107 protein-coding genes and 3 tRNA genes (2 of these 110 only partly in view) are annotated in these 111,186 nt (G+C 64.9%); 66 read left to right on the plus strand and 44 right to left on the minus strand.

The annotated features are described in order from the left end of the window. Positions 1 to 23: the beginning of an FAD-dependent monooxygenase gene (locus I6F38_RS02520; RefSeq protein ID WP_225158940.1), read on the minus strand. The gene continues 1,177 nt to the left of window position 1, outside the view; the window shows 23 of its 1,200 coding nt (coding positions 1–23); its start codon is at positions 21 to 23; its stop codon lies off the left edge, out of view. A gap of 123 nt (positions 24 to 146) precedes the next feature. Here I6F38_RS02520 and I6F38_RS02525 point away from each other — a divergent pair, with 123 nt between their 5' ends. Next, the gene (locus I6F38_RS02525; RefSeq protein WP_141341084.1) at positions 147 to 641 is read left to right on the plus strand and encodes a MarR family transcriptional regulator; all 495 of its coding nucleotides are present in this window, start codon (positions 147 to 149) and stop codon (positions 639 to 641) included. On the opposite strand, the gene I6F38_RS02530 is transcribed toward I6F38_RS02525, so the two are convergent. From I6F38_RS02530 to I6F38_RS02545, 4 genes are all read right to left on the minus strand, one after another. After that, on the minus strand, positions 613 to 1,881 hold the full coding sequence (locus I6F38_RS02530; RefSeq protein ID WP_225159051.1) for an O-antigen ligase family protein: 1,269 nt from the start codon (positions 1,879 to 1,881) through the stop codon (positions 613 to 615). The two genes, I6F38_RS02525 and I6F38_RS02530, sit on opposite strands and share 29 nt — an antisense overlap. A gap of 144 nt (positions 1,882 to 2,025) precedes the next feature. Beyond that, positions 2,026 to 3,570 (minus strand): undecaprenyl-phosphate glucose phosphotransferase, encoded by a 1,545-nt coding sequence (locus I6F38_RS02535; protein WP_225158941.1) that lies wholly within the window; start codon positions 3,568 to 3,570, stop codon positions 2,026 to 2,028. Between the two features lie 115 nt (positions 3,571 to 3,685). Continuing rightward, the gene (locus I6F38_RS02540) at positions 3,686 to 4,825 is read right to left on the minus strand and encodes a glycosyltransferase family 4 protein (RefSeq protein WP_225158942.1); all 1,140 of its coding nucleotides are present in this window, start codon (positions 4,823 to 4,825) and stop codon (positions 3,686 to 3,688) included. A gap of 3 nt (positions 4,826 to 4,828) precedes the next feature. Then, a complete protein-coding gene (locus tag I6F38_RS02545) occupies positions 4,829 to 5,431 on the minus strand; it encodes a polysaccharide biosynthesis/export family protein (protein WP_225159052.1) in 603 nt (200 codons plus the stop codon). Between the two features lie 184 nt (positions 5,432 to 5,615). Between I6F38_RS02545 and I6F38_RS02550 the strand changes: the two genes are divergently transcribed. Then, on the plus strand, positions 5,616 to 7,958 hold the full coding sequence (locus tag I6F38_RS02550) for an exopolysaccharide transport family protein (RefSeq protein ID WP_225158943.1): 2,343 nt from the start codon (positions 5,616 to 5,618) through the stop codon (positions 7,956 to 7,958). A gap of 9 nt (positions 7,959 to 7,967) precedes the next feature. Here I6F38_RS02550 and I6F38_RS02555 read toward each other — a convergent pair whose 3' ends face one another. Beyond that, positions 7,968 to 8,948 (minus strand): tripartite tricarboxylate transporter substrate-binding protein, encoded by a 981-nt coding sequence (locus I6F38_RS02555; protein ID WP_225158944.1) that lies wholly within the window; start codon positions 8,946 to 8,948, stop codon positions 7,968 to 7,970. 139 nt (positions 8,949 to 9,087) lie between these two features. Here I6F38_RS02555 and I6F38_RS02560 point away from each other — a divergent pair, with 139 nt between their 5' ends. Further along, complete coding sequence (locus tag I6F38_RS02560) at positions 9,088 to 10,038, plus strand: LysR family transcriptional regulator (protein ID WP_225158945.1); 951 nt, start codon at positions 9,088 to 9,090, stop codon at positions 10,036 to 10,038. A gap of 45 nt (positions 10,039 to 10,083) precedes the next feature. Here I6F38_RS02560 and I6F38_RS02565 read toward each other — a convergent pair whose 3' ends face one another. After that, the gene (locus I6F38_RS02565; RefSeq protein ID WP_225158946.1) at positions 10,084 to 11,412 is read right to left on the minus strand and encodes an MFS transporter; all 1,329 of its coding nucleotides are present in this window, start codon (positions 11,410 to 11,412) and stop codon (positions 10,084 to 10,086) included. A 334-nt stretch (positions 11,413 to 11,746) separates the two neighbouring features. Here I6F38_RS02565 and I6F38_RS02570 point away from each other — a divergent pair, with 334 nt between their 5' ends. Further along, positions 11,747 to 12,685, plus strand: a complete 939-nt coding sequence (locus I6F38_RS02570) for a LysR family transcriptional regulator (RefSeq protein WP_225158947.1) — start codon at positions 11,747 to 11,749, stop codon at positions 12,683 to 12,685. 4 nt (positions 12,686 to 12,689) lie between these two features. Here the strand turns inward: I6F38_RS02570 and I6F38_RS02575 are convergent, their stop codons facing one another. After that, on the minus strand, positions 12,690 to 13,883 hold the full coding sequence (locus I6F38_RS02575; RefSeq protein WP_225158948.1) for a GNAT family N-acetyltransferase: 1,194 nt from the start codon (positions 13,881 to 13,883) through the stop codon (positions 12,690 to 12,692). 169 nt (positions 13,884 to 14,052) lie between these two features. On the opposite strand from I6F38_RS02575, the gene I6F38_RS02580 reads away from it, so the two are divergent. Next, entirely contained in the window at positions 14,053 to 15,081 is a 1,029-nt protein-coding gene (locus I6F38_RS02580) for a polysaccharide deacetylase family protein (RefSeq protein ID WP_225158949.1), read from the plus strand. On the opposite strand, the gene I6F38_RS02585 is transcribed toward I6F38_RS02580, so the two are convergent. Continuing rightward, positions 15,078 to 15,287, minus strand: coding sequence for a DUF2842 domain-containing protein (locus tag I6F38_RS02585; protein WP_016844954.1), 210 nt, complete (start codon positions 15,285 to 15,287; stop codon positions 15,078 to 15,080). The genes I6F38_RS02580 and I6F38_RS02585 overlap by 4 nt on opposite strands. 191 nt (positions 15,288 to 15,478) lie before the next feature. Here I6F38_RS02585 and I6F38_RS02590 point away from each other — a divergent pair, with 191 nt between their 5' ends. After that, complete coding sequence (locus I6F38_RS02590) at positions 15,479 to 16,564, plus strand: COX15/CtaA family protein (protein ID WP_225158950.1); 1,086 nt, start codon at positions 15,479 to 15,481, stop codon at positions 16,562 to 16,564. Between the two features lie 4 nt (positions 16,565 to 16,568). Here I6F38_RS02590 and nadC read toward each other — a convergent pair whose 3' ends face one another. From nadC to I6F38_RS02630, 8 genes are all read right to left on the minus strand, one after another. Further along, positions 16,569 to 17,420, minus strand: a complete 852-nt coding sequence (nadC, locus tag I6F38_RS02595; RefSeq protein WP_225158951.1) for a carboxylating nicotinate-nucleotide diphosphorylase — start codon at positions 17,418 to 17,420, stop codon at positions 16,569 to 16,571. After that, positions 17,417 to 18,967, minus strand: coding sequence for an L-aspartate oxidase (locus tag I6F38_RS02600; protein WP_225158952.1), 1,551 nt, complete (start codon positions 18,965 to 18,967; stop codon positions 17,417 to 17,419). Before I6F38_RS02600 ends, nadC begins: the two co-directional genes overlap by 4 nt. Next, the gene (gene nadA / locus I6F38_RS02605; protein WP_225158953.1) at positions 18,964 to 19,950 is read right to left on the minus strand and encodes a quinolinate synthase NadA; all 987 of its coding nucleotides are present in this window, start codon (positions 19,948 to 19,950) and stop codon (positions 18,964 to 18,966) included. Before nadA ends, I6F38_RS02600 begins: the two co-directional genes overlap by 4 nt. A 54-nt stretch (positions 19,951 to 20,004) precedes the next feature. After that, positions 20,005 to 20,961, minus strand: a complete 957-nt coding sequence (locus I6F38_RS02610; protein ID WP_225158954.1) for a hypothetical protein — start codon at positions 20,959 to 20,961, stop codon at positions 20,005 to 20,007. Between the two features lie 14 nt (positions 20,962 to 20,975). After that, the gene (locus I6F38_RS02615) at positions 20,976 to 21,383 is read right to left on the minus strand and encodes a hypothetical protein (protein WP_225158955.1); all 408 of its coding nucleotides are present in this window, start codon (positions 21,381 to 21,383) and stop codon (positions 20,976 to 20,978) included. A gap of 157 nt (positions 21,384 to 21,540) precedes the next feature. Beyond that, positions 21,541 to 22,821 carry an O-acetylhomoserine aminocarboxypropyltransferase gene (locus I6F38_RS02620; protein WP_141342882.1) on the minus strand — a complete coding sequence of 427 codons (1,281 nt, stop codon included), beginning with the start codon at positions 22,819 to 22,821 and terminating at the stop codon, positions 21,541 to 21,543. A gap of 144 nt (positions 22,822 to 22,965) precedes the next feature. Next, on the minus strand, positions 22,966 to 23,550 hold the full coding sequence (locus I6F38_RS02625; RefSeq protein ID WP_092077894.1) for a CoA-binding protein: 585 nt from the start codon (positions 23,548 to 23,550) through the stop codon (positions 22,966 to 22,968). Positions 23,551 to 23,656: 106 nt separating this feature from the next. Continuing rightward, on the minus strand, positions 23,657 to 24,484 hold the full coding sequence (locus I6F38_RS02630; protein WP_225158956.1) for an enoyl-CoA hydratase: 828 nt from the start codon (positions 24,482 to 24,484) through the stop codon (positions 23,657 to 23,659). 70 nt (positions 24,485 to 24,554) lie between these two features. Between I6F38_RS02630 and I6F38_RS02635 the strand changes: the two genes are divergently transcribed. The 5 genes from I6F38_RS02635 (at position 24,555) to I6F38_RS02655 (ending at position 27,824) form a co-directional block, all read left to right on the plus strand. Further along, the gene (locus tag I6F38_RS02635; protein WP_028340177.1) at positions 24,555 to 24,983 is read left to right on the plus strand and encodes a PaaI family thioesterase; all 429 of its coding nucleotides are present in this window, start codon (positions 24,555 to 24,557) and stop codon (positions 24,981 to 24,983) included. 152 nt (positions 24,984 to 25,135) lie between these two features. Then, a complete protein-coding gene (gene rplM / locus I6F38_RS02640; protein WP_016840522.1) occupies positions 25,136 to 25,600 on the plus strand; it encodes a 50S ribosomal protein L13 in 465 nt (154 codons plus the stop codon). Then, on the plus strand, positions 25,600 to 26,076 hold the full coding sequence (gene rpsI / locus I6F38_RS02645) for a 30S ribosomal protein S9 (protein ID WP_028333930.1): 477 nt from the start codon (positions 25,600 to 25,602) through the stop codon (positions 26,074 to 26,076). Before rplM ends, rpsI begins: the two co-directional genes overlap by 1 nt. Positions 26,077 to 26,325: 249 nt before the next feature. After that, the gene (locus tag I6F38_RS02650; RefSeq protein WP_225158957.1) at positions 26,326 to 27,543 is read left to right on the plus strand and encodes a GGDEF domain-containing protein; all 1,218 of its coding nucleotides are present in this window, start codon (positions 26,326 to 26,328) and stop codon (positions 27,541 to 27,543) included. A 44-nt stretch (positions 27,544 to 27,587) separates the two neighbouring features. Further along, entirely contained in the window at positions 27,588 to 27,824 is a 237-nt protein-coding gene (locus I6F38_RS02655) for a hypothetical protein (protein ID WP_225159053.1), read from the plus strand. Between the two features lie 7 nt (positions 27,825 to 27,831). Here the strand turns inward: I6F38_RS02655 and I6F38_RS02660 are convergent, their stop codons facing one another. After that, the gene (locus tag I6F38_RS02660) at positions 27,832 to 28,968 is read right to left on the minus strand and encodes an AI-2E family transporter (RefSeq protein ID WP_225158958.1); all 1,137 of its coding nucleotides are present in this window, start codon (positions 28,966 to 28,968) and stop codon (positions 27,832 to 27,834) included. A 278-nt stretch (positions 28,969 to 29,246) separates the two neighbouring features. Here I6F38_RS02660 and I6F38_RS02665 point away from each other — a divergent pair, with 278 nt between their 5' ends. Beyond that, complete coding sequence (locus I6F38_RS02665) at positions 29,247 to 30,017, plus strand: gamma-glutamyl-gamma-aminobutyrate hydrolase family protein (protein WP_057020651.1); 771 nt, start codon at positions 29,247 to 29,249, stop codon at positions 30,015 to 30,017. 604 nt (positions 30,018 to 30,621) lie between these two features. On the opposite strand, the gene I6F38_RS02670 is transcribed toward I6F38_RS02665, so the two are convergent. After that, the gene (locus tag I6F38_RS02670; protein ID WP_225158959.1) at positions 30,622 to 31,431 is read right to left on the minus strand and encodes a hypothetical protein; all 810 of its coding nucleotides are present in this window, start codon (positions 31,429 to 31,431) and stop codon (positions 30,622 to 30,624) included. Positions 31,432 to 32,161: 730 nt separating this feature from the next. On the opposite strand from I6F38_RS02670, the gene I6F38_RS02675 reads away from it, so the two are divergent. Both I6F38_RS02675 and I6F38_RS02680 read left to right on the plus strand, forming a co-directional pair. Then, on the plus strand, positions 32,162 to 34,465 hold the full coding sequence (locus tag I6F38_RS02675; protein ID WP_225158960.1) for a PAS domain S-box protein: 2,304 nt from the start codon (positions 32,162 to 32,164) through the stop codon (positions 34,463 to 34,465). A 180-nt stretch (positions 34,466 to 34,645) separates the two neighbouring features. Further along, complete coding sequence (locus I6F38_RS02680) at positions 34,646 to 35,713, plus strand: extracellular solute-binding protein (RefSeq protein WP_225158961.1); 1,068 nt, start codon at positions 34,646 to 34,648, stop codon at positions 35,711 to 35,713. A 274-nt stretch (positions 35,714 to 35,987) separates the two neighbouring features. Here the strand turns inward: I6F38_RS02680 and I6F38_RS02685 are convergent, their stop codons facing one another. Further along, positions 35,988 to 37,217 (minus strand): ABC transporter substrate-binding protein, encoded by a 1,230-nt coding sequence (locus I6F38_RS02685; RefSeq protein ID WP_225158962.1) that lies wholly within the window; start codon positions 37,215 to 37,217, stop codon positions 35,988 to 35,990. Between the two features lie 184 nt (positions 37,218 to 37,401). Further along, entirely contained in the window at positions 37,402 to 38,379 is a 978-nt protein-coding gene (locus I6F38_RS02690) for a helix-turn-helix domain-containing protein (RefSeq protein ID WP_225158963.1), read from the minus strand. Between the two features lie 152 nt (positions 38,380 to 38,531). Between I6F38_RS02690 and I6F38_RS02695 the strand changes: the two genes are divergently transcribed. Then, entirely contained in the window at positions 38,532 to 38,795 is a 264-nt protein-coding gene (locus I6F38_RS02695) for a tautomerase family protein (protein WP_225158964.1), read from the plus strand. A 117-nt stretch (positions 38,796 to 38,912) separates the two neighbouring features. Here I6F38_RS02695 and glnA read toward each other — a convergent pair whose 3' ends face one another. Further along, the gene (glnA, locus tag I6F38_RS02700) at positions 38,913 to 40,322 is read right to left on the minus strand and encodes a type I glutamate--ammonia ligase (protein ID WP_028333940.1); all 1,410 of its coding nucleotides are present in this window, start codon (positions 40,320 to 40,322) and stop codon (positions 38,913 to 38,915) included. A gap of 151 nt (positions 40,323 to 40,473) precedes the next feature. Further along, on the minus strand, positions 40,474 to 40,812 hold the full coding sequence (locus I6F38_RS02705) for a P-II family nitrogen regulator (RefSeq protein ID WP_011441447.1): 339 nt from the start codon (positions 40,810 to 40,812) through the stop codon (positions 40,474 to 40,476). A gap of 354 nt (positions 40,813 to 41,166) precedes the next feature. Between I6F38_RS02705 and I6F38_RS02710 the strand changes: the two genes are divergently transcribed. The 3 genes from I6F38_RS02710 (at position 41,167) to I6F38_RS02715 (ending at position 43,413) form a co-directional block, all read left to right on the plus strand. After that, a complete protein-coding gene (locus I6F38_RS02710; RefSeq protein WP_212060031.1) occupies positions 41,167 to 42,666 on the plus strand; it encodes an NAD(P)H-hydrate dehydratase in 1,500 nt (499 codons plus the stop codon). Beyond that, entirely contained in the window at positions 42,656 to 42,784 is a 129-nt protein-coding gene (locus I6F38_RS43920) for a hypothetical protein (protein ID WP_276573466.1), read from the plus strand. The genes I6F38_RS02710 and I6F38_RS43920 overlap by 11 nt, the downstream gene beginning before the upstream one ends. 86 nt (positions 42,785 to 42,870) lie before the next feature. Further along, positions 42,871 to 43,413, plus strand: coding sequence for a flavin reductase family protein (locus tag I6F38_RS02715; protein ID WP_225158965.1), 543 nt, complete (start codon positions 42,871 to 42,873; stop codon positions 43,411 to 43,413). On the opposite strand, the gene I6F38_RS02720 is transcribed toward I6F38_RS02715, so the two are convergent. Continuing rightward, positions 43,410 to 44,309 (minus strand): LysR family transcriptional regulator, encoded by a 900-nt coding sequence (locus I6F38_RS02720; protein WP_225158966.1) that lies wholly within the window; start codon positions 44,307 to 44,309, stop codon positions 43,410 to 43,412. The two genes, I6F38_RS02715 and I6F38_RS02720, sit on opposite strands and share 4 nt — an antisense overlap. Before the next feature lie 157 nt (positions 44,310 to 44,466). Between I6F38_RS02720 and I6F38_RS02725 the strand changes: the two genes are divergently transcribed. The 5 genes from I6F38_RS02725 (at position 44,467) to I6F38_RS02745 (ending at position 50,515) form a co-directional block, all read left to right on the plus strand. Further along, positions 44,467 to 45,468, plus strand: coding sequence for a CoA ester lyase (locus I6F38_RS02725; RefSeq protein ID WP_225158967.1), 1,002 nt, complete (start codon positions 44,467 to 44,469; stop codon positions 45,466 to 45,468). After that, positions 45,458 to 46,657: a CoA transferase gene (locus tag I6F38_RS02730; RefSeq protein ID WP_225158968.1), complete on the plus strand. Its 1,200-nt coding sequence runs from the start codon at positions 45,458 to 45,460 to the stop codon at positions 46,655 to 46,657. Before I6F38_RS02725 ends, I6F38_RS02730 begins: the two co-directional genes overlap by 11 nt. A 39-nt stretch (positions 46,658 to 46,696) precedes the next feature. Further along, complete coding sequence (locus I6F38_RS02735) at positions 46,697 to 48,067, plus strand: LLM class flavin-dependent oxidoreductase (RefSeq protein WP_225158969.1); 1,371 nt, start codon at positions 46,697 to 46,699, stop codon at positions 48,065 to 48,067. 61 nt (positions 48,068 to 48,128) lie between these two features. Beyond that, positions 48,129 to 49,547, plus strand: a complete 1,419-nt coding sequence (locus I6F38_RS02740) for an MFS transporter (RefSeq protein ID WP_225158970.1) — start codon at positions 48,129 to 48,131, stop codon at positions 49,545 to 49,547. Between the two features lie 140 nt (positions 49,548 to 49,687). Next, on the plus strand, positions 49,688 to 50,515 hold the full coding sequence (locus tag I6F38_RS02745) for a tetratricopeptide repeat protein (RefSeq protein WP_346657086.1): 828 nt from the start codon (positions 49,688 to 49,690) through the stop codon (positions 50,513 to 50,515). Positions 50,516 to 50,550: 35 nt separating this feature from the next. On the opposite strand, the gene I6F38_RS02750 is transcribed toward I6F38_RS02745, so the two are convergent. The 3 genes from I6F38_RS02750 to I6F38_RS02760 all read right to left on the minus strand — a co-directional run bounded on the left by I6F38_RS02750 (position 50,551) and on the right by I6F38_RS02760 (position 53,783). After that, positions 50,551 to 51,261: a hypothetical protein gene (locus tag I6F38_RS02750; protein ID WP_225158972.1), complete on the minus strand. Its 711-nt coding sequence runs from the start codon at positions 51,259 to 51,261 to the stop codon at positions 50,551 to 50,553. Positions 51,262 to 51,338: 77 nt separating this feature from the next. Then, on the minus strand, positions 51,339 to 52,424 hold the full coding sequence (locus I6F38_RS02755) for an enolase C-terminal domain-like protein (protein WP_225158973.1): 1,086 nt from the start codon (positions 52,422 to 52,424) through the stop codon (positions 51,339 to 51,341). Positions 52,425 to 52,442: 18 nt separating this feature from the next. Next, positions 52,443 to 53,783: a multicopper oxidase domain-containing protein gene (locus tag I6F38_RS02760; protein ID WP_225159054.1), complete on the minus strand. Its 1,341-nt coding sequence runs from the start codon at positions 53,781 to 53,783 to the stop codon at positions 52,443 to 52,445. 136 nt (positions 53,784 to 53,919) lie between these two features. On the opposite strand from I6F38_RS02760, the gene I6F38_RS02765 reads away from it, so the two are divergent. The 5 genes from I6F38_RS02765 (at position 53,920) to lon (ending at position 60,871) form a co-directional block, all read left to right on the plus strand. Further along, positions 53,920 to 54,004 (plus strand) — tRNA-Leu (locus I6F38_RS02765). 164 nt (positions 54,005 to 54,168) lie between these two features. Continuing rightward, a complete protein-coding gene (gene tig / locus I6F38_RS02770; RefSeq protein WP_225158974.1) occupies positions 54,169 to 55,527 on the plus strand; it encodes a trigger factor in 1,359 nt (452 codons plus the stop codon). A gap of 240 nt (positions 55,528 to 55,767) precedes the next feature. After that, positions 55,768 to 56,403, plus strand: a complete 636-nt coding sequence (locus tag I6F38_RS02775) for an ATP-dependent Clp protease proteolytic subunit (protein WP_016847729.1) — start codon at positions 55,768 to 55,770, stop codon at positions 56,401 to 56,403. 441 nt (positions 56,404 to 56,844) lie between these two features. Continuing rightward, positions 56,845 to 58,119 (plus strand): ATP-dependent Clp protease ATP-binding subunit ClpX, encoded by a 1,275-nt coding sequence (gene clpX, locus I6F38_RS02780; RefSeq protein WP_018271869.1) that lies wholly within the window; start codon positions 56,845 to 56,847, stop codon positions 58,117 to 58,119. A 322-nt stretch (positions 58,120 to 58,441) separates the two neighbouring features. Beyond that, a complete protein-coding gene (gene lon, locus I6F38_RS02785; protein ID WP_028333951.1) occupies positions 58,442 to 60,871 on the plus strand; it encodes an endopeptidase La in 2,430 nt (809 codons plus the stop codon). Positions 60,872 to 60,937: 66 nt separating this feature from the next. On the opposite strand, the gene I6F38_RS02790 is transcribed toward lon, so the two are convergent. The 3 genes from I6F38_RS02790 to I6F38_RS02800 form a co-directional block, all read right to left on the minus strand. Continuing rightward, positions 60,938 to 61,597, minus strand: coding sequence for a glutathione S-transferase family protein (locus tag I6F38_RS02790; protein WP_225158975.1), 660 nt, complete (start codon positions 61,595 to 61,597; stop codon positions 60,938 to 60,940). Positions 61,598 to 61,714: 117 nt separating this feature from the next. Beyond that, positions 61,715 to 62,926, minus strand: a complete 1,212-nt coding sequence (locus I6F38_RS02795) for an MFS transporter (RefSeq protein WP_168855909.1) — start codon at positions 62,924 to 62,926, stop codon at positions 61,715 to 61,717. Between the two features lies 1 nt (position 62,927). Continuing rightward, complete coding sequence (locus I6F38_RS02800; RefSeq protein WP_225158976.1) at positions 62,928 to 63,596, minus strand: GntR family transcriptional regulator; 669 nt, start codon at positions 63,594 to 63,596, stop codon at positions 62,928 to 62,930. Positions 63,597 to 63,796: 200 nt separating this feature from the next. Between I6F38_RS02800 and I6F38_RS02805 the strand changes: the two genes are divergently transcribed. Both I6F38_RS02805 and I6F38_RS02810 read left to right on the plus strand, forming a co-directional pair. Then, a complete protein-coding gene (locus tag I6F38_RS02805; protein WP_225158977.1) occupies positions 63,797 to 64,207 on the plus strand; it encodes a GFA family protein in 411 nt (136 codons plus the stop codon). A 64-nt stretch (positions 64,208 to 64,271) separates the two neighbouring features. Further along, a tRNA-Val gene (locus I6F38_RS02810) sits at positions 64,272 to 64,346 on the plus strand. Between the two features lie 112 nt (positions 64,347 to 64,458). On the opposite strand, the gene I6F38_RS02815 is transcribed toward I6F38_RS02810, so the two are convergent. Then, positions 64,459 to 64,668: a PRC-barrel domain containing protein gene (locus I6F38_RS02815; RefSeq protein ID WP_225158978.1), complete on the minus strand. Its 210-nt coding sequence runs from the start codon at positions 64,666 to 64,668 to the stop codon at positions 64,459 to 64,461. Between the two features lie 248 nt (positions 64,669 to 64,916). Here I6F38_RS02815 and I6F38_RS02820 point away from each other — a divergent pair, with 248 nt between their 5' ends. From I6F38_RS02820 to I6F38_RS02830, 3 genes are all read left to right on the plus strand, one after another. After that, positions 64,917 to 65,198 carry a hypothetical protein gene (locus I6F38_RS02820; protein WP_225158979.1) on the plus strand — a complete coding sequence of 94 codons (282 nt, stop codon included), beginning with the start codon at positions 64,917 to 64,919 and terminating at the stop codon, positions 65,196 to 65,198. Between the two features lie 23 nt (positions 65,199 to 65,221). Continuing rightward, the gene (locus I6F38_RS02825; RefSeq protein WP_225158980.1) at positions 65,222 to 65,527 is read left to right on the plus strand and encodes a YciI family protein; all 306 of its coding nucleotides are present in this window, start codon (positions 65,222 to 65,224) and stop codon (positions 65,525 to 65,527) included. 91 nt (positions 65,528 to 65,618) lie between these two features. Then, on the plus strand, positions 65,619 to 66,470 hold the full coding sequence (locus tag I6F38_RS02830) for a class I SAM-dependent methyltransferase (protein ID WP_225158981.1): 852 nt from the start codon (positions 65,619 to 65,621) through the stop codon (positions 66,468 to 66,470). Here I6F38_RS02830 and pepT read toward each other — a convergent pair whose 3' ends face one another. After that, positions 66,471 to 67,727 carry a peptidase T gene (pepT, locus tag I6F38_RS02835; RefSeq protein ID WP_225158982.1) on the minus strand — a complete coding sequence of 419 codons (1,257 nt, stop codon included), beginning with the start codon at positions 67,725 to 67,727 and terminating at the stop codon, positions 66,471 to 66,473. It lies immediately after the preceding gene. Between the two features lie 172 nt (positions 67,728 to 67,899). Next, positions 67,900 to 68,223, minus strand: a complete 324-nt coding sequence (locus I6F38_RS02840) for an HU family DNA-binding protein (RefSeq protein ID WP_259171327.1) — start codon at positions 68,221 to 68,223, stop codon at positions 67,900 to 67,902. Between the two features lie 307 nt (positions 68,224 to 68,530). Here I6F38_RS02840 and I6F38_RS02845 point away from each other — a divergent pair. Continuing rightward, a tRNA-Asp gene (locus I6F38_RS02845) sits at positions 68,531 to 68,607 on the plus strand. Between the two features lie 114 nt (positions 68,608 to 68,721). On the opposite strand, the gene I6F38_RS02850 is transcribed toward I6F38_RS02845, so the two are convergent. The 5 genes from I6F38_RS02850 to I6F38_RS02870 all read right to left on the minus strand — a co-directional run bounded on the left by I6F38_RS02850 (position 68,722) and on the right by I6F38_RS02870 (position 71,727). Continuing rightward, positions 68,722 to 70,026: a hypothetical protein gene (locus I6F38_RS02850; protein ID WP_225158983.1), complete on the minus strand. Its 1,305-nt coding sequence runs from the start codon at positions 70,024 to 70,026 to the stop codon at positions 68,722 to 68,724. Positions 70,027 to 70,183: 157 nt separating this feature from the next. Beyond that, complete coding sequence (locus tag I6F38_RS02855) at positions 70,184 to 70,375, minus strand: hypothetical protein (RefSeq protein WP_076825345.1); 192 nt, start codon at positions 70,373 to 70,375, stop codon at positions 70,184 to 70,186. A 14-nt stretch (positions 70,376 to 70,389) separates the two neighbouring features. Beyond that, positions 70,390 to 70,590 carry a hypothetical protein gene (locus I6F38_RS02860; protein ID WP_028333962.1) on the minus strand — a complete coding sequence of 67 codons (201 nt, stop codon included), beginning with the start codon at positions 70,588 to 70,590 and terminating at the stop codon, positions 70,390 to 70,392. A 98-nt stretch (positions 70,591 to 70,688) separates the two neighbouring features. Continuing rightward, entirely contained in the window at positions 70,689 to 71,330 is a 642-nt protein-coding gene (locus tag I6F38_RS02865) for a haloacid dehalogenase-like hydrolase (protein WP_225158984.1), read from the minus strand. A 193-nt stretch (positions 71,331 to 71,523) separates the two neighbouring features. Next, a complete protein-coding gene (locus I6F38_RS02870) occupies positions 71,524 to 71,727 on the minus strand; it encodes a hypothetical protein (RefSeq protein WP_092077524.1) in 204 nt (67 codons plus the stop codon). 199 nt (positions 71,728 to 71,926) lie between these two features. Here I6F38_RS02870 and I6F38_RS02875 point away from each other — a divergent pair, with 199 nt between their 5' ends. Continuing rightward, positions 71,927 to 72,940 (plus strand): TRAP transporter substrate-binding protein, encoded by a 1,014-nt coding sequence (locus tag I6F38_RS02875; protein ID WP_225159056.1) that lies wholly within the window; start codon positions 71,927 to 71,929, stop codon positions 72,938 to 72,940. A gap of 41 nt (positions 72,941 to 72,981) precedes the next feature. Here the strand turns inward: I6F38_RS02875 and I6F38_RS02880 are convergent, their stop codons facing one another. Together I6F38_RS02880 and I6F38_RS02885 are read right to left on the minus strand one after the other, a co-directional pair. Beyond that, positions 72,982 to 74,274, minus strand: coding sequence for an MFS transporter (locus I6F38_RS02880; protein WP_225158985.1), 1,293 nt, complete (start codon positions 74,272 to 74,274; stop codon positions 72,982 to 72,984). 47 nt (positions 74,275 to 74,321) lie between these two features. After that, complete coding sequence (locus I6F38_RS02885; protein WP_225158986.1) at positions 74,322 to 75,512, minus strand: aromatic ring-hydroxylating dioxygenase subunit alpha; 1,191 nt, start codon at positions 75,510 to 75,512, stop codon at positions 74,322 to 74,324. 130 nt (positions 75,513 to 75,642) lie between these two features. Here I6F38_RS02885 and I6F38_RS02890 point away from each other — a divergent pair, with 130 nt between their 5' ends. The 22 genes from I6F38_RS02890 (at position 75,643) to mtnK (ending at position 96,349) form a co-directional block, all read left to right on the plus strand. Next, positions 75,643 to 76,158, plus strand: a complete 516-nt coding sequence (locus I6F38_RS02890; protein ID WP_225158987.1) for a MarR family transcriptional regulator — start codon at positions 75,643 to 75,645, stop codon at positions 76,156 to 76,158. A gap of 214 nt (positions 76,159 to 76,372) precedes the next feature. Next, entirely contained in the window at positions 76,373 to 76,738 is a 366-nt protein-coding gene (locus tag I6F38_RS02895; protein ID WP_018271860.1) for an NADH-quinone oxidoreductase subunit A, read from the plus strand. A 50-nt stretch (positions 76,739 to 76,788) separates the two neighbouring features. Further along, entirely contained in the window at positions 76,789 to 77,334 is a 546-nt protein-coding gene (locus tag I6F38_RS02900) for an NADH-quinone oxidoreductase subunit B (protein WP_018271859.1), read from the plus strand. Positions 77,335 to 77,344: 10 nt separating this feature from the next. Next, entirely contained in the window at positions 77,345 to 77,962 is a 618-nt protein-coding gene (locus I6F38_RS02905; RefSeq protein WP_076825355.1) for an NADH-quinone oxidoreductase subunit C, read from the plus strand. Continuing rightward, positions 77,959 to 79,155 (plus strand): NADH-quinone oxidoreductase subunit D, encoded by a 1,197-nt coding sequence (locus tag I6F38_RS02910; RefSeq protein ID WP_092077512.1) that lies wholly within the window; start codon positions 77,959 to 77,961, stop codon positions 79,153 to 79,155. The genes I6F38_RS02905 and I6F38_RS02910 overlap by 4 nt, the downstream gene beginning before the upstream one ends. A gap of 41 nt (positions 79,156 to 79,196) precedes the next feature. Continuing rightward, complete coding sequence (gene nuoE, locus I6F38_RS02915; protein ID WP_225158988.1) at positions 79,197 to 79,808, plus strand: NADH-quinone oxidoreductase subunit NuoE; 612 nt, start codon at positions 79,197 to 79,199, stop codon at positions 79,806 to 79,808. Then, a complete protein-coding gene (locus I6F38_RS02920; RefSeq protein ID WP_225158989.1) occupies positions 79,808 to 80,032 on the plus strand; it encodes a hypothetical protein in 225 nt (74 codons plus the stop codon). The genes nuoE and I6F38_RS02920 overlap by 1 nt, the downstream gene beginning before the upstream one ends. Positions 80,033 to 80,051: 19 nt before the next feature. Continuing rightward, a complete protein-coding gene (gene nuoF / locus I6F38_RS02925) occupies positions 80,052 to 81,377 on the plus strand; it encodes an NADH-quinone oxidoreductase subunit NuoF (protein WP_069276819.1) in 1,326 nt (441 codons plus the stop codon). An 8-nt stretch (positions 81,378 to 81,385) separates the two neighbouring features. Beyond that, a complete protein-coding gene (locus I6F38_RS02930) occupies positions 81,386 to 81,874 on the plus strand; it encodes a hypothetical protein (RefSeq protein ID WP_137477838.1) in 489 nt (162 codons plus the stop codon). A 7-nt stretch (positions 81,875 to 81,881) separates the two neighbouring features. After that, positions 81,882 to 83,957 carry an NADH-quinone oxidoreductase subunit NuoG gene (gene nuoG / locus I6F38_RS02935; protein ID WP_225158990.1) on the plus strand — a complete coding sequence of 692 codons (2,076 nt, stop codon included), beginning with the start codon at positions 81,882 to 81,884 and terminating at the stop codon, positions 83,955 to 83,957. A 10-nt stretch (positions 83,958 to 83,967) separates the two neighbouring features. Further along, a complete protein-coding gene (gene nuoH / locus I6F38_RS02940) occupies positions 83,968 to 85,038 on the plus strand; it encodes an NADH-quinone oxidoreductase subunit NuoH (protein ID WP_018271855.1) in 1,071 nt (356 codons plus the stop codon). Positions 85,039 to 85,045: 7 nt separating this feature from the next. After that, complete coding sequence (nuoI, locus tag I6F38_RS02945) at positions 85,046 to 85,540, plus strand: NADH-quinone oxidoreductase subunit NuoI (protein ID WP_018271854.1); 495 nt, start codon at positions 85,046 to 85,048, stop codon at positions 85,538 to 85,540. A gap of 9 nt (positions 85,541 to 85,549) precedes the next feature. Then, positions 85,550 to 86,188 carry an NADH-quinone oxidoreductase subunit J gene (locus tag I6F38_RS02950; RefSeq protein WP_028333975.1) on the plus strand — a complete coding sequence of 213 codons (639 nt, stop codon included), beginning with the start codon at positions 85,550 to 85,552 and terminating at the stop codon, positions 86,186 to 86,188. After that, entirely contained in the window at positions 86,185 to 86,493 is a 309-nt protein-coding gene (gene nuoK, locus I6F38_RS02955) for an NADH-quinone oxidoreductase subunit NuoK (RefSeq protein ID WP_016841823.1), read from the plus strand. Before I6F38_RS02950 ends, nuoK begins: the two co-directional genes overlap by 4 nt. 8 nt (positions 86,494 to 86,501) lie before the next feature. Next, positions 86,502 to 88,574 carry an NADH-quinone oxidoreductase subunit L gene (gene nuoL / locus I6F38_RS02960; protein WP_225158991.1) on the plus strand — a complete coding sequence of 691 codons (2,073 nt, stop codon included), beginning with the start codon at positions 86,502 to 86,504 and terminating at the stop codon, positions 88,572 to 88,574. Continuing rightward, complete coding sequence (locus I6F38_RS02965) at positions 88,575 to 90,089, plus strand: NADH-quinone oxidoreductase subunit M (protein ID WP_225158992.1); 1,515 nt, start codon at positions 88,575 to 88,577, stop codon at positions 90,087 to 90,089. 10 nt (positions 90,090 to 90,099) lie between these two features. Then, the gene (gene nuoN / locus I6F38_RS02970) at positions 90,100 to 91,536 is read left to right on the plus strand and encodes an NADH-quinone oxidoreductase subunit NuoN (protein ID WP_225158993.1); all 1,437 of its coding nucleotides are present in this window, start codon (positions 90,100 to 90,102) and stop codon (positions 91,534 to 91,536) included. Positions 91,537 to 91,597: 61 nt separating this feature from the next. Next, a complete protein-coding gene (locus I6F38_RS02975; protein WP_225159057.1) occupies positions 91,598 to 92,404 on the plus strand; it encodes a biotin--[acetyl-CoA-carboxylase] ligase in 807 nt (268 codons plus the stop codon). Further along, positions 92,404 to 94,074, plus strand: a complete 1,671-nt coding sequence (locus I6F38_RS02980) for a ribonuclease J (RefSeq protein ID WP_018271852.1) — start codon at positions 92,404 to 92,406, stop codon at positions 94,072 to 94,074. The genes I6F38_RS02975 and I6F38_RS02980 overlap by 1 nt, the downstream gene beginning before the upstream one ends. A gap of 71 nt (positions 94,075 to 94,145) precedes the next feature. Further along, positions 94,146 to 94,550, plus strand: a complete 405-nt coding sequence (gene mce, locus I6F38_RS02985) for a methylmalonyl-CoA epimerase (protein ID WP_016841811.1) — start codon at positions 94,146 to 94,148, stop codon at positions 94,548 to 94,550. Positions 94,551 to 94,556: 6 nt separating this feature from the next. Beyond that, positions 94,557 to 94,832: a DUF1467 family protein gene (locus tag I6F38_RS02990; protein ID WP_057016477.1), complete on the plus strand. Its 276-nt coding sequence runs from the start codon at positions 94,557 to 94,559 to the stop codon at positions 94,830 to 94,832. A gap of 212 nt (positions 94,833 to 95,044) precedes the next feature. Next, entirely contained in the window at positions 95,045 to 96,349 is a 1,305-nt protein-coding gene (mtnK, locus tag I6F38_RS02995; protein ID WP_225158994.1) for an S-methyl-5-thioribose kinase, read from the plus strand. Positions 96,350 to 97,001: 652 nt separating this feature from the next. Here mtnK and I6F38_RS03000 read toward each other — a convergent pair. From I6F38_RS03000 to I6F38_RS03015, 4 genes are all read right to left on the minus strand, one after another. After that, positions 97,002 to 98,036, minus strand: coding sequence for an ABC transporter permease (locus I6F38_RS03000; protein ID WP_038385101.1), 1,035 nt, complete (start codon positions 98,034 to 98,036; stop codon positions 97,002 to 97,004). Positions 98,037 to 98,138: 102 nt separating this feature from the next. Next, positions 98,139 to 99,641: a sugar ABC transporter ATP-binding protein gene (locus I6F38_RS03005; RefSeq protein WP_225158995.1), complete on the minus strand. Its 1,503-nt coding sequence runs from the start codon at positions 99,639 to 99,641 to the stop codon at positions 98,139 to 98,141. Between the two features lie 9 nt (positions 99,642 to 99,650). Continuing rightward, positions 99,651 to 100,688, minus strand: coding sequence for a sugar ABC transporter substrate-binding protein (locus I6F38_RS03010; protein ID WP_016848453.1), 1,038 nt, complete (start codon positions 100,686 to 100,688; stop codon positions 99,651 to 99,653). A gap of 88 nt (positions 100,689 to 100,776) precedes the next feature. Next, on the minus strand, positions 100,777 to 101,202 hold the full coding sequence (locus I6F38_RS03015) for a globin (RefSeq protein ID WP_225158996.1): 426 nt from the start codon (positions 101,200 to 101,202) through the stop codon (positions 100,777 to 100,779). A 424-nt stretch (positions 101,203 to 101,626) separates the two neighbouring features. Here I6F38_RS03015 and I6F38_RS03020 point away from each other — a divergent pair, with 424 nt between their 5' ends. From I6F38_RS03020 to I6F38_RS03060, 9 genes are all read left to right on the plus strand, one after another. After that, complete coding sequence (locus I6F38_RS03020; RefSeq protein ID WP_225158997.1) at positions 101,627 to 102,031, plus strand: DUF2946 domain-containing protein; 405 nt, start codon at positions 101,627 to 101,629, stop codon at positions 102,029 to 102,031. A gap of 82 nt (positions 102,032 to 102,113) precedes the next feature. Further along, positions 102,114 to 104,522 (plus strand): TonB-dependent receptor, encoded by a 2,409-nt coding sequence (locus tag I6F38_RS03025; protein ID WP_225158998.1) that lies wholly within the window; start codon positions 102,114 to 102,116, stop codon positions 104,520 to 104,522. 11 nt (positions 104,523 to 104,533) lie between these two features. Beyond that, entirely contained in the window at positions 104,534 to 105,760 is a 1,227-nt protein-coding gene (locus I6F38_RS03030) for a sialidase family protein (protein WP_225158999.1), read from the plus strand. Beyond that, positions 105,757 to 106,254, plus strand: coding sequence for a TlpA disulfide reductase family protein (locus tag I6F38_RS03035; RefSeq protein ID WP_225159000.1), 498 nt, complete (start codon positions 105,757 to 105,759; stop codon positions 106,252 to 106,254). Before I6F38_RS03030 ends, I6F38_RS03035 begins: the two co-directional genes overlap by 4 nt. Positions 106,255 to 106,289: 35 nt before the next feature. After that, complete coding sequence (locus I6F38_RS03040) at positions 106,290 to 106,814, plus strand: copper chaperone PCu(A)C (RefSeq protein WP_225159001.1); 525 nt, start codon at positions 106,290 to 106,292, stop codon at positions 106,812 to 106,814. A gap of 7 nt (positions 106,815 to 106,821) precedes the next feature. Beyond that, the gene (locus I6F38_RS03045; protein WP_225159002.1) at positions 106,822 to 107,349 is read left to right on the plus strand and encodes a YcnI family protein; all 528 of its coding nucleotides are present in this window, start codon (positions 106,822 to 106,824) and stop codon (positions 107,347 to 107,349) included. A 3-nt stretch (positions 107,350 to 107,352) separates the two neighbouring features. Beyond that, positions 107,353 to 108,915 (plus strand): CopD family protein, encoded by a 1,563-nt coding sequence (locus tag I6F38_RS03050; RefSeq protein ID WP_225159003.1) that lies wholly within the window; start codon positions 107,353 to 107,355, stop codon positions 108,913 to 108,915. Between the two features lie 163 nt (positions 108,916 to 109,078). Continuing rightward, on the plus strand, positions 109,079 to 110,398 hold the full coding sequence (gene proS / locus I6F38_RS03055; protein ID WP_225159004.1) for a proline--tRNA ligase: 1,320 nt from the start codon (positions 109,079 to 109,081) through the stop codon (positions 110,396 to 110,398). Positions 110,399 to 110,470: 72 nt separating this feature from the next. Then, positions 110,471 to 111,186: the 5' portion of a lipoprotein-releasing ABC transporter permease subunit gene (locus I6F38_RS03060; protein WP_028339647.1), read on the plus strand. Its footprint extends 565 nt past the window's final position; the window shows 716 of its 1,281 coding nt (coding positions 1–716); the start codon lies at positions 110,471 to 110,473; its stop codon lies beyond the right edge, outside the window.

Below are 111,186 nucleotides of genomic sequence, written 5' to 3' on the forward strand. Positions count from 1 at the left end.
GCTTTACGGGGACGTGAGGTCATGCCTTGCTCCATGCATCCGTGTGTGATAGGAAAGGTCAGTTGCTAATTATCTTAGTTTATAAGATATTAGGCGAGTAAGATATAGGAGCCGATTTGTCAAGCACGACGTCGCGCGAAGCGCTGATGCAGGAACTCGAGGAGGCGATGCGCCGGTCATCCGCGCAGGGCGTGATGTACGGCCAAGCCGTTGCAAACATGGCCGGAATCTCCAATTCCGACATGGAATGCATGGACATCCTGCATCTGGAGGGGCGGGTGACCGCGGGGCGTCTTGCCGAGGTCACCGGGCTGACCACCGGCGCGATCACCGGCGTGGTCGATCGTCTGGAGAAGGCGGGTTACGTGCGCCGCGAGCGGGACGAGAGCGACCGCCGCAAGGTCTTCATCTCGGTGGTGGAGGAAAAAGCGGCGGAGATCGGCAAGTTCTACGTGCCGATGCAGGAGGCGATGCTCAAGCTGTGGAGCAGCTACACCGACGACGAGCTGCGCTTGCTGCTGCGCTTCGCTAATGACGGCTACAAGGGCGTGCTGGAAGCGACCGGAGCATTGAAGGCGGTGATCGACATGCCGCCGGAGCAGCGCGCCAGTCTCAAGATGCCGCCGAAGACTCGTCGATGATCCGTGCCGACGTCGCGCGGTAGTGCTCGGCTGCCGCATACATGCCCCACACCGTGCCCAGCATCATCCAGAAGTGCCGCCAGTGGTCGGTATCGATGATGAAGCTCTCGCCGACGAAGCCGAGGAACGCCGAGAAGACCGCGAGATAGCCGCGCTGCCACGGCACCCGCATGTAGATGTAGCGGAAGCCGATGATCGCGGTGACGAACACCAGCGCTGGATAGCAGATCCCCGAGATCCAGCCGCCCGACATGAAGGCGTTGAGATAGGAATTGTGGGTGTCCTCGGGGAAGTAAGTGTGGAATTGCAGCGGCCCGATGCCGAACGGCAGCTCCAGCGCCATCTGGGCGCCGAGGATGTGGCGGCCGAACCGGCCGAAGCGGCCTTCGTCATAGCTCTGGTCGAAGCTCGCGCGCTGCTTGAACATGTCGGCGACTGAGCCGATCGAGAGCAGCACCGCGATCAGCGCCACGGCCAGGATCGCGGCGATCAGCGTCATCACGATGATGCGCGAGCGCTGCGCCTGCGAGCGGCTGGTGAACACCATCAGCGCCAGCATGAAGGCCGCGGTGATGACGAGGCCGCCCCAGGCGGCGCGGGAGAACGACAGCAGGATCGCAAGCGAAATGATGCCGAAGGCGATGGCGTTGCGGAACGCCTTGCCGAAGCGGTCGGAGACGACGCTCTGCAGCGTGAACAGCGCCGGCAGGATCAGGAAGGCGCCGAGTACGTTCGGGTCCTTGAAGGTGCCGCGGGCGCGGTCATACAGCGTCAGCAGGTCGTAGCCGCCGGGCACCAGACGGAAGTAGCCGGCAATGCCGGCGAGCGAAGCGATCATCGCGCCGACGATCAGGCCGCGGCGCAGCATGTCGAGGCGGGCTTCGGTGTCCTCCGACATCACCATCGCGAAGAAGATGACGGTGATGGCCATGTACCAGGAGGTCAGGATCCAGTTCACCACCTCCGGCTTGTCGAGGAACGGCACCGCACCGATGCTGTAGCCGACATTGAGCACGATCAATGTGAACAGCAGCGGCATGAACACCAGCTGCATGCGCAGGCCCGTGGCGAAGAACAGCACGCAGGCGGTCAGCGTGACGAGCTCATACGGGCTCGGCTCGATGAACACGATGGCGCCGGACGCGCCGGCCAGCCACACCAGCGCCCGCTGCAGCGCCAGCACGCCCGTTGGTGCTGATGTCAGCGAATGGGACGTCCCGGCTGTCGCCGCATAGGCCATCGGATACTCACGCAACTTGGTACAAGCACTCAACACATTGCTTCGTCATTGCGAGGAGCGAAGCGAGGAAGCAATCCATCTATCCCCGAGCCGCGATATGGATTGCTTCGCTGCGCTCGCAACGACGTCAGTAAGTCTCAACCTTCAGTACGCGTTCTCGCTTTTGGTCAGCAGAGAGAACGGGGTCTTGAGCAGGATGTAGAGGTCGAACAGCACCGACCAGTTCTCGATGTAATAGAGGTCGTATTCGACGCGCTTCTGGATCTTCTCGTCAGTGTCGACCTCGCCGCGCCAGCCGTTGATCTGCGCCCAGCCGGTGATGCCGGGCTTGACGCGGTGGCGGGCGAAGTAGCCGTCGACCGCCTCGTCGAACAGGCGGTTCTCCAGCTTGCTCTGCACGGCGTGCGGCCGCGGGCCGACCAGCGACAGATTGCCCTTCAGCACGACGTTGAACAGTTGCGGCAATTCGTCGAGCGAGGTCTTGCGGATGAAGCGGCCGACGCGGGTGACGCGCGGATCGTTCTTGGTCACCACCTTGGAAGCGGTGGGGTCGGCCTGGTGATGGTAGAGCGAGCGGAATTTGTAGACGTCGATCCGCTCGTTGTTGAAGCCGAAGCGCTTCTGGCGGAACAGCACCGGGCCGGGGCTGTCGAGTTTCACCGCGAGCGCCACCAGTCCCAACACCGGCAGCGCCGCAAGCAAGGCCAGACCGCCGACCACGCGGTCGAACAGCCATTTCAGCACCAGATCCCAGTCGGTGATCGGCGCCTCGAACATATCGAGCGTCGGCACCTTGCCGATATAGGAATAGGAACGGGGGTGGAAGCGCAGCTTGTTGGTATGGGCCGACAGGCGGATGTCGACCGGCAGCACCCAGAGCTTCTTCAGCATTTCCAGGATGCGGGTCTCCGCCGAGATTGGCAGCGCGAACAGCACGAGGTCGACGCGGGTGCGGCGGGCGAATTCGACGATGTCATCGATCTTGCCGAGTTTCGGTGCGCCGGCGCAGGTATTGGTGGCGCGATCGTCATTGCGGTCGTCGAACACGCCGAGCAGATGGATGTCGGAATCATCCTCGGCGTTCAGCGCCTCGATCAGCTGCTCGCCATTGTGGTCGGCTCCGACGATGATGGTGCGGCGGTCGAGCCGGCCGTCATGCGCCCAGGCGCGCACCATCGATCGCAGCAGCAGCCGTTCGGCGATCAGCACCGCAAGGCCGACGCAGAAGAACGACGACAGCCAGACCCGCGAGACCTCGCCGCCGAGCTTGACCAGGAAGGAGATGCCGATGAACAGCAGGAACACGACGGCCCATGACGAGATCATGCGCGTCATCTGGCGAAGCTGGCCGCGGAAGATCTGCACCTGGTAAATGTCGGCGGCCTGGAAGCAGACCACGGCGGCAGCCGACATGCCGAGGATCGATGCGATGTACCCCCAGTGAATGCTGCCGCCGGCGAGCGGCCGGACATAGGCGAGATAGAGCCCGACGCCGACGAGGCTGAGCAGTACGAAGTCGGCGAGGCGAACCACGCCGGCGATCACGACCGGCGAGTAGGCGCCGCGAACCTTCTGGTTGGTAACGGCGAGCGCGGCCGGCGAGAGGCGCCGGCGCCGTTCGATCTGCGGCTGAGCGGCCGTCGCAGACGCAGCGGCATCCAGCATCGAGCGTGCGTTAAACGGTTCCACGAGTCCACGTCCATTCCTGCGCATGCAGATGGGCATCCGCGCGCAGCACGAAAATTCCCCCGGGCGTGACTTAAGGGGACAAATCGGAAGAAACGGTTACGTGTGCAAGAAGTGGTTAACGTTTGGCAAATGCGTCGCGATAGCCGGCCAGTACACCCTCGACCATCGCGCTTTGCGAGAAATGTTCCGAAATCCGCTCGCGCAGTCTCTCGGCGCGCGCCGCGGTCGCGGCGGGATCGTCGAGCGCGGCCTTGATCGCGTCGGCCATCGCTCCGGCATTGCTCGGCGCGAACAGGGCGTCGGTGTGGGTATCGAAGATCTCGGGGATGCCGCCGACATCGGCGGCGATCATCGGAACGCCGGCCGCGCCCGCCTCGATCACTACATAAGGCATCGAATCGCCGCGCGAGGGCACCACGAGCAGGCTGCCCTTCGAGAAGCCGTAGCGCGCCTTGACGTGACCGATGAAGCGGACGGCCTCACCGAGCGACAGCCGCGTCACCTGCTCCTTGAGGCGCTCGAATTCCTCGCCGTCACCGCCGAGCGTCAACGTCACCGGCTTGCCCTCGGCGCGCAGCTTCGCTACCGCGTCGATCAGGAGATCGGCGCCCTTGATGCGCCGGAACTCGCCGACATAGGCCACGTCGGTGGCATCGTCGGCGCCGGGGACCGGTTCGAATTCCTCCGCGGTGACGCCGTTGAACACGCAGCGCACGAGGCCTGCCGGCTTGCCGACGGTGCGCTGATAGGTGTCGCGGGCAAACGCGCTCTCGAACAGGAACAGGTCGGTGCTGTTCATCAGGGTGCGCTCGAGCTGGCTGTAGAAGCGGCCCTTCCAGGTGTCGAGCGGATAGTGCAGCGAGCCGCCATGCGGCGTGTAGACCCGGATCACCTTGCTCGACCGCCGCCGCAGCCGGACATAGGCGCCGGCCTTGGCGCCGTGGCCGTGGACGACATCGGGTTTCAGCTTGCGGATCAGGCCGGCGATGTGGGCCCAGACCATGAAATCGGCGAAGCGCGGCTCGCGGCGTATTGCCACGCGGTGGACGCCGAGCTTGAGCCGCGGCTCGATCTCGGCAAGCGCCGCGTCGGCCCGCGCGCCGCCGGTCAAGCTGTCGGCGACGATGCCGACATGGTGGCCGCGTTCGATCTGGCCGTTGGCGACGTCGAGGATGTGACGAATGATGCCGCCGACCGGGGCGCGCACCACGTGCAGGATGCGGAGGGGCGATTGCTGGGTTTGATCCTGCGCCATCGATCAGAACCAGCGCTCGCCGACGAACACGGTGTCACCCGGGCCGATCGGCGTGCCCAGCGGAGCGACGAAGCGGCCCGCGCCGGATGCATCGGTATGGGTGAGGGTGACCTCGTCGCGCCTGGCGCGCGGCGAGAAACCGCCGGCGATCGCGACCGCGCTTTCGACCGTCATGTTGGGCACATAGGGATATTGGCCGGGGGCCTGGACTTCGCCGAGGATGAAGAAAGGCCGGTAGGCCTCGATCTCGACCGCCACCGACGGCTCGCGGATGAAGCCGTTGCGCAGCCGTGCGGTGATTTCGGCGGCAAGCCGGGCAGGGGTGCGGCCGCGCGCCGGCACCGAGCCGATCAGCGGCATGGTGATCGCGCCCGCGGCGTCGATCGCATAGGCGTTGGTCAGCCCTTCCTGGCCATAGACCACAACGCGGAGCTTGTCGCCGGGGCCGAGATTATAGCCCTCGCGCGTCGGCGCGGGATCGGCATAGGCCACGGGCGCAGCATATGCCATCGAATCGAGGCCGGGGTCACCGGCGACCGGCGACGTCCGGCCCATGCAGCCCGACAGCGCGAGCGCAGCGACCAGACAAATAAGGGGAGCGCGCAGATCGCGCATGCAAGGAATCCCGCGACAATATCGGCTCCGATTAACGGCACCCATGGTTAACAAAGAATGACGGGGCGGGTGGTGGCGGCCATGCCCGTCAACCCCACCGATTAACCCAGCGGCAACCTTAATGGACTGTAATCGCCCCATTGAGATGGAGTCGCGGTGTCCGCGGGGGTTCGTTATGCGTTTTGCATTCTGGCGTAGAGGCAAGGATAAGGCCGTCGTGCAACGGGCGTTGCCGAAGTCTGCGCCCGTCGCCGACGAAGCTGTCGTGAAGCCGGCTGCGCCCAAGCCTGCTCCTGACAAGCCTGCGCCCGACAAGCCGGCGCGTCCGGCGGAGGCGGCCGATCTCGACCTGCACGTGCTCGGCCGCGCGCTGGCGCGCAAGCGCGGCTGGATCATCGTGCCGACGGTGCTGGTGTTCGCGTTGTCGCTTGCCGCGGTCAACGTCGTGACGCCGCGCTACAAGTCGGAAGCGCGAATCCTGATCGACAATCGCGAGAACGCCTTCCTGCGTCCGAACGGCGAGCGCGACCTGGAGCGTACCTCGCTCGACGCCGAAGCGGTGACGAGCCAGGTGCAGCTGTTGCTGTCGCGCGATCTCGCGCGCGACATCATCAAGAAGAACAAGCTGGCCGAACGTCCGGAGTTCGATCCGGTGCTGCGGGGCTTTTCGCCGCTGAAGTCGCTGCTGGCGCTGTTCGGCATCGGCCGTGACCCGTTCAGCCTGACGCCTGAAGAGCGGGTGCTTGATTCCTATTACGAGCGCTTCCAGGCTTTTGCGGTCGACAAGTCGCGCGTCATGGTGATCGAGTTCCAGTCCGAGGATCCCGAGCTTGCGGCGCGCGTCGCCAACTCGATTGCAGACGGCTATCTCGTGCTGCAGCAGGCCGCGCGACAGGACCAGGCCAAATCCGCCAGCGCATGGCTGCTCGGCGAGATCGACAAGCTGCGCACCAAGGTCGCGGACGCGGATTCCCGCGTCGAGGAATTCCGCTCGAAGTCGAGCCTGTTCGTCGGCACCAACAACATCCCGCTGTCGAACCAGCAGATGGGTGAGCTGAACACGCAGCTCAACAATGCCCGCGCGCTGAAGGCGGATGCCGAGACCAAGGCGCGGCTGATCCGGGAGATGCTTCAGGGCGGCAAGCCGATCGAGGCTTCCGAGGTCCTCAATTCCGAGCTGATCCGCCGGCTCGCCGAACAGCGCGGCACGCTGCGCGCACAGCTTGCCGAGCAGTCGTCGACGCTGCTCGACAACCATCCGCGCATCAAGGAACTGAAGGCGCAGATCGCCGATCTCGACCGGCAATTGCGCGAGGAAGCCGGCAAGGTTTCGCGCTCGCTGGACAATGACGCCCGCGTCGCCGATGGCCGAGTCATGGCGTTGCAGGCGAGCCTGGACCAGTCGAAGAGGCAAGCATCGTCTAGCAATAGCCAGGACGTGCAACTGCGCGGGCTGGAGCGTGAAGCCAAGGCGCAGCGCGACCTGCTGGAGGCCTACCTCGCCAAGTATCGCGAGGCGACGGCGCGCGAGAACATCGAGGCCGCGCCGACCGACGGTCGCATCATCTCGCGCGCCTCGGTTTCGAATACGCCGGCCTATCCGAAGAAGCTGCCGATCGTGCTGATCGCGACGCTGGCGACGCTGCTGCTGTCGTCCGGCATCATCATCACCGGCGAGCTGCTGCGCATCTCCGCGCCTGGTGCGGTTGGCCGCGCCTTCGCGCCGGCGGCTGCCGTGATCAGGCGCCGCGAGCCGGTCATGGATGCCGCAACCGTGGACCAGCCCGCGCCGGCGCTGTCGCCCGAACCCGCGCTCGCATCGCCGGTCGCGCGGAAGCCGGCGGTGGAGCCCGAACTGCCGCTGGAGCCTGCGGCTGCCTATGAACCTCCGCCGCAGCCTGAGTCCGCCCAGACCGCCGACGAGATCGATGAGCTCGCCGAGCGCCTCGTCGCCGCCGGTCCCGCCGCCCACAAGGTCACCGTGCTCGGCCCGGCCGCGGCCGATAGCGTTACGCTGACCGCCCTGACGCTGGCGCGTCTGATGGCGCGCCAGGCTAAGGTCGTCGTCGTCGATCTCGTCGCGTCCTCGCCGGTGCTGACGTCGGCGACCGTCGATCCGGCGGCGCCCGGCCTTGCCGAGCTGATGCAGGGCGAGGCGACGTTCGCGCAGATCATCACCAAGGATCGACAGTCGCGTGTTCAGATCGTCAGCGCCGGGCGTCCGGGCTTCGATCGCTCGCATCTGCAATCGCCGCGGCTCGCCCTTGCGATCGATGCGCTGCTCAGGGTCTACGACCACGTGCTGCTCGACGCCGGTTCGGCCGTCGACCTGCCGGCCGAACTGCTGACCGCGAAGGCGCAGGCGGTCGTCGTGCCCGACGCCGCCATGGCGCAGGATACCCGCCACTCGATGGTCGAGCAACTCAGGGCGGTCGGCTTCGCCGAAGTGACGATGCTGAGCAAGCCCTGCGCGGCGTCGGAAGCGGTCGCGAGGGGCCCGCGGGTGGTGGCCGCCTGAGCGCCACCATCAGCCCATCGGGGTAAATCCGGTCGCCCGCACGATCCCTTTCCAGCGATCGGATTCGGTGGCGAGCAGTTGCGCAAAGTCATTCATCGCGATTGCGTCGACGTCGACCGACAGTTTGGCCATGCCGGACTTGACCTCGTCGGTGCGCAATGACGCCTGGATCGCGCCGTTGAGTTGCGCGACGATTGCCGCGGGCGTCTTCGCCGGCAGGAAGATGCCGAACCAGGTCACGTCCTGAAGCCCGGGGTAACCGGCTTCCGCCACCGTCGGCACATCGGGGAGGGATTTGAGACGGCTGGGACCGGTTGTCGCCAGAGCGCGAAGCGGTCCGGACTGGACCTGACCCAGCAGGCTGTCGATCGGCATCACCGCCGACGCGATCTCGCCCTTCAGGAGATCCTGGACCGCCCCTCTGCCTTGATAGGGCACGTGGAGATGGTCGAAGCCCGCGGTTCGGCCGAGCATCGCGCCGATGAAATGCAGCGTGGTGCCGACGCCCGGCGTGCCGTAGGTCGCCTGTGTCGGGTTGGCGCGGCACCAGGCGACGAAGTCGGCGAGGCTCCCGACGTCGTTCGGGACTTTCGGGCCGACCGCCAGCAGCGTCGCGAATGAGCCGACGGTCGATACCGGCGTGGAGTCCTGCGGTGCGTATGTCAGCGACTTGTAGGTGTGCGGAAACAGCGCGATGAACCCAAGCGGCGCGAGCAGCATGACCGATCCATCGGCCTCGGCGTTCTTGACGGCCTCGATCGCAATCCGGCCGCTCGCACCGGGCCGGGTCTCAACGACGATGGAATCGACATAATCCTGCATCCGCCCGGCGATGAGCCTTGCGACGGCGTCCGGCAATCCGGGCGTGTAGCCGGTCAGGATATGGGCGGTCTTCAGGCGGAGCTGCGCGCCGACTGGCCGGACCAGGCCTGCGGCGGCGAGCGCGGCACCGGCCGCTGACGCGGTCAGGACGTCGCGACGGGTCAACATGCATGCCTCCAAGGTCATGGAGTCGCGCCGTCCGGGGCGCGACGATCTGCGTCATCGCACGCGGAGGATGCGTGAGGCGGGGATAAACGTCCAATGCTAGTGTCTGAGGCGTCCATAACCGTTTTGGTAAGGATCGCTGATGCAGGACATCGAGCGTGCCCGACGCCGGATCAAGCTGCGCGACCTGCACATCCTGCTCGTCATCGCGCAGCGCGGCACCATGGCGAAAGCTGCCGCAGAGCTCGCGGTGTCGCAACCGGCGATTTCGCGGGCGGTCAGCGACATGGAGCACGCGCTCGGCCTTCGGCTGTTCGATCGTTGCCGTAACGGCATCGAACTGACGGCCTATGGCCATGCTCTGGTGCGACGCGGGGTCTCGATCTTCGACGAGCTTACCCAGGGCTTGCAGGAGCTCGAGTTTCTGGCCGATCCGAGCCTTGGAGAGTTGCGCATCGGCAGCACGGAGAGCATCGCAGCGGGCTTGCTTCCGGTGGCGATCGACCGCTTCACGCGGCAGCATCCCGGCATCCGCATCAATGTCGCGCAGACCGTTCTCAGCGATCTGCGCTACCGCGAACTGCGCGAGCGCAACATCGATCTGTTGCTCGGATGGACGCCGACACCGTTTGACGAGACGGACCTGGCGGTCGAGCCCTTGCTCGATGATCGGCGCGTCGTGGTCGCGGGAAGGCGAAGCAAATGGGCGCGCGCATCCAGGCTCGAATTGGCCGACCTCGCACACGAGCGCTGGGTGTTGCCTCCGCCGGACACCTTTCCGGGTTCCGCGGTGGCGGAGACGTTTCGCGAATTCGGAATGCAGATGCCAAGCGCGCCGATCACGACGCTGTCGCTTCATTTGTGCTGCCGGCTCGCCGCAACCGGCCGCTTCATCACCGTGCTGCCGGGCTCGGTCGCGCGGTTTGCCGGCGGCCTGAAGGTGCTTCCGGTTCAGCTTCCGCGCGCGGCCGCCGTCTCGGCCGCGATCGTCACGTTGAAAGGCCGCACCTTAGGTCCGACCGCCGAGATCTTCATCGCCTGCATCCGCGAGGTTGCCAAGGCGGCCGCAAGCAAGGCGGCCGCCGGCAAATGACGAACATTGCAGGCGCGATTCCCTTCTGGTGCAGGCGCCCGATGCCTAGTGCGCCATCATCGGCTCGCGCGCGGTTCGCTCGAGCACCGGATCGATCCGCAGCCTGATCGTGACCAGCGCGCCGATCAGTCCCATCACGGCGAGCAGCAGTAGCCCTGCGGTAAAGCTGCCGGTCAGGTCCTTCAGATAGCCGACGGCGAATGGGCCGGCAAAGCCTGACAGGTTGCCGAGCGAGTTGATCGCGGCAATGCCTGCCGCCGCCGAGGCGCCGGTCAGGATGCCGGCCGGCATCGGCCAGAACATCGGCGGCACCGCCGACACGCCGATCTGCGCAAGGCAGAGCAGGGCGACGATCAGCACCGGATTCGACATCAGCCCGGCAAGGCCGATGCCGACGGCGGCGAGCGTCAGCGCGCCGGCGACATGGTATCGCCGCTCGCCGGTCTTGTCGGAATGGCGGCCGAGCAGCACCATGCCGACCGCGCCGAACACGAAGGGCAGGGCCGCGATCAAGCCGGTCTGGGTGTCGGTGACGCCAAACGCCTTGATGATGGTGGGCAGGAAGAATGCGACGCCGTAGCTTGCCGCGTTGAGGCAGAAATACACGAAGGCGCAGGCAAGGACCCGCGAGTCGGTGAGCGACTGCAGAACGGAAATATGCTCCACGGCCTCGGTTTGCTGTCGCTCGCGCTCAAGCGTGGTCTGGATCCACTTGACCTCGTCCGGCTGCAGCCAGCTTGCCTGGCGCGGAAAATCCGGCAGGAAGGTCAGGACAGCGAAGCCGACCAGGACCGACGGCAATGCCTCGCAGACGAACAGCCACTGCCATCCGGTCAGGCCGGCGCCCGACAGGTTGAGCAGCAATCCCGAGATCGGCGCCCCGATGATGCTCGAGATCGGGATCGCCAGCATGAACAGGCTGATGACGCGCGCGCGGTACACCGACGGGAACCAGAGCGTCAGATAGAAGATGATGCCCGGGAAGAAGCCGGCTTCGCAGGCGCCGAGCAGGAGGCGCAGGAAGTAGAAGATCCATTCGCTCGACAGGCCGCTCGCCGCGGACATCTGCGGGATGAAGGCAAATGCGGCCGAGACGATGCCCCAGCTGATCATGATGCGGGCAATCCAGCGCCGCGCACCGAACCGCTCCAGCAGGATGTTGGAGGGCACCTCGAAGAAGAAGTAGCCGATGAAGAACAGGCCGGCGCCAAGCCCGTAGGCGGCCTCGCTGAGGCCGAGCGCCGCGTTCATGTGCAGCTTGGCGAAGCCGACATTGACGCGATCGAGATAGGCCACGAAGTAACACAGGATGAGGAACGGAATCAGCCGCCGCATCATCTTTCCGATCGCGCGCTTCTCGACATCGTCGCTCATCGTTCCCATCCCTTCCTGTTTTTCGATTCGGGCAGACGATCACTGCGCTGTTCGGGGCGGCACCCTGGCGCACCCGCAGCGGTTCGTCGCGTTGCTCTTGCAAGTCTTCTTCATTGTTGTGTAATCGACTGCCGCGTGACTAATGGCATTTGGGAATGGAGCCACGGCGAAACTGTCATGATGCACCGCGGTATAAGCGCGGGAACCCTGGAGCGTTTTCCAGCGAAGTGGCTGCTCGTTCGCGCCAAGAAAACGCCTCAAAGCAGAATCTGGAGCCCCGTTCCGGCTTGATCGGAACGGAAAAGGCTCTTGCCGGGCAGGATGGTGGCGGGCCGTGATCAATAATCTGAAACTGCGCCAGCTGCGCCTGCTGGTCGCTCTCGACAATGAGCGCAAGTTGCAGCTCGCCGCCGAGCGGTTGAACATCACCCAATCCGCGGCATCGAAGATGCTCGCCGAAATCGAGGCGCTGGCGCGGGTTCCCTTGTTCGAGCGCACGGCGCGCGGCGTCGAACCGACGGCATATGGGTCGATCCTGATCCGTGGCGGCAAGAGCGTGCTGGCCGATCTCGACCAGGTCACCGACGAGTTCGCGGGCTACAAATCCGGTGAGCTCGGCACCGTCTCCGTGGGAACAGTCGCCAAGCCCAGCATCGATCTCGTCGTCGACGTGATCCAGTATCTCGGCGAGAAGCTGCATCGGGTGAACATCTCGCTCGATGTCAGCACCAGCCCGCCATTGATCACGCGACTGCTGGCGCTCGAGTTCGATTTCGTCGTCGCCAGGATTCCCGCCGGCATCGACCCCCGGCAATTCGACTATTACGAGATCGGCGCGGAGGAGGCGGTGCTGCTCGTTCGCGCGGAGCATCCGTTGGCCGGCCGCGAGACGGTCGAGCTGGAGGACATGGTCGACCAGCAATGGATCTGCCAGCCGCGCGAATCCTTCATGCGCCAGGCGCTTGAGAGGCTGTTCATGAGCCGCGGCGTGACGCCGCCGCGTCGGGTCATCAACACCGAGTCGTTTTTCGCCTCGGTCGGGATTGCCGCGGGCATCGACGCGATCGTGCCGGTCCCCATGCTGGTGTTCGATCTGGTCGATCCGCAGCGGTTCAAGGTGCTGCGCCTGCGCGACAGGCTGTTGTTGGAGAATTACGGCCTGATCAAGTTGCGCAAGCGTGCGCTGTCACCCGCTGCGGCACTCTTGTTCGACGCGATGAAACGGCTCGGGGTACCGAATGGCGGCGCAGAGCAGGGCGAAGCGGCGAGCTGAACACTCAGCGGAACATGCTGCGCAGGTTCTGCGCAATCTCGAACAGCGCCGGATTTTGCTTCACGGCGCGCTTAGCGCGATTGATGGCCGACAGCGCGCTGGCCGCCGGCTTGCCGCGCAGGCTGAGCGGAACGAAGCTGTCGACGACGGCTTCATCATCCTTGCAGAACAGCCGCTTGTACTCGTCCGAGCCGATGCCGAGATCGAGAGCGCGGTAGTTCAGGCCGGCATGGCGATCGATGATATCGCGCATCAGGATCAGGCCGGGGCTGAACTTGGAATTGGCCGACATCGTGTAGGTGTTGAACATCATCGAGAAGCGATGACCGTCGGACACGCCGGCGAAGATCGCGATCACTTCCTCGTCGCACTCCAGCGCGTGGATGTCGATCGCATAGCCGTTGCCGTCGGCGCGCGGAGCGAGGCAGGTGGCACGAATGAACTGCTCGATGCCCGGCTCGGCGAACACGTTCGGCAGCTTCTGCTCGGCCATGCGCTGCGGCTTGACGCGGAAGAACCAGTCGAGCAGGCGGCAGACATCGGCGCTCTCGCTCGCGACATAATAGCGGTAGCCGGGCAGCGCCTGCAGCTTGCGCTCCTTGCCCTTGAGGCGGCGGCGGAACGAGTTGCTGACCAGCGCCGCCGGTGCCGCGCCGGGCTCGATCGCCAGCACCGGGCAGTCGTTGACCGAAGCCTGATGCGGCAGCAGCGCCAGCGGATTCGGCAGATCCCGCCAGCGCAGCGGCTGCTGGCAGAGCGCGAGCGCATCGGCGCGGGAGCGTTCGGCGATCGATCCGATCAGGGCCGCGATGTCGGCTTCCGTCGCATTGGCGGCGAAATCCTTCTCGCACAGCGCCATGTTGAAGGTCGTATGCTTGCCGCCCATGAAGCTCGCGCAGTTCGCCCCGAGGCGGGACTCGATTGCGAGCGGCAGCAGCAGCAGCGGCCGGCGTTCGCTGTCATGAGCGACGACGATGAAGGGCCGTAGGCCCTCGCGCTCGCCGACCTGGCGCTGCCAGCTGGCGAGGAAATCGAACCGCTGATAGGGCGTGTAGCTGTGCTGCGATGTCTCGAAGCCGCGCCAGGTCGCTTCGGCCGCGGTGAGATCATGAAAGATGTCGACGCCGGCAACGCGGATTGCGTTCGGCCACGCCTGCGTCTCAGCCGTCTGGCCTTCGATTGCCGCCGCCATGGTCATCTCGGAACCCAAATTTTTTTTAGGTATTAATTTACAGTTCTCGGCTAGGGCCGACCTTCGCAGGGAAATGTCAACAAAGAGTAATGACAATGCCGCGGCGGTGTGCGGGAACCGCCTGACAAGGACGGGGATCTTGGCGCCGGACAGCGGGATTTTACGACGGGCCCGAATGGAGCTCGCGTATTTCAGTGGCGCCTTCAAGCTGCGGGAACGCGAGAGCGGCGGCGCCGGGGTGATCCTGCGCTTCGCCCGCGTTCGTCCCGCGCGACGCGGCCGGTTTCAGCCGCTGAAGTCCCAGGAGATCACGCCGGCTTTCCTCGATCGCACGATCCGTGCGTTGAGGCGCTGGCGGTATGACATCGTCGGGATCGACGAGGCTTGCCGCCGCGCGGTGACCTTGCCGGAGCGCCGGCGCTTTGTCTGCCTGACCTTTGACGGCGCCAGCAAGGACATCGTCACCCATGCCTGGCCGGTGCTTGCCAGGCACGGCGTTTCCTTCGCGCTCTATCTCCCGACGGCCTTTCCCGATGGCGTCGGCGTGGTGTGGTGGTTGGTGCTGGAGGACATCATCGCGCGCGAAAACCGCATCAGCATGATGATCGACGGCCGGGAGCGGCACTTCGCGATTTCAAATCTCTCGGACAAATACGAGCTGTTCGATTTCCTCTCCGGCTGGCTGCGCAAGCTGCCGCCGTCGGACCTGTCCTACGCGCTGAATGATCTCGCCACGCGCTATTCGGTCGATGCGGCCCAATTGTCACGCAATGCGTCACTCGACTGGCAGGATCTGGCGAAGCTTGCCGCCGATCCGAACGTGACGCTCGGCAGCGCCACGGTGAACTATCCGGCGCTGTCGAGCCTCAGGGATGCCGACGCGCAGCGCGAGATGGCGATGGGCAAGGCGGTGGCCGAGAGCGCGCTTGGGCGGCAGGTCAGGCATTTCGCATTCCCGTTCGGGGACCGCGATGCGTTCGGCCGTCCGCATGTCGTGATGGCGGAGGAGGCCGACTTTGCCAGCGCGGTGTCGACCATACCAGGGGTCGTCGAGGCGCAGGGGCGCACCAATCTCCACGCGCTGCCGCGCATCGGATGGGACGGCCGCGTGCGCTCATTGCGGATGATGCGGGTGCTGCTGTCGGGCGTGATGTTCGCGCCGGTGCGGCCGACGCGCAGCGCGCGCGACCAGAACGTGACTTAGGCTCGATCGGGCCGCGACATCCAGGCGACGATCGGCATCGCCGGCAGCACCCAGCCGAGGCCGGCGACGACGTAGAAGATCGCCTGCAGCAGCCCCGAATTGGCAAGCCACGGCGTCTGGGCGACCGTCATGCCAAGCAGCGACCACACCACCACCAGGATGAGCAGGAAGATGGTTCCGAGCAATTTGCGGGTGCGTATGGCCATGGCGGATATGTACGACTCGTGATCCAGGGCGTTTTCGCGCGAAGCGGGCACCGGTTCGCGCAAAGAAAACGCGTCAAAACAACATTCTGGAGCTTCCTTCCGACTTGATCGGAACGAGGCCCCGGGCGGCGCTTGCGCCGCGGGCGCGGCGGACTATAAGGGGCCCGAAAATCCAATCAAGTCAGGGCGAAATGGCCGGTATTTCCGCAAAGACATCGCAGCTCCGCGCCGTCAGGGTATGGCTGGTCGTGGTGGCCGCCCTGATCGCCCTGATGGTCTTGGTCGGCGGCGCCACGCGGCTAACCGAATCCGGCCTGTCGATTGTCGAATGGAAGCCGGTGACCGGCACGCTGCCGCCGCTGACCGAGGCGCAGTGGACCCAGGCTTTCGAGGGCTACAAGAGGATCCCGCAATATCGCGAGCTCAACGCCGGGATGACGCTCGAGCAATTCAAGACGATCTTCTGGTGGGAGTGGGGCCACCGGCTGCTTGGCCGCGTGATCGGCGCGGCCTATCTGCTGCCGTTCCTGTATTTCCTGTGGCGCGGCGCGGTGAGCGGCGAACTCGGCCGGCGATTGTGGGTGATTTTCGGCCTCGGCGCGCTGCAGGGCGGCGTCGGCTGGTGGATGGTCGCGTCCGGCCTCTCGGAACGCATCGAGGTATCGCAGTATCGGCTGGCGACGCATCTTGTGCTGGCGCTCCTGATCTTCGCGGCGATCGTCTGGACGCTGCGGCGCCTGACCGACCGCCCAAGCGTGATCGCGCCGCTCAGGCTGAAGATCACGAGCGCGGTGCTGCTCGTGCTGACCTTCGTGCAGCTCTATTTCGGCGCGCTGGTAGCCGGGCTGCGCGCGGGCAGGGTTTATAATACCTGGCCCGACATCGATGGCGGCTTCATTCCGTCGGCTGACCGGCTTTGGTTCGAGACACCGTGGTGGCGCAATCTGTTCGACAACACGCTGACGGTGCAGTTCGAACATCGCATGACCGCCTATCTGCTGTTCGCGCTGGCGATCGCGCATGCGATCGATGCCATGCGCGCGCGCGCCGGCGGCGCTGTCATCGCGGGTGCCTGGTGGCTGGTCGCGGCGATCACGCTGCAGGCGACGCTCGGCATTCTGACGCTGCTGCATCAGGTGCCGATCGATCTGGCGCTGACGCACCAGGCGGTCGCCATCGTCGTGCTGACGCTCGCGGTGCTGCAGGCCGAGCGCTTCGCCGCGCGCCGGACCGAACGGGACCAGCCGACCCTCGTTGCGGTCGGCCAGCCCGGTTGATCGATCAGGACAGATAGTCGAGCCCGATATCGAGCGCGGCCGAGCTGTGGGTCACCCAGCCGACCGAGATCAGGTCGACGCCGGTGGCGGCAATCGCCGCGGCCGTCGCCGCGGTGATGCGGCCGGAGGCTTCGGTGATCGCCTTGCCGCGCGCCATGTCGACCGCCTGGCTGAGCTGCTCGGTCGTCATGTTGTCGAGCAGCACCGCGTCGACGCCGAGCGTCAGCGCCTCTTCGAGCTGCGACAGCGTGTCGACCTCGACCTCGATCTTCACGAGATGGCCGGCATTGGCCTTGGCGCGTTCGATCGCGGTGCGGATGCCGCCGGCGAGCGCGATGTGGTTGTCCTTGATCAGCACCGCGTCATCCAGCCCGAAGCGATGGTTGCCGCCGCCGCCGGCGCGCACCGCGTATTTCTCCAGCGCCCGCAGTCCCGGCGTGGTCTTGCGGGTGCAGACGATCTGCGCGCGGGTGCCCGCCACGGCCTTGACCAGCGTGGCGGTTGCAGTGGCGACACCGCTCAGATGGCAGAGGAAGTTGAGGGCGGTCCGCTCGGCGGTGAGCAGGCTGCGCGCCGGGCCGTCGATGATCGCGATGACCTGGTCGGGTTCGACCGCGCTGCCGTCGGGCCGTTCGGCGCGCAGCGTGATGGCCGGCGACACCGTCTGGAAGGCTGACCGCGCGACATCGAGCCCGGCGATCACGCCGGGCTGCCGCGCCCGCATCACCAGCCGCGCCTCCTGGCCGGCCGGCACGATGGCATCTGCGGTGATATCGCCGGCGCGGCCGAGATCCTCGCGTAGCGCGGTCTGCACGATCGGCTCATAGATCAGCGGCAACAGGGGATTGAGGGTCATGACAGGGCACTCCTGGTGAATGGCATGGATTCGACGATGTCGCGCGCGGCGGCGAGCGCATCGGCGCGGGTAAGGGACGACGGAACGGCCGACGCAGCAGTGTGCGGGAAATCGCTGCGGAAATGGCCGCCGCGGCTTTCCTCACGCCGGATGGCGGCAACCGCGACCATCAATCCGACCAATGCGGCGTCGGACGCCGCATTGTGACCGCATGCGAGTCGATAGAGACTGCGGATCGCGCGGGCGATCCCGTCGCGGTCGCGCAGGAAGCCGAGGCCCTGGGTGAGGATCGGTCGCACGGCGGAGGGATCGGAAGCCTGTGGCATCGCGTCGTCGCGCAGCATGGCGCGCGGGCCCGCACTCACGCTTTCGATGCTCTCGGCGACCCAGCGCGCGCAGACGATCGCTTCCATCAGCGAATTGCTGGCGAGCCGGTTGGCGCCGTGCAACCCGGTGCGCGCGGCCTCGCCGCAGGCCCACAGGCCCTGCACCGTGCTGCGGCCAAAACCGTCAACCGTGATGCCGCCCATGTGGTAGTGAACCGCCGGCCGGATCGGGATCGGATCATGGGCGGGATCGATGCCGGCCATCTTGCAGAACGCGCTGATCACGGGATAGCGCTGCGCAAACTCCGCGCCCGGATGTTGGCGCGCGTCGAGGAAGGTGCGATGCCCCGCGGCGCGGTGGCGCCAGACGGCGCGCGCGACGATGTCGCGTGGCGCCAGCTCGGCGCCGGGCTGATCGGCCATGAAGCGCTCGCCGGTCTCGTCGATCAACACCGCGCCATCGCCACGGATCGCCTCGGTCAGCAGCGGCATCGGGCGCGACGGCCCGTCGAACGCGGTCGGATGAAACTGGACGAACTCGATGTCCGACAATTTTGCGCCGGCATGTGCGGCAAGCGCGAGCCCCTGGCCGAAACATCCGCCGGGATTGGTGCTGTCGGCGAACAGCCCGCCGATGCCGCCGGTTGCGATCACGACGCGGTTGGTTGCGATCGTCGGCGCGCCGCTTGCGTTGGCTGCAAGCACGCCCCTGACCGCATTGTCCTCGATGATCAGCCGGCGCGCCTCGACGCCTTCCAGCAATGTGATCGATGGTGTGCGCCGGACCGCCGCGATCAGCGCGCGCATGATCTCGCGTCCGGTACCGTCGCCGGTGGCGTGCACGATGCGGTTGCGGCGGTGTGCGGCCTCGAGCCCGAGGCGCCAGCTGCCGTCGGCGTGGCGGTCGAAGGCGACGCCGAGCCTCGCCAGCTGCTCGACGGCGGCGGGCGCGGCGTGGACGATCCGGCTCGCGGCGGCCGCGTCGCAAAGGCCGGCGCCGGCCGCGAGCGTATCGGCGAGATGCAGGGCAGGGCTGTCATCGGCGCCGACCGGCGCCGCAAGGCCGCCCTGAGCCCACATGCTGGAAGCTTCCGCGCCGAGCGGCGATTTCGACAGCAGCACGACCGGCTCGGGGGCGAGCTGAAGCGCGGTCATCAGCCCGGCGGCGCCGCCGCCGATGATCACCGGGCGGCCGTTGAGATCGGAGATATCGGTGCTCATATCGCCAGCATCCTTTCGACGCTCTTGCGCGCGCGATCTGCGATCGCGGGGTCGATGGTGACCTCGTGCTGGTTGGTCTCCAGCGCGTGACGGATGTTCTTCAGCGTGATCCGCTTCATGTGCGGACAGAGATTGCAGGGGCGGATGAAGTCGACACCGGGATTTAGCGCAGCGATGTTGTCGCTCATCGAGCATTCCGTCAGCAGCACGACGCGCGGCGGACGTTTGGTCTCGACGAACGACTGCATCGCGGCCGTCGAACCGGCGAAGTCCGCTTCGGCGACCACCTCGGGCGGGCATTCCGGATGCGCCAGGATGGTGACATCGGGATGATCCTCGCGCAGTTGGCGCACGTCATCGGCGGTGAACAGCTCGTGCACCTCGCAGTGGCCCTTCCAGGCGATGATCTTCTTGCTGGTTTGCTTGGCGATGTTCTGCGCCAGATATTCATCAGGCAGCATGATGACGCGCTCGGCGCCGAGCGATTCAACCACCTTCAGCGCATTGCCTGAGGTGCAGCAGATGTCGGACTCGGCCTTCACCGCGGTCGAGGTGTTGACATAGGCGACGACCGGGGCGTCCGGGTAGCGCGCGCGCATCAGCCGCACGTCCTGCGCCGTGATGGAATCCGCCAGCGAGCAGCCGGCCTTGAGGTCGGGGATCAGCACGGTCTTGGCCGGATTGAGCAGCTTCGCCGTCTCGGCCATGAAGTGCACGCCAGCGAGCACGATGACATCGGCATCGACCTTGGTTGCTTCGCGCGCGAGCAACAGGCTGTCGCCGACGATATCGGCGACGCCGTGGAAGATCTCCGGCGTCTGGTAATTATGCGCCAGCACCACCGCGTTGCGGCGGCGTTTCAGCGCGAGGATCGCATCGACGTCCTCGGCGAATGTGGCCCATTCGAACGGCGGGATGACGCGCTTGACGCGCTCATAGAGCGGCGCGGTGCGGGTGAGCAGATCGGTATCGAGTGCAACCATTTATACTCTCCGTGAGCATAAGATGGCTTATACTTATCCTGAGCATAAGGCGTGTCAAGTGCGCGAAAGCGGGAGCTTGGTGCCGGCGACGGCCCGTTCGGCCAGCACGGCATGGCGGAAGCGGAATAGCTTGGCCGGCCGGCCGACGGTATCGGCGGCGATTGCGCCAGTCTCTTCAACGAGTTCCTGCTGCTCGATCAGCCGGCGGAAGTTCTGCTTGTGGACCAGCCGGCCTGCGAGCGCCTCAACACTGCGTTGCAGTTGCAGCAGAGTGAACTCGGCCGGCATCAGCTCGAATACCACCGGACGGTATTTGATCTTGGCGCGCAGCCGCGCGATCCCGGTCGCGAGAATGCGGCGATGATCCGCCGTCATCGGCTTGCCCGGCACGACCGGCGTCTCGCGGCCATGCCCGCGTCCGGCTTCCGGGATCAGCGCGGCCTCGTAGAGCAGCTCATAGCGTTGCAGCACCAGCTCCTCGTTCCAGTCGCGATCGTCGAGACCGAAGGTGATGGCGCAGCGCTGCCAGCGCTCGCGCTGCAGCGTCGGTGACGGCGCCGCCTTCGCCCACGTTTTCAGCTTCGGCGCGATCGTCTTCGCCAGGAAGGCCGGCGCGCCGGCGCGATGATCCTCCCAGGGGAAGTAGTCGTACCAGCCGGACCAGTGCGCCTCAAAGCCTTCGCCGACACGATCCTCGCGGGTCAGGCCGAGATAGCTGATCGAGACGCTGTGCGGCCCCTTGGCGTCGCCGGAGCGGCCAGGGTCGGCAAAGGTGTAGAGCTGCTCGACATAGCCGAGCGGGTGGCCGGTCTGCGCTTCGACCCAGGCCCGCAGCGCGGTCTGCAGCGAGCGATGGGTGAACTCGAACGGGCCGCTCGGCAGCGCGGAGCCGCCGGCGATGGTCATGATCTTCGGCGTGCCCTCGGTGACGGCGACCAGCACCGCGACGAGATCGGCGGTCACCGCGTTCCCCGAAGCCGATGCGCTGGATTTCTGCGGCGATCTGGCCACCCGATCGTTCCGCGCTAGCAGTAGCCGTAGACGCCGCAGGCGTAGGGCAGGCGATCCCAATAGGTCACATAGGCGCCGCCGTAGTACGGGCCGAAATAGTTGTAGGAGTGCCAGTTGCCGTAATAGCCGGGCAGCGACGACGACCCCGGCAGCAGCGGTTCGCCGGGCACGAACGGGATATACGGCTCGGAATTGAGCGGGATCACCACGGGCTGCTCGACGACCACGAGCTGGCGTCCGCGCCGCACATAGGTCGGCGATGTGATCGTGGTGCGGTAGGCGTAATGCCGGTGCGGCAGGCCCGCCGGCAGCTGGCGCGCGGCCTTGACGGTCGCGCTCTTGGCGACGGCCGGGCCGTCGGCGGCCTCAGCAGGCGGGATCGCAAACAATGCGATCGCGAGCGGCAATGTCCAGCGCAGCATCAATGGTCTCCCGAATCATCCGGAGCCTATCACTGCCACTTTAAGCCGGATTGAACGTTAACGAGAGGCCCGTCGGTATTAAGCGTTAACGGGAGGTCGGTCGCTTTGGGCAAGTTGCCGGAGCGATGCGGCGCACCGCTCCGGAACAATTGCGGGATCAGGCACGCAGGGCCTGGTCGAGGTCGGCGATCAGGTCTTCCTTGTCCTCGATGCCGATCGAAAGCCGCACCACCTCGGGCGCCGCGCCCGACCTCACCTTGGCGGCGTCGTCGAGCTGGCTGTGGGTGGTGGAGGCCGGATGGATCACCAGCGAGCGGGTGTCGCCGACATTGGCGAGATGCGAGAACAGCTGCAGGTTCGACACCAGATTGACGCCCGCGTCATAGCCGCCCTTCAGGCTGAAGGTGAACACCGCCCCGGCGCCTTTCGGCGCGTATTTGCGCTGCAAGGCGTTGTACCTGTCGCCGGGCAGGCCGGCATAATTCACTGCTGAGACCGCGGGGTGGGTGGAGAGGAATTCCGCCACCGCCTTGGCGTTGTCGCAGTGCTTCTGCATGCGCAGCGGCAGCGTCTCGATGCCGGTCAGGATCATGAAGGCGTTGAACGGCGACAGCGCGGGGCCGAGGTCGCGCAGGCCGAGCACGCGGCAGGCGATCGCGAAGGCGAAGTTGCCGAAGGTCTCCTGGATCCGGATGCCGTGATATTCCGGGCGCGGCTCGCTCAGCATCGGGTATTTGTTGTCCTTCGACCAGTCGAAGGTGCCGGCATCGACAATGATGCCGCCGAGCGAGTTGCCGTGACCGCCGAGGAACTTGGTCAGCGAGTGCACGACGATGTCGGCGCCGTGGTCGATCGGCTTGATCAGATAGGGCGAGGCCAGCGTGTTGTCGACGATCAGCGGCACGCCGGCCTTGCGCGCAACGGCGGCGATCGCCTCGATATCGGTGATGCTGCCTGCCGGGTTGGCGATCGACTCGATGAAGATCGCCTTGGTGTGCGGCGTCACCGCGCGCTCGAAGCTTTCGATCTCATCGGGGTCGGCCCAGGCCACATTCCAGCCGAACGCCTTGAAGGCGTGGGTGAACTGGTTGATCGAGCCGCCATAGAGCTTGCGTGCCGCGATGATCTCATCGCCGGGCTTCAGCAGTTGCTGCAGCACGACGACCTGCGCCGCGTGACCGGAAGCGACGGCGAGCGCCGCGGTGCCGCCTTCGAGGGCTGCGACACGTTCCTCGAGCACGGCATTGGTCGGGTTGCCGATGCGGGTATAGATGTTGCCGAATGCCTGCAGGCCGAACAGCGAGGCCGCATGGTCGGCGTCGTTGAAGACGAATGACGTGGTCTGGTAGATCGGCGTCGCCCGCGCGCCGGTGGTGGGATCAGGCTGCGCGCCGGCGTGCACGGCGAGGGTGGAAAATCCCGGAAGGCGATCGGTCATTCTTTAGTATCCTGTTGTGGCCTGGTCGAAACGCGCGGCATGCTGATGGCGACGGCGTCCGCCGTCAAGCGAGTTGGGCACACCGCCAGTTGGAGGGGCATCCGCGCTATACCGGATGATCGCAGCGATTATTCCGCCGCGACGTCAGGTCGTCTCGGTCTTGTTCTTTGCCGCGCGGTCGGATGCCGCGGTCTGTCCGCCGCCGAAGCTGGTGCGGTTGAGCGACAGCCGCATGCCCTGCGTCGGGACCGGCGCGCGTTTGGAACTCAGTGTGCGCGAGTTGACACCCATCCACGAGATCTCCGACGACAGCCGGCCATACTCGATCTTCGGGCAACGGTTCATCACCACCTTGAGGCCCGCGGCTTCCGCCTTCTCGGCAGCGGCATCGTCGCGCGCGCCAAGCTGCATCCAGATCACCTTCGGCGGCGTCGACAATTTCAGCGCCTCCTCGACCACGGGCATGATGTGGCTTGAGTTGCGGAAGATGTCGATCATGTCGATCGGCCGATCGATGTCCGCAAGCGAGGCGACGAACGGCTTGCCCATCAGCGTCTTGCCGACATGGCCGGGGTTGACCGGGATCATGTCGTAGCCGCGCTGCGCCAGATATTTGAACGCGAAATAGCTCGGCCGCACATTGACCGGCGAAGCGCCGACCATCGCGATGGTCTTGACGTTGTTCAGAATGCTGCGGATGTAGTTGTCGTCGTAGGCGTCGTGATTCATTTTTCTTCCGGGTTTGTCATTCCGGGGCCCGCGCAGCGAGAACCCGGAATCTCGAGATTCCGGGTCTGGTGCTAATGCACCATCCCGGAATGACGACCTCAGGTCGTCACTTGTCCTGCCACTTCGGATCGCGCTTCTCGATGAAGGCACCGATGCCTTCCTCGGCGTCGCGCGCCATCATGTTTTCGGTCATCACCTCGGCGGCGAAGCGATAGGCATCGGCGAGGTTCATCTCGGCCTGGTGATAGAACGCCTCCTTGCCGAGCTTGACGGTGTAGGCCGATTTCAGCGCAACCTTCTCAGCCAGCGCGATCGCGGCGTCGCGTTCGGCGCCCGCGGATACCACGCGGTTGACGAGGCCGATGCCCTGCGCCGTTGCCGCCGAGACCGGCTCTCCGGTCAGCAGCATCTCCATCGCCTGCTTGCGCGGCACGTTGCGCGACAGCGCCACCATCGGCGTCGAGCAGAACAGCCCGATGTCGACGCCCGGCGTCGCGAACGCGGCCGCTTCGGAGGCGACCGCGAGGTCGCAGCTTGCGACGAGCTGGCAGCCGGCCGCAGTGGCGATGCCCTGGACGGACGCCACCACCGGCTTCGGCAGCCCCACGATGGCCTGCATCATCGCGCTGCAGGCGTTCATGATTTGCGCGAAATAGGCGCGGCCGCGGTCGGCATCGCTGCGGCGCGCGGTGAGCTCCTTGAGGTCGTGGCCGGCGCAGAACGCCGGGCCGTTGGCGGCGAGCACGACGGCGCGGATGCGCTTGTCGCCGCCGACATCGTTTAGGGCGGCGTGCAGCTCGGCGATCAGGCCCTCGGAGAGGCTGTTGCGCGCTCCGGGCCGATTGAGCGTCAGTAGCGCGATACTGCCGACGGTCTCGCGCAGTAGGATCGGCTGGTGTTGCGGCGCTTCGGCGCGGGCGGCTTGGGCGGACATGCTGAAATTCCACTTTGGTCTCTGTGACAACTTAATGTAACAGGCAGGCTGAAGCGAGGGCAGGGACGGCATGGCGACTGCGAAAATGAGCGTGGCTGACGTGGAGGAGTTCCTGCGGAGGGAATTCCCGCAGGCGTTCGTCCACGACGATGTCCGGATCGAAAGCGCCGACGGCGAGACGGCCCTGCTGCGCCAGCGCTTCAGCGAGCGCATGCTGCGGCCGGGCGGTACGGTGTCCGGGCCGACCCTGATGGGGCTGGCGGATTTCGCGATGTACGTGGTGCTGCTGTCGGCGATCGGGCCGGTTGGCCTTGCCGTGACCACCAACCTCAACATCAACTTCCTGCGCAAGGGTCAGCCGGGGCAGGACGTGCTTGCGGTGGCGAGGCTGCTCAAGCTCGGCAAGCGGCTCGCGGTCGGCGAGGTCAACCTGCTGTCCGGCTCGTCTCCCGATCCCATCGCCCATGTCACGGCGACCTATTCCATTCCAAATCAATAGGCTTTTCTACGGTATTATTGCACCATATTTGCAAGCCATTGTTTTTTCTGATGTAATTTGAGCGCGGGGGCGTTGACGCGCGATCGTGGCTTCTCTAGAAAGCTGCCAGTTCGGCGCATACGGCGCCGATTTCTTTTTCACGGATTTCACACATGAGCACGTTCTCGGCCAAGCCCGCCGAAGTGACGAAGAAGTGGGTCGTGATCGACGCCAAGGGTCTGGTCGTCGGTCGTCTCGCCACGCTCGTCGCGATGCGCCTGCGCGGCAAACACCTGCCCACCTACACCCCGCATGTCGATTGCGGCGACAACGTCATCATCGTCAACGCCGCGCATGTGGTGCTGACCGGTCGCAAGCGCGACCAGAAGACCTACTACAAGCACACCGGCTTCATCGGTGGTATCAAGGAGCGCACCGCGAAGCAGATCCTCGAGGGTCGCTTCCCCGAGCGCGTCGTCGAGAAGGCGATCGAGCGCATGATCCCGCGCGGTCCGCTCGGCCGCATGCAGATGGGCAATCTGCGCGTCTATCCGGGTGCCGATCATCCGCATGAAGCGCAGAGCCCCGAGAAGGTCGATATCGCTTCCCTGAATCGCAAGAACACGAGGGCCGCATAATGTCCGATACGTTGCAGTCCCTCGACCAGCTCTCGCAGGTCAAGCCGGCCGCTCCCGACGCGCCGAAATACGTCAAGAAGGTCGACAAGTACAATCGCGCCTACGCCACCGGCAAGCGCAAGGACGCGGTCGCCCGCGTCTGGGTCAAGCCGGGCTCCGGCAAGATCTCGGTCAACACCCGCGAGTTCGAAGTCTACTTCGCCCGCCCGGTGCTGCGCATGATGATCCAGCAGCCGCTGGTCGCTGCCGCCCGTAACGGCCAGTACGACGTGATCTGCACCGTCGCCGGCGGCGGTCTCTCCGGCCAGGCCGGTGCTGTCCGCCACGGCATCTCGAAGGCGCTGACCAACTTCGAGCCCGAGCTGCGCGGCGTCCTCAAGAAGGGCGGCTTCCTGACCCGCGACAGCCGCTCGGTCGAGCGCAAGAAGTACGGCAAGGCGAAGGCTCGCAAGTCCTTCCAGTTCTCGAAGCGCTAATTCGAGTTCTAAAATTCGCGGCAATTGCCGCGGGCATCGAGTTGCAGAGGGCGCCACGAGGCGCCCTTTTTGCTGCGTCCGACCGGCGATGCTTCGGCGCGAATTAGCGCAGTTTTTCATGAAAACTTGCGTGTGCGTGCAAACGAAATTGGAACTCGCACCTTCTAGCTTGCGGGCTCGCAATGGCGCTGCATCACCGTATTTATTTGCGCCTGCGAACGTTGCATCACACCGGGCTGGGGTGAGTTTATGTCGTTCGATCCATCGACACTTTATTTGTTCGCCACCATGGTCGCGGGCATGCTCGGCGCCATGCTGTGGTTGTTCGGCAGGCAGGAGAACATTTCCGCGCTGAAATGGTGGGGCACCGCCTATCTGCTCGGCGCGGCCTCGGTCGCGGTCTGGACGGTCGGCAGTTCGACGCTCGATCCGATGGTTCTGCTGGGCCTCAATGCGATCGGCTTCGCCGCCTGCGGCCTGGTCTGGAATGCTGCGCGCATTTTCCACGGCCGCAAGGCCAACCTGCTGGGCCTCGTGCTCGGCCCGATCGCATGGATCGGGGCGGTGACAACGGTTGAGGATCCCGCGATGCGCCTGACGATCGGCGCCGGGATCGTCGCGATCTACGCCGCGCTGACCGCTTCCGAACTGTGGAGCGAGCGCCGCCGCGCGATGCAGCGGCGCTGGCTTGCGATCGTCATCCCGGTCGCGCACGGCTGCGTCCTGATGCTGCCGATCCTGGTCGGCGACCTGCTGCGATTGAACGGCCAGAATTTCGTCTCCAGCTTTTGGGTCACGCTGTTTTCGATCGAACTCGTGCTGTACGCGATCGGCACGGTGTTCGTGATCTTCATGATGGTGTCGGACCGCGCGGTGGCCGTGCACAAGACGGCCGCGTCGATCGACCCCCTGAGCGGCATGCTCAACCGCCGCGGCTTCACCGAGGCCTGCGCGCGGGTGATCGAGCGCGAGTCCATTGCCGGCCGGCCAGTCACCGTGATGATCTTCGACATCGATCACTTCAAGTCGATCAACGACCGCTTCGGCCATCCCGCCGGTGACGAGATCCTGAAGCTGTTCTCCGCTGTCGTGGTCAACAGCCTCAGGATCAGCGATCTGTCGGGCCGGATCGGCGGCGAGGAATTCGCGGCGCTGCTGCCGTGCTCGCTGGAGGAAGGTGTGCTGGTCGCCGAGCGCGTGCGCGAAGCCTTCGAGAGCAGCAACATCACCTGCGAGGAAGGCGCGGTCGACACCACGGTCAGCATCGGCGTCGCAGGCGGTCCCGCCGGCACCGAGCTCGAGGTGCTGTTGGCCTCGGCCGACACCGCGCTCTACCAGGCCAAGCGCGGCGGCCGCAACCGCGTCGAGGCGGCGGAGGAATTGCCGCTCTCGCTGGAGAACTGGCGGCGCAAGACCGCGGGCCTGCCGGCTTCGGCGCGGCAAAAGCCGGCGAGCGTCCGGGTATGAGTGCGGTAACGAGTGGTTAACCATTCGATCCCATGCTTTCGGGCATGGAGTCGATCCGCACCCGCAATCCTCAGTCAGCCCTGATGTCGCTCGAAGCCGACGCGGTTTCGGCGCGCAGCGGTTTCGCCTGCCTGTTCTCGGACTCGCATGAATACGAGACCGCGCTGATCGCCGAACGGCGCGCGCACGGGCGATACCAGCCGCCGAAGAGTCGCTGGCCGATGGTGATGCTGGCCGGCGTGATGCTGATGGTCGCGGGAACGGTGCTGCTGCTCTCCTGACGTGCGGTCACGCGGCCCGCGCCGGATCCTCCGTCTTGAAGTGGTCGATCATCACCTTGGCGATCGCCATCAGCGGCAGCGCCAGCGCCAGCCCCCAGATGCCGAACACGACGCCGAGCAGGATCTGGAACGCGAACAGCGCGGCCGGAGGGATGTCGAGCGCCTGGCGCTGGATAATCGGCGTCAGCACGTAGCTTTCCAGCGCGTGGACGCCGAGGAACAGGATGAAGGCCGACAGCGCCGCGACCCATCCGGTCGCAAGGCTCGCGAGCACCACGATCAGCCCGCCGAGGATCGCGCCGACCGTCGGGATGAAGGCGAGCAGGCCGGCCTGGATGCCGAGGATGAACGAGCTCGGAATGCCGATGATGGCAAGCCCGATCCAGGTGACGAGGAATACCGCCGTCATCGTGATGATCTGCGCGATCAGCCAGCGCTCCAGTGTCTCGCCGATGCGGTCGACGATGATGGTCGCCTGCGCGCGGTACTTGACCGGCGCGATGAACAACAGCCCGGCGCGGTAGATGCTGGGCTGGGCCGCGAAGGCGAGCCCGAGGAACAGCACGATGAAGAAGTTGCCGACGACGCTGACGGTGCCGAGTAGCACCTTCAGCGTCTGGCTGATGATGGCGCCGCCGCTTGAGGCCAGCGCGCCGGCGCCGGGGATGCCATGGGACTGCGACGATGGGGGCGTCGTTGTTGTCGTCGTCACGGCGGTGCCTTCGCCCTTTGCCTCGCCCGCGGCATTGGTGAAATCGAGATAGCTGGTGTCGACCCCGTGCTGTTCGAGGAAGTCCTTGACGCTGCCGAGCTGCGATTTGATCGTGTTGCTCAGCACCGTGGCCTGCTGCGCGATCGTGGTGCCGCCGAGGAACACGATGCCGGACAACAGCCCGGCCATCGCCAGGCAGACGATCGCAAGCCGCAATGCGTGGGGCAGCTTGGTCAGCCGGCCGAGCAGGGTGGTCATGGCATTGAGGGCGACTCCGAGTAGCATGCCGGCGAACAGCAGGAACAGGGTCGCGGCAAAATGCCAGGCGAAGGTCAGCAGGGCGGCGAACAGCACCACGCCGATGCCGCCGACGGCGATCGCCCATGCCAAGTCGTTGCGGGCCTGAAGGCGATTGTCAGCCGAGTCTGTCACGGGTGATTCCCCCTTCGCGACGGTGTTTCGAGCAGTCTTTGGCGAAAACCCCGCCGGGATCAAGCTGGCGGGGCCGTGTCGGTTCGCCGCTGACGGGGTGCGGGGCCGGGCGCGATCGGTGGGTATCTGGCCGGCTTTGGGTCCCGAGGGGTGCGAATCTGTGCAGGACTGCAAGCCCCCCTGTGCAGATATAGACAGTTGATCCGGCGGGAACTCGAAGGCATGATCGTCTCCGCAACGTCGCAAACTTAGAAGAATCATTGCGCGAGACTTCAATAATGAGACGGCCCGTGGTCGGCGTGATCGGAAACGCCCATCGCATCGAAAATCGTTTCACAGTCCAGATGGTTGGGGAGCGCAACCTTCGCGCGGTTGCCGAGGTGTCGGGCGCGGTGCCGCTGATGTTCGCCGGCAGCCCCGAAATCACCGAGGTCAGTGCCTTGCTCGACGTGGTCGACGGCGTGGTGCTGACCGGGGCCCGCGCCAATGTTCATCCGACCCGCTTCAATACCGAACCGTGCGCCGCCCACGAGCCCTACGACATCCACCGCGACGACGTTGCGCTGGCGCTGTCGGAAGCCTGCGTCGCGCGCGGTGTGCCGATCTTCGGCATCTGCCGCGGCCTGCAGGAGATGAACGTTGCCTTCGGCGGCTCGCTGCATCCGGAGATCCGCGAGATTCCCGGCCGCATGAACCACCGGATGCCGCGGCTGGAGAACGGCGAGATCCATCCTGACCCGACCGTTGTGTTCGCCGACCGTCACGACGTCGCGCTGACGCCGGGCGGCGCGTTCGCGAAGATACTTGGTCGTGAGACCATTCGGGTCAATTCGCTGCACGGCCAGGGCATCCTCGAGCCCGGCAAGCGCGTCGTGATCGAGGGCATCGCCGAGGACGGCACCATCGAGGCGATCCGCATCGCCGATGCGCCGGGTTTTGCGCTGGGTGTGCAGTGGCACGCCGAATACGATCCGCAGCGCAATCCGATCAACCGCGCCCTGTTCGAAGCCTTCGGCGACGCGCTGCGCGAACGGCGGCGGGCGGCGTAGGACGGTTTCACCGCCACCGTCCCTGCGCGTCTAATCACGACGTCGTCTCCGGAAAACGCGCTGTCGTCCCTGCGAAAGCACGGACCCATGCTCCGCGGCGGTTGTTGTGGACGGGACTCGTCGTTGCGGCACTGCTCAACAATGACCATCGGTGGTTATGGGTCCTTGCTTTCGCAAGGACGACACCGAATGTTTGGCGTCGTCTGTCCGTCGGGTCGGCTTGTCGAACCTCGGTTCGGGAAGCCATGAAAGACGCAGGGCTTTCTTTAGGCAATCCATGGGATCCGAGCGGCAGGCGAGTAGATCGTCCACTCAGGGCGTCACGAACGCAAAGTGTGTTGTCCCCGCAACGTCACAAGAGTTCCGTTGAGCATCGCACCTGTTGGGGCTTCACTGTGTGGCAAATTCCCAGTCTAATAACGGCGGACCTGAGGCAAAGATTTTACCACCAAGACGTTCATTTAAGATCAGGTTCAAGAGGCCGCTGACCAGCGCCAGCGGCCTCTTCGTGTTGCTTCGTTGATCGTGTTGCTTCGTTGATCGCAAAGTGCAGGTATCGGCCGTTGCCGCGTCGACGGCACGCAGGAAGCAGCACGTCACGGCATTAGCGCACTGACCATGGCCATGCCGGCGGTTGCGGTTTGCTGGTGGCGTGCGGCCGCGTCGGGGTTGGCGCCGGTTTGCGCGCCTGGGCAACATCGGTCGACGGCCGCGGACGCGGCAGTGGTATTTCCGGGGCTACCGTTGGCTGTTCGGGGCTAACCTTTGGCTGTTCGGGGCTCACCTTCGGCACTGCGGCGTTGGCAATGACACCGGCCAGCTGTTCCTGGCTTGCGTTGAGCCGCTCGGTGACCGTCTCGCTTTCGCGAGCCATCTGATCCTGGGTCGCCTTGATCTGGTCGATGATATCTTTGCTGCGTGCCATTTCTGCTTGGCTCGCCTCGAGTTGGCTTGCGACATTTTTATGGTCGCGGACCAATTGTTCTTGCCTCGCCTCAAGCTGTTCGACCGCTTGCCTCAAGGCAGCGAGATCGCGCGCCATCGGTTGAAGCTGCTGCGCCAAGTCGGAAGAAAGTGCGGCGGCAGTCGGCGCAACGTCTTTCGGCGCGGCGTCCTTCGGCGGGGTTTGCGCAGGAGGTGAGGAGTGGCCAGGGGAGGCCACCATCGCCGTATCGCTGGGTGACGACCACCACCAAGCAGCGCCACCTATGCATGCTGCCAGCACGGAACCGACAATGGCCAGGTGGCGCCAATCCGCCAATCGATGAACCGCTTCTAGCGGCGCGTGAAACGCTTTCTTGCCGGTCGGCGGGCCGGAAGGGCTGACTCCTGCTTCGCGCGCGAGGTTCGAAAGCTGCTCTTCCAAGCTCACGAGCCGCCCTTCCGCGACCCTGTCATTCAGCATGGAATCCATTTTGTGCTCCGTATCAAATGCAAGGTCGCCCGCCTTGAGAGCAGATCCGCTCTTCGGCGCGCTAACATTCAACGGGACCCAGATGGGTATTTGCAGCTTAAGCTTACGAGGGATGAGGATGCGGCCTGCACGTCACATCGTCTCTCTTTTTGTAAGCTCATCCTTCCTGAATTGTCTCGACGATTTTGGCCGAGATATTGTTCGTCCGCAATCGGGAACACCGCTTGCAATGGGGCGCTCGAGCTCGTGGATCGAGGTCCTGTTCGGCCGCCTCACGATGCGTCTCGCAGCCGAGGCACGTTACTTCGAGGTGTCGTAAGTCGGCGTTGAGGGCGTCGCCAAGCGCCGGCGAGGGCTGGGCTGGACCCTGAAACGCGGGAGTGTTCCATGTTTGGCGAGCGACCATGTCGGCATCCCGCCTGGCGCGTTCGGCCGACGGCTGACCACGGCGCCAAACATGTACTCCGGGGCCCTCCTGCAAATTCTCGGTATGTTGAGTTGTGCTGCCGGCGAGATGTACCGCTGGTCGACAGGTCGCAGCTATACTTCCGGTATTGCGCGTGCGCCGGAATCGGCCTTCCTCCGTACTAATACGGATACGAAAGTGGCGGATTGCGGCGCCGGACTCGGCTAAGCAACAGGGATATTTGCTCCGGCGCCGACGACCCTTTCCGAATACTGCTTTTCCTTTTCCATTTTCGGGTGCAGCCGACACGAGGGGTTGGTCGGGATGAATTTGTCGGGCCGTCTGGCGATGGGGATGTTGTTTCCCGTCGCCGCGCTCCTGCTCGCGCTGGGCTTCATCCATGGCGTGACCTGGCCGGGCGTTCTGCTCGCGGGTGGCGCGGTTGCGGTGGTATTGATGACGGCTGAGGTGATTGCGAGATCGCTGTCCAGGACGCCCGCCCAGCTGGTGCGGGCGGCGGAGGCGCTGTCGCGCGGCCAGCAGGTCTCGCTCGGCCCAGGCGATGACGGCGAGACCGCTCAGCTCGCGGCGACGCTTGCCGAATTGTCGGCGCAGCTGGGCAGCAGGCAGCACCTGCTGGAGAAGACCGTCGAGAGCATCCGCGATCCGGTGGTGGTCGCCGACGAGCACGGGATGATCGTGATCGTCAACGCCGCGGCGCGACGGCTGTACAGTGTCGAACCCGGTTTTGATACCCTGACCGGCGTTCGCACCTTCCAGAACTATTATGCCGACGGCACCACGGTGATGCCGATCCCGGACACGCCGATGGCGCGTGCGCTGCGCGGCGATGACGTCGACGATTTCGAGCTGATCGTCAAACCGCAACCGCCGCAACCGGCCGTCTTCCTTGTCGTCAACGCGCGGCCGCTGCGCGACGATACCGGCAATCTGCGGGGCGCGGTCGCCGTACTGCACGACGTCACCGCGCAGCGTCGGGCACACCAGGCGCTGGTCGAGAGCGAGCAGATGGCGCAAGCCATCGTCAGGACCGCGCTCGACGCCTTCGTCCAGACCGACCAGGACGGCGTCATTCTCGACTGGAGCCCGCAGGCCGAGGTGCTGACCGGCTGGACGCGCTCCGAGGCGGTCGGTTATCGGGTGGTCGAACTGGTGTTTCCGGAGGAGCTGCGCCTTGCGCACCGGCAGCGGATCACCCGCTTCCTGCAGGAGACCGCGGCCGGCGGCATGGGCATGCGCTATGAAACGGCGTGCCTGCACCGCGACGGTCACCGGTTCTACGTCGAGGTGTCCCTCAACGCGCTGCGCCGCGGTGACGGCTGGATCATCAATTCCTTTGTCAGGGACGTCAGCCAGCGCCGGATCGCCGAGGAGCAGTTGATCCAGGCGCAGAAGTCGGAATCGCTGGGGCGGCTGACCGGCGGCATCGCGCACGACTTCAACAACATGCTGACCGTGATCACCGGCACGATCGAGATCCTCGCCGACGGCGTCAAGGACAACCCGCAACTCGCCGCAATCGCCAAGCTGATCAGCGATGCCGCCGATCGCGGCGCGCAGCTCACCTCGAGCCTCCTGGCGTTCGCGCGCAAGCAACCGCTGCAGCCCGGCGAGACCGACGTCAACGACCTGGTCGGCGAGGTGGTCCGGCTGCTGTCGCAGACGCTCGGCTCGCAGACCGAGATCAGGACGGAGCTCGGCCGCAACGCCTGGCTCGCCTTCGTCGACCGCAGCCAGCTTGGTGCCGCGCTGGTCAATCTCGCCATCAACGCGCGCGATGCCATGCTTGACGGCGGCACGCTGACCTTTGCGACCCGCAACATCCAGCTCGGGATTCCCGACGCCGTGGCGTGCGGCGTCGAGCGCGCCGGCGATCATCTCGTGATCGAGGTGACCGATACCGGCACCGGAATTTCGCCGACGCATCTGGAGAAGATCTTCGATCCGTTCTTTTCCACCAAGGAGGTCGGGCAGGGCGCCGGGCTCGGGCTCAGCATGGTGTTCGGCTTCGTCAAGCAAAGCGGCGGCGGCATCGAGGTCAAGAGCGAGCAGGGGCGCGGCACCATCTTCAGGATCTATCTGCCGAAGGCCGACGGCACCGTACAGCGCGCGGCGGAGGAGGACGATCTGCCCGTCAGGGGTGGCGACGAGACGATCCTGTGCGTGGAGGACGACCCTACGATCCGAGACTATGTCACGGGCCAGCTCGAAAGCCTCGGCTACAACGTGCTGGTCGCGGCGAACGCGGACGCCGCGCTCGAGATCGTCAAACGCGGCACCGCGTTCGACCTTCTGTTCACCGATATCGTGATGCCCGGCAGCATGAACGGCCGGCAATTGGCGGAGACTCTGATGGCCGGGCGCCCGGCATTGCGGGTGCTGTTCACCTCGGGCTACAGCGACGGCGTGCTGCCTGCGCAGCAGGGGCGTGGCGGCCACGGCATTCCGCTGCTGACCAAGCCCTATCGGCGCGGCGAACTGGCGCGGATGCTGCGGCGCTGCCTTGATCTTCAGGTCGACTTTCAAGGCGATCCGGTTCCGCAGCCTTATTCCGTGCAGCCCGATCTCGAACGCTTCCTGCGCGAGAATCCGCCCGCGAAGACGTAGCCGCAGCGTGACCTGGATGCCAACGGGTCCGCAAGCGCGGCCCGATAATAAACTGCGCGAAACCATCATCCCTGATGCGGCCGCTATTTGATGGGTTTCGCTTCGCTCTACCCATCCTACGCGCTAAGCTCCCGCGACAAAGGCGCGGCCGGTCAACGGCCCGATTTCAGGGAGTATGGAATGCACGACCGCAAATGGTCGAGGCGCGACTGGCTCAAGGTGACGGCGGCCACCGCCGCCGGCATGGTATTCGCGGAGCCGCTGCACGCGGCGGCGCCGCCGGCGGAAGCCGTGACGCCGGAGCTGATCGCAGCCGCCAAGAAGGAAGGCAAGATCTCGTTCTACAGCGCGCTGGAGCTGAACACGGCCGAGCGTCTCGCGCGTGACTTCGAGCAGAAATATCCCGGGATCAGCGTCCGCGTCGAGCGCTCGGGCGCGGAGCGTATCTTCCAGCGCATCGCACAGGAGCAGGGCAGCGGCATCAACGCCGTCGACGTCGCCAATTCCACAGATCCCGCGCATTACCTCGACTGGAAGAAGAACGACTGGCTCGCGGCCTATGTGCCGGAGGACGTCGCCAGGCATTTTCCGGCCGACCAGATCGATCCCGACGGCACCTCGGCGACATCCTGCGCCTGGTTCGAGGTGATCGGCTACAACACCGAGCAGGTGAAGCGCGAGGAGGCGCCGAAGAGCTACGCCGACCTGCTCGATCCCAAGTGGCGCGGCAAAATCGTCAAGGGCCACCCGAGCTATTCCGGCGCGATCATGACCGCGACCTTCGTGCTGGCCCGCGACCTCGGCTGGCCGTATCTGGAGAAGCTGTCGCAGCAGCGCGTGATGCAGGTGCAGTCGGCGGCTGATCCGCCGAAGAAGATCCTGCTCGGCGAGCGCGCGGTGATGGCCGACGGCAACGACTACAACCTCGTGCTGGCCAAGGATCAGGGCAAGCCGGTCGAGGTGGTCTATCCCGCCGAGGGCGCGCCGCTGATCATCGTTCCCAGCGGCATCTTCAAGAACGCGCCGAACCCGAATGCGGCGCGGCTGTTCCAGAGCTATTTTTTCAGCGCCGAGACCCAGCAGATGCTGGCCGACGAATTCGCGCACCGCTCGTTCCACGCCAAGGTGAAGGAGAAGGCCGGGCACGTGCCACTCGACAAACTGAAGATGCTCAAGGCCGATCCGGCCCAGGTGCAGGTGCAGTCGGAGGAGATCAAGGCGAGGTACGCGAAGCTGTTCCGGGTGTAGGTCAAGCTCCGTAGGATGGGTAGAGCGAAGCGAAACCCAGCGCCCATGCAAGGGGCGAGATGATGGGTTTCGCGGCGCTCTACCCATCCTACAGATCCAAAGCTACTAGCGTCATTGCGAGCGAAGCGAAGCAATCCATCCTTCCGGATACGCGGAGAGGTGGATTGCTTCGTCGCTTCAGCGCAAAATTGCTTTGCAATTTTGTCGCGAGCTCCTCGCAATGACGCGGATAGCGCTCGGACAGCCGGGCGGCGCAGTGAGGGGCCGCGGTCGGCTAACCTCCCACTTCCGCGCTGAGCATCGGCCCGAACAGCTCCCATCGCTCGCCCTTGAGTCGTCTGAGCTGCATCTGCTTGATCGGCGCGAAATCGATCGGGCTGGTGTTCATCGTGATACCGGGCAGCAGGTTGGTGGTCCGGAACGCCTTCAGGTTGGCGGCCTGCTTCATGACGTTGGCGCGCGTGAGATCGTCGCCGCATTGCTTAAGCACCTGAACCAGCGTCTGAGCCGCATTGTACCCTGTCATAATCAGGCTGTCGGCCCGATTGCCTTCGGGGAAATATTTGGAGAGATACTCGTCGAACGCCTTCATGCCGGGATCGTCCTTCCATTGCGGATCGAGCGGATCCATCAGGTAGGCCACCGAGATGATGCCTTGCGCGTTCTCGAAGCCGGCAGGCTGGATCACGGCGCCGAGCGAGGAGCCGACCGAGTTGAGGATGTGCAGCGGTTTCCAGCCGATCTCGGCCGCCTTCTTGATGGCCTGCGCCGCGAATTTCGGTGTGGCGATGTCGACGAATACATTGGCATTCATCGATTTCATCTTGACGATGTGCGTGTCGATCGTCGGCTCGGCCACCTCATAGGCATCCTCGATGACGATCATCGACGCCGCATTGTCGCCGAGGCCGTCCTTCAGGCCCTTGAGATAGTCCTTTCCATAATCGTCGTTCTGGTAGAGGACCGCGATCCTGCCACCCGGCTTTTCCTTCAGGATGTGCTTGGCGTAGATCCGTCCCTCGCTCTGATAGCTGGGCTGCCAGCCCATGGTCCACGGGAAGCTCTGCGGATCGTTCCACTTGGTGGCACCGGTCTGAATGAACAGCTGCGGCACCTTCTTCACGTTCATGTATTTCTGAATCGCGCCGTTGGATGCCGTGCCGAGAGAGGCGAAGATCAGCAGGACCTCGTCGCCTTCGACCAGCTTGCGCGCCTGCTCGACCGTCTTCGGCGGACTGTAGCTGTCGTCGTAGGAGATGAAGTTGATCTTGCGGCCATTGATGCCGCCCTCGGCGTTGATCTTGCGGAAATAGGCCGCCTGGGCCCGGCCGCTGGTGCCGTAGGCGGATGCCGGCCCGCTATAGGGCATGATGTTGCCGATCTTGATTTCAGTGTCGGTTGCGCCGGTGTCGTACTTCTTCTGGGCGAATGCGCTGCCAGCACAGACAGAGAGAATGGTGATGGCGGTCGAAAGCGCCGCCATTCGTCGAGCGACGAAAGACATCTCGTTTCTCCCCATGCAGAAAAATGAATGTGTGTTTTATCGGAAGCCGCTTTCGGGTACTTGCCGGCAGTGAACACCCGAGCCCAGGCGTTGTCGATCCCGGAAACACAACCTTGTGTGCGGTTCGCATCACGTCATCAGGTTCGTCAGCGTTGCTGACCGTAGTCTTCCGGGCTTCCTGCGATCAGGCCGCGCGCATTGATCGCTGCGCGCGATAGGCCTGCGGCGATGTCAGCGTGAGCTTGCGGAAGGCTTTTCGAAAGCTGCTCTCGTCCTCGTAGCCGGTGGCGCGGGCGATCGCCTTGATCGGCTGCGCCGTTGTTTCCAATAGCGTGCGGGCGTGCTCGACGCGGCGGCGCATGATGAAGGCCTGCGGCGGCTCGTGGGTCAGTTCGCGGAAGCGGCGGTTCAGTGTGCGTTCGCTGAGGCCGAGCGCATGCGCGAGACCGCGCACCGTGATCGGGGTCTTGCCGGTGCGGCGCACCAGCATGTCCGCCTTGATCAGCAGCGGGTCCTGGCCGAGCATGTAGCCGAGCGGCATGAAGATCGCCTGCGTGCGCTGTGCAGTGTCGATCACGGCATAGTCGGCGCAGACCTTTGCGACCTCCGCGCCTTCGACGAGTTCGATCAGCCGCAGCAACAGATCGACCCACGACATCGGGCCGGCGGCGCAGACCAGGCGATCGGCCTGTGTGATCACGGCATCGCCGGCGAGATCGACCTTGGGATGGCGGCGGCGGAGCTCGCTCTGCAGCCACCAGGTGATGGTGGCGCGGCGGCCGTCGAGCAGGCCGGCATTGGCGAGCAGCAGCACGCCGCTGCAGAACGCGCCGATCAGCCGGCCGCTGGCATGCTGCCGGCGCAGCCAGGCGCCGGCACGGTCATATTGCGGTTGCAGGCGCTCGGCGGTGAGATGATCGACCAGGCTGCCCGGCACGATGATCGCGTCGCACGCCGTCCGCCTGCCCACCGCGCCATCGACGGCGAGCAGCTTGCCGCCGCCGGCGCGCACCGCCTTGCCGTCGAGCGAGAGCGTCTGCCAGCTGAAGCGCGCCTTGCCGCCGCGCAGCTGCATCACGTGGTTGGCGAGGGTGAGGATGTCGGCGATGCCGGCGCCCGCCGATTGCATGCAGCCTTCCAGCGCGAGGATCGCAAGCTTCATGGGACCTCCGGAATTTGCCGTCATGCTAGCCGATCAGCGCAATCGGGCGGTGGCAGATATTGCCCGATCTCTGTCCGATCGGCCACTGCCTGATTTGGCCGTGCCGGTCCATCTTCGCTGCGTTGTCACACCCTCAGCAATGGAGAGAGACCATGCCTTACGTCACCATTTCCACCGTCCGCGGCATCTTCGATGTCGCGCAGAAGCAGGCGCTGCTGGAGCGCGTCACCGATCTCATGGTCGAGATCGAGGGGCAGGGCAACCCGGACTTCCGCCGCAACGTCTGGGTCAAGATCGAGGAGGGCGAGCCGGCGAGCTGGTCGCTCGGCGGCATGATCCCGACGCCCGACATGATCGCCGGCACCTTCGGCGCGCTCGACGCCGGCGGACGGCGGCTCGCCAAGGCGAAGGTGTAACCGTCCTGCGTAGGATGGGTTTCGCTTCGCTCTACCCATCCTACGCACCGTTCTCACCCAAAAACAAAAGGCGCTTCCGGTGGAAGCGCCTTTCGCTTGTCGTCGGTGCCGTAAGATTTACAGCGAGTAGTACATCTCGAATTCCACCGGGTGCGGGGTCATTTCGAAACGCGCGACCTCGGTCATCTTCAGCTCGATATAGGCGTCGATGAAGTCGTCGTCGAACACGCCGCCGTTCTTGAGGAACGCGCGGTCCTTGTCGAGGCTCTCGAGCGCCTCGCGCAGCGAGCCGCAGACGGTCGGGATCTGCTTCAGCTCTTCCTTCGGCAGATCGTAGAGGTCCTTGTCCATCGCCGGACCCGGATCGATCTTGTTCTTGATGCCGTCAAGACCGGCCATCAGCATCGCGGCGAAGCCGAGATAGGGGTTGGCCATCGGGTCGGGGAAACGCACCTCGACGCGCTTGGCCTTCGGGTTCGCGGTGTAGGGGATGCGGCAGGCCGCCGAGCGGTTGCGCGCGGAGTAGGCGAGCAGCACGGGGGCTTCATAGCCCGGCACCAGACGCTTGTAGGAGTTGGTCGACGGGTTGGTGAACGCGTTGATCGCCTTGGCGTGCTTGATGACGCCGCCGATGTAGTGCAGGCAGGTCTCCGACAGGTCGGCGTATTTGTTGCCGGCGAAGGTCGGCTTGCCGTCCTTCCAGATGGACTGATGCACATGCATGCCCGAGCCGTTGTCGCCGTAGACCGGCTTTGGCATGAAGGTGGCGGTCTTGCCGTAGATGTGGGCGACCTGGTGGATGCAGTACTTGTAGATCTGCATATGGTCGGCCATCAGCGTCAGCGTGTCGAACTTCATGCCGAGCTCGTGCTGGGCCGAGGCCACCTCGTGGTGATGCTTTTCGACCTTGACGCCCATCTTGGCCATCGCGCCGAGCATCTCGGAGCGCATGTCCTGCACCGAGTCCTGCGGCGGCACCGGGAAGTAGCCGGCCTTGGTGCGGATGCGGTGGCCGAGGTTGCCGCCCTCATATTCGGTCGCCGAGTTGATCGGCAGCTCGGAGGAGTCGAGGCGGAAGCCGGTGTTGTAGGGTTCGGCCGAATAGCGCACGTCGTCGAACACGAAGAACTCGGCCTCGGGGCCGACGAACACGGTGTCGCCCACGCCCATCGACTTCACCATCGCCTCGGCCTTCTTGGCGATGCCGCGGGGATCGCGGTTGTAGGGCTCGCCGGTGGTCGGCTCGAGCACGTCGCAGGTGATGACCATGGTGGTCTCGGCGAAGAACGGGTCGATCGTCGCGGTGACCGGGTCGGGCATCAGGCACATGTCGGATTCATTGATCGCCTTCCAGCCGGCGATCGACGAGCCGTCGAACATCGTTCCCTCGGCGAAGATGTCATCGTCGATCATGCTGACGTCGAAGGTGACGTGCTGCCACTTGCCGCGCGGATCGGTGAAGCGCAGGTCGACGTATTTGACGTCGTTGTCCTTGATCGATTTCAGGACGTCTTTGGCGGTCTTCATGAATACCCCTTATGGATGTGCGGGTCGGTTTCCAGCGGAGAGCGACGTTATTCCCGCTTTTGGCGAGTTCGTGTGACTACACAAACGAAATCAGGCTGCCGAAGCAGCCTTTTTTCTCTTTTGCCGTCAGAAAATCCGGATAGCACCGCCCTTAAATAGCGTCCAGCCCGGATTCGCCGGTCCGGATGCGGATCGCTTCCTCGATGTTGGAGACGAAGATCTTGCCGTCGCCGATCCGGCCAGTCTGCGCCGCGCGGCGGATCGCGTCGATCGCCTTCTCGACCAGGTCGTCGCCGATCACGATCTCGATCTTCACTTTGGGCAGGAAGTCGACGATGTATTCCGCACCGCGATAGAGTTCGGCATGGCCCTTCTGGCGGCCAAATCCCTTGGCCTCGGTGACGGTGATGCCTTGCAGTCCGACTTCCTGGAGCGCTTCTTTCACCTCGTCTAGCTTGAAGGGCTTGATGATGGCTTCAATCTTCTTCACTGAGCGCCTCCCGGGCATTGCAGATTGCAGGGTCGAGTTCGATGCGCGTGGGGCGCAGTCTGGTTGGTCTTAAGGCTTCCGGCCGGTGGCCGGAAACACGCGCAATGGTCGCATGGAGCGGCCTTGCGCGCGGCTTCCTCAAAAGCAGGGTCTATGCCAAGTTGTTAAGGTCCCCGATTTCGGAATGTTATCAGCCTTTTAACAGGCAATCGGCTGATATCGAACCACATGGGCTATGATATCCAAGCCTAACAAATAGGCAAATAGATCAATCCGTATGCAGTCGGCCAGTAGAAACCCCGCGAACGTCACAGGAATTGCCTCTCGAAAAGGCGAAGCGATTGAGGATTCGGCATGGACGTTCTGACCACCACCGAGATGGAACGCGCCGACCGGCTGACCATCGCAGCCGGAACGCCGGGCTTCGCGCTGATGATGAGCGCCGGTCAGGCCGTCGCGGAAGCCGCGATGGACCTGGTCGAGGAGGGGCCGATCGTGGTGGTCGCCGGCCGTGGCAACAATGGCGGCGACGGCTTCGTCGCGGCCGCAGAGCTTGCCGCGCGCGGCCGCGAGGTCTCGGTGATCCTGCTCTGCGAGCGCGACAGCCTGCAGGGCGACGCCGCGCTGGCGGCGAAGGGTTGGAAATATCCGGTGCTGCCGTTCAACCCACAGGCGCTCGGCAAGCCGGCGCTGATCATCGACGCGCTGTTCGGTGCCGGCCTCAACCGGCCGGTGAAGGGCGATCCGCTGGAGATGATCGCGGCCATCAATGCCAACGGTACGCCGGTGCTGGCGGTCGACCTGCCGAGCGGCATCAACGGCACATCGGGCGCCGTGATGGGCGCGGCCGTGCAGGCGACCGAGACCGTCACCTTCTTCCGCAAGAAGCCCGCGCATCTGTTGCTGCCGGGCCGGATGTATTGCGGCCGGGTGCGCGTTGCCGACATCGGCATCGCCGCGCAGGTGCTCGACGAGATCAAGCCGCTGACCGCGGAGAACTTGCCGGAGGCCTGGCGCTGGTCGTTTCCGGTGCCGCGGATCGACGGCCACAAATACGCGAGAGGGCATGCCGTCGTGGTCTCGGGCGATCTCGCCTCGACCGGGGCGGCGCGGCTCGCCGCGCGCGCGGCGCTGCGCGCCGGCGCCGGCCTCGTGACGCTGGCCTCGCCGCGCGATGCGCTTGCCGTCAATGCGGCGGCGCTGACCGCGGTGATGGTGCGCGCGGTCGACAACCCGATCCAGTTCGCCGAACTGCTCGGCGACAAGCGCCTCAATGCCTGCGTGATCGGTCCTGGCGCCGGGGTCAGCGCGCGGACCCGTGACTTCGTCCACACCGCGCTGTCGGCGCAGCGGCATCTGGTGCTCGACGCCGACGCGCTCACCAGCTTTGCCGGCGCGCCGGACCGGCTGTTCGAGGCGATCAAGGCAAGCGACGGTCAGCAAGTGGTGCTGACGCCGCATGAGGGCGAGTTTCCGCGGCTGTTCAGCGATATTTCCAACAAGCATCCCGGCCGTTCCAAGCTCGAGCGCGTGCGCGCGGCGGCCGAGCGCTCCGGCGCGGTGGTCTTGCTGAAAGGCGCCGACACGGTGATCGCGTCTCCCGACGGCCGCGCCACCGTCGCCGCCAATGCGCCGCCGTGGCTTGCCACCGCCGGCGCCGGCGACGTGCTGTCAGGCATCATCGCGGGTTTCCTGGCGCAGGGCGTCGCGGCCTTCGAGGCCGCCAGCATCGGCGTCTGGATGCACGGCGAGAGCGCGAGCGAGGCGGGCCCCGGCCTGATCGCGGAAGATCTCACCGAAGTGCTGCCCGCCGTGTTCCGCCGCCTCTATGACGAGTTCGGGATTGAGTATTAGGCGGCTGGTGCTGGCCGACATGGATGTCGCCGCGCGCGTGCATCGCGTGGCATTCGACGAGGCGCTGCGGTGGCTCGCCGGCCTGCACACGCCCGACGGCATTGATCGGATGATCTGAACAACTGGTTAGATATTTGCGTTTCTGCGATCGATCCGGCTGGCCTATACGATTCAAAACCGTCGCCTCTCGCCCGGAACAGTCAGATGAACGCACCGACCAGCCTGCTTTCGACCGCCGCTCCGGTTCACGGGAGCGTCGACCCCGCGTCCTATCGCGCGGCGATGCGCCACCACGCCGGCGCGGTGACGATCCTGTCGGCGGGCGGGCCGGGCGACAGAACGGGGATGACGGCGACGTCGGTCTGTTCGCTGTCGGACACGCCGCCGCGGCTGATCGCTTGCGTCAACCGCTCGGCGAGCGCGCATGGCCTGATCCGGCGCACCGCTGCGTTCGGCGTTAACATGCTGCACGCCGACCAGGCCGAGCTGGCTAATGTGTTCGCGGGCCGCCGCGGCATCGAGCGGGACGATCGGTTTTCCGACGCCGACGGCTGGCTGTCGCTTGCCACGGGCGCGCCGATCCTGCGGGATGCGCTGATCGGGCTCGACTGCGAGCTGATCGACGAGCATGCGCACGACACGCATTCGATCTTCGTCGGCGCGGTCCGCGCGATGCATCTGCGTGAGGGGCAGACGCCGCTGATCTATTTTGGTGGCGCGTTCTGCGGATTGGCCCGGCGGACCTAAGGGCGCGGCTTGAGGAATTTGTGTATCACTGATGTCAGCGCGCCGGCGGCCGGCGAGAACGATTGTCCGCGCAGCGAGACGATGCAGACTGTGCGCTCCAGCACAGGATTGACGATCGGCAGCGCCTGCATCGTCTTCCTGACCGGCCGCGGCAAGGCGACCTTCGGCAGGATGCCGACGCCGAGACCGGAGCCGGCCAACGCGGCCAGCGTATAGCTGTGCTCGACCTCGAACTTGATCTTCATTTGCAGATTGCGCGTGGCGAGCGCACGCTCCAGCATCGAGCGCAGCGCCGCCGATTTTGAGTTCAGCAGGATCGGATAGGCGGACAGTTCGGTAAGGTCGACCGCGCTGCGCTTGCGAAACGGAAACGCTCTTGTCGCCAGCGCATAGATCGGGTCGTTGAACAGCGGCGCGAATTGAAACTCGGTCGAGCCGTCCATCTCCGGCCCGATGCCGAAATCCGCCTCGCGCCGGCGCAAGCAGTCCAGCATGTCCTCGGCCGCAAGCTCGCGCAGATTGATGTTGATGCCGGGATAGCTCGCCTGGAAGGCATGCAGCGCCTGCGGCAGGATGGTCGCGGCAATGGTCGGGACGCAGGCCAGCGACAGCGTGCCGCGCTGGATGTCGATGACCTCACGGATCTCGCGCAGGCCGTTCTCCCATTCGCCGAGCGCGCGCCGCGCATGCGTCAGCAGTTGCAGTCCCTCCGCGGTCAGCTCGACGCGTCGCGTGGTGCGATGAAACAGCGCGGCGCCGACCTGGTCCTCCAGCAGCTTGATCTGCATGCTGACCGCGGATTGCGAGCGGTTGAGGTGCTCGGAGGCCTGGCGAAAGCTCTTGTTCTCGGCGACCGCGATGAACATGTGCAGCAGCTTGAAATTGATCTGCGACATCGTTTTTGCCCTGCAGGGATTGTCCTGAAGAACTGAACAGTTCTTAAGATAATCTCGTTAGAAAGATCAGTGTCGGACATCTAGCATGATTGTTGTTGGCCGCGGGTGACGATCCTGCGGCGTGATGCAGAAAAGATGCTCCAGAAAAGACGCTCCGATGTCCTTCACCGTCACCAAGCCGCGCACGCGCCGCGTCCAGCGTTCCGAACTCGCGGTTCCCGCGACCTCGACCCATTTCTTCGAACGCGCAGCGAGTAGCGCGGCCGATTTCATCTTCCTCGATCTGGAGGACGCGGTTGCGCCGTCGCGAAAACCCGAGGCGCGCGAGATCGCAATCGAGGCGCTGAACCGGATCGACTGGGGCAACAAGACGCTGGCGGTGCGGATCAACGGGCTCGACACCGAATGGGCGCATCGCGACATCATCGAGATCGTCAGCCGCGCGCCGCGCCTCGACCTCGTCATGGTGCCGAAGGTCGGCACCGCATTCGACGTCCGTTTCGTCGAGGCGCTGCTGACGGGGCTCGAGCGCGAGTTCCCGCGCGCAAGGCCGCTGGGCATCGAGATCCTGATCGAGACCACGCTCGGGCTCGCCAATGTCGAGGACATCGTGCAGGCGTCGGAGCGGTTGGAAGCGGTCATCTTCGGCATCGGCGATTACTCGATTGATCTACGCACCTGCGGCGAGATCATCGGCGCCTCCGATCCGCGCTATGCCGTGCTCACCGATGCGGACGAGGGCGGTGCGCGCCGGATCCACTGGAACGACCAGTGGCACTTCGCGCTCGCCCGCATCGCCAATGCCTGCCGCGCCCACGGCCTGCGTGCGATCGACGGCCCCTATGCCAATTTCGGCGATGCCGCAGGCTTTCGCGCCAGTGCGGCGCGGGCGGCCGCGCTTGGCTTCGAGGGCAAATGGGCGATCCATCCCTCACAGCTCGAGACCGCCAACGAGGTGTTCTCGCCGACCGCACGTGAGATCGGCTGGGCGCGCGAGATCACGGCCAAGATTCAATCCGCCAGCGTCGGCGGCGACGGCGCCTTCGGGCAGGACGGTGTGTTGATCGATCTTGCGGTGCTCAAGCGCGCGCAGGCGATCATCGACCGCCATGACGCAATTCTGGCAGCGGGCAGGGCAGGAGCGCGCGATGTCGTATGAGCCACCGCTCTCCGGAATTCGCGTGCTCGACATCGCGACCTTCGTGGCGGCGCCGTTCTGCGGGACGGTGCTGTCCGACTTCGGCGCCGAGGTGATCAAGATCGAGCAGCCGGGCACAGGCGATCCCTTGCGCCGGTTCGGCACGCCGAGCGAATGCGGCGACACCTATGTCTGGCTCAGCGAGGCCCGCAACAAGAAGTCGGTGACGCTCGATCTGCGCAGCGAGCGTGGCGCCGCGCTGTTTCGCGAGCTGGTCCGCCAATCCGACGTGGTGCTGGAGAACTTCCGGCCGGGCACGCTGGAGAAATGGGGGCTCGGCTTCGAGGCGTTGCGCGAGATCAACCCAAAACTCGTGATGCTGCGCATCAGCGCCTATGGGCAGGACGGCCCGCTGCGCGACAAGCCGGGCTTCGCCCGGATCGCGCACGGCTTCAGCGGGCTCGCTTATCTTGCTGGCGAGGCGGGACGCCAACCCGTGATGCCGGGATCGACCTCGCTCGCCGATTACATTTCCGGGCTATGGGGCGCGCTCGGCGTGCTGCTGGCGCTGCGCCATGCCGAAGCCACCGGACACGGGCAGGTGGTCGATATCGGGCTTTATGAATCGGTGTTTCGGCTACTCGACGAGATGGCGACCGTGTTCGCCAAGACCGGCTTCGTCCGCGAACGCCTCGGTGCCGACACCGTCAATGTCGTGCCGCACAGCCATTACCAGACCGCCGACGGAAAATGGGTGGCGCTGGCCTGTTCGAGCGACAAGATGTTCGAGCGCCTGGCGCAGGCGATGCAGCGCCCCGAACTCGCGACCGACCCGCGCTATGCGGCCATGGCCGGCCGCCTGGCGCGGCGCGAGGAGGTCAACGGGATGGTCGCCGACTGGATCGGCTCCAAGCCGCTGGAGACGGCGCTTGCCGAGTGCGAGCGCTACGACGTGCCCTGCGGGCCGATCTACAGCATCAGTGACATCTTCGCCGACCCGCAGTACCGCGCCCGCGGCAACATCGCCGAGGTGCGCTCGCGCGCCGGGCCGATTGCGGTGCCGAGCGCGATCCCAAAAATGTCGCGCACGCCGCCGCAGTTCAAGCATGCCGGCGTCGCGCTCGGCGCGCACACCGACGAAGTCCTGACCTCGCTTGCCGGCGCCACGGCGGCGGCGCTCGCCGCGCTGCGCAGCGACGGGGTGATCTGACATGCCCCAATTCTCCCGCGGCGACGAAGGAACCACGCCATGACCAGGCAGATGAAATTGATCGGCTTCCTACAGGCCCAGAATTGCTCGAACTATCCTGCCTCCTGGCGCCATCCGGACTCGAAGCCGAACTGGTTCTCGCGCGACTATTATCAGGAGATCGGGCGCACGCTGGAGCACGGCAAGTTTCATCTCGCCTTCTTCGACGACCGGCTCGCGATCCCCGATCGCTTCGGCGACGATTTCCGCGAGACCATCCGCCACGGCGTGCGCGCGGCGAAGCTCGATCCGGTCTCGGTCGCGCTCACGATGGGGTTGGCGACCGAGCGGCTCGGCATCGGCGTGACCTATTCGACCACCTATTACGAGCCGTTCCACGTCGCGCGGGTGTTCGCGACGATGGACCTGCTGCTGAACGGCCGCGCGGCCTGGAACGTGGTGACTTCGCTGAACGACTCCGAGGCGGCGAATTTCGGCGCCTCGCAGCACCTCAGCCACGATCTGCGTTATGACCGCGCCGACGAGTTCATGGAGGTCGTGCTCGGCCACTGGAACAGCTGGGAGGACGGCGCCGTCAGCTTCGACCGCGAGAGCGGGCTGTTCGCCGACCCGGCCAAGGTGCACCGGCTTGACCATCACGGGCAGTTCTTCCGCTCGCGCGGCCCGTTCACGGTGCCGCGCTCGCCGCAGGGCCATCCAGTGATCATCCAGGCCGGGCAGAGCGGCCGCGGCAAGACCTTCGCGGCGCGCTGGGGCGAACTGATCTTCGTGATCTATCCCAATCTCGACATCGCGAAGAAGCAGTATGCCGACTTGAAGGGGACGCTCGCCAAGACGGGCAGGGACATCAGCATCGCGCCGGCTGTCTATCCGGTCGTCGCCGAGACCCAGGCCGAGGCCGAGGACAAGTTCGCGGCGATCAGCCGGCTCGCCAAGCCGATCGATGCGCTGACGCTGTTGTCGGAAGTGCTGAACTACGATTTCGCGGCCAAGCCGATGGACGAGCCGTTCACATCGGATGAGCTGGCCTCGATCAGCGGGCTGCAGGCGATCCGCGACCGCGTGATGAATCTCAGCGGCAAGCCCAATCCGACGCCGCGCGATTTCGTGCAGTTCAGCGGCAGAGGAACGCTCGCCGAACTGCCGACCTTCGTCGGCTCGCCCAAGGCGGTCGCCGATCAGATGGAGCGCTGGTTCTGCGAAGGCGGCTGCGACGGCTTTGTCGTGGCGGCCACCCATGTGCCCGGCACCTACCAGGACTTCGTGCGCCTCGTGGTGCCCGAGCTGCAACGCCGCGGCCTGTTCCAGCGCGAGTATCAGGGTGACACCTTGCGCGAGAATCTCGGCCTGCCGCGGCCGCAAGCCGCGCATGCAAGCGCAGACGAGGAGGCGCGCGTCTCGACCGGATAGCCCCGGCACAAAAATCGGCGCAGACAGCGATCAGAACAAAATCAAAATCAGGGAGGCTGAAGTGACCAAGGGCGTTAACGCGGGGGGCCGGCTCGACAGATTGCCGATCGCCGGATTTCACTACCGGATCTTCGCGCTGATCGGAGCCGGACTGTTCGTCGACGGCTTCGAGATCTTCCTCGCCGGCAGCATTCTCGGCGCGCTGGTTCAGTCCGGCTATTCGGACCTCGCCCAGAATGCACGCTTCATCTCGGCGACCTTTGTCGGGATGCTGATCGGTGCCTGGCTGGCGGGCGTCGCCGGCGACCGCTTCGGCCGTAAGTTCGCCTACCAGGCCAACCTCCTGATCTTCGGCCTCAGCGCGCTGGCGGCAACGCTCGCGCCGTCGATGAACTGGCTGATCGGGGCCCGCTTCGTGATGGGCCTCGGGCTCGGCGCCGAGATCGTCGTCGGCTATGTTGTGCTCAGCGAATTCATCCCGCCGCAGCAGCGCGGCCGCTGGGGCGCGGCGCTCGCGACCTGCACCAACGGTGCGCTGTTTGTCGCGACGCTGGTCGGTTGGGCCGTCATTCCGCATCTCGGCTGGCGCTGGATGTTCGCGCTGTGCGGCGTCGGCGCGATGATCGTCTGGTTCCTGCGGCGCTCGCTGCCGGAATCGCCGCGCTGGCTCGAGACGCAGGGCAAGAGCGCCGAGGCGGAGGCCGTGCTAACTGTGATCGAGCAGGAGGTCGGCAAGGGCAGGACCCTGCCGACCCCGGCCTATCAGCCGGCCCCGGTGCAGCCGGACGTTCGCTTCACGCGCCTGTTCTCGCGCGCATTGATCGCGCGGACCATCGTCGGCTGCCTGATCCTGATCGGGCTCAACACCGCGGTCTACGGCTTCATCGCCTGGATTCCGACCTTCTTCGTCAAGCAGGGCATCAACCTGTCGTCATCGCTCGGCTACACCATGCTGATGACGCTCGGCAGCCCGCTCGGCACGCTGTCGGGCATGTGGATCGGCGAGAAGATCGACCGCAAACCGTCGCTGATCGTGCTGTCGCTCGCCGCGGCCGGGCTCGGGCTGATCTATCCGATGTTCATCAACCCGGTCGCCTTCGTCGTGATCGGCTTCCTCCTGGTCTTCACGGTGGCGGTGATGCTGGCGCTGGCCTGGGGGCTCTACATCCCCGAACTGTTCCCGACCGAGCTCAGGATGCGCGGATCCGGCATCTGCAACACCGCCGGTCGCCTGATGTCGATCGTGACGCCGTTCATCGTGGTCGAGCTGTTCACGAGGTTCGGCGTCACCGGCGTTGTCTCTGTGGTAGCCGGGCTCCTCGTGGTGCAGGCGATCGCGGTCGCGGTGCTCGGCATCGAGACCCGCAAGCGTCCGCTGGAGGCGTTGCGGCCGGAGGCGATGGACGGCGAAGCGTCATCCGCAGAGGTGCGCGGCAAGCTGCAACCAAGCCCCGGCGGGATCGCCGCCGGCGGCGAGTAGCGGAACGAAGCGTGGGATGTCCGCGTGATCAACGCATGCGGACATCAGGACCTCGTCCGTCTTACGATACTTTTGGTGGACGCGTCGAAAGATGCGGGCTAAACGCGCAGGGTATTCCCTCGGCACCGTGAATCTCGCTCGTGAGTGGCAGGCAGAACAATTTCCTCGCTCAGGCGCTGCAACAAGGCGCCTTGGCGTTGCGGGCGCAGCAGTTTGCTCAGGCCGAGCGGATTGCGACGAACGTCCTGAAATCGAGCCGCACGGACAGACACGCCGCGCTTCTTCTGGCGCATGCCCTGATGGGGCAGAACCGGGGAGGCGAAGCGATCGCAGCGCTCGAGCGGGTTGCGCGTCGCGCCGACGATGGAGAGGTCGAGACTTTGCTCGGCGCGCTGCTGTGCGGCGCGGGCCGCGTCGCCGACGGCATCGCGCAGCTTCGGCGCACGGCGGCACGCCGCCCGCCATATTTTCCGTCCTTTCAGGAACTCGCCGGGCAGCTTGCCAAGGCCGGTCAACACGGCGAGGCGATCAGCACGATCGAGGCCGGTCTCGCGCTGGCCCCTGAGAGCGTCGACCTGAAGCTCGATCTCGGGCGCCTGTTGCAGGAGACCAATGACATCGCGCGGGCTGCAAGCGTCCTGACGGCGGCACGTGATGCTGCGCCAGGGCGCCCCGACGTTCTCAACCAGCTCGGGCGGGTCCTGATCCTCGTTGGCGACTACGCCGCAGCCGCGGATGCGTTCCGCCGCGTGCTCGCGCAATACCCGGATGATCGCTCAACCCGCGCCCACCTCGCCACGTGTCTTTTCGAGCAGGGTGAGCGCGATGCTGCCGAGGCAGCGCTGCGCTCGGTGATGCGCGGTCAGCCGCAGCTGTTTGGACGCGCGGCATTCGTCATGGCCTCGGGATCTCATGGCCGTTTCTTCTTCTCCCTGAGCGCCGCTGCGAAGTTCCTCGGCGGGGAGTGAGATTGAGCGCGCGGCGGACGACGTTCCACCTTGCCTTACGCCCTGAAGTTTCTCCGGTAGAGGTTCGGCTGCCGTCTGAGCTCGGTGCGGAGTTCGCCGACCCGCTTGGCGTCTTCGGCGGTGAACGGCGTTGCCTGCGCGGTCCAGTCGTCTCGCTTGACGGGAATACATTGCGCGATCGGAGTCCCCTTGGGGAGGACGCCTCTGAAATTCCTGTCGTGCCAGTACGCCGGAAAGTGCACCCAATTGTCGGCATAGAGGTCGGAATTGACTAGGCCACTGAGTGTGGTGAATGGCAGATCGAAGCGGTTGACGGGATGGGTGAAGTAGATCGCGTAGCCTTCCGGGGCTTCGACGGTCCACAAATTGTGGAATTTGAGAAAGAAGCGGCCCTCTTCAAAGAGTGGGGTGCCGGTGACCTGACCCGGGTCGTGGAAGCCGATCGGCGAGCGTGGAAATTCCGGCGTGCCTCCCGGCGGCAGGTCCTGGTCCCAGGTGATTTCGCCGTCCTCGACCTTGAGATCGCACACCAGCGGCAGCAAGAACCCGCAGGTCATCGCATCCACGAACGGCGGGCAGCGCTTGATGGTGTCCTCGTCGTGCAGGTTGATCGAGGAGAAGGCCGTCGCCGGCATGGACTTGAGCCAGTCGGGAACGCCCTGGGCTGCCGGTATTGGGGCCGGTATCAGTCCGTCAAGCTCCGTCGGGCAACGGAATTTGAGCGTCAGCTTGCTATTGGTCGACATTGGGCGCTCCGATTTCGGATCGACCTACATGAATGCGTCGTAAAGGTGAAGCGTGCGCTCACCGGCCAGGATCGCCGCTAGCTGACGAGATACTTCGCGACGGCCGACTCGTTCCACTCGATGCCGAGCCCGGGACCGCGGGCGGTCACGGCGCCGTCGACGATTTCGGCGGGCCTTGTGAGGATCGCGCCGGCGAAGTCGAGGAACTCGAGCCAGTGCGCGGTCGGCGTCACCGCGAGCAGATGCGCGCTGACTTCCGCGAACAGATGGCTCGACATCGGGATCGATGCGGCGTCGGCTTGGCCCGCGACCTGCATCCAGCCGGTGACGCCGCCGACCTTCATCACGTCGGGCATGATGAAGTCGGATGCGCCGGCCGCGATCGCTTCGGCAAAGCCGCGCGGAAACCACCAGTTCTCACCTGCCTGGATCGGCGTCGGCGAGGTCTCGCGGACCTTTGCGTGGCCGGACAGGCTCTCCTGCGGCACCGGCTCCTCGATCCAGTGCAAATCGTAGGGCGCAAGGCGGGCGATGCGGCGGGTCGCCTCCGCCGGATCGAGCGACTGGTTGAAGTCGATCATCAACGCGATGTCGGGGCCGAGCAGGGCGCGCACGCCCTTCACGACGCGCTCGTCATTGGCGGCATCACCGTCGCCGCCTTTGATTTTTATGCCGCGAAAACCCTGGTCGAGCGAGCGGCGCAGCGCGCGCTCATCGGCGACGGGATCGACCACGCCGTAGCTGTCATAGGCCTTGATCGGCTTCGCCGAGCCGCCAAGCAGTTCGACCAGCGGCCGGCCGGCGAGCTGGCCGAGCACGTCCCAATACGCCATGTCGAGACCTGATACCGCCATGCCGACCAGGCCTTGCCAGCCGAGCAGCCGGAACTTGGCGTCCATCGCCTTCATCAGGTCGAACGGCGCGACCGGCTTGCCGATGAGCTCGCGGCCGATCTCCTCGATCAGATAGGCAAGAGGTTTAAGCGTGAGCTTGCTGTAGGCGAAGATGTAGGTGCGGCCGGTAACGCCTTGGTCGGTCTCGACATCGATCAGAACCAGCGGGCCGGAATCGATCACGCCGAAGGCGTTCTTCACAGGGCGCTTGAGCGGCACCACGACGCTTCGCGCCTTGACTGCGCGGATCGCTGCAACTGTCTGGCTCATGGACGTTTCCTCTTGTTGTTATTGGACACTGTACCATCGGACCAGCCGCGGCGCGGCCCAGTCGGTCGCGACCTGCTCGATCAGATAGCGGCCCGGATATTCGGCGAGGAAGGCGATGCGCTGGGTCTGGCCCGGCTCGATCGCGAGCGTGTCGAGCCAGAACGGCTTCCAGCCGTCGTCGAGCCGGTCGAGCAGACGGAAGTGATGGCCGTGCAGATGAAACACGCTGGCGATCGTGCCGCGGTTGGTCAGCGCCAGCACAACCGGCCGGCCGGCTTTGGCCTGAAAGGCCGGAGCGGCTGATGGCTTGAAGTCCGCCGGCCGGAACCATTCGGTCGGCGTGCCGAGGGTTAGCTCTAACCTTGCGGCGCTCTTGAGATCGAGCTGGGCGGGCATGTCGTTGCCGGGCAGCGGCGGTGCCGGCGGGAACGGCGCCGAGCGGACCGGCGGGTCGTTCGAGACGGCCAGCTTGCCGACCGGGCGAGCCTGCTTGCCGTCGTGCAGCAGGATCGGAAAGCTGGTTCCGGCCGCGTCGACGAAGACATCGGTGCGGCTGCCGGGAGCGAGGACGAGGGCACCGTTGCGGGCCGGAAACGGTTCGGCTGGCTGGCCGTCGATGGCCATCACACGGACGTCGAGGTTCTCCAGCTTGATCGCCAGCACGCTGCGTTGGCTGCCGTTGATAAAGCGGAGTCTGAGGCGGGCATTGGCCGGCGCCGAGATGTCGTATGAGGTTTTGCCGTTAATTGTATGAATCTGCGTCGAATCTTTTGGATCGTTGCCGGCCGGGATTGCGCTTCCGTCCGGCCGCAGGCGCCACTCCTCGATCAGCAGGACCTCGTCGCGGTCGACTGCAACCGGCGAGGTGCCGGTCACGATCAGCGGCCGCGGCCGTGCCGGCGCCGTGCCGCCATCGCCGAGCAAGGGCTCGCACAGAAAGGTGCCGGCATGCCGAAGCGGCAGCTGGAAGCTATCCTTTGCCCCGGCGGCAAGCAGCGCCCGGGAGGCCAGTGGCTCCGCCGCCGCGACGCCGTCGAGCCCGCGGCAATCCAGCGCGGCCGCGACCGGCAGTTCATTGCCAAAGGTCACGTCGAGGACCTCGCCGCGCTTGAAGCGGAGGTCGCCGCTGCCGAGCGACCAGACCGGTATCTCCGGTCCGCCAGGACCCGGTCCGTCCGGACGAAGCGAGATGCGGTCAGGTTTGGCCTGGAGCGCGACCGCGATCCGGCCCTGCGCCGCGACGGTGGCCGGCAGAGCGGGGCAAAGCGCCGCGGCGCCGAGGGCGGCGATCAGATCGCGCCGGGTGAGGGAAAATTCGGGACTTGCGGGAGGACTTGCCATCCGGCCGATGCGGACCATTTTCAAGTGTACCTGTCCAGTCGCGATCGGTCGCAGGGCGGGCTCAACAGCGGCCATTTTTTTGCTGCGAACCGGTGGGCGCATGTTATAAGCCCGGCCGCCCGCGGCATCGCGGCCGGACTGGGATGCTTTTCGCGCGGGCGTGGCGGAACTGGTAGACGCGCTGGATTTAGGTTCCAGTGACGAAAGTTGTGGGGGTTCGAGTCCCTCCGCCCGCACCAAGCGCTTACAGCGTTTGCATGACGAATTCTTGGAGAACCTTTGGCCCCGATGGGGTGAGGGTTCGCCGAACCCACAGACGTTAGGCCGCAAGGCCCATCGTCGAACAGATTGAACACTGCCACGGCCGCTCGGGCCGCGGCAAAAGCGGAAGAAGATTGATACCATGCAGGTCACCGAGACCCTCAACGAGGGATTGAAGCACGAATTCAAGATCAGCGTCCCGGCATCCGATCTCGATGCCAAGGCGGACGCCAAGCTGGTCGACCTCAAGGACAAGGTCCGTCTCAACGGCTTCCGTCCCGGCAAGGTGCCGGTGGCGCATCTCAAGAAGATCTACGGCCGCTCGGTGATGGCCGAGACCATCGACCAGACCATCAGCGATACCAACCGGCAGATCTTCGAAGATCGCGGCTTCCGCCTCGCCGGCGAGCCGAAGATCACGATGCCGACCGAGAAGGACCAGGTCGAGGAATTGCTGTCGGGCAAGACCGACCTGACCTACACCGTCGCGATCGAGGTCGTGCCGCCGATCCAGCTCGCCGATTTCAAGTCGTTCTCGGTCGAGAAGCCGGTGGTCGAAGTCTCCGACGCCGACGTCGACGATGCCATCAAGCGGATCGCCGAAGGCAGCCGCCCGTACAATGCCAAGACCGAGGGCGCGGCGGAGAAGGGCGACCGCGTCACCATCAGCTTCAAGGGCACCATCAACGGTGAAGCCTTCGAGGGCGGCACCGGCGAGGGCATCCAGGTCGTGATCGGCGCCGGCCAGTTCATCCCGGGCTTCGAGGAGCAGCTGATCGGAATCGGCACCAATGAGACTCGCACGCTGAAGGTCTCGTTCCCGAAGAACTATCTGAACGAGAAGCTCGCCGGCCAGCCGGCCGAGTTCGAGACCACCGCGACGCTGATCGAGGCGCCCGGTGAGACCACGATCGACGACGAGTTCGCCAAGACGCTGGGCCTCGAGTCGCTCGACAAGCTGAAGGAGGCCGCCCGCGAGCGCCTGACGGCCGAGTTCGCCGGCGCCACCCGCCAGAAGGTCAAGCGCGCGCTGCTCGACCGGCTCGACGAGAGCCACAAATTCGAGGCGCCGCCGTCGCTTGTCACCGAAGAGTTCAATCTGATGTGGAACTCGATCAAGGCCGAGATGGACTCGTCCGGCAAGACCTTCGCCGACGAGAACACCACCGAGGAAGCGGCAAAGGAGGAGTACCACAAGATCGCCGACCGCCGCGTCCGCCTCGGCCTCGTGCTGTCGGAGATCGGCGAGAAGAACAAGATTACCGTGACCGACGACGAGGTGTCGCGCGCCGTGATCGAGCGCGCGCGCCAGATGCCCGGCCGCGAGAAGGAAGTCTGGGACTACTACCGCAGCAACGCCCAGGCGCTGGCCCAGCTCCGCGCCCCGATCTACGAGGACAAGGTCGTCGACTTCGTCCTGGAGCTCGCCAACGTAACCGAGAAGAAGGTCACCAAGGAGGAGCTGTTCAAGGATGAAGACGCCGAGAAAACTGCCGCTTAATTTCGGCACCTCGCGTTAATGATGAACCGCGAAAGCGCGCCTCGCGACGGGTCCCGTCGCTAGGCGCGAAGACGCGAATCAGCTTGAACTTCTGCGACCTGCCCAGGTGGCTAGTGCGGCGAGTTGACGGCCTTGTCGGCCGGAAATTGGCCCATATCTGGGTTAAGCCTTGAGGCAGTAGTCTTGAGCCAAGTAGCCTTGAGCAAAGTTCTGCATCACCCCTAACCCTTGGGTTCTTTCATGCGCGATCCCGTTGAAACCTACATGAACCTCGTGCCGATGGTCGTCGAGCAGACCAATCGCGGCGAACGCGCCTACGACATTTTCTCGCGCCTTTTGAAGGAGCGCATCATCTTCGTCACCGGTCCGGTGGAAGACGGCATGTCGACGCTGATCGTCGCGCAGCTGCTGTTCCTCGAGGCCGAGAATCCGAAAAAGGAAATCTCGATGTACATCAACTCGCCCGGTGGCGTGGTGACGTCGGGCCTTGCGATCTACGACACGATGCAGTTCATCCGTCCGCCGGTATCGACGCTGTGCACGGGGCAGGCGGCCTCGATGGGCTCGCTGCTGCTGGCCGCCGGCGAGAAGGACATGCGCTTCACGCTGCCGAATTCCCGCATCATGGTGCACCAGCCGTCCGGCGGCTTCCAGGGCCAGGCCACCGACATCATGCTGCACGCGCAGGAGATCCTGAATCTCAAGAAGCGCCTCAACGAGATCTACGTGAAGCATACCGGTCAGACCTACAAGGCGATCGAGGACGCGCTGGAGCGCGACAAGTTCCTCACCGCCGAGGACGCCAAGGCGTTCGGCCTCGTCGACAAGGTCATCGACAAGCGTCCGGACGATCCGGCCGCCGCGAAGGCGGCCTGATCTGGGCAGGCATCTCGAGGCGTCGGTGTGATCTCCACATTGACGCCTCACATAACCGGCAAAAGCAGGGTGCTGGACCCGCCGGCGGGTGCATGCGCACAGCGGAAAGTTCCGCTTTCGTGCTCATATACCGACGTGGTAATCCCGCAACGTTCCGTGGATTTCGACGCGTATTCCACGTGCGATCGTTGAAAATCACGGTATTGTCACGGTCTTGAGCCGGCCATCCGATTAGCGAATTCTTGATAGTCGGGTGCCAGCATGGTTGGCTGTGATGCATCGGCTATGATCGCGGAGATTCGAATAAACCGTGATCCACACGGTCAGTATTGCGTAGGGTCTTTTTTGGTACGGAATTTGCTCTATCTACCCAACAGCCCGGTTGTGTGCCGGATTGGGTCGATCTGGCAAACGAGATCGAACGGCGGACGGAGATAATGAATGAGTAAGGTCGGCACGAGCGACGCCAAGAACACGCTATATTGCTCGTTCTGCGGCAAGAGCCAGCATGAAGTTCGCAAGCTGATTGCCGGACCGACTGTCTTCATTTGCGACGAGTGTGTCGAACTGTGCATGGACATCATTCGCGAGGAGAACAAGTCCTCGCTGGTGAAGTCGCGCGACGGCATCCCGACGCCGAAGGAAATCTGCAAGGTCCTGGACGACTACGTGATCGGCCAGAGCCATGCCAAGAAGGTGCTGTCGGTCGCCGTCCACAACCACTACAAGCGGCTCAACCATCAGACCAAGCACAACGACGTCGAACTGGCGAAGTCGAACATCCTGCTGATCGGTCCGACCGGTTCGGGCAAGACGCTGCTCGCGCAGACGCTGGCCCGCATCCTCGACGTGCCCTTCACCATGGCTGACGCGACGACGCTGACCGAAGCCGGCTATGTCGGCGAGGACGTCGAGAACATCATCCTGAAGCTGCTGCAGGCCGCCGATTACAACGTCGAGCGCGCGCAGCGCGGCATCGTCTATATCGACGAAATCGACAAGATCAGCCGCAAGTCGGACAACCCCTCGATCACCCGCGATGTGTCGGGCGAGGGCGTCCAGCAGGCGCTGCTGAAGATCATGGAAGGCACGGTGGCCTCGGTCCCGCCGCAGGGCGGCCGCAAGCATCCGCAGCAGGAGTTCCTGCAGGTGGATACCACCAATATCCTGTTCATCTGCGGCGGTGCGTTCTCGGGCCTCGAGAAGATCATCTCCGCGCGCGGCCGCTCGACCTCGATCGGCTTCGCGGCGCAGGTGCTCGCGCCGGAGGACCGCCGCACCGGCGAGATCTTCCGTCACGTCGAGCCGGAAGATCTGCTGAAGTACGGCCTGATCCCGGAATTCGTCGGCCGTCTGCCCGTCGTTGCGACGCTGGAGGACCTCGACGAGACCTCGCTGAAGAAGATCCTGACCGATCCGAAGAACGCGCTGGTGAAGCAGTACCAGCGGCTGTTCGAGATGGAGAACATCGAGCTGACCTTCGCCGACGAGGCTCTTGGCGCGGTCGCCCGCAAGGCGATCGAGCGCAAGACCGGCGCGCGCGGCCTGCGGTCGATCCTGGAGAGCATCCTGCTCGAAACCATGTTCGACCTCCCGGGCCTGGAAGGCGTTGAGGAAGTCGTGATCTCGCGCGAGGTCGTCGAGGGAACGGCGCGTCCGCTCTACATCTACGCGGATCGTTCCGACCGCGCCGTCGAGAGCAGCGCGAGCGCCTAAACGGCGCTCGTCTCGACCCGCCAAAAATGCACGGCTGCCGGACGCTCCGGCGGCCGCCGCGGCGCAGCAGCGGCGCCCTTACGGCGTAGCAGCAAATGCTTGTTTAGCCTATATTTCCCGACACTTCTGAGACTTGACACCCCCCCGCCTGATAGCCACCTAATGCTATCGGTGAGGGATCTCATCCGTTGAGATTCGTCGCTTCACGATGCGGAATAAGCGGCTGCAGACGGCATTCTCATTCCGCATCACCAAGGCACCTTGTGGCGGTTGCGCAAGCAGGCGGACTGCGTGCAAGGGGGCACAACAAAAGGATTAGGCCATGACGACCTCAAAACCCCGGCCAACGATCGTCCACGGCGAAAGCCACTCCTATCCGGTGCTGCCGCTCCGCGACATCGTCGTCTTCCCGCACATGATCGTGCCGCTCTTCGTCGGCCGCGAGAAATCGATCCGCGCGCTCGAAGAGGTGATGAAGAACGACGCGCTGATCATGCTCGCGACGCAGAAGAACGCGTCCGATGACGATCCGGCACCCGATTCAATTTACGAGACCGGTACGCTCGCCAGCGTCCTGCAGCTCCTGAAACTGCCCGACGGCACCGTGAAAGTGCTGGTCGAGGGCCTCGAGCGCGCGCGCGTCGAGAAGTATTCCGACCGCAGCGAATATTACGAGGCGACCGCGGTCGCGCTCGCCGACACTGACGCCAACTCGGTCGAAGCCGAGGCGCTGGCGCGGTCGGTCGTGTCCGACTTCGAAAGCTATGTGAAGCTGAACAAGAAGATCTCCGCCGAAGTCGTCGGCGTGGTTCAGGCGATCACCGATTTCGCCAAGCTCGGCGATACCGTTGCTTCGCATCTCGCGGTCAAGATTGCCGACCGGCAAGCGATCCTGGAGACGTTGTCCGTCACGCAGCGCCTGGAGAAGGTGCTGGGCCTGATGGAAAGCGAGATCTCGGTGTTGCAGGTCGAGAAGCGCATCCGCTCGCGCGTCAAGCGCCAGATGGAGAAGACCCAGCGCGAGTATTACCTGAACGAGCAGATGAAGGCGATCCAGAAGGAGCTCGGCGACGACGAAGGTCGTGACGAGTTGGCCGATCTGGAGGAGAAGATCTCCAAGACCAAGCTGTCCAAGGAAGCACGCGAGAAGGCCCAGCACGAGCTGAAGAAGCTGCGCCAGATGTCGCCGATGTCCGCGGAAGCGACCGTCGTGCGCAACTACCTGGATTGGCTGCTGTCGATCCCGTGGGGCAAGAAGTCCAAGGTCAAGAAGGACCTCGAGGCCGCGCAGGCGGTCCTGGACTCCGATCACTACGGGCTCGAGAAGGTCAAGGACCGCATCGTCGAGTATCTCGCGGTGCAGTCGCGCGCCAACAAGCTGACCGGACCGATCCTGTGCCTGGTCGGGCCTCCCGGCGTCGGTAAGACCTCGCTCGGCAAGTCGATCGCGAAGGCCACGGGGCGCGAATTCGTGCGCGTGTCGCTCGGCGGCGTGCGTGACGAGGCCGAGATCCGCGGTCACCGCCGCACCTATATCGGCTCGATGCCCGGCAAGATCATCCAGTCGATGCGCAAGGCGAAGACCTCGAACCCGCTGTTCCTGCTGGACGAGATCGACAAGATGGGCGCCGATTTCCGCGGCGATCCGTCGTCGGCGCTGCTTGAGGTCTTGGACCCCGAGCAGAACTCGACCTTCAACGACCACTACCTGGAGGTCGACTACGACCTGTCCAACGTGATGTTCATCACGACCGCGAATACGCTGAATATTCCCGGCCCGCTGATGGACCGCATGGAGATCATCCGGATCGCCGGCTACACGGAGAACGAGAAGGTCGAGATCGCGCGCAAGCATCTGATCCCGAGCGCGCTCTCCAAGCACGGTCTGGACTCCAAGGAATGGTCGATCGACGACGCGGCCTTGCTCTTGATGATCCGCCGCTACACCCGCGAAGCGGGCGTGCGTAACCTGGAGCGTGAGCTCTCCACACTCGCCCGCAAGGCGGTGAAGGAGCTGATGATCTCCAAGAAGAAGTCGGTGAAGGTCACCGAGGCGAACATCGAAGAGTTCCTCGGCGTTCCGAAGTATCGCTTCGGCGAGATCGACGATGAGGATCAGGTCGGTATCGTCACCGGTCTGGCCTGGACCGATGTCGGCGGCGAGCTGCTCACCATTGAAGGCGTCATGATGCCTGGCAAGGGCAAGATGACCGTCACGGGCAATCTGCGCGACGTGATGAAGGAGTCGATCTCGGCGGCGGCGTCTTACGTCCGCTCGCGTGCGATCGTTTACGGCATCGAACCGCCGATGTTCGACCGCCGCGACATCCACGTTCACGTGCCGGAGGGCGCGACGCCGAAGGACGGTCCGTCTGCCGGTGTTGCGATGGCCACCGCGATCATCTCGGTCATGACCGGCATCCCGGTCCGCCACGATGTCGCGATGACCGGCGAGATCACGCTGCGTGGTCGCGTACTGCCGATCGGCGGTCTGAAGGAGAAGCTCCTGGCTGCCGCCCGCGGCGGCATCAAGACGGTGCTGATCCCGGAGGACAACGCCAAGGATCTCACGGAGATTTCCGATGCGATCAAGGGCGGCATGGACATCATTCCGGTCTCGCGGCTGGATGAGGTCGTCGCCAAGGCGCTGGTCCGCGTGCCCGCGCCGATCGTCTGGGAAGAGGAGACCAGCAAGGTCGACGTCAAGCCCGATGCTTCCGATGAAGCGTCCGGCGGCCTGACGGCGCACTGAAGCGAGCTTCGATCGACATAAGAAAACGGCGCCTTCGGGCGCCGTTTTTGTTTTCGCTGTTCGCGATCAGGTCGGGAAGGCCGCGGCTCTGTCCGCGGCGGCAAAGTGCGCCATCTGATCGGCATGCGCTTTTGCGAAAGCCGGCCGGGCCGTGGCGCGCGCGACGTAGTCGCGACATGCGGGATATTCCGCCAGTCCGTCGAAGCGGTCGACCAGGCGCAGCGCATCCGCCATGAGAACGTCGGCGACGGAGAACGGCCCGGCCAGCCATTTGCGGCCCGTCAGCACCGGCTCCATGTGCCTGAGCCGGGATTGCAGGAAGCCGTCGAAGCGTGTCCATGCCGACGTGCCGCCGCTCTCGCCCGAGAATACCAGGAGCGACCAGGGCAGGCTCGCCATCTCGACCGAGTTGAGCGCTGCGAACAGCCATTTCAAAGCCTCGCTGCGTTGGCGCGGATCGGTCGGCAGCAGCGCGTCGCTGCGCTCGCCGAGATGCAGCAGGATCGCGCCGCTCTCGAAAATCGAGATGTCGCCGTCGGTCAGCCACGGCACCTGGCCGAACGGCTGGTGCGCGAAGTGCTCGGCGCTCCGATCGCGAAACGGCACGCTCGCAACGCGATACGGCAAGCGCGCCTCTTCCAATGCCCAGCGCACCCGGAGGTCGCGCACAAATCCCCGCGGCATCTCCGGAACCCAATCGAAGGTGGTAAGCGTCAGGTCGGCCATTGGATATCTCCATTTGCTGGCTTCACAGCAAAGAACGAACCAATGGCGCGCATTCCGACACCCCGACGGGCTTTTTCATCGTTGCGGTACGGAACGATCGAGTTGCCGGCGCCGGAACTAGTCTTTTCTCTCGACGACGAAATTGCCGATCGCGCCGAGTGCCATCAGCACGCTGGTGCCGAGGAACACCGCGGGCATGCCGATATGGCCGCCGATGAAGCCGCCGCCGAGCGGGCCGATCACCTGGCCGGCATATTGCGCCGAGATCGAATAGCCGAGCATGCTGCCGGTGACCGCATCAGGCACGTTGTGCCGGATCACGCTCGCGATGCAGGGTAGGAGGCCGCCGAGCGCGAGCCCCATCAGGAAGCGCAGCAGGATCAACTGCCAGCCGCTGACCACGAAGGCCTGCGGGATCAACAGCAGCGCGGAGACAGCAAGGCAGATGGTGATGATCCGCCAGTGGCCGACCCGATCGGCCAGCTTGCCGAGATGCGAGGACGACAGCAGGCTGCCGAACGCCGCCGCCGACATCACGAGGCCGGCGACGAACGTCACCTGCGGTGCCTCGACGAGTTGCGCGACATAGACCGTGATGATCGGCTCGATCGACATGTTGGCGACCATCAGCAGCAGGCCGGTTCCCCACATCGCGACGACAGGGCGCTTGTCCGGGACCAGCGACCAGCCGCCGCGCGCCTTGCCGCCTTTCGCGGTCTTCGGACGTGCTTCCTCGCGGATCAGGAACGTCGTGCCGAGGAAGGTGAAGAAGATGACGCCGCCGATCAGGAAGAATGTCGCGCGGATGCCGATCAGCCCCGGCAGCACGCCGCCGATTAAGGGACCGACCAGGCTGCCGGCCATGATGCCGGCCGACAGCACGCCGATCGCCCAGCCGGATCGCGCTTTCGGCGTCTGTGCCGCGACCAGCACGGTCGAACCCGACGCGTAGCCGCCGAGCAGGCCGGTCAGCAGCCGCAGGCCGACCAGCTCATAGACGTTGTGCGCCATGCCGATCAGCGACATCGCGATCGCCATGCCGAGGCTGGCGCGGATCAGCATCAGCTTGCGGCCGTAGCGATCGGCGAGCCGTCCCCACAGCGGTGCCGTCAGCGCCGCGCTGAAGAAGGTTGCGCCATAGGCGACGCCCGACCATTGCACGATCGCGGCATGATCGGTCACGCCGAGTTGCTCGACATAGAGCGGCAGGAACGGCAGCAGCAGCGTCATCCCCACGATTGTCGTGAAGGAGCCGAACACGCAGACGATCAAATTGCGTTTCCAGGGGCCCGCGTCGAGCAGGGCTTCGCGATCGACTTCGATGTTCATGTCAGCGCAGCCCGATCACGGCGAAGCCGCGCGCCCGCAGGCCGCGGCGATCCTCGTTCAGCGAACGCAGCAGGCGATTACGGGTATCGGTGATGTGGTCGGCGGCCTCGCGCGCGGCGGCATCGGGATCGTTGGCCTTGATGAAGCCGAGGATGCGCCGGTGCTCGCGCCAGGCCTGCTCGCGCGACGGCTCGGTCCACACTTCCAGCCAGCGCGCCCGCGACAGCCTCGTCATGGCGCCGGCGATCGCCTTGACGATGAAGGGATTGCGGGAGAGCCGCGCGATCTCGACATGGAAATCGGTGCCGACCCGATGCCATTCCTCGCGCGGCGCGCCGGACTGGCAGGCATCCAGCATCTCCTCGACGCCGGCGATATCGGCTGCGCTCGCCCGCGCGCAGGCGAGGCGCACCGCCGTCGTCTCCAGCGGAATCCGGAACTCGGCAAGCGCCTCCAGCTCGCCGAGGTCGATCGGTGCGACAATCCAGTTGCGGCCGTCGCGGCGCACCAGCTCTTCGCCTTCGAGCCGGACCAGCGCGGCACGGATCGGCGTGCGCGATCCCTCGAACCGGCTCTCCAGCCAGCGCTCGGTCAGCCGCTCGCCGGGGCCAAGGTCGAGCGACAGGATCATCTCCCGGAGCTGGTCATGGATCTGAAGCATCTGCGACATGGCGCCGTCCTTTGGCCGCCTTAGCGGGCACAGAATCTCGGTCTGGCAAGTTTCGTATCCCGATTTGGTATCCCAAACAAGGTAGCTATGGGATACCGATGTTGCTCCGTTAAGGGAGGTGGGCCGAGAGCCAGGCCCCCCTGGACGATGGAACCGCGCCCACGGCGGTTGCTTTGTTTGACGGAATTGGAGAGCGCTACATGCGTATCGACGGGCAATGCCATTGTGGGGCTATCACCTATCAGGCCGAGATCGACCCCGAATGCGTCTCGATCTGTCATTGCACGGACTGCCAGGCGCTGACCGGCTCGCCCTACCGCGTCACGGTGATCTGTAGCGCCGAACAGGTGCGGCTGACCGCAGGTGCGCCGAAGCTCTACAGCAAGCGGGGCGATAACGGCCGAATCCGCTTTCAGCACTTTTGCGGCGATTGCGGTTCGCCGCTGTTCACGAGCGGCGAGGACGGCGGGCCCGGCGACTGGGGCATCCGCTGGGGCAGCATTCGCCAGCGCGGCCAATTGACCCCGCGACGCCAGGTCTGGTGCCGCTCTGCCGCGCCATGGATCAATGATCTCAAGGAATTGCCAGCGCGCCCCAAGGATTGGAGCTGACGGATTGAGGCGTTTGCGACCTTGCGCCCTGAGGGCTGGCGAGGCTAAAGAGGCGCGCTGGCAAGGGCGGTTAGCTCAGCGGTAGAGCACTGGTTTTACACACCATTGGTCGGGAGTTCGATCCTCTCACCGCCCACCATTCGCGACCCTCAGGCGAAGCCTATCGAGCGGCCCAGCCGTCCGGACGGGCGGGCATGTTTCTCCCGATGATTGGGCGCTTGCTCGTTCAGGTAAAGGCGCTGGATCCGGCCCTATGGCTGAAGCATCCTGATGGTCGCGATCGGCCACTTCCCGATGTGGCCCTTGATCGAGATGCGCAACCCGTGAGATTCGTCCAGAAACACGCCCTCGACGGTCCCTGCGGTTCCATCGGTGAGAACCGCGGCTCGTCCGACCAGCTCGGCCTCCGCTTGCACATGCTCGTGCAGGATGACGGTGGCGCGGTGTTTCACGAGCTGCAAAGCCGCCTCTGGTTGATGAGCCCTACGGAGTAAGGCCATTGCATGGCTCTCGGTGAACGCGCGGAGAGGGCGCGATCCCGGCCGTGGAGTAGTCTCATGGGGATGGCCGGGACCGCGCTTGCTCCGCGCTGGCGTGCCGAATGTCATTCGATCCCCGATGGTGCGAAAGGTGCCGAAAGTCACGCGCTCAGATTTGATGCCGACGCTGCAGCGATGCTATTCTGTCCGCCTAACCGGGAACTTGATGCATGCGCAAATTCGCCGCGATTTTTCTTCTCACCATGATTGCCGGACCCGCATTCGCACAGTCGGATCACGTTCAGCGCTATCGCGAAGAGGTCGAGAAGTCGCCGGCCGATGCGGCCAATGAGGCGCGGCAGCAGCGCGCCTATCAGCGTGCGCTCAGCGGTGTGCCGGATCAGAAGCCGACCGATCCATGGGGCATCGCGCGCAGCGACGGGCAGGGCGCGCCCAAGGCGAATGCCGCGAAGCCGAAACCGGCCAAGCCCACGAGCGCAGCCGCCAAATAGAGTTCCGAGCGCTGATCAGGTCGATGAAATACTACGTCTGCAAATTGACCGGACCGCGCCCGACCTTTCCGCAGGATATGACGCCGCAGGAAGCCGCCATCATGCAGGCGCACGTCGCCTATTGCGGCGAACTGCTGCAGGCCGGCAAGGCGCTGGTGTTCGGACCGGTCGCCGATCCCGCCGGGGTCTGGGGGCTCGGCGTGCTGCAATTGCCTGACGATGCCGATCCGCAGGAGATCGTCGCCAACGATCCCGTCACCAAAGCCGATGCCGGATTCACCTATCAGCTGATGCCGATGCTGCGCGCGGCGACGCGCGAGACTTGCTAGGGCATGATCCGGAAAAGTGCGAAGCGGTATTCCGAAAAGGATCATGCCCAAGCATGAGACGACAGAAGCTTCCTAACGAGGTTTGGATCGCATGAACGCAGGCCACCCGCAAAACGCCGATCAGATCGCATACTGGAACGGGCCGGGCGGTCAGCGATGGGCCACACGGCAGGCCGCGCAGGACATCGTGCTGCAACCGGTGCTCGACCTCTTGATCGATCGCGCTGCGCCGAAAGCCGGCGAACGCGTCGTCGATGTCGGCTGTGGCAGCGGCGCCTCGAGCTTCGCGCTGGCGGCCAAGGTCGCGCCCGCGGGTCACGTGCTCGGCGTCGATGTCTCGGAGCCGATGCTGACGCGGGCGCGGCAGAGCGCGCCGCAGGGTTTGCCGGTCGAGTTCGCGCTGGCCGATGCGACCGTCTATCCCTTTGTCGGCGAGAGCTTCGATCTGTTGGCCTCGCGCTTTGGCGTGATGTTCTTTGCCGATCCCGTGGTGTCGTTCGCCAATCTGCACAAGGCGATGAAGCCGACGGGCCGTCTCGCCTTCGCCTGCTGGCAGGAGCCGCGCGAAAATCCGTTCTTCATGACGCCGCTTGCTGCCGTCTACAAGCACGTGCCGAAACTGCCGCCGCTCGGGCCCGAGGATCCCGGCCCGTTCGCGTTCGCCTCCGAGGCGAGGGTGAAGCGGATCCTGGGCGAAGCCGGCTTCTCCGGCATTGCCATGGAGCCGTGCCGGGTTGAGCTTGATGTCGCGACCGGGCGCGGCATCGATGCCGCGATCCAGGGCGCGCTCGAGATCGGGCCGGCCAGCCGCGCGCTGGAAGGGCACCCTGATGAGGTGCGCGCTGCGGCGATCGCCTCGATGCGCGAGGCGCTGGCGCCGTTTGTCAAGGGCGATGCGGTGCTGCTGCCCGGCGCGATCTGGATCGTGACGGCGCGGGCCTGATCAGGCCTTCTCTTCCCAGATCATCGCCAGGTGCACGATGGTCTGCACGGCCTTCTCCATGTCCTGCCGGCTGACCCATTCGAGCCGCGAATGGAACGCGTGCTCGCCGGCGAAGATGTTCGGGCAGGGCAGTCCCATGAAGGACAGCCGCGAGCCGTCCGTGCCGCCGCGGATCGAGGTCTTCACCGGCGTGAGACCGGCGCGCTCGATCGCCTCGATCGCATAGGCCACGATCTGCGGGTGGCGATCGATCACATCCTTCATGTTGCGGTACTGCTGCTTGACCTCCATGCGGTAGGTCGAGCGCGGATAGCCCTTCATGACGTCCTTCACGATGTCTTCCAGCAGCGCTTCCTTCTGCTTCAGGCCGGCCTCGGTGAAATCGCGCACGATGAAGTCGATCCGCGCGTTCTCCAGCGCGCCGGAGATCGCGACCGGATGTAGGAAGCCTTCCTTGCCCTCGGTGGTCTCGGGCGAGCAGCTGTCCTTCGGCAGGCGATCGACGATCGCGGCGGCGATCTTGATGGCGTGCTCCATCTTGCCCTTGGCGAAGCCCGGATGGGTCGCGACGCCTTCGATGATGATGCTGGCGCCGTCGGCCGAGAAGGTCTCGTCTTCGATATGGCCGGCGGTCTCGCCGTCCATAGTGTAGCCGAAATCGGCCCCCAGCTTCTTGATGTCGACCTTGTCGACGCCGCGGCCGATCTCCTCGTCCGGCGTGAACAGGATCTTGATGGTGCCGTGCTTGACCTGCGGATTGGTAACGAGGAAATGCGCGGCATCCATGATCTCGGCAAGGCCCGCCTTGTTGTCGGCGCCGAGCAGGGTGGTGCCGTCGGTGGTGATGATGTCGTTGCCGATCTGGTCGGCCAGCGCTTGGTGCTCGGCGGCGCGGATCACCTGCGAGGCATCGGCGGGCAGCACGATGTCGCCGCCGCGGTAGTTCTTCACGACCTGCGGCCTGACGTTCTTGCCGGTGCAGTCAGGGGAGGTGTCCATGTGCGAGCAGAAGCAGATCACCGGCACTGTCTTGTCGGTGTTGGCCGGGATCGTCGCGTAGACGTATCCGTGCGGGTCAAGATGCGCGTCGGATATCCCCATCGCCTGCAGCTCGGCGACCAGCAGGCGCCCGAGATTCTTCTGCTTCTCGGTGGAGGGGCAGGTCGGTGAATCCGGGTCGGACTGGGTATCGATCACGACGTAGCGCAGGAAGCGCTCGGTGACGGTGTGCTTGAAGTCGAGAGCCGGTGCCAGCATGAAAACCGCGCAAAAAACTGGAGAAACGAACAATGCGCTTTGGCGAAGTTGGTTCGCGCGAGCAAACCGCGTCAAGGCGAGTTTCGAAGGACAATCCTATAACAGAAAAGCGCCACTCCGGGGCCGCGTCACGAGCCGGAATGGCGCTTTGCCTTAACGGAGAGAGTAGGCGCTAGACGGCTTCCTTCAGCTCCTTGGCGGCGCGGAAGGCGACCTTCTTGCTGGCCTTGATATGGATCTGTTCGCCGGTGGCCGGGTTGCGGCCCATGCGGGCGGCGCGCTTGCGGACCTGCAGGATGCCGAGGCCGACGATCCTGATGCGCTCGCCCTTCTTGAGGTGCTTGGTGATCCTGGTGACCATGTCGGTCAGAATCGCCTCGGCCTGCTTCTTCGACAGCTCCTGCTCCTCGGCGATGGCCGCCGCCAAATGCTTCAGCGTGATCGTCGCCGGTGTCGCTGCTTTCTTCGCCATGTCTGGCCCTCCTCGTTGCTGAATGGCTGGATTGCTGCTTTTCACGCGAATGGCGCGCCGTTCGCGTCGGGAAATGCGTCCGGACAAGTCCTGAAAACCGCCGGTTCCGGGAACGGGCAGCGCCGGGCCGGCCACAGGAAACCCAGACGTATCAGGCCTTATTTGATTCGGGGCTTCGCTGACTACGCCGTTTCCCCTGAAAACAGGCGACAACCCGCGTACGTGCCGCGAAAATGCCGATGCTGTGCAGGGATCCGCAACGTCCTTGACTAACCGGATGCGGGCCTTTATGCCCTCGGTCCTGCGCGGATCAATCCGACGATCGGCATCCGCGGGAGTAGCTCAGTTGGTTAGAGCGCCGCCCTGTCACGGCGGAGGCCGCGGGTTCGAGTCCCGTCTCTCGCGCCATTCATTTCAATGACTTAGCAGCGTGTTTGGCCCGAAACCATTGGTCCTTCTGGACCGGTGCCGTAACCAGTTGCCTCCCTCCTGTTCACTGCACCTGGCGATTGCCGCGACAGATCAGGACGCCGCGAGGCCGACAACGCTGACCGGTTGAGCGGCCTGCTCGGGCCTGACCGATAATGCCACGCGCTGTTCGGGCGTCAGCCACCACAGCAGGAACAGCAGTGCTATCCCGTTCGACAGCAGGCCTGTCGTGAGCGGCACGTTCATGATCGCCTGAACTGCGATGCCCGACGAAACCGCGATGAAGCGCGGCGACAGGTGCTTTGAGACCATTGATCCCACTGACAGGATCAGACCACAGACGAAAGCCGACACCGGGGCGAGCGCAAGACCGACCGATGCGATGCCCTCGGTGGCGAGGAAGGACGCGTTGAAATTGCCGTCCTGATAAATCGCTCCGAGGGTCGGGCCAAGCTCGCCGTACGGGCAGGCGGCCATGTATCGCAGGACGGTGATCTGGCAGAACCGGGTGTGCTCGCGGTGCGCGAAGAAGTCGGCGTATTGATCGAGCGCGAGCGACGGGATCGCGACGAAGCGCAGATTGATGGTGCTGAACACGATGTAGGTCTTGTCGGCGGCGAGAATGACGAAAGCCGAAAGGCCGACGATCATCGGGATCAGAAATGCGAGCACCGTGGCCAGCCGTGGGTCGAACCGGCCGTACAGCCAGAACAGAAACGGCAGCCAGATCGGCAACAGAAGGACGGTCTTGTTGTTGACGACGGGATAGAAGCAAAGCGCAAGCAGCAGCACCCCGGCCGCCGGCATCCACCGCCTGCGCGATGCGAAATGCGCGAACAGGTAGGGCAGGACCGCGCCGATCATGATCCCGGTGAGATAGTTCATCAGCGCCGGCCGCACCACGGCGGTGCGGGCTGCGCCATAGGGATCGCCAAGATTGGCCCCGTAGGAGATGTCGCCGATCAGCACGGCAAGGCACGACGCCAGCAGCAGAACCACGATGCGCTTGACGGCCGCATCGGACAAATCGGGCCGCCAAACCGGGATGTTCTGTAACATCAGAGGGATCATCGCTGCGGCCAGCGCGGCGATCATGGCCCAGCGGGCGATGGCGTGCGGATAGTCGAATGCGCTGAAGAAGCTGAGCCAGACGAAGCCGATCACGGCTGACAGCAGCGAGAAGCCGACCAGATAACCGAAGCTGAATCGTGCCGCGACGAACGCCGGGACGAACGCGACCATGATGGCGGTGCCGAGGACGGCCTGCGCGGTGATGCCGGATCGCCAGACATGCATCGCCGGGAATGCGTGCCCGCAGGCGATCATCGAGGCGACGCTGAGGACGAAGAACCCGGGGATCGTGACCCCGACAACCAGGTCACTGCGCGTCAATGTCATCGGTCCGTCCGAATCCGAAAGCTGCCAGGCAGCTAGCCGGTCGGCCCTGGACGAAGCAAGTTAAGCAATATCTCGGTCTGTGTTGTTATGTTTCTGCCTGGCCATTCGTCACCGCGATGCTCTATTGAATTCACACAACGGCAACACCTTGCCTTGATCAGGCAAAGAATGCGGCGACCGCGTTGAGGTCGGATTGTCCCGGCGCATCGCCGCGCAAATTGGCGTCGATGATGCGGCGACAGGCGTCAACCGTGTGAGTATCGCCCAATTCGTTGGCGGCCTCGAGGATCGACCAGACCGTGTCCAAGGGAACGTCGCTCTGCGTGGTCGCCTTCGGGTCTGACAGCATTGGCGGGGCCGCGGTTAGAATTCGAACAGGTCGCGGCCGCGCCGCGCCAAATTGTGCAGGTCCGCGACCGTGCCGCGCACCGCGTTGCAGCGGCGGCATTCGATGATGGTGTCGCCGGATGCGTGCGCCGGATCGGCGACCTTGATCGCCAGGCTGCCGCAATCCGTGCAGATGATCTTGAAGCCGGTTGAAATTACTTGCTGCTGCAAATTCATTGTGGCCTGCGCCTTTGTTGACGCCGACCTTAGCCGCGCAACTTTTAAGACTGGGGTCGCGGAGCGGATTGCAATCGAACGACCGCGTTAGGGCGCGGTTAAGATTTCGCCGCGGCCGCGCGGCCCTGCAGATGCAGCGTCGGCCTGCCGAGACCGGCCGCGGCGGCGCGCACGGCATTGCGGGCATTGACGGTGATGATGCCGGCGGCGTGGGCCCAGACCGCGAGGTCGGACGCGCTGTCGCCGGCGTAGATGAAGCCCCCGGGAAAGGTCCTCCGCAACAGGTCGGCCTTGTTGGCGCCCTTGAGATTATGTTCGCCGTCGGAGGCAAGCACCTGATCGATCCACGGAAGGCGCGACGCCAGCTTCTGTGCGAGCAGCGCGTCGGCCGCCGTTGCCAGCACAATGCGGCGGCCGGCCGCGTTCTCGTGCTCGGCCAATGCGACGACGTCCTGGTGCAGTTCGATCCGGCTCCAGTCGATGCGCTGGCGCTGTGCGAGCCGGCGCTTGAGCGCCGCGCGGCCGAGCGTCAGCCAGGCGGCGCATGACACGACGATCAGCGGATTGCGGCGCAGGATCGAGAAGAAGCTGAGATAGAGCAGGTCGCCCGTGATCAGCGTGCCGTCGAGGTCGAGCACCAGCGGCAGCGATGCCGGAAGACCGAGCAAGGGCGCCCCGTCGGTGCGGGAAGCATCCTGCGGCTTCGCAATGTTGTCGCCGGCGAGGCGAGGCTCAGTCATTCGCGGCACTCAGCCGGGTTGCGACCTTGCACACGTCGATGGCGCGCGCCCCGGTCTCGGTGGTCCGGCAATCGCCGTAGCCGAACTTGCTCGCAAAGGCCACACCATGCTGGTCCGAGCTAGAGACGATCAGGACCAACAAAAAAGGCCGCCCGAGGGCGGCCGTCTTACCTGTGGAAGCCAGCAGAAATCTTTAGCGGACCGTCGAGGTGCCCGACGAGGTGATCGCCACCGGTTTGCCGGCCTTGATGACCTGGGTGGTTTGGGCAGTCTGGGTGAAATCCGCGTTGTTCCGGGCCGAAATACCGAGCGCCGCGATCCCGATCCCCGCAATAAGGGCAACCACCACAATCTTGAGATGGGTCGCGCGGTCAGCTGAATGGATCGAGTGGTTCATGGTCGCCTCCGGGCGTCTGTGCGCCGTCTATGGCAGGTAGTGGTAAGGCCCATCTGTTTCCGGATCGTTTCGTGAGTTCCGGGAAATGGTTTCGTGCCACGGGCGGATTGGTTTCACCGTGCCTTGCGTCACACTGCCGGCCGGCAAAAACTGCCCCAGGCGCGGAAATGCGCTTGGGAGAAAAACAATAATGAAAACAATGAGACTAACCCGGCGCCGGGTGCTTGGAACCGGCTCCGCGGCACTCGCCGCCACGATGTTTGGTAAGCGCGCCGTTGCGGCGGCCGAGTTCGACTTCAAGCTTGGTGTCAACACTCCGGAAACCCATCCGCTAACAATCCGCCTGACTGAGGCCGCCAAGGCGGTCGGCGCGCGGTCGTCCGGCCGGGTCAACATCACGGTGTTCGCCAACAGCCAGCTCGGCGGCGATCCGGAGATGCTGTCGCAGGTCCGCGCCGGCGGGATTGAGCTGCTGGCCGCGCCCAGCATGACACTGTCGACGCTGGTGCCGCTATCGGGGCTGCCCAGCATCGGTTTCGCCTTTCAGTCTTACGACCAGGTCTGGGCGGCGATGGACGGCGGCGTCGGCGACCTCGTGCGCGATGCGATCACGAAGACCGGCGTCGTGCCGCTGAAGAAGGTCTGGGACAACGGCTTCCGCCAGATCACCTCGTCGTCGAGCCGGCAGCTCAACAGCGTCGACGATCTCAAGGGTTTCAAGATCCGCGTGCCGGTGACGGCATTGCTGACGTCGCTGTTCTCAGGGCTTGGCGCGCTGCCGTCGAGCATCTCCTACAGCGAACTCTATTCGGCGCTGCAGACCCACATCGTCGAAGGGCAGGAGAACCCGCTGGCGCAGGTCTCGACCGGCAAGCTCTACGAGGTGCAGAAATTCTGCGCGCTCTCGAACCATTGCTGGAGCGGTTACTGGATCCTCGGCAACCGCCGCGCGATGGCGGCCCTGCCGCCCGATCTGCTCGAGCTCATCAATGCCGCGTTCGACGCCGCGGCGGTGAAGGAGCGCGCCGATCTGGTCGAGATGGACCGCTCGCTGCAGGCCGAGCTGACCGAAAAGGGCATGACCTTCAACAAGCCCGATCCCGTGCAGTTCAGAGCCGCGCTGGTGAAGGCCGGCTTCTACACGCAGTGGCAGAAGACCTACGGCGCGGACGCCTGGGTGGCGCTGGAGGAATATACGGGAAAGCTGACGTGAGCGCCGCCTGACATCGCGCGCCGGCTCGGCTGAGACGGGTGCTAGCTGGCGCGCGCGATGTCGGCGCGGATCGCGCGCGCCGCCCACACGAACAGCAGGGCACCGAGCGTCGTCGTGAGCGCGGCCGACAGCAGCGAGTAGCGAACCGCATCGACGCCGTAGGTGCCTTTCAGCGCGTCGTTGATCATGCCGACGGCGAGGGGGCCGATGCCCTGGCCGAAGCAGGTCGCGGTCAGCAGCACGATCGCCGAGGCCAGCGCGCGCATGCTGGGTTTTGCCACAGTCTGGGCGATCGCGAAGATCGGGCCGAGATGGAAGCCGACCATGAACGAGGTCAGCGCCAGGGTCGCGACCATCAGCGTGAAGCTTTGCGTCAGCATGCACAGCGCGAACACCGGGCCGGCGAGGCCGGACATGATCGCGGGCGCCCACAGCTTCCAGCGGTCGTCGCGGCGGCCGATCTGGGCCACGACGAGGCCGCCGATCAGGGTGCCCGCCATGCCGGCGAGACCCTTGAAGGTGCCGGCATAGGTGCCGATCTCGGCGCTGGTGAGGTGATGGATGCGCGCCAGGAACGGCGGGATCCACACCGCGGTGGCGTAGTTGGTGTAGGTCGTCAGACAAAAGCCGACCAGCACGATGACGAAGCTCGGCTGCGATGCCAGGAAGCGCAGCGTCGGCCCGATCGGCTCAGCCTTGAAGGTCTCGGCCATCGCGCCGCGCTTCGGCTCGGCGATCGTCAGCCACAAGACGGCGGCGAGCGCGATGCCGGGCAGGCCCGCGGTGAAGAACGCCATCCGCCAGCCATAGTGCTGGTTGACATAGCCGCCGATGAAATAGCCGAGGAAGACGCCGAGATAGGTGCCGATCGCGTAGATGCCGAGCGCGCGGGGGCGTTCGTTCTTGTCGAACAGATCGGCGATCATCGATTGCGAGGCCGGCGTGCCCGCCGACTCCCCGATGCCGACGCCGACCCGGGCCAATACCAGCGTCGTGACGCTGGAGGCGAGGCCGCAGAGATAGGTCATCGCGCTCCAGAACGCGAAGGCGATCGCGACGATGTTGCGGCGGCTGAGGCGATCGGCCATCCGCGCGATCGGAATGCCGAGCAGCGAATAGAACAGCACGAAACCGAACCCGGCGAGCAGGCCCATCGTGGTGTCGCTGAGCGTGAACTCCTTCTTGATCGGTTCGATCAGCACGTTGAAGATGGTGCGGTCGAGGAAGTTGAGGGCGTAGATGATCGTGAGCAAGGCGAGGACGTAGTAGCGGCGCGCCGAGGGCGCGGCCGCAGCTTGGGTTGGCGCGGCCGCCTGCGGTGCGACATCGACCATCACTTCCTCCCCCGATCTTCTTTGTTGTTGTTGCTTGCGCGCGGGCCTTACGCCTCGCGGATGTAATTCCCTGCCTCGAATTCGACCGGCCTCGTGTCGGCGTCGAACGACACCCCGATCGGGTCGCGGCCGGTGGCCATGGCCTCGAGCTGGTCAGCGAGCATCCGTCGGATCATCAGGATGCCGCGGTCGCTCTGGCCAAAATGCTCTTCCGAATGGATTGTCACCGGCCCCTGGCCGACCTGGGCCTCGTAGTCGCCGGGGAATTGCTGGTGCTCGGCCTCGGTCATGTCCCACCAGAACTTGCCGTTGAACTTCGAGCGCATCCGCCCGATATCGCCCGCGTTCTTGACCCGGCCGGCGACGTAGATGCGAAACGAGGTGTCGTCGATCGGCAAGGTCCAGCCGATCGATTCGATGCGCGCGAACTGCGCGACGCGCGGATTGGGCACGACGCGCAGTGTGGGGAGGGCGGCCTCGGTGACGCGATAGAACACCTTGCCGTCGTCCTGCCTGCGGATCGAACGCACCGCGACGCCGCGCGGCGACATTTCGAACTTCACCTCGGGCATCGAGGCCATCATGTTGGTGAACTGCGGCCCTGAGAACGAGCCGTGCAGCACCGGCACATGGTAGGGGTCGGCGACGTTCTCGAAATGCTGCAGCCAGTTGCAGGGGATCACGGCAGGGCCGCCGCCGCCGATCGAGGAATCATCGGCCTCGACGAACTCGCCGTCGTCCATGTTCTCCAGGCACTCGTAGCGCGGCAGCACCGGCCTTTTCTCGGCCGGCCCCATATAGGCGAAGATCAGGCCGTAGCGTTCCTGCACCGGATACCAGGGCTGGCGCACCTTGTCCTTGAACAGGCCGCCTTCGGGCTCGCAGGGTTGTTCGAGGCAGCGGCCCTCGGTGTCGAACTTCCAGCCGTGATAGCAGCAGCGGATGCCGTCTTCCTCGACCTTGCCGTAATAGAGCGTGGTGCCGCGGTGGCAGCAGCGCGCATGCAGCAGGCCGGCCAGGCCATGCCGGTCGCGGAACAGGATCAGGTCTTCGCCAAGCGCGCGGACTTTTCTGGGGATATCGGCGGCGTCACCGGTGAGGCCGACCGGGTGCCAATACCGGCGCAGCAGCTCGCCCATCGGCGTGCCGCGGCCGACCGAGGTGAGCTCGGTCCGGGTGCTGGACGGCTTCATCGCATAGGCCGTGCCGAGATCGCGGTCCCGCTGGGTGATCGTCATGTTGTCCTCCCCGCCGCTGGTCTGGCGCCGGCGGCTGATCTATCGTTGACCAAGTCAACGATAGATCGATGACAATGTCAACGATATCGATGAGCTTGGCAGCGCGCGGCTTTGTTGGCAGAGGTTGGTGATGACCGAGAAGCTCAGGACTGAGAGGGCCTTGCCGCCGGAGGCCGTTGTCGATTCCGAACTGGCGCCGATCACCGCGATGATGTCGTCGCGGCTGATGGTGCTGGCGAACCTGCTCAGGCGCGGCGCGATGCTGCGCTACAAGCGCCTGACCGGCCTGTCCTCGGTCGAGTTCGGTCTGGTCGCCTCGCTCGGCCGGCGGCCGCCGATGAGTGTGGTGCGGCTCGCCGAGGCCGTCGGCATGGACAAGGGGCAGATCAGCCGGGCGCTCGCCGAGCTCGTGGCGCGCAAGCTGGTGGCGAAGGCGACCAATCCGCGCGACAACCGGGAGACCCTGGTCTCTCTCACCAAGGCCGGCCTGGCCGCCCATGATGCCATCGTGGCCGGCGCCCAGGAGCGAAACCGGCGCCTGCTGGAACAGCTTGCGCCAGGGGATCTCGAGCTGCTGCTCGGACACATCGATCGGCTCACCCTGGCCGCCGCCGAGATGCTCGCTGCCGAACGGGGGCTGGGCTGATATGGCAAGAGCGCAGGGCACAGGATGGCCGCCGCGGCGTTACCCATGGAGGCAAGCGCATCCGCCTGATGAGGCCAAGAGCCCGCGGGAAGGACGGTAAAAGCGTCAAAATAGCTTGTCTTGCGCCCTCTGTTGCGCTGCGCTAAAGCCTCAAGAACAATTCCAATCAACGAATCTGCGGCGCGTCCGAAACCGCAGCAAGAAGGCCTCGCCGATGACCGGCATCCTGCAGAATTATCTCCCACTTGTGGTCTTTATCGGAGTTGCGAGCCTGATCGGTCTGGCGCTCCTGATCGCACCGTTCCTGGTCGCGTTCCAATCGCCGGACCCCGAGAAGCTTTCCGCCTATGAATGCGGATTCAACGCTTTTGACGACGCCCGCATGAAGTTCGACGTCCGCTTCTATCTGGTGGCGATCCTCTTCATCATCTTCGACCTCGAAGTGGCGTTCCTGTTCCCCTGGGCCGTGGCGTTCGGAAAGCTCGGCGCCACCGGGTTCTGGTCGATGATGGTGTTCCTGGCCGTGCTGACGGTCGGGTTTGCGTATGAATGGAAGAAAGGCGCGCTCGAATGGGATTGAGCCCCACCGCCGCAACCTCCCAGCCGGCGATTGCCAAATCTGAGATCGCCATGGCTCCGAAGGGTATTCTTGATCCGTCGACCGGCAAGCCGGTCGGCGCCAACGATCCGTTTTTCCTTGAGGTGAATCACGAGCTGTCCGACAAGGGCTTCTTCGTCGCCGCGGCCGATGACCTCATCACCTGGGCGCGCACCGGCTCCCTGATGTGGATGACCTTCGGTCTGGCCTGCTGCGCGGTCGAGATGATGCAGGTCTCGATGCCACGCTACGACGTCGAGCGCTTCGGCTTCGCGCCGCGTGCCTCGCCGCGGCAGTCTGACGTGATGATCGTCGCGGGCACCCTGACCAACAAGATGGCGCCGGCGCTGCGCAAGGTCTACGACCAGATGCCGGAGCCGCGCTACGTCATCTCGATGGGCTCCTGCGCCAATGGCGGCGGCTACTACCACTACTCCTATTCGGTGGTGCGTGGCTGCGACCGCATCGTGCCGATCGACATCTACGTGCCCGGCTGCCCGCCCACGGCGGAAGCGCTGCTCTACGGCGTGCTGCTGCTGCAGAAGAAGATCCGCCGTATCGGCACTATTGAACGCTAAGGTTTCAGGTATGGACGACGGCAAGCTCGACGCCCTTGGGCAGACGATCGTGAGCGCGCTTCCGGGCGCGGCCACGGCGCACTCGGTCGCGTTCAATCAGCTCACTATCGACGTCGAGATTGGCAGAATCGTGGAGGTCGCCAGGTTTCTGCGTGACGATCCCGGCTGCCGTTTCGTCAACGTCACCGACGTGACCGCGGTCGACTATCCGAGCCGCGAGAAGCGCTTCGACGTCGTCTACCATCTGCTGTCGCCGACGCTGAACGCGCGCGTCCGTTTGCGCGGGCAGGCCGACGAGACCACGCAGGTGCCGTCGATCATCGGCGTCTTCCCCGGCGCCGACTGGTTCGAGCGCGAGACCTACGACCTCTATGGCGTGATCTTCACCGGCCACCCCGACATGCGCCGCCTGCTGACGGATTACGGCTTCGACGGCCATCCGCTACGCAAGGATTTCCCGCTCACCGGCTTCGTCGAGGTCCGCTACGACGACCAGGAGAAGCGGGTGCTGTACGAGCCGGTCCGGCTCAACCAGGAATTCCGCAAGTTCGATTTCCTTTCGCCCTGGGAAGGCGCGGACTATCCGCTGCCCGGCGATGAGAAGGCCAAGGCGGAGCCGAAGCCATGAATGAACAGCCGCAAAACCTTCGTAACTTCACGATCAACTTTGGGCCGCAGCATCCGGCGGCGCACGGCGTGCTTCGTCTTGTGCTGGAGCTCGACGGCGAAGTCGTCGAACGCGTCGATCCGCATATCGGCCTGCTTCATCGCGGCACAGAGAAGCTGATCGAGCACAAGACCTATCTGCAGGCGATTCCCTATTTCGACCGGCTCGACTATGTCGCGCCGATGAACCAGGAGCATGCGTTCTGCCTCGCGGCGGAAAAGCTGCTCGGCATTACGGTGCCGCGCCGCGGCCAGTTGATCCGCGTGCTCTATTGCGAGATCGGCCGCATCCTGTCGCATCTGCTCAACGTCACCACCCAGGCGATGGACGTCGGCGCGCTGACCCCGCCGCTGTGGGGCTTCGAAGAGCGCGAGAAGCTGATGGTGTTCTATGAGCGCGCCTCGGGCTCGCGCATGCACGCGGCGTTCTTCCGCGTCGGCGGCGTGCATCAGGACCTGCCGCCGAAGCTGATCGACGACATCGAGGCGTGGTGCGATCCGTTCCTCAAGGTGGTCGACGACCTCGATCGGCTGCTCACCGGGAACCGCATCTTCAAGCAGCGCAACGTCGACATCGGCGTGGTGCCGCTCAAGGAAGCCTGGGAGTGGGGCTTCTCCGGCGTGATGGTGCGCGGCTCGGGCGCGGCCTGGGACCTGCGCAAGTCGCAGCCCTATGAGTGCTACGCCGAGATGGATTTCGACATTCCGATCGGCAAGAACGGCGACTGCTACGACCGCTATCTGATCCGCATGGAAGAGATGCGCCAGTCGGTGCGCATCATGAAGCAGTGCATCCAGAAGCTCAAGGCACCCGACGGGCAGGGCCCGGTCGTGGTCGAGGACAACAAGATCGCGCCGCCGCGCCGCGGTGAGATGAAGCGCTCGATGGAAGCGCTGATCCATCACTTCAAGCTCTACACCGAAGGCGTGCACGTGCCGGCCGGCGAAATCTATGCCGCGGTCGAGGCGCCGAAGGGCGAGTTCGGCGTCTACCTCGTCGCCGACGGCACCAACAAGCCCTACAAGTGCAAGATCCGCGCGCCGGGCTTCGCCCATCTGCAGGCGATGGATCACATCTGCAGGGGCCATCTGCTGGCCGACGTTTCCGCCATCCTGGGCTCGCTGGACATCGTGTTCGGCGAAGTCGACCGGTGACGATGTCCGCATCCGAACCGCGCGCAATGAGAGTTTGATCGATGTCCGTCCGCCGCCTTGCCCCGAAGGAATTGCAGCCCGCGAACTTCACGTTCACGGACGAGAATCTTGCTTGGGCCAAGAAGCAGATCGAGAAGTATCCGCCGGGCCGTCAGGCCTCGGCCGCGATCGCGATCCTTTGGCGCGTGCAGGAGCAGCATGACGGCTGGGTTTCGGAAGCCGCGATCCGCGCCGTTGCCGACCTGCTCGAGATGCCGCATATCCGCATGCTTGAGATCGCGACGTTCTACACGATGTTCCAGCTCTCACCGGTCGGCAAGAAGGCGCATGTGCAGGTGTGCGGCACCACGCCGTGCCGGCTGCGCGGCGCCGCCGACCTGATCGAGGTCTGCCAGCACCGCATCCATCACGATCCCTTCCAGCTGTCGAAGGACGGCAACTTCTCCTGGGAAGAAGTCGAGTGCTTAGGGGCCTGCGTGAACGCGCCGATGGTGCTGATCTGGAAGGACACCTATGAGGACCTGACCAAGGAAAGCTTCGGCAAGGTGCTCGACGGCTTTGCCGCCGGCAATCCGCCGAAGCCGGGTCCGCAGATCGACCGTCAGTTCTCGGCGCCCGCGGGCGGGCCGACGACGCTGAAGGAAACCACCTGATGCGGAGCTTTCAGGTGCTGGCAAACGGGCAGGAAAACAAGGCAGGAAAGGGCGCTGCGATGAAGGCCTGGCGCACGATCGCGCTGCATACCGCTGTCGCGGCCGGCTTCATGTTCCTGCTGCAACGCTACGGCCTGAGCGCCACGGTGGAATCCAGCCTGTTGTGGGCCATCGTGTTCGGCGGCTGCGCTGCCGGGCTCGCTTATTCGCAAGCCAATCGGTGATGTTCGGAAAGTTTTGAGCATGCTCGACGACAAGGACCGCATCTTCAAGAACCTCTACGGCCTGCATGATTGGGGCCTCGAGGGCGCGCGCCGCAGAGGCGCCTGGGATGGCACCAAAGGGATCATCGACAAGGGTCGCGACTGGATCATCAACGAGATGAAGGCGTCGGGCCTGCGCGGCCGCGGCGGCGCCGGCTTCCCGACCGGCATGAAGTGGTCCTTCATGCCGAAGGAATCCAAGGACGGCCGTCCGAGCTATCTCGTCGTCAACGCCGACGAGTCGGAGCCCGGCACCTGCAAGGACCGCGAGATCATGCGGCACGATCCGCATCTTTTGGTCGAGGGCTGCCTGCTCGCGAGCTTCGCGATGGGCGCGCATGCCTGCTACGTCTATATCCGTGGCGAGTTCATCCGCGAGCGCGAGCGGCTGCAGGCGGCGATCGACCAGGCCTATGAGGCCAAGCTGGTCGGCAAGGACAATATCAACGGCTGGCCGTTCGACATCTATGTCGCGCACGGCGCCGGCGCCTATATCTGCGGCGAGGAGACCGCGCTGCTCGAGAGCCTTGAGGGCAAGAAGGGGCAGCCGCGGCTGAAGCCGCCGTTCCCGGCCAATGTCGGCCTCTATGGCTGCCCGACCACCGTCAACAACGTCGAGTCGATCGCGGTCGCACCGGACATCCTGCGCCGCGGCGCCGCCTGGTTCGCCGGCATCGGCCGGCCGAACAATGTCGGCACCAAGCTGTTCTGCATCTCCGGCCACGTCGAGCGGCCCTGCAACGTCGAAGAGGCGATGGGGATTCCGTTCCGCGAGCTGATCGAGAAGCATTGCGGCGGCATCCGCGGCGGCTGGGGCAATCTGAAGGCCGTGATCCCCGGCGGTTCGTCGGTGCGCATGGTGCCAGCCGAGCAGATCATCGACACGCCGATGGATTTCGACAGCCTGAGCAAGCTGCGCTCGGGCCTCGGCACCGCGGCGGTGATCGTGATGGACAAGTCGACCGACCTGATCCGGGCGATCGCGCGCATCTCCTATTTCTACAAGCATGAGAGCTGCGGCCAGTGCACGCCGTGCCGCGAGGGCACCGGCTGGATGTGGCGCGTCTTGACCCGCATGGCCGAGGGCCGCGCCCACAAGCGCGAGATCGACATGCTGCTCGAGGTTACCAAGCAGGTCGAGGGTCACACCATCTGCGCGCTCGGCGACGCCGCGGCATGGCCGATCCAGGGCCTGATCGCGCATTTCCGTCACGAGATCGAAGAGCGCATCGACCAGTATTCGCACAAGGCCGATCTCGACGATCAGGGCGTTCGCGATCCCATGCACATGGTAGCCGCGGAGTAATGCTGGCGATGACGCAACAGGCCGCATGGTGGCAGAAATACGGGACGCTTGCGCAGATGGCGCAGGCGACCGTGGCGCTGCTCGGCTTTGTTGCAATCCTGCTGCAGATCAACGAAATCCGTACCTCGAACCGTGCTTCCAGCGCGCGTTCGGCGTTTCTCGGCTACACCGATCTCGCATTCCAGAATCCGAAATTCGCTCAGCCGGACTACGAGGCCATCAAGGCCGCCGGTCGCGAAGAGCGGTCCCAATATGAGAGTTTTGTCTCGTACTTCCTCTATGCCTGCGAGGAGACCTTTGCCGCCTTCGCGGACAAGCGCGAATGGCAGGCATCGTGTGACTACGACCTGAAACCGCATCTGCCGTTCCTCTGCGAGAAGAACCAGGCGCAGCCTGCCTACCTCGCGACCTACGGCGCCGACACCCAGCAATGGGTGAAGACCTCATTGAAAACCGCGAGCGTCGCACCGCCCGACTGCAAGCTCGGAAAGACTTGAGACAGACATGAGCAAGATCATCGTCGATGGCAAAGAGATCGATGTGCCGCCGGAGTACACGCTGCTGCAGGCATGCGAGGCGGCCGGCGCAGAGATTCCGCGCTTCTGCTATCACGAGCGGCTGTCGATCGCCGGCAATTGCCGGATGTGCCTGGTCGAGGTGAAGGGCGGCCCGAAGCCGGTCGCGAGCTGCGCCTGGGCCGTGCGCGACTGCCGTCCGGGCCCGAAGGGCGAGCCGCCGGAGATTTCGACCCGTTCGCCGATGGTGAAGAAGGCGCGCGAAGGCGTGATGGAGTTCCTGCTGATCAACCATCCGCTCGACTGCCCGATCTGCGACCAGGGCGGCGAGTGCGATCTGCAGGACCAGGCGATGGGCTACGGCGTCGACACCAGCCGTTTCGCCGAGAACAAGCGCGCGGTCGAGGACAAGTATCTCGGCGCGCTGGTCAAGACCTCGATGAACCGCTGCATCCAGTGCACGCGCTGCGTCCGCTTCTCCGCCGAAGTCTGCGGCGCGCCGGAAATGGGCGCGACCGGCCGCGGCGAGGACATGGAGATCACCACCTATCTCGAGCAGGCGCTGAGCTCGGAGCTGCAGGGCAACCTCGTCGATATCTGCCCGGTCGGCGCGCTGACCTCGAAGCCCTACGCCTTCGCGGCGCGGCCCTGGGAGCTCGGCAAGACCCAGTCGGTCGACGTCATGGACGGCGTGGGATCTGCGATCCGCGTCGACACCCGCGGCCGCGAGGTGATGCGCATCCTGCCGCGCATCAACGAGGCGGTGAACGAGGAGTGGATCTCCGACAAGACCCGCCACATCGTCGACGGCCTGCGTACGCAGCGCCTCGACCGGCCCTATGTGCGCGAGAACGGCCAGCTCCGGCCGGCGACCTGGCAGGAAGCCTTCGCCGCCATCGCCGCCAAGGCCAGCCGCAGCGACGGCAAGCGGATCGGCGCGATCGCCGGCGATCTGGCCGCGGTCGACGAAATGTATGCGCTGAAGGAAATGCTCGCGAAGTTCGGCTCGGTCAATCTCGCCGTGCAGGGCGGCGATGCGTTCGACGCCAAGGCCGGCCGCGGCTCCTACATCTTCAATCCGACCATTGCCGGCATCGACCAGGCCGACGCGATCCTGATCGTCGGCTCGCATCCGCGCAAGGAAGCCGCGGTGCTGAACGCGCGGATCCGCAAGCGCTGGCGCACCGGCGGGCTCAAGGTCGGTACGATCGGCGCCAAGGCCGATTTCACCTATGACCACGACTATCTCGGCGCGGGCACCGATACGCTGGCCGATCTCGTGGCGGGCAAGCACTCCTTTGCCGACGTCTTGAAGAAGGCCCAGCACCCGATCATCCTGGTCGGCGCCGGCGCCTATACCAGGCATGACGGCGCTGCGGTGCTGGCGCAGGCCGCCAAGCTCGCGGTCGACGTCGGCGCGCTGAAGGACGGCTGGAACGGCTTTGCCGTACTGCAGGATACCGCCTCGCGCGCCGGTGCACTCGATATCGGCTTCTCGCCGGCGGCGGGCGGACTGACCTCGGCGCAGATGACGACCTTCGGCACGCTCGACGTGCTGTTCCTGCTCGGCGCCGACGAGATCAAGGCGCCGGACGGCACCTTCGTGGTCTATATCGGCACCCATGGTGACCAGGGCGCGCATCGTGCCGACGTCATCCTGCCGGGCGCGGCCTATACCGAGAAGTCCGGTATCTACGTCAACACCGAAGGCCGGGCGCAGATCGCCAACCGCGCCGCGTTCCCGCCGGGCGAGGCCCGCGAGGACTGGGCGATCATCCGCGCGCTGTCCGACGTGCTCGGCAAGAAGCTGCCGTTCGACTCGCTGCAGGCGCTGCGTCAGGCTATGTTCAAGGCCTACCCGCATCTGATGCGGCTCGACCAGATCGAGGCCGGCAAGCCTGACGACGTCAAGGCGCTGGCAGGCAAGGGCGGCAGCGTCGACAAGGCGGCATTCAAGCCGACCGTCGAGGACTTCTATCTGACCAACCCGATCGCGCGGGCCTCTGCCGTGATGGCGGAATGCTCGCGGCTGGCGTCGGGCCGAATGCTGACGGCAGCGGAGTGAGCGTGACCTGATGGCTGAATTCTTCGCAAGCTCGTTCTGGACCGGCTTCCTCTGGCCGCTGATCATCATGGTCGCGGAGAGCCTGTTGCTGCTGGTCGTGCTCCTGATCGCGATTGCCTACATCCTGCTCGCCGACCGCAAGATCTGGGCGGCGGTGCAGATCCGCCGTGGCCCCAACGTGGTCGGGCCGTTCGGATTGCTGCAATCCTTCGCCGACCTCCTGAAATTCGTGCTGAAGGAGCCGGTGATTCCGTCCGGCTCCAACAAGGGCGTGTTCCTGCTGGCGCCGCTGGTGTCGTGCATCCTGGCGCTGGCCGCTTGGGCCGTGATCCCGTTCGATCTCGGCTGGGTGATCTCCGACATCAATGTCGGCGTTCTCTACATCTTCGCGATCTCGTCGCTGTCGATCTACGGCATCATCATGGCCGGCTGGTCGTCGAACTCGAAGTATCCGTTCCTGGCCGCCCTGCGCTCGGCGGCGCAGATGGTGTCCTACGAGGTCTCGATCGGCTTCGTCATCATCACCGTGCTGCTCTGCGTCGGCTCGCTGAACCTGTCGGCGGTGGTCGAGGCGCAGAACACCCGCGGGCTTGCGCACCTGATCGGCCTGCCGCAGCTCACCATCCTGAACTGGTATGTGTGGCCGCTGTTCCCGATGTTCGTCGTGTTCTACGTCTCGGCGCTGGCGGAAACCAATCGTCCGCCGTTCGACCTGGTCGAGGCCGAATCCGAGCTGGTCGCCGGCTTCATGACCGAATACGGCTCGACCCCGTATCTTCTGTTCATGCTCGGCGAGTATGTCGCGATCACCACGATGTGCGCGCTGGCGTCGATCCTGTTCCTGGGCGGCTGGCTGCCGCCGGTCAACCTGCCGCCGTTCACCTGGATTCCGGGCATCGTCTGGTTCGCCCTGAAGGTGTTCTTCATGTTCTTCATGTTCGCGATGGCGAAGGCGATCGTGCCGCGCTACCGCTACGATCAACTGATGCGGCTCGGCTGGAAGGTGTTCCTGCCGCTGTCGCTGGCGATGGTGGTGATCGTGGCCGGCGTGCTGCAGTTCGCCGGCATCGCGCCGAAGTGAGGCCGTCATGAGTGTCAATGTCAACGCAACAGCCCGCTCGCTTCTGCTGTCGGAATTCGTCTCGGCGTTCTTCCTGGCGATGCGCTATTTCTTCCAGCCGAAGCCGACGCTGAACTATCCCTTCGAGAAGGGCCCGATCTCGCCGCGCTTCCGCGGCGAGCACGCGCTGCGCCGCTATCCGAACGGCGAGGAACGCTGCATCGCCTGCAAGCTGTGCGAGGCGATCTGCCCGGCGCAGGCGATCACGATCGAGGCCGGCCCGCGCCGCAACGACGGCACCCGCCGCACGGTGCGTTATGACATCGACATGGTGAAGTGCATCTATTGCGGCCTGTGCCAGGAGGCATGCCCGGTGGACGCCATCGTCGAGGGACCGAATTTCGAATTCGCGACCGAGACCCGCGAGGAACTGTACTATGACAAGGCCAAGCTGCTCGCCAATGGCGACCGCTGGGAGCGCGAGATCGCGAAGTCGATCGCGCTCGACGCGCCGTACCGGTGAGGTGAGGGCATGATCCTTCCGGCGCTGTTCTTCTACCTGTTTGCTGCGGCCTGCGTGGCCTCGGCGGTCATGGTGATTGTCTCGCGCAATCCCGTGCACTCCGTGCTGTTCCTAATCCTCGCCTTCGTCAACGCGGCCGGGCTGTTCATCCTGATGGGCGCCGAGTTCCTCGGGATGATGCTGATCGTGGTCTATGTCGGCGCCGTCGCGGTGCTGTTCCTGTTCGTGATCATGATGCTCGACGTCGACTTCGTCGAGCTGCGCGAGGGCTTCATCCAGTATCTGCCGATTGGCATCGTGATCGGCGGCATCTTCATGTTCGAGCTGCTGCTCGTGGTCGGTGCCTGGGTGATCAACCCGGCCGTGACCAAGACGATCACCGCGGCGATCCCGACCAATGTCAGCAACACCGAGGCGCTCGGCCTCGTGCTGTATACGAAGTACATCCATTACTTCCAGCTCGCCGGCATGGTGCTGCTGGTCGCGATGATCGGCGCCATCGTGCTGACGCTGCGCCACAAGGCCAAGGTCAAGCGGCAGAACATCAACGTGCAGAACGCGCGCACGCCCGAGATGGCGATGGCGATGCGCAAGGTGGCGTCGGGGCAGGGCCTGCAGGACGCCGACGCGGCGGAGTGGGTGAAATGACGATCGGGCTCGGACACTATCTCGCGGTCGCCGCGATCCTGTTCACGCTCGGGATCCTCGGCATCTTCCTCAACCGCAAGAACATCATCGTCATCCTGATGTCGATCGAGCTGATCCTGCTGTCGGTCAACATCAACCTGGTGGCGTTCTCGACCTTCCTCGGCGACATCGTCGGCCAGGTGTTCGCGCTCTTGGTGCTGACGGTGGCCGCCGCCGAGGCCGCGATCGGCCTCGCCGTGCTGGTGGTGTATTTCCGCAACCGCGGTTCGATCGCGGTTGAAGACGTCAATCTGATGAAGGGCTAGGCGCAGTTATGGTTCAGGCAATCGTATTCCTGCCGCTGCTGGGCGCCATCCTCGCAGGCATTATCTCGCTGGTCGGTGCCCATGCGCGCTGCCCGAGCGGCGATACCGTCGACCATCACGACGATGCGCATGGCGACGCCCATGCCTCCGCGGCCCATGACGATCACGGCCATGATGACCATGGCCATGACGATCACCATGTCTCCGAGCCGGCGGCCGCCGGCTCGCGCCTTGCCGAGCTGATCACCACGGGCCTCTTGTTCGTGTCGGCGGCGCTGTCCTGGTTCACCCTGGTCGATGTCGGCTTCATGCACCATGACGCGCGCGTCGTGCTGCTGCCCTGGATCAACTCGGGCGACCTGCAGGTGGCCTGGACGCTGCGGGTCGACACGTTGACCGCGGTGATGCTGGTCGTGGTCAACACGGTGTCGGCGCTCGTCCACCTCTATTCCATCGGCTACATGGACGAGGATCCGAACCGGCCGCGCTTCTTCGGCTATCTCTCGCTGTTCACCTTCGCGATGCTGATGCTGGTGACCTCCGACAACCTCGTGCAGCTGTTCTTCGGCTGGGAGGGAGTCGGCCTCGCGAGCTACCTCCTGATCGGCTTCTGGTACCAGAAGCCGTCGGCCAACGCCGCGGCGATCAAGGCCTTCGTGGTCAACCGCGTCGGCGACTTCGGCTTCGCGCTCGGCATCTTCGCGATCTTCGCACTGGTCGGCTCGACCGATTTCGAGACCATCTTCCATGCCGCGCCTGGTTTGACCGGCAAGACTATCAACTTCTTCGGCTGGCAGGCCGACGCGCTGACCTTGACCTGCCTGTTGCTGTTCATGGGCGCGATGGGCAAGTCGGCCCAGTTCCTGCTGCACACCTGGTTGCCGGACGCGATGGAAGGTCCGACCCCGGTGTCGGCACTGATCCATGCCGCGACCATGGTCACCGCCGGCGTGTTCATGGTGGCGCGGCTGTCGCCGCTGTTCGAGCTGTCGCCGACCGCGCAGGCGGTGGTGATGTTCTTCGGCGCGACCACGGCGTTCTTCGCCGCCACGATCGGCCTCGTGCAGAACGACATCAAGCGCATCGTCGCGTATTCGACCTGTTCGCAGCTCGGCTACATGTTCGTGGCGATGGGAGCGGGGGCCTATTCGGTCGGCATGTTCCATTTGTTCACGCACGCCTTCTTCAAGGCGCTGCTGTTCTTAGGGTCAGGCTCGGTGATCTACGCGATGCACCACGAGCAGGACATCCGCAACATGGGCGGGCTGTGGCGCAAGATCCCGTACACTTTCGCGGTGATGTGCATCGGCACCCTGGCGCTGACCGGCTTCCCGCTGTTCGCCGGCTACTTCTCCAAGGACGCGATCATCGAGGCGGCCTATGCGGCGCATAACCCGTTCGCGACCTACGCCTATCTCTTGACCATCGTGGCCGCCGGCCTGACCTCGTTCTACTCTTGGCGTTTGATCTTCAAGACGTTCTTCGGCGAGCCGCACGACCAGAAGCACTACGAGGCGGCGCATGAGAGCCCGGTGTGGATGTTGGTGCCGATCGGCGTGCTCGCCGCCGGCTCGATCCTGGCGGGCCTGCCGTTCAAGGAGCTGTTCGTCAACCCGCACGGCGTGGAAGAGTTCTTCCGCGAGTCCGTGAAGATGAACCCGCACATCCTCGAGGACATGGAGCACATGCCGGGCTGGCTTGCGCCGCTGCCCACCGTGATGATGGCGCTCGGCCTGTTCATCTCGTATCTGTTCTACATCCGCAGGCCGTACCTACCGGTCGAGCTCGCGCAGCAGCAGCCGATGCTGTACCAGTTCCTGCTCAACAAATGGTACTTCGACGAGCTGTACGACTGGATCTTCGTGCGCCCGGCGAAGTGGCTCGGCTACACGCTGTGGAAGAAGGGCGACGGCTTCATCATCGACGGCTTCGGTCCCGATGGCGTCTCCGCCCGCGTGCTCGACGTCACCCGCAACGTCGTGAAATTGCAGACCGGCTACCTCTATCACTACGCATTCGCGATGCTGATCGGGGCCGCCGGATTGATCACCTGGTTCATGTTCGGCTTGGGAGGCCAGTAAATGACAACCTGGCCCATCCTTTCGGTCACGACCTTCTTGCCGGCGGTCGGTGCGATCCTGGTCTATCTGCTGGCGCGGGGCGGTGACGAGACCGCGAGCCGCACGGCGCGTTGGATCGCGCTGTGGACCACGCTGATCACCTTCGCGATCTCGCTGATCCTGGTGGCGCGCTTCGATCCGGCCTCGACCGACTTCCAGTTCGTCGAGAAGGCGTCCTGGCTCGCCACCGGCATCACCTATCACATGGGCGTCGACGGCATCTCGCTTCCGCTGCTCATCCTGACCACCGCGATCATGCCGCTCTGCATCATCGCGAGCTGGAGGTCGGTGACGCAGCGCGTCGGCGAATACATGATGGCGTTCCTGATCCTGGAAACGCTGATGATCGGCACCTTCTCCGCGCTCGATCTTGTGCTGTTCTATTTGTTCTTCGAGGGCGGCCTGATCCCGATGTTCCTGATCATCGGCGTCTGGGGCGGCCCGCGCCGGGTCTACGCGTCCTTCAAGTTCTTCCTCTACACGTTCCTCGGCTCGGTCCTGATGCTGCTCGCCATCATGGCGCTGTACTGGAACGCCGGCACCACCGACATCCCGACCCTGATGCACACCGCGGTACCGCGCTCGATGCAGACCTGGGCGTGGCTGGCCTTCTTCGCCTCGTTCGCGGTGAAGATGCCGATGTGGCCGGTGCACACCTGGTTGCCCGACGCCCACGTCGAGGCGCCGACGGCGGGCTCGGTGATCCTGGCCGCGATCCTGCTGAAGATGGGCGGCTACGGCTTCCTGCGTTTCTCGCTGCCGATGTTCCCGCTGGCCTCGCACGACTTCGCGCCGTTCGTGTTCACGCTGTCCGTCATCGCCATCATCTACACCTCGCTGGTGGCGATGATGCAGGAGGACATGAAGAAGCTGATCGCATATTCGTCCGTCGCGCATATGGGCTTCGTCACCATGGGCATCTTCGCGGTGACGACGCAGGGCGTCGCCGGCGGCATGTTCCAGATGGTCTCGCACGGCATCGTCTCCGGCGCCCTGTTCCTTTGCGTCGGCGTCGTCTACGACCGCATGCACACCCGCGAGATCGTCGCCTATGGCGGTCTCGTCAACCGGATGCCGCTCTACGCGCTAACCTTCATGGTCTTCACCATGGCCAATGTTGGTCTGCCGGGCACGAGCGGATTCGTCGGCGAGTTCATGACGCTGCTCGGAACCTTCAAGATCTCGCTGCCGACCGCGTTCCTCGCCAGCACCGGCGTGATCCTGTCGGCCTGCTACGCGCTCTGGCTCTACCGCAAGGTGGTGTTCGGCGCGCTGGTCAAGCCGTCGCTGATGTCGATCAAGGATCTCACCTTCCGTGAATGCGTGACGCTGTTCCCGCTGATCGCGCTGACCATCCTGTTCGGCGTCTACCCGAAGCCGGTGCTCGACATGTCGGCGGCCTCGGTGCAGCAGCTCGTCAACAATTACCAAACCGCCGTGACTGCCGTGAAGGCAGCCGCGCTGGTTACGCAATAAGGCCGCCGTCATGAGCTTTTCCAGTGCAGGTTATCAGTTGCAGCCGGTGCTGCCGGAGCTGGTGCTCGCGGTCGGCGCCATGGTGCTGTTGATGATCGGAGCCTATCGCGGGCAGGGGACGACGCGGCTCGTCACGGCGCTGGCGATCTGTCTCCTGGTGCTGACCGGCGTGCTGGAGCTCTGGTTGCCGGCCGGCAAGCTCGTGACCTTCGGCGGCAGCTTCATCGTCGATGATTTCGCCCGTTTCCTGAAGGTCCTCGCGCTGATCGCCTCGGCGGCAACCCTGATCCTGTCGACCGAGTACCTGTCACAGCCGTCGAGCCGCAACTTCGAATTCTCGATCCTGGTGCTGCTGTCGACGCTCGGCATGATGGTGCTGATCTCGGCCGGCGACCTGATCTCGCTCTATCTCGGCCTCGAGCTGATGAGCCTTGCGCTCTATGTCGTCGCCGCCAGCCAGCGCGACAATGCCAAGTCGAGCGAGGCGGGCCTGAAGTATTTCGTGCTCGGCGCGCTGTCGTCGGGCATGCTGCTCTACGGCGCCTCGCTGATCTACGGCTTCACCGGCACGGTCAGCTTCGCCGGCATAGCGGCCGCGGCAACCACCGGCAGCATCGGCATCGTGTTCGGCCTGGTGTTCCTGCTCGCCGGCCTCTGCTTCAAGGTCTCGGCAGTGCCGTTCCACATGTGGACGCCGGATGTCTATGAGGGCGCGCCGACGCCGGTGACGGCGTTCTTCGCGTCCGCCCCGAAGGTCGCGGCGCTCGCGGTGTTCACCCGCGCGACGCTGACCGCGTTCCCGGGCATCGTCACCCAGTGGCAGCAGATCCTGGTGTTCGTGGCGATCGCCTCGATGGCGCTGGGCTCATTCGCGGCGATCGGCCAGACCAACATCAAGCGGCTGATGGCCTATTCCTCGATCGGCCATATGGGCTTTGCGCTGGTCGGCCTCGCCTCCGGCACGGTCGAGGGCGCCCAGGGCGTCCTGATCTACATCACGATCTACGTCGCGATGACGCTCGGTTCCTTCAGCATCATCCTGGCGATGAAGCGCAACGGCCAGGCGCTGGAGCAGATCAGCGATTTCGCCGGGCTGTCCCGCACCAACCCGTTGCTCGCCTTCATCTTCGCGATGCTGCTGTTCTCGCTGGCCGGCGTGCCGCCGCTCGCCGGGTTCTTCGGCAAGTGGTACGTGTTCGTCGCCGCGATCAAGGCCAATCTGTTCACGCTCGCCGTAATCGGCGTGCTGACCAGCGTGGTGGGCGCGTTCTACTATCTGTCGATCGTCAAGGCGATGTATTTCGACCAGCCGCTCGGCAAGCTCGACCCGGTTCGCGTCGAACTGCGCACCGTGCTGGCGGTCGCCGGCATCTTCAACATCTTCTACTTCGCCTATCCGGGCCCGCTGGTGAGCGTGGCCACGGCTGCGGCCAAATCACTATTTTGACGCGTGCGGTTCCGAAATCGGGATGCTGGCTTTCGGAACCAATCATGCGCATAACGCTGACATGACCTTCACGCTCGGGCCCCGGGCCATAGCGGCGGGCTACCGGCTCGCCGCCTTCGATCAGATCGGCTCGACCAATGCCGAGGCGATGCTGCGCGCCCGCGGCGGCGAGCAGGGGCCGATGTGGTTCGTGACGCCGGAACAGACCGCGGGCCGCGGGCGGCGGCAGCGGGTCTGGGTCGCGCCGCGCGGCAATCTCGCCAGCACGATCCTCGAGGTGACGGACGTCCAGCCGGCGGTCGCCGCCACCCTCGGCTTTGCCGCCGGGCTGTCGCTCGAAGTCGCGCTGCGGAAGGTCAGCATCGAGGCGGCGCTGCGGCTCGGGCCGGACAGCCCGAAGTTCACCCTGAAATGGCCGAACGACGTGCTGGCCAACGGCAAGAAGCTGTCGGGCATCCTGCTGGAGGCCGAGGCCATCGGGAGCCGGCTGGCGGTCGTCGTCGGCATCGGCACCAATGTCGTCGCAGCACCCGAGGGGACGCCGACGCCGGCCGTATCGCTCGCGGCGCTCGGCATCCAGATCGGGGCGGAGGAGCTGTTTGCCGCACTGTCGGACGCCTGGGTCGAGTTTCGCGGCATCTGGGACGACGGCCGCGGCTTCCCCGAGATCCGCAGGCTGTGGCTGGAGCGCGCGGCCGGGCTCGGCGAGAAGGTCGCGGTCCAGACCGGCTCGGCGACCCTTGAGGGCACGTTCGACACCATCGATGATACCGGCTGCCTGATCGTCCGCACCGCTGATGGCGAGCGCTTGCCCGTGACGGCGGGCGAGGTCTATTTCGGCACCGCAGCCTCGGTGAGGGCGAACTGATGGCGCGTCCCGACGAGCTCACCTTTGCGCCGCTCGGCGGCGTCGGCGAGATCGGCATGAACCTGTCGATCTACGGCCTCGGCAACCGCCACCAGCGGTCCTTCCTCGCGGTCGATCTCGGCGTCTCCTTCGGCGACGAGGAGCATCTGCCGGGCATCGACCTGATCATGCCCGACGTCCGCTTCCTCGAGAAGGAGCGCAACAATCTGGTGGGCCTCGTGCTGACGCACGCCCATGAGGATCATTTCGGTGCCATCATCGATCTCTGGCCGAAGCTCGGCTGCAAGATCTACGCGACGCAATTCAGCGCGGCGCTGTTCGAGGCCAAATGCGCCGCCGAGCGCAACCCGCCAAAAATCCCGGTCACGGTGATCCCGTCGGGCGGGCGAGTCGATATCGGTCCGTTCAATGTCGAGTTCATCCCGGTCGCGCATTCGATTCCGGAATCGCACGCGCTGGCGATCAAGACCGATGTCGGCACCGTGCTGCACACCGGCGACTGGAAGATCGATCCGACCCCGATCATCGGCCAGCCGACCGACGAGCGGCGGCTGCGCGAGCTCGGCGATGAAGGCGTGCTGGCGCTGGTCGGCGATTCCACCAATGCTGTGCGCGACGGGCGCTCGCCGTCGGAGACCGAGGTCGCCGCCACCATCAAGAAGCTGGTCAAGGCCGCCAAGGGCCGGGTCGCGGTCACCACCTTCGCCTCCAATGTCGCCCGGGTGCGGGCGGTGGCGGACGCCGCCAACGCCGCCGACCGCGAGGTGGTCGTGGTCGGCCGCGCCATGGAGCGCGTGGTGCAGGTGGCGCGCGAATGCGGCTATCTCGACGGCTCGCATAAATTCCGCAGCGCCGACTATTACGGCCATTTCCCGGCCGACAAGGTGCTGGCGCTGTGCACCGGCAGCCAGGGCGAGCCGCGCGCGGCGCTGGCGCGGATCGCCAATGACGACCATCCGCAGGTCACCCTGAACAAGGGCGACACCGTGATCTTCTCCTCCCGTACCATTCCCGGCAACGAGAAGGCGGTCGGCTCGATCATCAACAACCTGGTCATGCAGGGCGTCGAGATCATCACCGACCGCGAGCACCTGGTGCACGTCTCCGGCCACCCGCGCCGCGACGAACTGCGCGACATGATCTCCTGGGTGCGGCCGCAGCTCTTGATTCCCGTCCACGGCGAGGCGCTGCATCTGGCCGAACACGCCAAGCTGGCGCGCGCCGCCGGTGTCCCCAAGGTCCTGACCTGCCGCAATGGCGACTTGGTCAAGCTCGGGCCCGGCGAGCCCGGCATCATCGGCGAGGTGCCGGCGGGCCGGCTCTACAAGGACGGAACCATCCTGGAGGACGCCAAGTCGCGCGCTGTGGTGGAGCGGCGGCGGATGGGCTTTGCCGGCTGCGCCTTCGTCGCCATCGCCATGACCGAGCAGGGCGAGCTCGTCGACGATCCCGAGGTTGATCTGGTCGGCATGCCGGAGAACAATGCGGCGGGCGAACTGCTCGACGACATCGTGTTCGATGTGGTGGTATCGACGATCGAGGGCCTGCCGAAGCCGCGACGGCGCGATCCGGACGCGCTGGGGGAATCGGTGCGGCGCGCGGTGCGAGCGGCGCTGAACGAGCAATGGGGCAAGAAGCCGATCTGCGTCGTGCACGTTCTGACGGTTTGAGCCTAAGCATGATCCGGAAAAGTGCGAAGCGGTTTTCCGAAAAGATCATGCTCAACTAAAGGGAGAATGAGATGCTGGGCCGGCTCAATCACGTCGCGATCGCGGTCAAGGACGCCAAGCAGGCCGCGAAGATCTACGGCACCGCCTTCAATGCCGAGATTTCCGATGCGGTGCCGCTGCCGGAACACGGCGTCATCACCGTGTTCGTGACGCTGCCGAACACCAAGATCGAGTTCATCGAGCCGCTCGGCGAGGCCTCGCCGATCGCGAAATTCGTCGAGCGCAATGCCGACGGCGGCATCCACCATGTCTGCTACGACGTGCCGGACATCATCGCGGCCCGTGACCGCATGATCGCCGAGGGTGCGCGGGTGCTGGGCGACGGCCAGCCGAAGATCGGCGCGCATGGCAAGCCGGTGCTGTTCTTCCACCCGAAGGACTTTTCCGGCGCCCTGGTCGAGATCGAACAGGCCTGAGGCCGCATGGCTTACCAAATCTCCACCGGACTTGCGATCTACTTCGTCCTTTGGTGGCTCGTGCTGTTCCTGACGCTGCCGTTCGGCGTGCGCAGCCAGCACGAGGACAATGTCGGCGCGCCCGGCACCGACCCCGGCGCGCCGATCCTGGCGCGGATGGGCCGCAAGCTGCTGTGGACCACGCTGATTTCCGCCGTGATCTTCGCGATCGCGATGTGGGCCTATCATTCCGGCTATCTCTCGATCGAGCGGCTGTCGAAGCTGATGGGGATGCCGTTCTGATACGCAGTTTTCGTGGGATCAGAAGTAGCCCGCATGAGCGAAGCGACATGCGGGATCACTTTCCCGGGTATCGCGGAGCCTGTCATCGGGCGCGCGTTCGCGCGACCCGTTGGCTCACCCGGGCTACGTACCGATGGGGATGCTGTTTTAGAAACTGATGCCAATGGAGTGGGGATCAACCTCGCCCTGGCAATGCGGAGGAGGCGACCACGATGAACCTGCAGTCCCAGCCGGGCTCCGGGCCGAGCGCATATCGAATCCTGCGGGAAGCCGATCTGCGGGCTTATCTCGCGGGACTGCCCGCCATCGTCGCGCAGCTCGGCGGCGCGCCGGCGGACTGGTCGATCAGCGAGGTCGGCGACGGCAATCTCAATCTCGTCTTCATCGTCAAGGGCGGAAGCGGCGGCCTCGCGGTCAAGCAGGCGCTGCCCTATGTGCGCCTCGTCGGCGAGAGCTGGCCGCTGCCGCTGTCGCGGGCGCATTACGAGCACCTGGCGCTGGTGCATGAGGCACGGCTGGCACCAAAGCTCGTGCCGGCGGTGCTGCATCATGATGCGCCGCTCGCGCTTACCGCGATGGAGCTGCTCGAGCCGCACATCATCATGCGCAAGGGCCTGATCGAGGCCACGCGGTACCCTCGCTTCGTCGAGGATATCTCGACCTTCCTGGCGCAGACGCTGTTCTTCACGTCCGATCTCGCACTCTCGGCCGCGGAGAAGAAGCAGGGCATCGCCGATTTCGCCGGCAACCACGCGCTCTGCAAGATCACCGAGGACCTGATCTTCACCGATCCCTACCGCATTGCCGAGCAGAACCGCTGGACCGCGCCGTATCTCGACGCGACGGCGGCGGCGTTCCGCGAGGACCTCGACCTGCATGTCGCGATCTCCAGGCTGAAGCTGAAATTCATGGCGAGCCCGCAGGCGCTGCTGCACGGCGACCTGCACACCGGCTCGATCATGGTCACGGACAGCGAGACCAGGGTGATCGATCCCGAGTTCGCCTTCTACGGCCCGATGGGCTTCGACATCGGCGCGGTGATCGGCAATCTGCTGATGGCCTATCTCGCCTCCGCCGGCCACGAGCGCGCGCCGGGCGACCGTGCCTCTTTCGAGGCGTGGCTGCTCGAGACCATCGAGGGCGTCTGGGCCGGGTTCTCGCGAAAATTTCTCGCGCTGTGGCGCAATGATGCGAAGGGTGATGGTTATCCGTCGTCGCTGTTCACGGGCGAAGCCGGCGCCGCGCGGCTGGAGGCCGAACGGCAGGCCTACATGGCGCGGCTGTTCCAGGACACCGTCGGCTTCGCCGCGGCCAAGACCATCCGCCGTATCCTCGGCCTCGCGCACAACATCGATTTCGAGTGGATCGCGGACGAGAAGCAGCGCGCGATCTGCGAGGCGCGGGCCCTCAAGCTCGCCCGCAACATGATGCTGGAGGCAGCATCCTTCACGACGATCGGCGCAGTCACCTACGCCGCGCGCGAACTGCGCCACTGGCAGCCGGATTTCGCCAGGTAGCGAGGGCGGTGGAAATATTCGTATTTTCCGAATTTTATCTTGACGTGGACCCCAACTCAGATGTTTAATCCCTCCGTCTCACCCGATCGAGGGGCGCTTCGCGGTCGTCACGAACGCGGGTCGAGATGCGGTGGACGCGGATTGCGCAACTGACGAGTGCGCGCGAGGCGGACGGCGAAGTCGTGTGGTCCTGACGCCCTAGCGGCAGGTGTCTTTTCGCATTGCGCGTTGCGAAGACGGTGACAAGCAAGCCCAGTCTCGCCGGGGAGAGCACGAAATAAGCCGTAACCCATCGCGCAGGGAAAGCCGGGTTGTTTCCGGTTACACCTGTGGTCCTACCCCCGTGCTTTCTACCTTTTGCACGGGGCCCATGGGTGCGATCGGCACCCGGCTTTCCCTGCGCCCTCTGCTTTCAGAGGGTGAAACGAACAGCAAAGCTCGGGCAATTCATGTCGCGAGAATGCGGATGTTTGACTCACAAGCGACACACACTTGGCGTCGTCCCGGCGTAGGCCGGGACCCATTATCACGAATGCAAATTGTTGCCCGACGCTGGGGCCACAGCCTGCTCTCAACAACCCAACCCTGTGGTTATGGGTCCCGGCCTTCGCCGGGACGACGAGAGGTGAGAGCTACGTGCTCCGCTCCACTATCAATCCGCCGCTTGCTCCCGCAGCCGCTGCGCGTAGACGTTGATGATCAGCGCCGCGAGCAGGATCAGGCCGCGGATCAGGATCTTGAGGAAGCTGTCAATATTGACGTGGTCGAGGCCGTTGTTGAGCACGCCGAGCACGAACAGGCCGACGATGGTGTTGCCGATGCCGCCGCGGCCGCCGAACAGGCTGGTGCCCCCGACCACCACGGCCGCGATCGAATCCAGCAGATAAGTATCGAACTCGTTCTGCTGGGCGCTGCCGAAATGGGCGACGCCGAGCATGCCGCCGATCCCCGAGCACACCGCCGAGATCACCATCACGCTGCCGAGGATGAGCTTGACGTTGAGGCCGGCAAATTCCGCGGCCTCGCGGTTACCGCCGACCATGTAGACGTAGCGGCCGAAGCGCGTATAGGTCAGCACCAGATGGCCGCCGAGCAGCATCACCGCGGCGACGATCACGATCCAGGGGATGCCGCCGATCGAGCCGGAGCCGAGCGTCGTGATCAGGTCCGGCACCTTGTAGGCGATCTGGCCGCGCACCAGCAGCGCCGAGACGCCGGCCGCGATTTGCATCATAGCCAGCGTCATGATGAAGGAGGGGATGCCGATCATGGTCAGCCCCAGCGCGTTGACGAGGCCGAGCAGCGCGCACAGCGCCAGCGCCAGCAGGATCGCGACGATGCCCGGCATCGGGACATTGGCGATGTTGACGTAGGATTCCTGCAGCGTGAAGTACGCCACGGCAATGCCGGTGACGTTGGCGATGCTGGCGATCGACAGGTCGATCTCGGCGCACAGGATCACGAAGGTGAGGCCGACGGCGATGATGCCGGTGACCGACACCTGGGTCAGGATGTTGCCGACATTGTCGATGGTCGCAAACGACGGGCTCGCGATCGCAAAGAACGCACTGAGGAAGATCAGCGTCAGGAACGGCGCGATGTTGCGCATCTGCGAGCGCAGGAAGGGCGCCAGCCCGCGCGACCGCTGGTGATCCGCTCGCGCCGTCGCGCCGTCACTGCTTGCCATCATGTCTCTCCATCAAGCGCGATGAGGTGGTCATCGCGCTTTCCCTGTTTGTTTGAGCATGATCTCACCGGAAAACCGCTTCGCACTTTTCCGGATCATGCTCTAGGCGGCCTCCAGCAGCCGGTCCTTGCTGACCGCTTCGCCCGCGAATTCGCGCACCACCGCGCCGCGCTTCAGCACCAGGATCCGGTCGGCCAGCGACAGCACCGTCTCCGGCTCGGTCGACAGTACGATGATCGCCAGTCCCCTGGCGCGGAGATCGCGCACGATGTTGATCACGTCGTTCTTGGCGCCGACATCCATGCCGCGGGTCGGCTCGCACAGCACCAGGACCCGCGGCGGGTAGGCGAGCCATTTCGCCAGCGCGACCTTCTGCTGATTGCCGCCGGACAGCATGCCGAGATCGAGGCCGACCACCGGCGGCCGGATCTGCAATTGCTCGACCTGGCGCTGGGCGATGGCGCGCTCGCGCACCGGCTTGAGCAGCAGCGAGGAGATCCGCTCGAGGATGCTGATCGAGATGTTCTTGTAGACCGGCTCCTGGTGGAACAGCATGGCGCGGCGGCTTTCCGGCACCAGCGCAACGCCGGCCCGCCGCGCGGCTGCGGTGCTGCGGAAGGTCTTGGCGGCGCCGTCGACCACCAGCGTTCCGCCGTCGGGCCGCAGCTTGCCGAACAGGATGCGCGACAGCTCCAATTGCCCGCAGCCCATGAAGCCGTAGATGCCGAGCACTTCCCCGGAGCGGGCTTCGAACGAGACGTCCTGCAGGCTGCGGCGGAGCGAGAGCTGATCGACCTTCAGCACCGCCGCGCCGCCGCCCGGTTGTGGGAGCATGAGGTCATCGGTGTAGCTGTGTTCCAGCGCCTCGCCGCCGCGGCCGATCATGGCCTCGATCAGTGCGCCCTTGGTGGTGTCCGCGGACGCGGTCTCGGCGATCTTCCGCCCGTTGCGGAACACCGTCACCACGTCGGAGACCCGCAGGATGTCCTCGATGAAATGCGAGATGAAGACGATGCTGGTGCCTTCGTCGCGCAGCTTGTGCAGCGTCGCAAAGAGGCGTTCGACCTCGGGTGGGGAGAGGGCGGAGGTCGGCTCGTCCAGGATGATGATGCGTGCGCCGGAAAACAGCACGCGGGCGATCTCGATCAGCTGCTGCAGGCCGATCGGCAAATCGCCGAGCCGCGTCATCGGATCGACGTCGATGCCAAACCGTGCCAGCTGCTCGCCGGCCTCGCGCGCCATCCGCCGCCACTGCACGAAGCCGAGGCGGTTGGTGGGCTGGTTGCCGAGGAAGACATTCTCGGCGACCGTGAGATCAGGCGCGACGCTAAGCTCCTGATGCACCATGCCGATGCCAGCGGCGTGCGCGTCGCGGGTGGAGCGGAAGCGGGTTTCCTTGCCGTCCAGCATGAAGCGGCCGGAGAACTCGGGGTGCACGCCGGCGATGATCTTCATCAGCGTGCTTTTGCCGGCGCCGTTCTCGCCGACGAGACCGTGGATCTCGCCGGCGTGCAGCGCGAAGTCGACCCCACGAAGGGCTTCGACGCCGCCGAAGGCCTTCGTGATCTGGTGCAATTCGAGGATCGCCGAGCGTCCCTGCGTCATGAGGCCCGCTCAGATCAGGAAGTGATCCTCCATCCATTGCATGCCGGCGGCGTTGGCCTTGGTCACGACGGGACCGTCGGTCACGACGTTCTTCGGAATGCCCTGGCCGCTCTTCTCGCCGCCGACCACGGCGGCGACACCCGCGACGATCGCGCCGCCATGGATGCGGCAGGACGGATTGCGGACGGTCGCGAACATGCGGCCTTCGCTGACCGCCTGGATCGCCGGCGGCATGGCGTCGACGCCACCGATCAGGATGTTGGTGCGGTTGCGCGCCTTCATGATGTTGTAGGCGGCGAGCGCCATGTCGTCGTTGTGGAAGAACGCGGCGTCGATCTGCGAGTATTTGGTCAGATAGGTTTCCCAGAGCCGGGCGGTCTTGGAGACGTCCCAGTCGGCGGGCTGGGTATCCAGCACCTCGATGTTCGGGAACTGCTTGATGACCGAGTTGAAGCCCTTGGCGCGGCCCTGCGCGCCGGTGTGGCCGAGCGCGCCCTGGGTCATGATGACCTTGCCCTTGCCGCCGATCGCGTTGCACAGCGCCTGGGTCACCGAGGCGCCCATGAACTCGTTGTCGGGCGCGAGGAACGAGTGGACGTTAATTTGATCGAGAGGAGCAATAAGCGTGTCCATGTCGATCACGGGAGTGCCGGCGTCGATCATCTTCTGCACCGGCTGGGTCAGCGTGCCGATGCCGAACGCCTGGATCGCGACGAAGTCCCATTTCTGCGACGCCATGTTGTCGATCGCGGCGCGCTGCTTGACGGCATCGAGCTGGCCGTCGAACCAGGTCACCTCGACGTTGAACAGCTTGCCCCAGAACTCGGCGGCCTGCTTGCCCTGTGCGCACCACGTCGCCTGCAGTCCGGCGTTGGAGAATGCCGCCTTCAGCGGCTTTTCCGAGCGTCCCATTTCGGCGGCGAGCGCGGACGTCGTCATGCCCATTCCGCCGAACAGGCCGGCCGCAGCTCCACCTGCCGCCGCCATTTGCAGAAGGTCGCGCCGCGTCGTCGACGCCTTGTCCATCCCCTTGTCGGTCCCTGGCATTGCTTGCTCCCTCTTCGTTTTTCTAACCGTCGGCGTCAGTTGCACGCGCCGCGGATAAAGCGAGTGTGTCACAATCGGAACGGTGACGCTACGGCCTCTCGTCCACGAGATGTTTCTGCTGCAGCACGATGGCTTCGATGTCGCCGAGCAGCTTGTGCCACGCAGCATCGATCTCCGCAGTCCACTGCTCGCCGAGAATGTCGTGCAGCGTATCGGCAATCACGGCGAAGAATGCCACGAACAGTTCGCGCGGCGTGCCGTAGGCGTCGTGCGAGAACACTTCCGATTCGATCAGACGAAAATGTCCGCGGCGTTCGCCCGCGAAATCGAGGATGGCTTCGATCGTCAGCTGCAGCATCGAGCCTTTTACAGGCTCGCTGCCTTCGGTGCGAAACATCGCCTGCGTCTCGGGATGTTCGTGAAACAGGCGGCGATAGACCAGTGGTGTCAAATCATCGCAACGCGCGGCTGCGAGTTCAAAGCTGCGTTCGATCGGATTCAATGATGGAGTCATAGCGGATTGCGATCATCACATAAAAAAAGAGCAGGGCTGAAAGCCCTGCTCCAAAAATTGTGTCGACCCTATTTGCCCCAAAAATTCGATTTGATCTTGATTGATGGGGTGACGCTGCTTGTGCGCGTCGGGCTCCTCCCGAGACTTGGACCACCAGGACACACCTCGCGGCTGGCCTGAGCCCGAATTGGTAGACTATCTTTCCAGGCTTGTCATCATTTTCGGCAACGATTGTTCAATTTTCGAGCAATTTGCGAAATGATTGGGATGGCGCCACTGGCGGTTGTGACGGGAGATGTAAAACACGTGGCAGGGTAAGGGGATACGATTGATTTCGGAGTTGCCGTGACGCAAGTGCCACGCTCGGTTATTTCCGTCGGCTGGAAGAAACCGGACGCATCGGCGATCTCGACTTCCGGCGCCCATGATGGTTAGTTCCGTCCCGGATGGTTTTGCGATGCGCCGGCGGCTGAAGAATTTTCTGCCCATCGTCCTGGTTGCCCTGCTGGTGCAGATTCTTGCGCCGATCGGGGCCTGCTGGGCGGCGAGCCTTGCCGCGTCCGATCCGCTCGCGGCCGCCACCATCTGCCACGGCGATGCCGGCTCCGGAGCCGGGCAGGGCGACCAGACCGGTCACGACGCCCATGACGGCTGCTGCTCGGCGTGCAGCGTGCTGCAGACCGGTGCGCCCGTTGATAGCCGGCAAGTTGCGGCCCAGGCCGTCGAACGCCTGCCGAGCCGGATCGCCTGGCTTGATTTCGCCACTGATCTCGATCGTTCGCGCGCCGGCCTCTCGGCGCAAGCCCGCGCCCCGCCGCTGTTTTCCTGACGACCTTGTCGCTGCCGCTGCGTCCCGCGCCGGCAAGTGCCCTTGAGCAAGCCGGCCGAAGCGCCGGTGTCAGGATTCATCCATGTTTCGCTATCATCCGCTGGAGGCGGCAAGCGTGCTCGCGCTGGGCGCGACGCTTTGCGCATTGCCGTCCGCTGCCGAAGCCCAGGCGCCCAGCACAGAGCTACCCTCCGTCACCGTCGAGGCGCCCCGGACGGCGGTGCACGCCAAGCCGGCGGCGCAGAAGCCGCGCGTTCGTGCCGCGTCCGTGCGGCGGCCGCCGAAGCCGGCGACAGCGCCGGCCGTGACGGCGGCCCCAGCGGACGGCGCGAGGCCGGGGGAGACGCTTGCCGCGACCCGCGACGGTTTGAACCGGGCGCCGACAGGCCAAACGCAGACGACCATCGACCGCAGCCAGTTCGACAACCGACCGGCGTTCTCCGTCGCCGATGTGCTGCGGGACAGTCCGGGCATCTCGATCAAGCAGGGCAACGGCCCGCGTGATTTCGGTATCTCGATCCGCGGGTCGAATGCGCGGAACGGCTTCGGCATTCGCAACCTCGTCATCTTCGACGACGGTTTCCCGGTGACCCAGCCGGACGGCCTGTCGCGCAGCGACCTGATCGATCCGCATGCCTATGGCGCCATCGACGTGGTTCGCGGGCCGTCATCGGCGCTCTACGGCAATTATGCGACCGGCGGCGCGCTGAATTTCAGGACCCGGCCGGGCGGCACGATCGACGGCGTCGAGTATGGCGTCGACGGCGGCAGCTTCGGTTACCTCAACAACTATCTCGCGGCGGGCAAGAAGGTCGGCAATTTCGAGGCCTCGCTGTTCGCGAGCGACGCGCGCGGCGACGGCTACATCGGCAACAGCTGGTTCAACACCCAGACCGTTAATTTCCTCGGCACGCTGCAGGTCACGCCGGACGACCGCTTCACGGTGAAGCTGATCAACAACGACCTGACGACGCGCCTGCCGATCCGCTCCTCGCTGAACCAGTTCTACCAGAACCCGTTCCAGCAGGGCTGCACGACCGGCGCGACGGCCGCGCCGGGATGCGCCACCGTGACGCTGTTCAACAACGGGTTCAACGCGGCGGCGGGGACCGACAGGGAGACCGCGGTTCAGGCCCGCCTTGGGCGCGACGACCGCCGTACCATCGTCGGCGGTCGCTGGGAGCACGACTTCGACAACCAGACCACCTGGCGCAATCAGTTCGTGTTCGACGACCGCAACATCAACCAGCCGACGGGATCGACGAGCGCGATCGGCGACTTCCCGTCCTACAACTACACGAGCGACGTCGTCAGACGCGGCGATGTGTTCGGACTGGATTCGACCACCTATTTCGGCGGCTTCTACAATACGCTCACCGCCTCGAGCGATACGCGCAATGTGATGCCGGGCGGAAATGCGACGCTCGGAAGCCTGTCGAGCAATTTGTTCAGCACGACGACAAATTACGGTGTTCGCGCACGCGAGGAACTGAAGCTCACACCTGCGCTGACGGCCGTTGCCGGCATTGGCTGGGAGACCACCAGCCTCACCGGGCGGAACACCGCCTATAGCTACGCCGGCGCGGCCGGAACCACGACCACGGCGATCACGACGGCGGACCGGCAATTCCAGAATACCGCACCTGAGCTCGCATTGCTCTACCGGCTGAACAGCGAGTGGCAATTCCGCGGGCGGGTGGCAACCGGATACGGCACGCCGCAGGTCGGCAATTTGTTCGTCTTGCCGAGCGGCGCCTCGGGCAATAACACCGAGCTGCGGACGCAGAAGAATCTCGGCTACGACGTCGGCGCCGACTGGACACCGAACAACGCGCTCAAGCTCAGCGTCACCGGCTTCTACGAGTTCTTCAAGGACGAGCTCGTTTCTCAGGCCACGCCGCTTGCGGGCATCTCCTACACGTTCAACGCGCCGCGATCGGAGCATCGCGGCGTCGAGCTGGCCGCCGACTGGAAATTCCTGCCGGGCTGGCGGTTCTCGGCGGCCTACACTTATCTCGACGAGGTCTACACGGAATACGTCGAGAACATCACGAACGGCGCGGTGTTCAGCTTCAATCGCGCCGGCAACAAGATTCCCGGCATTTCGCCGAACGAGCTCACGGCGCGGTTGGGCTACGACCAGCTGTCGGGTCAGTTTCAGGGACTTGGCGGGTTCGTCGAAGTGCAGTGGAAGGACAGCTTCTACATGGACAACGCCAACCTCTTGCAGGCGCCGGGCTATGAGCTGGTCAACCTCAATCTGCACTACAAGACCGATCTCGTCTCCGATTATTTCAAGGCGCTGAACCTCTACATCGAGGTGAGGAACGTCTTCGACCGGACGTACGTGGCGTCGGCGAACAACATCTCAAATTCGGTGACCGCGGCAGGCATTCAAAATCGCGCGAGCGTACTGGCGAACTCGACCAACTCGATCTATGCCGGATCGCCGCGCGCCGTCGTGGCGGGCATGAAGATTGCGTTCAAATGAGGAGCGCATCGATGACCTATCGCAAACCGGTCGCCCTGACGCTGCTTGCATCGCTCATGCTCGCGGCCTTGCCGAGCCTTGCCGTCGCACAGATGAGCCATCAGCACGCCTCCGAAGCGGCCTGCGAAGAGACGGCCCTGCGCTGCGCGACCAAGGTCACGCCCGCCTTTGGGCGGGATGGGACATTGTGGCTGGCGTGGATGGCCGGAGGTCAGATCTCCGTCGCGAGCTCAAAAGACCAGGGCAAGAGCTTTTCCACACCGGTGCAGGTCAGCCGGGAGCGGCTCAATCTCGATTGGGGACCGGATGCGCGGCCGAAGCTTGCGATCGATGCCAAGGGCAACATCGCTGTGGCCTTCTCGATCTTCCGCGATCAGAATTTCAACGGTCAGGTGCTGACCACGCGATCGACCGATGGCGGGCGCAGCTTCGAAGCGCCGAAGCCGATCACCGCGAGCAATGAGAGCCAACGTTTCGAGGCGATTGGCTTCGATCCTGGGGGGGCGGTGTTTGCCGCGTGGCTCGACAAGCGTAACCGCGTGCCGGCGCAGCAGCGCGGCCAGAAATATGATGGTGCCGGATTGTTTTTCGCGTCATCCGGAGATGGCGGAGCAACCTATTCCGACGCGCGGCTCGTCGCCGACAACACCTGCGAGTGCTGCCGCCTTGCGCTGGCATTCGATGGCGCGGGCCGTCCGGTGGTCGTGTTCCGGAACATCTTTGAGGGCGGCGTGCGCGACCATGCGATCGTGACGTTCTCCGACCTGGCTACGCCCGGCGAGATCCATCGGGTGAGCCGCGACGACTGGCAGATCGCGGCCTGTCCGCATCACGGTCCGAGCCTGACGATATCGCGCGAAGGAACCTACCATGTGACGTGGTACACCAACGGCAAGGCGCGCAAGGGATTGTTCTATGCGCGCTCGCGCGACGGCGGCAAAACCTTCTCCGATCCGCTTCCGGTCGGTCAGCCGAACCGCAGCCCGTCACGGCCGCAGATTATCGCGGGGCCGCAGGGGCTTGTCATGGCCTGGAAGGAATTCGACGGGCAGAAGACGACAATCGATCTCATGACATCGCACGACGATGGAGCGACATGGTCGAAGCCGACGGTGATCGCGGATACCGCCGACAGTTCCGACCATCCGCTGCTCGTCTCGGACAGCCGGCAGACCTATCTGTCGTGGATGACGAAGGCCGACGGCTACCATTTTCAAGCGATCGAGGGCGAACCATGAAGCGTTATCTGCTCGCGGCGCTGGTCCTGCTCGCAACGCTGCCGTCCGCATTGGCGGCGGGAGAGGGCGCGCCAAAGCCGTTCGAACGCGGCAGCTGGCAGAAGCTGCTGCATGCGCATGCTGGTCGTCCGACCCTGGTGCACTTCTGGGGAGTGACCTGCGGACCATGCAAGGTCGAGCTGCCGCAGCTTGGCCAGTTCATGAAGGATCATCCCGGAATCGATGTCGTCACGATCAGCTCGGATCTGGTTCCCAACCTACCGGAGGCGACGCGATCGATGCTGGATCGCGCCGGCCTCGGCGCGGCCGAAAACTGGATTTTCGACGACGGCTTTGCCGAGCGGTTGAGATTTGAGATCGATCCGGCTTGGCAAGGCGATATCCCGCGAACCATGCTGATTGCCAGGGATGGAACGATCACGACGATCGAAGGGTCGGCCGAAATCGCCGATCTGAACAAATGGTCCAGCGCCCAGTCGGCAGCAACCCGATGACACTTGAATTACAACTTGAAAGGAAATCCGTCGCCATGAAGACGCTCCCCCGCATCCTTGCCCTCGCAGGGCTGACCGCTGCACTCGTCTCGACGTCCGCGCGCGCCGAGGACGTCAAGGCCGGCGACCTCGTGATCACGCAGGCCTGGACGCGCGCAACGCCGAACGGCGCCAAGATCGGCGGCGGCTACCTGACGATCGAGAACAAGGGGACGACGCCCGACCGGCTGGTGTCAGGCACCGGCGATGTTGCCGGCAAGATCGAAGTCCACGAGATGTCGATGGACAATGGCGTGATGAAGATGCGTGCGCTCGACAAGGGCCTCACCATCGAGCCCGGCAAGACCGTGAAGCTCGCGCCGGGCGGCTATCACCTGATGATGTTCGATCTGAAGAATCCGCTGAAGCAGGGCGACAAGGTGCCGGTCACGCTCGAGTTCGAAAAGGCCGGCAAGGTCTCGGTCTCGCTGGACGTGCAGCCCGTCGGCGCGCAGGGGCCGGGCGGCGGTCATTCCGGCCATGGCGACCATTCAGGTCACATGGACATGAAGAAGATGTGAGCGAGCCATGCGATCACAGACGCTCCTCATTGCCACGGCGGCGCTGCTCGCAGCGCGGCCGGCGATCGCGCATATCACGCTCGAAGGAAAGCAGGCGGCGGTCGGATCGTATTACAAGGCGGTGTTCGCCGTGCCGCATGGCTGCGCGGGCTCGGCGACGATCAAGATCCGGGTGCAGATTCCGGAGGGCGTGATCGGAGTGAAGCCGATGCCGAAGGCGGGCTGGACTCTCGATGCGGTCACCGGCAAATACGCCGCCCAATACGACTATCACGGCGCCAAGCTTTCCGAGGGCGTCAAGGAAGTCGCCTGGAGCGGTGGCAAGCTTGCGGACCAGAACTACGACGAGTTCGTGATGCAGACGTTTCTCACCGATACCTTGAAGCCCAACACCACGTTGTACTTTCCGGTCGTGCAGGAGTGCGAGCAGGGCGTCAGCCGCTGGATCGATACCCCAGCCGACGGGCAGGGCGGCGGGCACGACCATGGCAGCAAGACACCGGCTCCCGGCGTCAAGCTGCTGCCGAAGTCGTAAGCGATGCGGCTGGTCGCAAACCTCGCAGCGCTGCTCGTGGCGCTGTGTCTTGCGACCTCAGCCCATGCGCATGCCGTCCTGATCGGCGCCGAACCGGCCGACGGCAGCGTGGTGGCTGAAGCACCCAGGACGGTGGTGCTCCGCTTCAACGAAGCGGTGGCGCCGACGGCGGTCAGCCTGCTCGACGCCGCGGGCAAGCCGCGCGACGTCGCGATCCGCGCCGTCGACCAGTCGGTGGTGGTGACGCTGCCGGCGGGCCTGCCGCAGGGCACGCAGGTGGTCAGCTATCGCGTGGTGTCGCAGGACGGCCATCCGGTCGCCGGCTCGCTGCTGTTCTCGATCGGCGTCGTCACCGGCTCGGCGGCGCCGTCAAGCGACGGCGTGCTCCATGCACTGATCTGGCTGGCGCGGCTCGGGCTCTATCTGGGCTTGTTTGTCGGCGTCGGCGGCGTGTTCTTTGCCGCCTGGATCGGGCAGGGCCCGGCCGGCGAACGATTGATCATGTGGTCGCTGAAGATCGGCCTTGTCGGCGCGATCGCGTCGCTTGGATTACAGGGCGTCGACCTCTTGAACCTGCCGCTCTCCGGCATCGTGACGTGGGCGGCGTGGGCCAGCGCCGCCGGCACCAGCCTGTTCCCCGCGCTGCTGCTCGCGATTGCCGCAATGCTGATCGCGGCGATCGCCTGGCGCAGCCCGTCGTTCGGTGCAGCCTTCACCCGCACCGCGATCGCAATGATCTGTGTCGGGCTGTCGTTTGCGGTCAGCGGCCATGCCGCCACGGCCTCGCCGCAATGGCTGACGCGGACCGCGCTGTTCATCCACGGCATTGGCCTGGCGTTCTGGATGGGCGCGCTGGCGCCGCTGGCAGTGCTTGGCTGGCAGCGTAAGGATTCGCTGCTGCGGGTGCTGCGGCATTTTTCGACGCTCGCGGTGCCGGTCGTCGCATTGATCGCCTTGTCGGGCCTGGCGCTCGCCGTCGTCCAGCTCGACAGTTTTCACGCGCTGATCGACACCGGATACGGCAACATCCTGGTTGCGAAACTGGTGCTGGTGGTGCTGCTGCTCGGGCTCGCTGCGCTGAACCGGTTGGTGTTCACGCCGGCCATCGCGCGCGAGTTTCATCGGACACGGCCACTGCAGCGCTCGATCGCGCTCGAATTCGTGCTGATGACCGCCATTCTCGGCCTCGTCGCACTCTGGCGCTTCACGCCGCCGCCGCGCGTGCTGGCGATGTCAGCCGATGTTCCGCTCGCGGTCCACATTCACACTGATGCCGCGATGTTCCAGGTGCTGATCGCGCCGGGCAAGGTCGGGCCGAACGACTTCGTGCTGCAGCTGATGAACGGCGATGCCAGCCTGTTCGCGGCCAAGGAAGCGACGCTGACGCTAAGCCTGCCCGAGCGCGGCATCGAGCCGATGGAACGCGCCGCCGCGCGCGGTGCCGATGGCTATTGGCACGTGCGCAAGGTGCCGTTGCCGGTGCCGGGCCGCTGGCACATGCAGATCGACGCCCTCGTGACCGATTTCAAGAAAGTGACACTGGAAGACGATTTCGAGGTCAGGTAAAGCCGCGGTCGGCGCGCTCGGTGCTTCGACGGCACGAATTCGTTCAAATGGCCGAAAATCGCCTGATTTGAAGGGTTTTTCTTATTTGGCGGCCTTGTGTTTTCACAGCCGATCCGGTTTCACTGCAGCTCTTCCCAGGCTTTCCTGATTCCCGAGTAACGCCATGCGATTGTCGCGGTTTTTCCTGCCCATCCTGAAAGAAAACCCGAAAGAGGCGGAGATCGTCTCGCATCGGCTGATGCTGCGCGCGGGCATGATGCGGCAGGAGGCTGCCGGCATTTATGCCTGGCTGCCGCTCGGCTTCCGGGTGCTGAAGAAGATCGAGCAGATCGTTCGCGAGGAACAGGACCGCGCCGGCGCGCTCGAGCTCTTGATGCCGACGCTGCAGCTCGCCGATCTCTGGCGCGAAAGCGGCCGCTATGACGCCTATGGCCCGGAGATGCTGCGCATCCTCGATCGTCACAAGCGCGAGCTGTTGTACGGGCCGACCAACGAGGAAATGATCACGGAGATTTTCCGCTCCTACATCAAGTCCTACAAGAACCTGCCGCTCAACCTCTACCACATCCAGTGGAAATTCCGCGACGAGCAGCGTCCGCGCTTCGGCGTGATGCGCGGCCGCGAGTTCCTGATGAAAGACGCCTATTCGTTCGACCTCGACGAGGCCGGCGCGCGGCGCTCCTACAACAAGATGTTCGTGGCCTATTTGCGCACCTTTGCGCGGATGGGCCTCAAGGCGATCCCGATGCGGGCCGAGACCGGTCCGATCGGCGGCGACCTCAGCCACGAATTCATCGTGCTCGCGGAGACCGGCGAGTCCGGCGTCTACATCAACCGCGATGTGCTGGACCTGCCGGTGCCAGGCGCGGACGTCGATTATGACAGTGATCTGACGCCGATCATCAAGCAGTGGACTTCGGTCTACGCCGCGACCGAGGACGTCCACGAGGCTGCGCGCTTCGAACAGGAAGTGCCTGAGGCAAAGCGGCTGAACACCCGCGGCATCGAGGTCGGTCAGATCTTCTATTTCGGCACCAAATATTCCGAGACCATGAAGGCGATGGTGGCCGGTCCCGACGGCGTCGATGTGCCGATCCATGGCGGCTCCTACGGCGTCGGCGTGTCGCGTCTGGTCGGCGCGATTATCGAAGCGTGTCATGATGACGCCGGCATCAAATGGCCCGAGGCCGTCGCGCCGTTCCGCGCCGCGATCCTCAATCTCAAGCAGGGCGATGCCGCGGTCGATGGCGCCTGCGAGCAGCTTTATCGCGAGCTGTCGGCGAAGGGCGTCGACGTGCTCTACGACGACACCGACCAGCGTGCCGGCGCCAAGTTCGCTGCGGCCGATCTGATCGGCATCCCGTGGCAGATTCTGGTCGGACCCAAGGGGCTTGCGGACGGCAAGGTCGAAGTGAAGCGTCGCAGCGACGGCTCACGCGACAACATGAGCCCCGCCGACGTGGTCGCGAAGCTCGCGGGTTAAAGTTTATTCACGCCGCGCTGATCGGCGGGGTAATCCGGCCACATTTGGCCCGAATCATGGGATTATCGACAGATGGATGAGACCATGAGCGAGCCAGTCCGTACCCCGCCTTTTGCGCCATTCGAATGGCTGCTGTCCGGACGCTATCTGCGCGCGCGCCGCAAGGAAGGCTTCATTTCGGTCATCGCCGGCTTTTCGTTCCTCGGCATCATGCTCGGTGTCGCCACACTGATCGTGGTGATGGCGGTCATGAACGGCTTCCGCAAGGAACTGCTGGACAAGATCCTCGGCCTCAACGGACATATTTTGGTGCAGCCGCTGGAATCGCCGCTGACCGACTGGAAGGATGTCGCCGACCGCATCAGCCAGGTGCAGGGCATCCGTCTCGCCGCGCCGGTGGTGGACGGGCAGGGGCTCGGCTCATCGCCGTTCAACGCCGCCGGCGTTTTCATCCGCGGCATCCGCGCCGACGATCTCAACAACCTCACCTCGATCGCCAAGAACATCAAGCAAGGCTCGCTCGAGGGCTTTGATGAGGGGCAGGGCGTCGCGATCGGTCGCCGCCTCGCCGACCAGCTTTCGCTGCATGCCGGCGACATGATCACGCTGGTCTCGCCGAAGGGCGCGGTGACGCCGATGGGCACCACGCCGCGCATCAAGCCCTACAAGATCACTGCGGTGTTCGAGATCGGCATGTCGGAATATGATTCGACCTTCGTGTTCATGCCGCTGACCGAGGCGCAGGCCTATTTCAACCGCAACAACGACGTGTCCTCGATCGAGGTGTT

The sequence above is a fragment of the Bradyrhizobium sp. BRP56 genome, from assembly GCF_020194035.1.
Lineage (GTDB): Bacteria > Pseudomonadota > Alphaproteobacteria > Rhizobiales > Xanthobacteraceae > Bradyrhizobium > Bradyrhizobium australafricanum.

Excerpts from the sequence above, each read along its gene's own strand:
- I6F38_RS02525 (WP_141341084.1), top strand. The coding sequence starts at position 147 with ATGCAGGAACTCGAGGAGGCGATGCGCCGGTCATCCGCGCAGGGCGTG.
- I6F38_RS02530 (WP_225159051.1), bottom strand. The coding sequence starts at position 1,881 with ATGGCCTATGCGGCGACAGCCGGGACGTCCCATTCGCTGACATCAGCA.
- I6F38_RS02540 (WP_225158942.1), bottom strand. The coding sequence starts at position 4,825 with ATGGCGCAGGATCAAACCCAGCAATCGCCCCTCCGCATCCTGCACGTG.
- I6F38_RS02550 (WP_225158943.1), top strand. The coding sequence starts at position 5,616 with ATGCGTTTTGCATTCTGGCGTAGAGGCAAGGATAAGGCCGTCGTGCAA.
- I6F38_RS02555 (WP_225158944.1), bottom strand. The coding sequence starts at position 8,948 with ATGTTGACCCGTCGCGACGTCCTGACCGCGTCAGCGGCCGGTGCCGCG.
- I6F38_RS02560 (WP_225158945.1), top strand. The coding sequence starts at position 9,088 with ATGCAGGACATCGAGCGTGCCCGACGCCGGATCAAGCTGCGCGACCTG.
- I6F38_RS02565 (WP_225158946.1), bottom strand. The coding sequence starts at position 11,412 with ATGAGCGACGATGTCGAGAAGCGCGCGATCGGAAAGATGATGCGGCGG.
- I6F38_RS02575 (WP_225158948.1), bottom strand. The coding sequence starts at position 13,883 with ATGACCATGGCGGCGGCAATCGAAGGCCAGACGGCTGAGACGCAGGCG.
- I6F38_RS02580 (WP_225158949.1), top strand. The coding sequence starts at position 14,053 with ATGGAGCTCGCGTATTTCAGTGGCGCCTTCAAGCTGCGGGAACGCGAG.
- I6F38_RS02585 (WP_016844954.1), bottom strand. The coding sequence starts at position 15,287 with ATGGCCATACGCACCCGCAAATTGCTCGGAACCATCTTCCTGCTCATC.
- I6F38_RS02590 (WP_225158950.1), top strand. The coding sequence starts at position 15,479 with ATGGCCGGTATTTCCGCAAAGACATCGCAGCTCCGCGCCGTCAGGGTA.
- nadC (WP_225158951.1), bottom strand. The coding sequence starts at position 17,420 with ATGACCCTCAATCCCCTGTTGCCGCTGATCTATGAGCCGATCGTGCAG.
- I6F38_RS02600 (WP_225158952.1), bottom strand. The coding sequence starts at position 18,967 with ATGAGCACCGATATCTCCGATCTCAACGGCCGCCCGGTGATCATCGGC.
- nadA (WP_225158953.1), bottom strand. The coding sequence starts at position 19,950 with ATGGTTGCACTCGATACCGATCTGCTCACCCGCACCGCGCCGCTCTAT.
- I6F38_RS02615 (WP_225158955.1), bottom strand. The coding sequence starts at position 21,383 with ATGCTGCGCTGGACATTGCCGCTCGCGATCGCATTGTTTGCGATCCCG.
- I6F38_RS02620 (WP_141342882.1), bottom strand. The coding sequence starts at position 22,821 with ATGACCGATCGCCTTCCGGGATTTTCCACCCTCGCCGTGCACGCCGGC.
- I6F38_RS02625 (WP_092077894.1), bottom strand. The coding sequence starts at position 23,550 with ATGAATCACGACGCCTACGACGACAACTACATCCGCAGCATTCTGAAC.
- I6F38_RS02630 (WP_225158956.1), bottom strand. The coding sequence starts at position 24,484 with ATGTCCGCCCAAGCCGCCCGCGCCGAAGCGCCGCAACACCAGCCGATC.
- I6F38_RS02635 (WP_028340177.1), top strand. The coding sequence starts at position 24,555 with ATGGCGACTGCGAAAATGAGCGTGGCTGACGTGGAGGAGTTCCTGCGG.
- rplM (WP_016840522.1), top strand. The coding sequence starts at position 25,136 with ATGAGCACGTTCTCGGCCAAGCCCGCCGAAGTGACGAAGAAGTGGGTC.
- rpsI (WP_028333930.1), top strand. The coding sequence starts at position 25,600 with ATGTCCGATACGTTGCAGTCCCTCGACCAGCTCTCGCAGGTCAAGCCG.
- I6F38_RS02650 (WP_225158957.1), top strand. The coding sequence starts at position 26,326 with ATGTCGTTCGATCCATCGACACTTTATTTGTTCGCCACCATGGTCGCG.
- I6F38_RS02655 (WP_225159053.1), top strand. The coding sequence starts at position 27,588 with ATGGAGTCGATCCGCACCCGCAATCCTCAGTCAGCCCTGATGTCGCTC.
- I6F38_RS02665 (WP_057020651.1), top strand. The coding sequence starts at position 29,247 with ATGAGACGGCCCGTGGTCGGCGTGATCGGAAACGCCCATCGCATCGAA.
- I6F38_RS02670 (WP_225158959.1), bottom strand. The coding sequence starts at position 31,431 with ATGGATTCCATGCTGAATGACAGGGTCGCGGAAGGGCGGCTCGTGAGC.
- I6F38_RS02675 (WP_225158960.1), top strand. The coding sequence starts at position 32,162 with ATGAATTTGTCGGGCCGTCTGGCGATGGGGATGTTGTTTCCCGTCGCC.
- I6F38_RS02680 (WP_225158961.1), top strand. The coding sequence starts at position 34,646 with ATGCACGACCGCAAATGGTCGAGGCGCGACTGGCTCAAGGTGACGGCG.
- I6F38_RS02685 (WP_225158962.1), bottom strand. The coding sequence starts at position 37,217 with ATGTCTTTCGTCGCTCGACGAATGGCGGCGCTTTCGACCGCCATCACC.
- I6F38_RS02690 (WP_225158963.1), bottom strand. The coding sequence starts at position 38,379 with ATGAAGCTTGCGATCCTCGCGCTGGAAGGCTGCATGCAATCGGCGGGC.
- I6F38_RS02695 (WP_225158964.1), top strand. The coding sequence starts at position 38,532 with ATGCCTTACGTCACCATTTCCACCGTCCGCGGCATCTTCGATGTCGCG.
- glnA (WP_028333940.1), bottom strand. The coding sequence starts at position 40,322 with ATGAAGACCGCCAAAGACGTCCTGAAATCGATCAAGGACAACGACGTC.
- I6F38_RS02710 (WP_212060031.1), top strand. The coding sequence starts at position 41,167 with ATGGACGTTCTGACCACCACCGAGATGGAACGCGCCGACCGGCTGACC.
- I6F38_RS02715 (WP_225158965.1), top strand. The coding sequence starts at position 42,871 with ATGAACGCACCGACCAGCCTGCTTTCGACCGCCGCTCCGGTTCACGGG.
- I6F38_RS02720 (WP_225158966.1), bottom strand. The coding sequence starts at position 44,309 with ATGTCGCAGATCAATTTCAAGCTGCTGCACATGTTCATCGCGGTCGCC.
- I6F38_RS02725 (WP_225158967.1), top strand. The coding sequence starts at position 44,467 with ATGTCCTTCACCGTCACCAAGCCGCGCACGCGCCGCGTCCAGCGTTCC.
- I6F38_RS02730 (WP_225158968.1), top strand. The coding sequence starts at position 45,458 with ATGTCGTATGAGCCACCGCTCTCCGGAATTCGCGTGCTCGACATCGCG.
- I6F38_RS02735 (WP_225158969.1), top strand. The coding sequence starts at position 46,697 with ATGACCAGGCAGATGAAATTGATCGGCTTCCTACAGGCCCAGAATTGC.
- I6F38_RS02750 (WP_225158972.1), bottom strand. The coding sequence starts at position 51,261 with ATGTCGACCAATAGCAAGCTGACGCTCAAATTCCGTTGCCCGACGGAG.
- I6F38_RS02755 (WP_225158973.1), bottom strand. The coding sequence starts at position 52,424 with ATGAGCCAGACAGTTGCAGCGATCCGCGCAGTCAAGGCGCGAAGCGTC.
- I6F38_RS02760 (WP_225159054.1), bottom strand. The coding sequence starts at position 53,783 with ATGGTCCGCATCGGCCGGATGGCAAGTCCTCCCGCAAGTCCCGAATTT.
- tig (WP_225158974.1), top strand. The coding sequence starts at position 54,169 with ATGCAGGTCACCGAGACCCTCAACGAGGGATTGAAGCACGAATTCAAG.
- I6F38_RS02775 (WP_016847729.1), top strand. The coding sequence starts at position 55,768 with ATGCGCGATCCCGTTGAAACCTACATGAACCTCGTGCCGATGGTCGTC.
- clpX (WP_018271869.1), top strand. The coding sequence starts at position 56,845 with ATGAGTAAGGTCGGCACGAGCGACGCCAAGAACACGCTATATTGCTCG.
- lon (WP_028333951.1), top strand. The coding sequence starts at position 58,442 with ATGACGACCTCAAAACCCCGGCCAACGATCGTCCACGGCGAAAGCCAC.
- I6F38_RS02790 (WP_225158975.1), bottom strand. The coding sequence starts at position 61,597 with ATGGCCGACCTGACGCTTACCACCTTCGATTGGGTTCCGGAGATGCCG.
- I6F38_RS02795 (WP_168855909.1), bottom strand. The coding sequence starts at position 62,926 with ATGAACATCGAAGTCGATCGCGAAGCCCTGCTCGACGCGGGCCCCTGG.
- I6F38_RS02800 (WP_225158976.1), bottom strand. The coding sequence starts at position 63,596 with ATGTCGCAGATGCTTCAGATCCATGACCAGCTCCGGGAGATGATCCTG.
- I6F38_RS02805 (WP_225158977.1), top strand. The coding sequence starts at position 63,797 with ATGCGTATCGACGGGCAATGCCATTGTGGGGCTATCACCTATCAGGCC.
- I6F38_RS02820 (WP_225158979.1), top strand. The coding sequence starts at position 64,917 with ATGCGCAAATTCGCCGCGATTTTTCTTCTCACCATGATTGCCGGACCC.
- I6F38_RS02825 (WP_225158980.1), top strand. The coding sequence starts at position 65,222 with ATGAAATACTACGTCTGCAAATTGACCGGACCGCGCCCGACCTTTCCG.
- I6F38_RS02830 (WP_225158981.1), top strand. The coding sequence starts at position 65,619 with ATGAACGCAGGCCACCCGCAAAACGCCGATCAGATCGCATACTGGAAC.
- pepT (WP_225158982.1), bottom strand. The coding sequence starts at position 67,727 with ATGCTGGCACCGGCTCTCGACTTCAAGCACACCGTCACCGAGCGCTTC.
- I6F38_RS02850 (WP_225158983.1), bottom strand. The coding sequence starts at position 70,026 with ATGACATTGACGCGCAGTGACCTGGTTGTCGGGGTCACGATCCCCGGG.
- I6F38_RS02855 (WP_076825345.1), bottom strand. The coding sequence starts at position 70,375 with ATGCTGTCAGACCCGAAGGCGACCACGCAGAGCGACGTTCCCTTGGAC.
- I6F38_RS02860 (WP_028333962.1), bottom strand. The coding sequence starts at position 70,590 with ATGAATTTGCAGCAGCAAGTAATTTCAACCGGCTTCAAGATCATCTGC.
- I6F38_RS02865 (WP_225158984.1), bottom strand. The coding sequence starts at position 71,330 with ATGACTGAGCCTCGCCTCGCCGGCGACAACATTGCGAAGCCGCAGGAT.
- I6F38_RS02870 (WP_092077524.1), bottom strand. The coding sequence starts at position 71,727 with ATGAACCACTCGATCCATTCAGCTGACCGCGCGACCCATCTCAAGATT.
- I6F38_RS02875 (WP_225159056.1), top strand. The coding sequence starts at position 71,927 with ATGAGACTAACCCGGCGCCGGGTGCTTGGAACCGGCTCCGCGGCACTC.
- I6F38_RS02880 (WP_225158985.1), bottom strand. The coding sequence starts at position 74,274 with ATGGTCGATGTCGCACCGCAGGCGGCCGCGCCAACCCAAGCTGCGGCC.
- I6F38_RS02885 (WP_225158986.1), bottom strand. The coding sequence starts at position 75,512 with ATGACGATCACCCAGCGGGACCGCGATCTCGGCACGGCCTATGCGATG.
- I6F38_RS02890 (WP_225158987.1), top strand. The coding sequence starts at position 75,643 with ATGACCGAGAAGCTCAGGACTGAGAGGGCCTTGCCGCCGGAGGCCGTT.
- I6F38_RS02895 (WP_018271860.1), top strand. The coding sequence starts at position 76,373 with ATGACCGGCATCCTGCAGAATTATCTCCCACTTGTGGTCTTTATCGGA.
- I6F38_RS02900 (WP_018271859.1), top strand. The coding sequence starts at position 76,789 with ATGGCTCCGAAGGGTATTCTTGATCCGTCGACCGGCAAGCCGGTCGGC.
- I6F38_RS02905 (WP_076825355.1), top strand. The coding sequence starts at position 77,345 with ATGGACGACGGCAAGCTCGACGCCCTTGGGCAGACGATCGTGAGCGCG.
- I6F38_RS02910 (WP_092077512.1), top strand. The coding sequence starts at position 77,959 with ATGAATGAACAGCCGCAAAACCTTCGTAACTTCACGATCAACTTTGGG.
- nuoE (WP_225158988.1), top strand. The coding sequence starts at position 79,197 with ATGTCCGTCCGCCGCCTTGCCCCGAAGGAATTGCAGCCCGCGAACTTC.
- I6F38_RS02920 (WP_225158989.1), top strand. The coding sequence starts at position 79,808 with ATGCGGAGCTTTCAGGTGCTGGCAAACGGGCAGGAAAACAAGGCAGGA.
- nuoF (WP_069276819.1), top strand. The coding sequence starts at position 80,052 with ATGCTCGACGACAAGGACCGCATCTTCAAGAACCTCTACGGCCTGCAT.
- I6F38_RS02930 (WP_137477838.1), top strand. The coding sequence starts at position 81,386 with ATGACGCAACAGGCCGCATGGTGGCAGAAATACGGGACGCTTGCGCAG.
- nuoG (WP_225158990.1), top strand. The coding sequence starts at position 81,882 with ATGAGCAAGATCATCGTCGATGGCAAAGAGATCGATGTGCCGCCGGAG.
- nuoH (WP_018271855.1), top strand. The coding sequence starts at position 83,968 with ATGGCTGAATTCTTCGCAAGCTCGTTCTGGACCGGCTTCCTCTGGCCG.
- nuoI (WP_018271854.1), top strand. The coding sequence starts at position 85,046 with ATGAGTGTCAATGTCAACGCAACAGCCCGCTCGCTTCTGCTGTCGGAA.
- I6F38_RS02950 (WP_028333975.1), top strand. The coding sequence starts at position 85,550 with ATGATCCTTCCGGCGCTGTTCTTCTACCTGTTTGCTGCGGCCTGCGTG.
- nuoK (WP_016841823.1), top strand. The coding sequence starts at position 86,185 with ATGACGATCGGGCTCGGACACTATCTCGCGGTCGCCGCGATCCTGTTC.
- nuoL (WP_225158991.1), top strand. The coding sequence starts at position 86,502 with ATGGTTCAGGCAATCGTATTCCTGCCGCTGCTGGGCGCCATCCTCGCA.
- I6F38_RS02965 (WP_225158992.1), top strand. The coding sequence starts at position 88,575 with ATGACAACCTGGCCCATCCTTTCGGTCACGACCTTCTTGCCGGCGGTC.
- nuoN (WP_225158993.1), top strand. The coding sequence starts at position 90,100 with ATGAGCTTTTCCAGTGCAGGTTATCAGTTGCAGCCGGTGCTGCCGGAG.
- I6F38_RS02975 (WP_225159057.1), top strand. The coding sequence starts at position 91,598 with ATGACCTTCACGCTCGGGCCCCGGGCCATAGCGGCGGGCTACCGGCTC.
- I6F38_RS02980 (WP_018271852.1), top strand. The coding sequence starts at position 92,404 with ATGGCGCGTCCCGACGAGCTCACCTTTGCGCCGCTCGGCGGCGTCGGC.
- mce (WP_016841811.1), top strand. The coding sequence starts at position 94,146 with ATGCTGGGCCGGCTCAATCACGTCGCGATCGCGGTCAAGGACGCCAAG.
- I6F38_RS02990 (WP_057016477.1), top strand. The coding sequence starts at position 94,557 with ATGGCTTACCAAATCTCCACCGGACTTGCGATCTACTTCGTCCTTTGG.
- mtnK (WP_225158994.1), top strand. The coding sequence starts at position 95,045 with ATGAACCTGCAGTCCCAGCCGGGCTCCGGGCCGAGCGCATATCGAATC.
- I6F38_RS03000 (WP_038385101.1), bottom strand. The coding sequence starts at position 98,036 with ATGGCAAGCAGTGACGGCGCGACGGCGCGAGCGGATCACCAGCGGTCG.
- I6F38_RS03005 (WP_225158995.1), bottom strand. The coding sequence starts at position 99,641 with ATGACGCAGGGACGCTCGGCGATCCTCGAATTGCACCAGATCACGAAG.
- I6F38_RS03010 (WP_016848453.1), bottom strand. The coding sequence starts at position 100,688 with ATGCCAGGGACCGACAAGGGGATGGACAAGGCGTCGACGACGCGGCGC.
- I6F38_RS03015 (WP_225158996.1), bottom strand. The coding sequence starts at position 101,202 with ATGACTCCATCATTGAATCCGATCGAACGCAGCTTTGAACTCGCAGCC.
- I6F38_RS03020 (WP_225158997.1), top strand. The coding sequence starts at position 101,627 with ATGATGGTTAGTTCCGTCCCGGATGGTTTTGCGATGCGCCGGCGGCTG.
- I6F38_RS03025 (WP_225158998.1), top strand. The coding sequence starts at position 102,114 with ATGTTTCGCTATCATCCGCTGGAGGCGGCAAGCGTGCTCGCGCTGGGC.
- I6F38_RS03030 (WP_225158999.1), top strand. The coding sequence starts at position 104,534 with ATGACCTATCGCAAACCGGTCGCCCTGACGCTGCTTGCATCGCTCATG.
- I6F38_RS03035 (WP_225159000.1), top strand. The coding sequence starts at position 105,757 with ATGAAGCGTTATCTGCTCGCGGCGCTGGTCCTGCTCGCAACGCTGCCG.
- I6F38_RS03040 (WP_225159001.1), top strand. The coding sequence starts at position 106,290 with ATGAAGACGCTCCCCCGCATCCTTGCCCTCGCAGGGCTGACCGCTGCA.
- I6F38_RS03045 (WP_225159002.1), top strand. The coding sequence starts at position 106,822 with ATGCGATCACAGACGCTCCTCATTGCCACGGCGGCGCTGCTCGCAGCG.
- I6F38_RS03050 (WP_225159003.1), top strand. The coding sequence starts at position 107,353 with ATGCGGCTGGTCGCAAACCTCGCAGCGCTGCTCGTGGCGCTGTGTCTT.
- proS (WP_225159004.1), top strand. The coding sequence starts at position 109,079 with ATGCGATTGTCGCGGTTTTTCCTGCCCATCCTGAAAGAAAACCCGAAA.